The organism is Mycobacterium heidelbergense (assembly GCF_010730745.1).
Lineage (GTDB): Bacteria > Actinomycetota > Actinomycetes > Mycobacteriales > Mycobacteriaceae > Mycobacterium > Mycobacterium heidelbergense.
On record NZ_AP022615.1, the window covers coordinates 849,766 to 963,636 of the forward strand.

Below are 113,871 nucleotides of genomic sequence, written 5' to 3' on the forward strand. Positions count from 1 at the left end.
ACGTCGACCTGGACACCGGCGTGATCACCGTGCACGACAATCGCGTGGTGGTAGGCGGCCGGGCACTGGACAAGGCCGGCGGCAAAACCCGCAACGCTGACCAGACGATCTCCATCGACCGCACCACGGTGGCGGCGCTGCGCCGCTGGCGCCAGCTCCAAGACACCGAACGCGAATTCTTTGGCAACGCCTACCACCCGGGCGACTATCTGTTCACCTACCAAGACGGCCGGCCGCCACATCCCGACACGATCCGCCAACGCTTCGACAGACTGGCAGCCGCGGCGGGCCTGGCGCGCATCACCTTCCACGACCTGCGCCACTCCTACGCCACCGGTGCGCTGCGGGCCGGCATTAGCCCGAAAGTGATCAGCGAGCGGATCGGCCACGCCAACGTCGGATTCTTCCTCGAGACCTACGCCCATGTGCTGGAAAACGACGACCGCGACGCAGCGGAACAGGCCGCCGCATTTCTGCTCGGAGACGCCTGGGACTCAGACGATGAGAACGGTCTGGACTGATGCGCCGCCCGCGAGCGAGACATTAACTACAATTCAGAAGTTGCGCGGGCACCGGAAGGCTTCTACCGCGGAGTATTTCGGTCCCCTGCAACCCGGCAAACGACCGCGACTGGCGAGGGAGGTGAGTGGCCATGGCTCGGAGTTGGCGTGAAGTTCGGGCGGATGCCGTTGCGCAGGGTCGACTCGATCCGCTGCGTGCAGAGGCCGCGCGCCAGACTATGCACGCTGCCGTTCGCGCCTACCGACTCGCAGCGATCCGCAACTAGCACACGCGGGTGCCGGTCGATCGCGCGTGTTCAGGGCTCGATTGCCCGCACAGTGATGAAATCCGCGAGCTCACGAACGTCGCGATGTCCGTCGTACTCGCGTAGCAGCGCAATGTATCGCTTCTTGTCGACGTTCCAGTCGTACTGCAGAACTTGGTCTGAGTCCTGACCTGCGGTAAAGACGAGGTCCGAAAGTAGACGGGTGGCGCGACCATTCCCGTCAGTGAACGGGTGAATCCGGACCGTTTCGGCGTGCACGGCGATGCCGAGCGCACGGGACGTCCAGTCTGTCGTGTGCTGCCACCGATAGCGGATCGTGTCCAGTGAGTTGCGCAGTTCGACAGCAATCTGCTCTGGTGCAACCCCAATGCTCAGTTCGCGACGGCGCAATAACCCGCCCCAGGTCCAAATGTCGCTGAATAGCCGCGCATGCAGGTCCCGGAGAAAGAAATCTTGGAGTAGCTCGTCCAACCCGACGGCGCCGTCGAGCACCGCGGTGAGGAGTTCCTCAGCGACCTGTTCCTGCACACCCTGCTCAAGGTCATACACCGCAGCCTTGGTGATGGGTTTCCCAAGCAGCTCCGCAATGCGCGGTAGCAATGCCTCAAGCTCGTCGTCGGGAAGCGGGGTTTCTCCGTATCCCGGCGTGAGGGACATCAGGGCCGTGGCTGTCGCTCAGCCAGAAATCGCCTCACAGCGGCTGACCGGACGTAGCCGGCTGGAACCGCGCGGTTTTCGAGCTTCGCCGAGGCCTTGGTGGATCGCACGGCGATCTGCTTCACGACAGCCTTTGTCACAGCATGACGCGGCACAACCAACACCTCCCTACTGGCGATCTCAAAGGCCCATGCTACCGCCGGACGGGCACACACAATCCAGCCAGCGATGCACTTGTTACCGACGCTAATGTTCCCAAAAGTGTTCCCATCGGGCATGAAAATGGCTCCCGGAGAAGTCTCCGGGAGCCATTTCCGCTGGTAGCGGGGACAGGATTCGAACCTGCGACCTCTGGGTTATGAGCCCAGCGAGCTACCGAGCTGCTCCACCCCGCGTTGGTAAATGACAGGTTACCGAACGCGCGTCTCGGCGGCCAAATCGCGCGCTGACCAGACTCTTTGTCGCCTGGGGACTGGCCCATTCAATGGTCGGAGCACCGGGAGGCCTTGATCCGCCGGTAGTCGGCTCGCCCGAGAAGGTCGGCGTGACGACGAAGTGGACCCGCGAATTTCGGCATACTGTTCGGCCATGCACGTCGACGTGATGATGATCCCGCAAGCGCTCAACAAGGTCGGCGACCTGGCCCGTCGAACGCAGGCCGCGGGGTTTTCCGGTCTGCTGATCACCGAGACCGGCCGTACGGCGTATCTCAACGCCGCCGTCGCCTCGCAGGCCGCACCCGGCCTCGAGCTGTCCACCGGGGTCGCGGTGGCGTTTCCGCGCAGCCCCTTCGTCACGGCGGCCGCGGCGTGGGAACTTCAGGAAGCAACGGGCGGGAAGTTCCGGCTCGGTCTGGGCACGCAAGTGCGCACACATGTCGTGCGGCGATACGGCATGGCCTTCGACCGTCCCGGCCCGCGGCTGCGCGACTACGTGCTCGCGGTGAAGGCGTGTTTCGCCGCCTTCCGCACGGGCAAGCTTGACCACCGCGGCGCGTTCTATGATCTCGATTTCATCACCCCGCAGTGGAGCCCGGGACCGATTGCCGCACCCGACCCCAAAGTCGATGTCGCAGCGGTGAATCCGTGGATGCTGCGGATGGCCGGTGAAGTGGCCGACGGCGTGCATGTCCACCCGATCGGCGAGCCGGGGTACCTCACCCGTCACGTCCTGCCGAACGTCGCCGCGGGGGCGGCCACAGCGGGGCGCTCCCCGTCGGACATCGCGCTGATGGTGCCGGTGATGACGATCGTCGGTGACAGCGACGAAGAGCGCGCCAAACAACGAGATTCGGTGCGCGCCAGCATGGCTTTCTACGGGAGTACCCCCAACTACGCGTTCATCTGGAACGAGGCTGGGTTCGAGGGAACGACGGCGCGGATCCGTGAGAAGCAGAAGGCCGGGGACTTCGCCGGCATGGCGGCCCAGGTCAGCGACGAGCACGTCGCCGCCTTTGCCACCGAGTCGACCTGGGACGGGTTGGCCGACGCGCTGACCCAAAAGTACGCGGGGATCGCAACGCGCCTGGTGCTGTACACCGCCCTGGGAGATCACGAACGCTTCGAGCGATACGGCGAGGTCGCCCGCCGCATGATCACTGGGTAAGCACGCCGCGAGGGTGCGCAGAATGCCACCGATTGCGGCGTGTCGGTGTACAAACACGCACGCTCGCGGCCAAAAGGGGCCAGCGGCCAAACGAACAGGCCTATTTGGCGGCGTTGTATTTGGTGATCGCGTCGTCGAGGCGCTGCAGCGCCGCGCCGTAGGCCGCGAAATCGCCCTTCTTCTGGGCGTCTTTCGCCGCGCCGATCGCCGTCTGGATCTCCTGCAGGGCGGCGGCCTTGGCCGGGGACAACGTCACCGAGCCGTCGGGGGACGGCGGCACCGCCGTCGGCGGGGGCGGCGGCCCCGGTGCCGCGGCGGGCGCCGGTGCGCCGGCGGGCGGGGGCGCGCCGGCCTCGGTGGGTTGTATTCCCGTCGCGGCCGCGCCGGCGCCGGGGCCGAACAACCCGGTCAGGGCGTCACCCACCGTGGGGCCGTAGCCGATCTTGTCGTTGTACATCATCGCCACCCGGATCAACCGCGGGTACGACGAGGCGGCGTCGCTGGCGCCCGGCGACGCGTAGACGGGTTCGACGTAAAGCAGCCCGCCCTGGCCCACCGGCAGCGTCAGCAGGTTGCCCCACCGGATCCGGTTCTGATTGTCGCGCCCGATCACCCCGAGGTCCTGGGACACCGCCGGGTCGGTGGTGATCGCATTGTTGGCCAGCTTCGGGCCATTGACCTGACCCGGGATGGTCAACACGGTGATCCTGCCGTACGTCGACGGATCGGAGCTGGCGCTGATGTAGGCGGCCAGATAGTCGCGCTTGAACCTGTTCATCGCGCTGATCAATTGGTACGACGACGAATTGTCGTTCTTCGTAATGTTTTTCGCGACGATGTAGTACGGCGGCTGGTAGCTGCTGGCGGTTGGGTTCGGATCCAGCGGCACATCCCAGAAATCGGAGGTGGAGAAGAACGTCACCGGGTCGTTGACGTGGTATTTGGCCAGCAGCATCCGCTGCACCTTGAAGAGGTCTTCGGGATAGCGCAGATGCTCGGCGAGCTCGGGGGTGATGTCGCTCTTGGGTTTGACGGTGCCGGGAAACACCTGCATCCAGGCTTTCAGCACCGGATCCTGCTCGTCCTGCTGATACAGCGTGACGGTGCCGTCGTAGGCATCCACCGTGGCCTTCACGGAATTTCGGATGTAGGAGACGAGCTTGTCGGGCGCCAGGCGGTTGAACGCCACCTCGGTGGAGTCGGCGGTCGCCGATTCCAGCGAGGTGAGCTCGGAGTACGGGTAGTTGTCCAGGGTGGTGTAGCCGTCGAGGATCCACACCAGCCGCTTGTTGACGATCGCCGGATACACGGCGCTGTCGGTCGTCAGCCACGGCGCCACCGCCTCCACCCGCCGCGCCGGATCACGGTTGAACAAGATCTTGCTGTTGGACCCGATCACGTTGGAGAACAAGAAGTTTCGCTCGGCGAACTTGGCGGCGAACACGCTGCGGGATATCCAGCCGCCGACGGGAACCCCGCCGAGGCCGGTGTAGGTGTAGTTCTTGGTCTCGGTGCTGGTTTCGTAGTCGTATTCCCGGTCGGCGCCGTTGCGCCCGACGATCGCATAGTCGGCGGACGTGTTGGAGATGACGGGTCCGTAGTAGACGCGCGGCTGGTCCAGCGGTGCCGGCCCGTCGGACACCACGCTGCCGTTGGCGCCGACCACGTTGGCCAGAAACTCCGGGTAGCCGCCGTTTTGGTTGGGGTCGTTGGCGATGCCGCGCACGGTGTTGGCCGGCGACGCGATGAACCCGTTGCCGTGGGTGTAGACGGTGTGCCGGTTGATCCAGTCACGCTGGTTGTCGATCAGCCGGTCGGGGTTGAGTTCCCGTGCGGCGACGACATAGTCGCGCAACGCGCCGTTGCGGTCGAGGTAGCGGTCGATGGACAGCTGGTCGGGAAAGTAGTAGAAGTTCTTGCCCTGCTGGAACTGGGTGAACGCCGGGCTGACGATCGTCGGGTCGAGAAGCCGGATGTTGGAGGTGGTCGCGCGGTCGGCCGCGACCTGCTGGGCGGTGGCCTGGCCGTCGCCGGTGTAGTTGCGGTAGGTCACCACGTCGGACGTCAGGCCGTAGGCATGCCGGGTGGCGGTGATGCTACGGCTGATGTATTCGCTTTCCTTTTGCGCGGCATTGGGTTTGACGCTGATCTGCTCGACGATCAACGGCCACCCGGCGCCCACGATCAGTGACGACAGCAGCAGCAGAACCAGCCCAATGGCCGGAATCCGCAAGTCCCGCAGAGCGATAGCGGAGAACACCGCGGCCGCGCAGATCAGCGCGATCGCCATCAGGATCAGCTTCGCCGGCAGCACGGCGTTGATGTCGGTGTACCCGGCGCCGGTGAACGGCTTTCCGCCGCGGGTGTGCGACAGCAGCTCGTAGCGGTCCAGCCAATAGGCGAACGCTTTGAGCAGCACCAGCGCGCCGACCAGGCTGACCAGTTGGATCCGCGCCGAGCGGCTCAGCGCGCCGGTGCGGCCGGACAGCCGAATGCCACCAAAGATGTAGTGCGACAGCAGGTTCGCCACGAGCGCCAGAAACACCGCCACGAACACGTAGCTGAGCAACAACCGGTAGAACGGCAGGTCGAATGCGTAGAAGCCGAGGTCCCTGCCGAACTGGGGATCCTTGACGCCGAAGTCTCCGCCATGGAGAAACAGCTGGATCCGCACCCAATAGCTCTGCGCGATGATGCCCGCCAGCAGCCCGATCGCGGTCGGGATTCCGATGCCCACCAGCCGCAGGCGGGAAACGACGACGGCGCGGTACCGCGCCACCGGGTCGTTGGTGTTGCTCGGGACGAAGACGGGCCGGGTGCGGTAGGCCAACGCGAGGCCGGCGAACACGATGCCGCCGACCAGCAGACCGGCGACCAGAAAGACGACGATGCGGGTGACCAGCACGGTGGTGAACACCGAGCGATAACCGAGCTCCCCGAACCAGAGCCAGTCGACGTAGGCGTCGATCAGCCGGGGACCGGCGAGCAGCAAAACGATCACACCCAATGCGATCAGGATCAGAATCCGGCTACGCCGAGTCAGCTTCGGCATCCGTGCGGTGGGCCGCATCCCCACTGGCTACGCTCCCTGCTTGATTGCTAGACGGTGACAACTCTACGCATTGCGCGACCCGCGATCGCGGGCTAGCAACTGGGCGCCTGCCCGCCCGACGTGATCGCGTGTAACGCGTCCACCGCCTGACCGAGGGTCTCGACCTTCACCAGACGCATGCCGGACGGGTTGTCCGAGTTCGCCTCGTAGCAGTTCTTGGCGGGCACCAGAAACACTGTGGCTCCGGCCGCGTGGGCGGCGACCATCTTGTGGGTGATGCCCCCGATCTGGCCCACCTTGCCGTCGAGGGAGATGGTGCCGGTTCCGGCGATGAACGTCGACCCGGCCAGGTCACCGGTGGTGAGCTTGTCGACGACCGCCAGGCTGAACATCAGCCCGGCGGAGGGCCCGCCCACATTGGCCAGGTTGAAGTCGACGGTGAACGGCGCCCAGGGCGCGTCGAGCACCGCGACACCCATGAAGCCGTAGTCGCGATCCTTGTTCGCGCCCAGCGTAATTTGTGCCACGCCGGCGGGCTCGTTCTTGCGCCGAAAGTCGATGATCACCGCCTGACCGGGCTTGGTGTTCTTCAGCAACCCGGTGAACTGCTCGACGTTGACCACCGGAATGCCGTTGACAGCGTCGATGGCGTCACCGGACTTCAGCTTGCCCGCCGACGGACCCGGGTCGGTGACCGTCGCGACGGTGACCGCGGGCGCGTACTTCAGGTACCCCAGGGCGGCATACGCGGCGCTGTCCTCGGACTGCTTGAAATCGGCGTTGTTGGCCTTGTCGACGTCCTCGCGCGACTTGCCCGGCGGGTACACGAGATCGCGCGGTATCAGCTGCTCCTGCCCCGAGAGCCACAGCGTCAGCGCTTCGCCCAGGGTCAGGTCGTCGCGCTGGGACACCGTCGTCATGTTGAGGTGGCCCGTCGTCGGGTGGGTCAGGGCACCCTCGATGGCGACCACCTGCTTGCCGTCGACCTCGCCGAGCGTGTCGAACGTCGGGCCCGGGCCCAGCGACACGAACGGCACCGTCACCACCGCGAGCAACACGCCGAAGGCCACGATCGGCACCAACGCGACGATCAGGGTCAGAATCCGCCTGTTCACGCCGCTTAGACTAGACGGACCCCGCTCAGGCCCGTTCAGCTACGAGCGTGACCCGGGATCCCACGTTCTGTTCCCGCGGTGAGTACCGTTGACGTTATGCCTGACCTGCCTTTCGGCTTCTCCTCGGGAGACGACCCCGAACGCGAGAAGCGCGGGAAAGATCCCGACCCCGGATCGGGGGCCTCCAACCCGTCGGGCGCTTTCGGCATGGGCGGAGATTTCGGCATGGGCGACCTGGGCCAGATCTTCACCCAGCTGGGCCAGATGTTCAGCAGCGCCGGCACCGTCATGGCCGGCGGGAAGACGTCCGGACCGGTCAACTACGAGCTGGCGCGGCGGGTCGCGTCCAGCTCGATCGGGTTTGCCGCGCCCATCCCCGCCACGACGAACAAAGCGATCGCCGACGCGGTGCACCTCGCCGAAACCTGGCTGGACGGGGCGACGGCGCTGCCCGCGGGCACCACCAACGCGGTGGGCTGGAGCCCCACCGACTGGGTCGACAACACCTTGGAGACCTGGAAGCGGTTGTGCGACCCGATGGCCGAGCAGATCGCGACGGTCTGGGCGTCGTCCCTGCCCGACGAGGCCAAGAGCATGGCCGGCCCGCTGCTGGCGATGATGTCGCAGATGGGCGGCATGGCCTTCGGCTCACAGCTGGGCCAGGCGCTGGGACGCCTGTCCCGGGAGGTGCTGACCTCGACCGACATCGGCCTGCCGCTGGGGCCCCGGGGGGTGGCCGCGCTGCTGCCGGACGCCGTCGAATCGTTCGCCGCCGGGCTGGAGCAGCCGCGCAGCGAGATCCTGACGTTCCTGGCCGCGCGCGAGGCCGCGCACCACCGGCTGTTCAGCCACGTGCCGTGGCTAAGCAGTCAATTGCTGGGCGCCGTCGAGGCCTACGCCAGGGGCATGAAGATCGACATGACCGGAATCGAGGAGCTGGCACGCGACTTCAACCCGGCCTCGCTGTCCGATCCGGCGGCCATCGAAAACCTGCTCGGTCAGGGGGTTTTCGAGCCGAAGGCGACGCCGGCGCAGAAGCAGGCGCTGGACCGGCTCGAGACGCTGTTGGCGTTGATCGAGGGCTGGGTGCAGGTCGTGGTGAGCGCGGCCCTGGGCGACCGGATCCCGGGCACGGTCGCGCTGAGCGAGACGCTGCGCCGGCGCCGGGCCAGCGGCGGCCCGGCCGAGCAGACGTTCGCGACGCTGGTCGGCCTGGAGCTGCGGCCGCGCAAGCTGCGGGAGGCCGCGGCGCTGTGGGAGCGCCTGACCCAGGCCGCCGGCGCCGACGTCCGCGACGCCGTCTGGCAGCACCCGGATCTGCTTCCCGGCGCCGACGACCTCGATGAGCCGGCCGGGTTCATCGACCGCGTCATCGGTGGGGACACCAGCGGCATCGACGAGGCGATCGCCAAGCTCGAGGACCCCGACACCGACGGCCCTGTGGATAACTGAGCGCGGCGTTCGCCGCCCGCGTGGCACCGTGTCAACCCATGACCCAGGCCATGTCGGGGGCCGCGCTCTCGCGGTACGCGCTGGACCCGGCGATGCCGGTGCTGCTGCGACCCGACGGCGCCGTCCAGGTCGGCTGGGATCCCCGCCGCGCCGTGCTGGTCCGCCCGCCGTGCGGCCTGGCCGCCGCGGAGTTGGCGAGGCTGCTGCGGTCCATGCGATCCCCGACGCCGATATCGGAATTGCAGCGGCAGGCCGCCGATCGCGGGTTGCAGGACGCGGACGGCCTGACGAGCCTCGTCACGCAGTTGGTGGGCGCCGGCGTGGCGACCGAGTGTGGGCGGCCGCGGGGCCGGGCGGCGTCGATCCGCATCCACGGCCGCGGGCCGCTGTCGGAGCTGCTCGTGCAGGCGTTGCGCTGCTCGGGGGCCCGCATCGCGCACAGCAGCCAGCCGCACGCCGCCGTGTCGGCCGCCGCCGTGGACCTGGTGGTGCTGTCGGACTACCTGGTCGCCGACCCGCGCATGGTGCGGGATCTGCACAGCCAGGGGGTCCCGCACCTGCCGGTTCGGGTGCGCGACGGCACCGGGCTGGTGGGCCCGCTGGTCATCCCCGGCGTGACCAGCTGTTTGAGCTGCGCGGACCTGCACCGCCGCGACCGTGATGCCGCGTGGCCGGCCATCGCCGCCCAGTTGCGCGACACCGTCGGGGTGGCCAACCGGGCCACCCTGCTGGCCACCGCGGCCCTGGCGCTCAGCCAGGTGAACCGGGTGATCGCCGCGGTCCGCGGGCAGGAGGCGGTGCCCGATCCCGCGCCGCCGCCGGCGCTGAACGCCACCTTGGAGTTCGACCTCAACGCCGGCGCGATCGTCGCGCGCGAGTGGACCAGGCATCCGATGTGCTCATGCTGACGCCGACTTTCGCCCGGTCCGGGCCGTGTGCGCGCCACCGGGCGGGAAGCCGGTTGTGGCCGGATCGACAACATCGGGCGCTGACCGTCGTGGATGATGGATAGGTGGCAGATATCAAGCGCGGCCGTGCCGCGCGCAACGCCAAGCTGGCCAGCATTCCGGTCGGCTTCGCCGGTCGGGCGGCGCTCGGCTTCGGCAAGCGGTTGACCGGCAAGTCGAAGGACGAAGTCCAGGCCGAGCTGCTGGAGAAGGCCGCCAACCAGTTGTTCACCGTCCTGGGTGAGCTCAAGGGCGGGGCGATGAAGGTGGGCCAGGCCCTGTCGGTGATGGAAGCCGCCATTCCCGAGGAGTACGGCGAGCCCTACCGCGAGGCGCTGACCAAGCTGCAGAAGGACGCCCCGCCGCTGCCCGCCGCCAAGGTGCACCGGGTGCTCGACGCGCAGCTGGGCACCAAGTGGCGGGGGCGGTTCAGCTCGTTCGACGACACCCCGGTCGCCTCGGCCAGCATCGGTCAGGTGCACAAGGCCGTGTGGTCCGACGGCCGCGAGGTGGCCGTCAAGATCCAGTACCCCGGCGCCGACGAGGCGCTGCGCGCCGACCTCAAGACCATGCAGCGGATGGTCGGGGTGTTCAAGCAGCTGTCCCCGGGCGCCGACGTCCAGGGCGTCGTCGACGAACTGATCCAGCGCACCGAGATGGAGCTCGACTACCGGCTGGAGGCCGACAACCAGCGGGCGTTCGCCAAGGCGTATCACGACCACCCGCACTTCGCGGTGCCGCGCATCGTGGCCAGCGCGCCGAAGGTGGTGATCCAGGAGTGGATCGACGGCGTGCCGATGGCCGAAATCATCCGCGACGGGACGACCAAGCAGCGCGACCTGATCGGCACCCGCCTGCTCGAGCTCACCTTCGACGCGCCGCGCCGGCTGGAGATGCTGCACGGCGACGCCCACCCGGGAAATTTCATGCTGCTGCCCGATGGCCGGATGGGCGTCATCGATTTCGGTGCCGTCGCGCCCCTGCCCGGCGGCTATCCCGTCGAGCTCGGGATGACGATCCGGTTGGCCCGCGACAAGAACTACGACCTGCTGTTGCCGACGATGGAGAAGGTCGGCTTCATCCAGAAAGGCCGGCAGGTGTCGGTGCGCGACATCGATGAGATGCTGCGCCAGTACGTCGAACCCATCGAGGTCGACGTGTTCCACTACACCCGCAAGTGGCTGCAGAGGATGACCGTGAGCCAGATAGACCGGTCCGTCTCGCAGATCAAGACGGCTCGGCAAATGGATCTGCCGCCCAAGCTGGCGATCCCGATGCGGGTGATCTCGTCGGTGGCGGCGATCCTCTGCCAGTTGGATGCGCATGTGCCGATCAAGGCGCTCTCGGAAGAACTGATCCCTGGTTTCGCCGAGCCCGACACGGCCGTCGTTTAAACCCCCGCGAGGGTGCAACCATCGACGCCGTCTCGTGGGAAATGCGTCGGCAGTGGCACTTTCGCGGCGCGGGTTTTCTAGGCGGCGACGGCCTTGCGGGGGCGTCCGCGCGGACGCTTGTAGCTCACGATCGATCCTCGCTCGAGGATCTCGCCGCCCCATACCCCCCAGGGCTCCGCGCGTTCCAGCGCGGCCGTCAGGCAGCGGCGGCGGATCGGGCAGCTCGCGCACAGGGTCTTGGCGCGTTCCAGGTCGGCGGGGGTTTCGGCGAACCAGAGGTCGGGGTCGCCGGCATGACACGGCAACTCCGGCGTTGTCGGTCTAGGGACTGGCGGTGCCGACATGTCCTGCTCACCTGCTTCCTGGTCTGATGGCTGTCCTTGTTCTTCCGATCCGGACCAGGTTGCGGGCTTTGACTCACGCCCCAAAACTGCGGCCACGGATCCTGGTGACTTCGGGTCCGTGGCCGGTTGGGAGAAAGGGCTTTTTAGGTGCGGCCCCGATCCACGGACGCGTCAGTCGCGGCGGCGGCATGGGAGGTCCCCGCGGTCAGCACCGCGCCGGCCACGCCGACACCGAATGTGGTGTTGAACATCGTGGCCACCTCCTCTCGCCTGCGCGCATGCCGGCCTTCAGCCGGCAGCGGATTGCGGTTTCGAGGGTAAATGATACCGGTCGGTGGTCACAACCGATTTTCTGACCTGGATGTTTGCCCGTCAGCGGGCCTGCCGGACCAGCTCCAGCACGTCGGGCCCGTACTGTTCGAGCTTGCGCGCGCCGATCCCCGGGATCGCGATCAGCGCCGCCTCGTCGTCGGGCAGCAGCTCGGCGATGGCGATCAGCGTGTTGTCGGTGAAGACGACATAGGCGGGCACGTTTTGTTCCTTGGCGACGTCGAGGCGCCACGCCTTGAGCCGCAGCAACAACTCCTCGTCGATGTCGGCGGCGCACGTTTCGCACCGCCGCAGCATGATGGCCGCCGGGGTGGTCAGGCTGTTGTTGCAGATCCTGCACCGCGTCGCGGCGCCGCGGTTGCGCCGCGATTTGGCCGGGGTCGGGTCGGCGCCCGCCTGTGGCGCGATGCCGTTGAGGAACCGCGACGGCTTGCGGCTCTGCCGCCCGCCCTGGCTTCGCGCCAGCGCCCAGCTGAGCGCCAAATGGACTCGGGCCCTTGTGATTCCGACGTAGAGCAGTCGGCGCTCCTCCTCGACCGCCTCGCTCTCGGCGCCGTGCGCCAGCGCGTGCGAGATGGGTAGGGTGCCGTCGGCCAGCCCGACGAGGAACACCGCGTCCCACTCGAGCCCCTTGGCGGCGTGCAGCGACGCCAGCGTGACGCCCTGGACCACCGGCGGGTGGCGCGCGTCGGCGCGCATCCGCAGTTCGGCCAGCAGCCCCTGGAGGTCGAGCTGCGGGCGCTGCGCCACCTCGTCGTCGACCAGTTCGGCCAGCGCGGTCAGCGCCTCCCAACGATCGCGGGCCCGGGTGCCGGTCGGCTCCCCGGCGGTCAACCCCAGCGGCTCCAGGGCGGCGCGGACCACGTCGGGCAGCGGACCGGCCAGGACTTGTTCGGAGCCCCGCTCGGCCGCGCGCTGCAGCGCCAGCAGCGCCTGCTTGATCTCCTGACGGTGGAAAAACCCCTCGCCGCCGCGGATCTGGTAGGTGATGCCCGCCTCGGTCAGCGCTTCCTCGTAGATCTCGGATTGCGCGTTGACCCGGTAGAGCACCGCGATCTCGGACGGCGGGGTGCCGGATTCGATCAGCCGGGCGATCGACTTCGCGACGGCGGCGGCCTCCGCGGATTCGTCGGGATGCTCGCGAAACGACGGAACCGGGCCCGGCGCACGCTGGCCGGACAGCTGCAGCTTGCTGCCGGCGACCCGGCCCCGGGCCGCGGCGATCACCTGGTTGGCCAGGGCCACCACCTGCGGGGTGGACCGGTAGTCGCGTTCCAGGCGCACCACCGTGGCGTCGGGAAACCGCCGCGAGAAGTCGAGCAGGAAGCGGGGTGTGGCCCCGGTGAACGAGTAGATCGTCTGGTTGGCGTCGCCGACGACGGTCAGGTCGTCGCGATCGCCCAGCCAGGCCGCGAGCATGCGCTGCTGCAGCGGGGTGACGTCCTGGTACTCGTCGACGACGAAGCAGCGGTAGCGATCCCGGAACTCCTCGGCCACGGCGGCGTCGTTCTCGATCGCGGCCGCGGTGTGCAGGAGCAGGTCGTCGAAGTCGAGCAGCGTCACGGCTTCGTCGCGGACCTTGAGGGCCTCGTAGGCGGAGTAGACGGCCGCGATCTGCGCGGCGTCCCTCGGGATGTCCCGGCCGGCGGCGGCGACGGCGGATGCGTACTGTTCGGGGCCGATCAGCGACGCCTTGGCCCACTCGATCTCCCCGGCCAGGTCGCGCACGTCGTCGGTGCTGACGTTCAGCCGGCAGCGGCTGGCGGCCCTGGCCACGACCGCGAATTTGCTGTCGAGCAGCTGCCAGCCGGTGTCACCGACCACCCGCGGCCAGAAGTAGCGCAGCTGGCGGTGGGCGGCGGCGTGAAAGGTCAGGGCCTGCACCGCGCCGACCTCCGCACCGGTGTGCGCGTCCGCCGCGAGCGCGCGCAGCCTGGAGCGCATCTCGCCCGCCGCGCGCTGGGTGAACGTGACCGCCAGGACCTGCCCGGGGGCGACGTGGCCACTCGCGACGAGCTGCGCGATCCGGTGCGTGATGGTGCGCGTCTTGCCCGTTCCGGCGCCCGCCAGCACACAGACCGGCCCGCGGGGGGCCAGCACGGCTTCGCGCTGCTCGTCGTCCAGCCCGGCGGTCAATGGGTCCGGAACGGTCGGCGCGGGGACCAGCGACGTGGTATCCATCTTGGCGTCCATAATGCTTGGCTTCCATAGTGGCAGGCGTGGCCGACAAACCGGGTGCGGCGCACGCGGTGGTGGTCCGGGTCACACCGGCGATACCCCGCCGGCCGTGCCCACGGCGCGCCGAAATCTGCGTTAGCGCGGGAAAGTTCGAGTGGGCCGCACGGTAGCGTCGATCTCGACGCGGTTCAACGCGGGAAAGGCAACCCTCGAACCGCGGCGCCACGCGGAATGCATCGTCTTTAGGTTACGTTTGACGCGCTATGACGAACGCCTCGCTCACCGTTTACACGACCTCGTGGTGTGGTTACTGCCACCGGCTCAAGACGGTGCTGAAATCGAGTGGAATCCCCTACGACGAGGTCGACATCGAGCAGGACCCGGCGGCGGCGGAGTTCGTCGGCTCGGTCAACGGCGGCAACAGGACGGTCCCGACGGTGCGGTTCGCCGATGGGTCGACTCTGACCAACCCGAACGCCGCCCAGGTCAAGGCGAAGCTGGCCGAGGTCGCCGGCTAAGGGCGGCGGGCCGACTCACTCGGCCTCACTCGACGGCGGCCCAGGATTCGATGATCACGCGCGCGATCGAAATCGATCCGGGCAGAAGGAGTTTCGAGTTCGAGGCGCTGCTCCAGTCGCCGGCGGCGAGCGCCGCGCGGACCTCGTCGCGGGTGAACCAGGACGCCTCGGCGATCTCGCCGTCGTTGAAGGAGAATTCCTCGGCCGGGTCGCCCAGGGCGTGGAAGCCGACCATGAGCGAGCGGGGGAACGGCCACGGCTGGCTGCCCAGGTAGCGCACGTCGCGCACGGTCAGGCCGATTTCCTCGCGGATCTCCCGAGCGACGCAGACCTCGAAAGACTCGCCGGCCTCGACGAATCCGGCCAGCAGCGAAAACATCCGCTCCGGCCACACCGCCTGGCGGGCCAGCACCGCGCGGTCACCGCCGTCGTGGACCAGGCAGATCACCGCCGGGTCGATGCGCGGGAACTCCTCATGGCCGGTGACCGGGTTGACCCGTGACCAGCCCGCCCGGGCCGGTCTCGTCGGGGAGCCGTCCACCGCGCTGAACCGGGCCCTGTCATGCCAATTCAGCAGCGCGACGGCCGAGGACACCAGTTGGCCGCTGGTGTCGTCGAAGATCGGGCCGAGGCCGCGCAGGTTCACCACCTCGGTTTCGACGTCGGGGTCCTCGGGCGCTTGCAGCGCACCCCGGACGGCCCAGACGTGGCGGCCGTCCTCGACGCGGCCCAGGAACACCGCGTCCGGCGGCGGCTTGTCGGCCAGTGCGGCGGCGGCGCCGAGCACCACCCGCCCGTCGGCGACCAGCACCTGGTTGCGCGAATCCACCCGCAGCAGGGCCGCTTCCGCCCATCCCGCGGTGGCCGCCTCGACGTCGGTGCGCAGCTGATCGGCCCGGTCGGCGCCGACGCGCGACAGCAACGGAACGCTCCGCAGCTGAAAGTCCACGGGCTAATGCCCCGCGTGCCGGATGTAAAGCAGCCGGTCGCTCGCCTCGATGGCGTCCACCTCGGGGGCGCCGATGCGCAGCAGGTGGCCGTCGCGGACCACGCCGAGCACGATGTCGCGCAGATGCCGTGGGGATCCGCCGACTTCGGCCGGCTCGACCTCGCGTTCGGCGATGGCCAGCCCCGCGTCCGGCGTCAGCAGATCCTCGATCATCTCCACGACGCTGGGCGTGGTGGTGGCGAGGCCGAGCAGCCGGCCGGCGGTTTCCGAGGAGACCACGACGGAGTCCGCGCCCGATTGCTGCAGCAGGTGCTGGTTCTCGGCCTCCCGGATCGACGCCACGATCTTGGCCTTGGGCGCGATCTCCCGCGCCGTCAGCGTGACCAGCACGGCGGTGTCGTCGCGGCTCGTGGCCACGATGATCGACGCCGCGTGTTGCGCGCCGGCCAACCGCAGCACGTCGGATCTGGTGGCGTCGCCGTGGACGGTGACCAGGCCGGCCGTCGCGGCGTGTTCGAGGGCGGACCGATCGGTGTCGACGATGACGACCTCGCCCCGGGCCTCCTCGTCGCCGAGGATGGCGGCGACCGCCGTTTTCCCCTTGGTGCCGTAGCCGATCACGATGGTGTGGTTGCGCACTTTGCTCCTCCAACGCTGGATCTTCCACGCCTGCCGGGACCGCTCCGAGAGCACCTCGAGCGTCGTGCCGACCAACACGGCCAGGAACGCGATCCGCAGCGGCGTGAAGACGACGGTGTTGACCAGACGCGCGGCTTCCGAGTACGCGGTGATGTCGCCGTAGCCGGTCGTCGACAGCGACACCGCCGAGAAGTACAGGCAGTCCAGGAAAGTCAGGTGCTCGCCCCGCACATCGCGATAGCCGTCGCGATCCAGGTACACGACGACGGTGGCGGCGAGCAACACCAGCAACGCGATGACCACCCGGCGCGCGATGACCCGGATGGGGCTGGCGTGGTCTTCGGGGATGCGCAGGACGCCGACGAGCTGATGACCGGGTTGTGCGGTCAGGGTTTCGTCGAGACCGCTGAGCTTGCGCGCCCTACCGCTGGCCACGGCGGCCCGTCCCTGCGCACCAGACACGCACGACTGACAATGTAACCACGACGGCGGGCCGCCCAATACTCGGGCGGCGCACGTCACGCCCGCACGGGGCCGCGGTCGGCAGGGCCCGCCAGCAACCCGGCCAGCTCGGCGGGATCGGGCAGTTCGTCGGGCGTGACCGTCGCACCGGTGCGCACGTAATGGAAGGCGGTGCGCACCGACGATTCCGGCGCTCCGGACAAGGCGGCCCACGCCAGGCGGTAGACGGCGAGCTGGACGGCGGCCTGCCGCATGGCTTCGGCCCCGCGCGGCGGCTCACCGGTCTTCCAGTCCACGACGGTGGCGCCGCCATCGGGATCGGCGAACACCGCGTCGATGCGCCCGCGCACGAGGGTATCGCCGATCGGCATCTCGAAGGGCACCTCGACGGCGACGGGAGTGCGGGCCGCCCAACGCGATTCGGCGAACGCCGCCTGCAGCGCGGCCAATTCCCGGGGGTCGCCGATGTCGGAGTCCGCCGCGCCCGGCAGGTCGCCGAGGTCGAACAGCGAGTCGGCGCCGTAGAACCGCTGGACCCAGGCGTGAAAAGCGTTGCCCAGCAAGGCGTGAGGGTCGGGGCGCGACGGCAGCCGATGCCTCAGCCGCTGGGCCGCGGCGGCCGGGTCACGCGCCAGGTCCACCAGACCGCTGACCGACAGCTGGCCGGGCAGGGCGTGGGCGGGCGGGGTTTCCGACCGTGCCCGCTCGGCCAGCAAGGCGTCGACGTCGGCGGCCCAGGGGGCATCGTCGGCGCCGGCCTCGGCGGTGCCGGCCGACATGGCCTTGGCCACCAGCGCCGCCCCGCGTTCGACGTCCGCGCGGCGCGCGGCCAGCGGGTCGGCGGGCCAGGTCGCTTCGATCACGCTGTTGCGCAGCGGGTTTCGCTCGCCGTCGGCGGGCGCGGGCGCCCACTGCTCCACCACGCCGCAGGGATCGCCGGCGGCGGCCGAGCCGTCGATGATGTCCTTGATTTCGCACAGGAAATCTGACGGCCCCCGCGGTTTGACTCCGGTGGAGCCCCACTGATGGCCGGACACCAGCAGGGTGTCCTCGGCCCGGGTGATGGCGACATACAGCAGTCGGCGTTCCTCGTCGACGCGCCGCTGCTCGAGCTGGCGGCGATGCTCGAAGATCTTGTCCGACAGCTGCTTTCGATTGGTGACGTCCGAGGTGTCCAGCACCGGGATGCCCAGAGATCCCGCCGACGCCCGGTCGCCGCGCAACAGCGGCGGCAGCTCGGCGGCGTCGGTGAGCCAGGTGCTCCGCGACGCGGTCGACGGAAAGATCCCGCCCGACAGGTGCGCCACCGCGACCACCTGCCACTCCAGACCCTTCGCGGAGTGCACCGTGAGGACCTGGACCCGGTCGGGCGCGACGGCCGGCGGGGCGGGCGGCAAACCGTTTTCGACCGCCTCGGCGGCGTCCAGGTAGGCCAGCAGGCCGGCCACCGATGCGGTCGATGCGGTCGCCGGCGCGTCCGTCGCGCGGGCCGCGGCGCCCGTTCGTTCGGCGTAGCCGGCGACGACGTCGGCGAGCGCGTCGAGGTGTTCGGCGCCGGCCCAGCCGGCGGAGATCCCCGCCGCGGCCCGGGCCTCGCAGTCGACGCCGAGCACGCGGCGCACCTCGGCGACCAGGTCGGGCAGGGAGTGGCCGAGGTGGCCGCGCAGCGCGCTCAGTTCCGCGGCCAGCGCGGTGATCCGCCGGTGCCCCGCGGCCGAGTACGAGCCGGGCGGGCCGGGATCGCTGATCGCGTCGGCCAGGCACGCGCCGTCGGCTCCGATGTCGGAGGATCCCGCCGCCCTCGCGATCGCCTCCGGCGACGGCGTCTCATCCGACCGCGGCCCGCCACCGAGGGCCAGCGCCCGGCGCCACAGCGCGGCGACGTCGCGACCACCGAGGCGCCACCGCGGGCCGGTCAGCACCCGCAGCGCCGCCGCGCCGGCCGTCGGGTCGGCGACCAGCCGCAGCATGGCGACGACGTCGGCGACCTCGGGGATCGACAGCAGCCCGGCCAGCCCCACCACCTCGACGGGGATTCCGCGGGCGCGCAGGGCGTCGGCGACGGGCGCGGCGTCGGCGTTGCGGCGCACCAGCACCGCGGCGGTCGGCGGGCAGACGTCGTCGGCCCGGGCCCGCCGGTAGTGCCCCTCGAGCTGGTCGGCGATCCATTCGCGCTCGGCGGCCACGTCGGCGAGCAACGCGCAGCGGACGGTGCCGGGCGGGGCGTCCGGGCGCGGGCGCAGCGCGTGCACCGCCACCGACCGTCGCCGCGCCTCCGCCGAGACGGCGTTGGCCACCCGCAGGGCGCGGGGCGGGTTGCGCCAGCTGGTCCGCAGCTCGAGGACGGGCGCGGGGGTGCCGTCGGAGCGGGGGAAGTCGGTGGTGAACCGCGGCAGGTTGGTCGCCGAGGCGCCGCGCCAGCCGTAGATCGACTGGATCGGGTCGCCGACCGCCGTCAGCGCCAACGCGTCGTCGCCGTCGTCGTGGCCGCCCCCGAACAGGGCCGACAGCGCGATGCGCTGGGCGTGCCCGGTGTCCTGGTACTCGTCGAGCAGCACCACCCGGTAGCGTTTCCGCAGGTCTTCGCCGACCTGTGGAAACGCCGACGCCAGCCGCGCGGCCGAGGCCATCTGGGCGCCGAAGTCCATCACCTTCGCGGCGCGCATCCGCTCGTGCAGCGCGTCGAGCAGCGGCACCAGCTCGGCGCGCTCGGTCTGGGTGGCCAGCAGCCGCAGCAGCCACTGGTTGGGTCCGCGGTCGCGCTGGTAGGGGCCCGCCGGCAGGGTGTGGATCAGCCGTTCCAGCTCGACGTGGGTGTCGCGGAGCTGGCGGGTGTCGACCAGGTGCTCGGCCAGCTGGCCCCTCAGCCGCAGCACCATCGAGGTGACCGCGGCCGGGGTCTTGTCGGTGCGCAGCTCGCCGCGGTACCCGCTGACCACGTCGAAGGCCAGCTGCCATAGCTCGGTCTCGCCGAGCAGCCGGGTGTCGGGCTCGACGGGCAGCAGCAGGCCGTAGTCGCGCAGCAGCGAGCCCGCGAAGGCGTGGTAGGTGCTGACCACCGGGGTGCCCGCCGGTTCGGCGACCGCGGGGCCGGTGCCGGACAGCCGGGCCAGCCGGGACCGGACCCGGCGCAGCAGCTGGCCGGCCGCCTTGCGGGTGAACGTCAACCCCAGCACCTGGCCGGGTTCGGCGTAGCCGTTGGCGACGAGCCACACCACCCGCGCGGCCATCGTCTCGGTTTTGCCGGCGCCGGCGCCGGCGATGACGACCAGCGGGCCGGGCGGGGCGGCGATGACGGCGGCCTGCTCGGCGGTGGGCGGGAAAAGCCCCAGCGCGCAAGCCAATTCGGCCGGGCTGTAGCGCGGGTTCACGACGCTGACCCGTCGGCGTGGGCCGGGCAGCCCGGCCGTATCGGGCAGTGCGCGCAGCCGTCGTTGCGCCGGGCGATGAACCGCGGCCCGGCCGTCGCGTCGGCGGCCAGCCGGACGAGGTCGCGCCATTCGTCGCGGGCGGCCGCCGTCAGGGGATCCTGCTCGCGCACGGTCACGCCGGTGGCCCCCGGCCTGCCCAGGTAGACCAGCCGCCCGCCGCCGGGCTCCGTGCCGGCGGGGAAGGCGGGGAACAAGCCCTCGGCGACCGCCAGCTGGTACATCGCCAGCTGGGCGTGTTGTTGGGCGTCGTCCTTGCTGACCGGCGTCTTGCCGGTCTTGATGTCGACGATCACCGGCCGGCCGGCCCCGTCGCGTTCCAGTCGGTCGACGCGGCCGCGCAGCCGGATTCCGCCGCCGTCGCCGCGCGGCGTCGGCAGGGTCGCGTCGACCTCGACCTCGACGCCGACCTCGGTCAGTTCGCCGCGGGTCCGCGCCCGCCACTCGACGAATGCCTCGATCATCGCGCGGTGGCGGGCCAGCTCGTTGGCCGAATGCCAGTCGGCGTCGAAGGGCAGGTGCTTCCAGGCCCGGTCCAGTTCGGCCAGCAACTCCGATTCGCTTTTGTTCGGCTCGGCGATCAGCGCATGCAGCACCGAGCCGATGGTGGACCGCAGATCGCGCGCGTTCGTCCCGCCGTGCCGTTCGGCCAGCCAGCGCAGCGGGCAATCGTTGAGCGTCTGCAGGGTCGACGGCGTCAGCGTGACGAGGTCGCCGCCGCCCCGCAGCGGTTCGGTGGTGCTGACCGGGATCAGGCCGTGCCAGCCGGCCGGGTCGGCGCCCGGCACGCCGGCTTTGGCCAGCCGGGCCAATTGCGTTGCCGCGCAATGGCGGGTGGCGTCGTCCACGGCGCCCTCGGGCGCGCACACCACGCCGCGCAACCGGCCCACCAGCGCGGCCGTGGACAGCACCCGAGGCGCCGAGACCGGTTGCGCGTCAACGGGATCGCCGTCACCGTCGGCCCACTGCGCGATCTCGGCGAAGAACGCCGACGGCAGCGCCGCCTCCCCGTCGGCCCCGCCGGTGTCGCCGTCTGCGGCCGTCACCAGCAGCCGGCGCCGGGCCCGGCCCATCGCCGCCACCAGCAGCCTGCGCTCCTCGGCCAGCAGCGGCGCCCGCGCCGAGGCGTCCTCGGTGACGCCGTCCAGCGCGTCGAGCAAGCGCTGGGTGCCCAGCACGCCGCCCCGCGGAATCGTGTTGGGCCACAGGCCGTCCTGCAGCCCCGCGACGACCACGAAGTCCCATTCGTGTCCGAGCGCGGCGTGGGCGCTGAGCACCCGGACCTGCTGCACCTCCGTCGCCGGCTCGGGGTTGGCGCTCGGCAGTCGCAGCGCCGCGACGTGCTCGACGAGCCCGCGCAGCGACGCGCCCGGCGTGCGGGACACGTAGTGGTCGGTGACGTCGAACAGGGCGGTCACCGCCTCCAGGTCCCGGGTCGCCTGGGCGCCGGCGGGGCCGCCGCGCTCGGCGGCCGACAGCCAGCGACGCTGCAGACCGGACCGGTGCCAGGCGGCCCACAGGGTGTGGCGCGGGTCTTGGCCCTCGCGGTGGCAGCGCGCGGCCGCGTCCAGCACCGCACGCACCCGCCGCAGCGGGCGGGAGCGCGCGTCGGCGCGCAGCGCCCCGGCCAGGAGACCCCCGGGGTCGCCCGGCGGACGGTCCGGGTGGGCGCGCAGCAGGGTGCGGCGCAGCTGCCGAAGCGACACCGGATCGACGTGGCCGATGGGCCCGGTCAGCAAGGCCAGCGCCCGGGCGTCGTCGAGCCCGTCGGCGGTGGCAGCCAGGACGGTGAGCAGCGCCCGGGCCGCGGGCTCGTCGGCCAGCGGTCCGCCGTGCGGCGGCGCCGCGACCGGCACCCCGGCGGCGGCCAGGGCCCGTGGCAGCCGCGCGCCGGCCCGCGGCACCGACCGGACGATGACCGCCATCTGCGACCAGGGAACCCCGTCGATCAGGTGCGCGCGCCGCAGCGCGTCGGCGATCATGGCCGCCTCCGCGTGCGCCGAGGCGGCCAGGCGCACGGTGACCGAGCCGTCCTCGGCGCCGGCGCCGTCGATGTGCCTGCCGGCGCTGGTGCCGGGCAGCCGGCCCGCGATGCCGCTGACGACGCGCGCCACGGCCGGCGCGCAGCGATGCGACACCGTCAGCGTCACCGACGGCGAATCGTCGGCCAACAACCCGGAGGCCTCGCCGCCCCGGAAGCCGAACACCGCCTGGTTGGGGTCGCCGGCGATCAGGGTCACATCGGCGCCCGCGGCCAGCACCCGGACCAGGCGGGCCGCCTGCGGGTCGAGTTGCTGGGCATCGTCGATCAGCAAGACGCGGATGCGGGCGCGTTCGGCCGCGAGCAATTCCGGGTCGACCGCGAACGCCTCCAGCGCGGCACCCACGAGTTCGGCCGCGCCCAGCGCCGGCGTCGTCGCCTGCAGCAGCATCACCTGCTCGTACTGTCGCGCGAATCGACCCGCGGCGGCCCATTCCGGACGCCGGCACTGACGGCCCAGCCGCTCCAGCTCCCGCGGCTCCACGCCGCGTTCGGCGCAGCGCGCCATCAGGTTTCGCAGTTCGGTGGCGAAGCCGGCGGTGCTCAGGGCGGGCAGCAGGTGGGCCGGCCACGCGGTGGCCGCACGCGGGCCGTCCTCGAGGTCACCGGCCAGCAGCTCCCGGATGATCGCGTCCTGCTCGGCGCTGGTGACCAGCCGGGGCGGCGCGTCGCCGGCACGCTCGGCGGCCCGCCGCAGGACCGCGTACGCGTAGCCGTGCACCGTGCGCACCAGCGGCTCGCGGACGGCGGTCCGGCCGCCGCCGGCGCGCCGCGACCGCAGCAGCGCCATCGTCAGCGCGCTGCGCGCCCGCACCCCGATCCGGCCCGAACCGGTAAGCAGCAGGACCGATTCCGGATCGACACCGGCGCCGATCCAGGCGACCGCGGCGTCGACCAGCAGGCCGCTCTTGCCCGTGCCGGGCCCGCCCAGCACTCGCACCCGCCCGCGCAGGTCGGGCGCCAGAACCGCGCGCGCCTCGGCGTCCCAGGTGTACGACATGGCTGCATGCAATCACGGCGGTCTGACAAGTAGGTCCGCCCGCCGGATGCTGGATCCGGATACTGGACGTCAGACAGCCGAAACGCCCCGCGAGGTGAGAAGGGATTGGATCGTGAACGACGTCGAGGGCTCGCACTCTCCCGGTCCCGGGGACGGGGTGCCCGAGGCGGACGCGGCCGAGCAGCGGCAGGTTATCGACGACGACGAGGCCGGCCTGGACACCGCGTACCTGGAGGCCGCCACCGATCGCGATGCCGACGAGGCCGACGTGATCGAGCAGGCGATCGTCGTCCCCACCGACGACGATTGGGATGACGCTCCCTGAGCCGGGCGCCCGGCGACACCGGTGATGCCACCTGGCACCATCGACGGGTGATCGCCGACCTGCACGTGCACCGCTACGGTCCGGCCGGTCCGGTGCGGATGCTCGCCATTCACGGCCTGACCGGTTACGGCGGGCGCTGGCGGCACCTGGCCGGCCACCTGCCCGAAATCGCCGTCGCCGCACCAGATTTGGTGGGCCACGGCAGGTCATCGTGGGCGGCGCCGTGGACCATCGACGCCAACGTCTCGGCGCTGGGGGCGCTGCTCGACGACGAGGCCGGCGCGCCGGTGCTGGTGGTCGGGCACTCGTTCGGCGGCGCGCTGGCGATACATCTGGCCGCGGCCCGCCCGGACCGGGTGGCGGCGCTGCTGCTGCTCGACCCGGCGGTCGGGTTGGACGGCGGCTGGATGCGCGACATCGCCCACGCGATGTTTTCCTCCCCCGACTACCCCGACGCCGCGGAGGCCCGCGCGGAAAAGGCGGCCGGCTCCTGGGCGGACGTGGACCCCGCGCTGCTCGACACCGAGATCGCCGAGCACCTGATCGAGCTGCCGAACGGGCGCCGCGGCTGGCGCGTCAGCCTGCCGGCGGTGATGTCGTACTGGAGCGAGCTGGCCCGCGACGTCGTGCTGCCGCCGGCCGGAACTCCCACGGTGCTGGTGCGGGCGAAGCAAACCTCGCCGCCGTACGTCAGCGACCGGCTGATCGCGGGACTCGAGCAACGCCTGGGGCCCGATTTCGAGCTGCTGGATTTCGACTGCGACCACATGGTGCCCTACGCCAGGCCGACCGAAGTCGCGGCACTGGCGCGCACGCTGTTGGAAGCCCGCTGACCGTGGCTCCGGTGACCGACGAGCAGGTCGAGCGGGTGCGGTCGCTGGTCGCGGCGATACCGTCCGGCCGCGTCGCCACCTATGGCGACATCGCCGCCGTCGCAGGGCTTTCCAGCCCGCGCATCGTCGGATGGATCATGCGGACCGACTCCTCGGACCTGCCGTGGCACCGCGTGATCACCGCGTCCGGGCGGCCCGCGCGGCATCTGACCACCCGGCAGCTGGAGTTGCTGCGCGCCGAAGGCGTCCTCGCCGCCGACGGCAAGGTCGCGCTGAACGACGTCCGCTACGAGTTCCCGTCCGGCGCTTAGAGCACCAGCCGGACCAGGGCCGCGGTGCGGGCCAGACCCGGGAACGCCTCGGCGGTCGACCGCGGGTGCAGCGCGTGGACCGCCAGGCGAAACATCAACGCCCGCAACAACATCTGCGGCCACTCCGGCAGGGCGTTCCAGCGTTCGATGAGCCCGTCGTCGGCCTCGCCCCAGGACAGCGCGTCGACGACCACCACGCCCGCGGCCCACGACGCGGGGCGCCAGTAGGGCGTGATGTCGGTGATCCCCGGCGCCGCCGTGCCGATGAAAAGCACTGTGCCGTAGAGGTCTCCGTGCACCAGCTGGTTGGGGCTCTTGGTCGGCCGCCGCAGGGTGGCGAGCTGGTTGATCAGCTCGACCGATCGCTCGCTGTCCGCCGAGGGTGGCGCCGTCCGCGTGCCCGGCGGCACCGAGGCCAGCGGGCGTTCCTCCCAGGCGGCGCGGTCGGCGGCGATGAAGACGTCGACGTCCCCCCAGGGCGCGGTGGGCCCCTGGGTCAGGAAGCGGGGGCGTTCCAGTTTGCCGGTCGCCTCGTGCAGGCGCACCGCCGCCGAGACGACCTCGTCATGCCGGGGCTCCGGCGTGCCGGCGACGAAGGTATCCGCCCGCCACCCCGACACCACGTATCGCCCGTCGGTCGAGCGGACCGGCCGGGCCAGCCGCACCCCGTCGACGAACAGCGTCTCCCGCACCCGGGCCGACCAGGCCGCGCGGGCGTGGTCGGCCACGATCGACAAGACGACTTCGCCGCATCGCCAACCGCCTTCCCAGCCGGCACCCAGGGCGACGGGCTTCGTACCGGTCAAACCGAACGCCGCCAGCACATGCTCCGGCGGTGGCTCGAGATTCACACGGGTAGCCTAGACGAGCTAAGCCGGGGCATCGGGTCAGTACATCACCATGTCGGGTTGCATCTGTTTGGCCCACGCCACGATGCCGCCCTGCAAATGGACCGCGTCGGAAAATCCGGCCTTCTTCACCGCGGCCAGCGCCTCGGCCGAGCGCACGCCCGTCTTGCAGTACAGCACCGGCATGCGGTCGTGCGGCACCTTGGCCAGGCCTTCGCCGGAGTTGATCGACGACTGCGGGATCAGCTGGGCGCCGTCGATGTGCACGATGTCCCATTCCACGGGCTCGCGCACGTCGATCAGGGCCAGCTTCGTGCCGGAATCCAGCAACTCGCGCAACTCGCGCGGGGTGATGGTCGAGCCGGTGGCCGCCTGGGCAGCATCGTCGGACACCACGCCGCAGAATTCCTCGTAGTCGATCAACTCGGTGACCTTCGGCGTGGACGGGTCCTTGCGGATCCTGATCGTGCGGTAGCTCATCTCGAGGGCGTCGTAGATCATCAGCCGGCCGAGCAGCGGCTCGCCGATCCCGGTGATCAGTTTGATCGCCTCGGTGCCCATCACCGACGCGACCGACGCGCAGATGATGCCCAGGACGCCGCCCTCGGCGCAGGACGGGACCATGCCGGGCGGCGGCGGCTCCGGGTAGAGGTCGCGGTAGTTCAGGCCCCGCCCGTCGGGGGCGTCCTCCCAGAACACCGAGACCTGGCCCTCGAACCGGTAGATCGACCCCCACACGTAGGGCTTCTTCGCCAGCACGGCGGCGTCATTGACGAGGTACCGGGTGGCGAAGTTGTCGGTGCCGTCCACGATGAGGTCGTACTGCCCGAACAGGTCGACGGCGTTGCTACGGTCCAGCCGGAACTCGTGCAACCGCACGTCGACCAGCGGGTTGATCGCGACGATGGAGTCGCGCGCGGACCGGGCCTTGGATCGTCCGACGTCGGCGGTGCCGTGGATGATCTGGCGCTGCAGGTTGGACTCGTCGACGACGTCGAAGTCGACGATGCCGATGGTGCCGACGCCGGCCGCGGCCAGGTACAGCAACGCCGGCGCGCCCAGGCCCCCGGCGCCGATCACCAGCACCCGCGCGTTCTTGAGCCGCTTCTGACCGTCGACGCCCAGGTCGGGAATGATCAGGTGGCGGCTGTAACGGGCCACCTCGTCGCGACTCAGCTGGTGTGCGGGCTCGACCAATGGCGGCAGTCCTGGCAGTGATGTCTGGCTTGTCGACACCGAACATCTCCTCGGTTGGCTTCGCGATCAAGTTCTGGTGCGTCGTCCAACGTCCATCACAGCAGTTGGCGTAGACGACGGCAATGAGGTCAACGCCCGGGCCGCCGGGGTTGTTTCCCGGGATGACGCCGTCGAGCGTCACGCCAGCGTGGCAGTCGACGTCGAGCGCCACGCTGGCGTGACGCTCGCGGCGCCGACGGCGCCAGGAAAGCGGCGGCGCCCGAAGCGGCGCCAGGGATGCGGGCTCGTCAGGCGATCGGATACGGCCACGGGTTGAATCGGCACGTCTTCCCGTCGGCCTTGACGAAGTCCGGGTCGAACTTGGCGGCGTCGTCGTTGGACGTGGAGAACGTCTGCTGCATCATCACCGGCGCCAGACCGCCCTGCTGTTCGCAGGGCTCGTGCCGCACGTACCCGATGGCGTGGCCGACCTCGTGGTTGATCACGTACTGCCGGTAGGAGCCGATGTCGCCCTCAAAGGGAACGGCCCCGCGCACCCAGCGGGCCTCGTTGATGAAGACCCGCGCCTGCCGGTCGGCCCCGTATACCGGGTTGTAGCAGGACGTCTCCAGCCGGAATTCGTAGCCGCACCCCTCGCGCACCGTCACCGGGGACACCAGCGAGATGCGGAAGTCGGGCTTGCCCCCGCCGCTCCCGTCGACCCGGACGAACGCGAATTGCGGGTTGTGCGTCCACCCCTTGGGATTGGCCAGCGTCTGGTCGACCATCTGGGCGAAGGCGTCGTCGCCGCCGAACATGGTGGGGTCGATGCCGTTTTCGACCTCGACGGTGTAGTGGAACACCTTGGCGGTGCCCTGACCGATCTGCGGTGTCACGCCCGGCACGATATGCCAGGTCTTGTCGCCCGCCTCGGTGAACGGGCCGCCGTCCGGCAGCGTCCCGGCCGGCAGATTGGCGTCGAAGGCAGCGAGCCCGCGGGGCGGCGCGTCGATGATCGAGGTGCCCACCGCGCCGATGTCCGGTGGGCCCTGGATCTGTTGAGTCGCAGCCGGTTTCGGCGCACCGGTGCCGGTCACCGCCTGGTAGATCACCAGCGCGGAGAGCGCGACCAGGGCGGGCAACGCATACGCGCGCCAGCCGTAAGTGGATAGGAACCGTCCCAGCCAGGTTTGTTTGCGCCATTGGCGCGGCCGCTCGCGGTCGGCCCGGGCGCGTCCGGCGTCCCGGGCGAGGGGATCACGCAGTGCCCGAAGCGGTTCTCGCCACTCGTCACGCAGCATCGGAGCTCGACCGGTGCCGTGCCCGGGCCGCTGGGACGTCATTTCCCCAGGATCGCACAGCCGACACCGCGACCGCCCTTGGCGCGCCCGAACGCACCGCGCGACACCGCCTCTGCCAGCGCCGATGGCGGCGATGCCAATCGCGAAGCCGACACGAGTAGTAATGTCTGTGCGACGAGCCGCGTGCGGCTGGCCCCCGGAGGTGTCCGAAGGCCGGTCGCCGACGATCAGAGACGATCAGATGAGGACTGGATGAGCGATCTCGCCAAGGCGGCGGCACGGCGTGCCGTCAAACCGGCCGACCGGTCGCGGCCGGGCGACGGCACGGCGACCGCCAACCGCCGCGGCAACCGGCTGCCCCGCGACGAGCGTCGCGGCCAATTGCTGATTGTCGCCAGCGACGTCTTTGTCGATCACGGCTACCACGCCGCCGGCATGGACGAGATCGCCGACCGGGCGGGGGTCAGCAAACCCGTTCTGTATCAACATTTCTCGAGCAAGCTGGAGCTGTATTTGGCGGTGCTGCAGCGGCACGTCGAGAACCTGGTCTCCGGCGTGCAGCAGGCATTGAGCACCACCACCGACAACCGGCAACGCCTACACGCGGCGGTCCAGGCGTTTTTCGACTTCATCGAGCACGACAGCCAGGGTTACCGGCTGATCTTCGAGAACGACTTCGTCACCGAGCCCGAGGTCGCCGCGCAGGTGCGGGTCGCCACCGAATCGTGCACCGACGCCGTGTTCGACCTGATCAGCGCCGATTCCGGGCTGGACCCGCATCGCGCCCGGATGATCGCCGTCGGACTGGTCGGCATCAGCGTCGACTGCGCCCGGTACTGGCTGGACTCCGACCGTCCGATTTCCAAGTCGGACGCCGTCGAGGGCACCGTCCAGTTCGCCTGGGGCGGGCTCTCGCACGTCCCGCTTACTCGCCCTTAGCGGCCTTTCCCGCGGCCCGTGCGGCCGATTCCGCGCCGATCCCGAAACCGACCCGGGGGGCGTCGGCGGCACCGATCTCGACATAGGCGACCTTGGCCGCCTGGATCAGGAAGCGACGGCCCCTCTCGTCGCTCAGGCTGAGCAGGCCCGGGCTTTCGCGCAGCGCGGCCGCAACGAGTTCTTCGACCTCGGCGGGCGTCTGAACACTGGAGATGACCAGCTCGCGCGGACTGTCCGTGATACCGATCTTGACCTCCACGCTGGCCCCTTTCGTTGGTCGTGACGTCGTAGGCGTGTCAGCAGCAGGCTAGTGGACGCCCCGGCGGTGTATCGCGCCCCGGCCCCGGCCGGGTTGTTCGCGGTCAGCGAAAGAGGGCGCCGGAAGATAACGATTCGCTCCCAGCTGGGCCAAGATGCCGCACGCCACCCGGTCACCATTACTCACATCAGTAACATCGGCATCATCAGAAACACGCTCACCGACCTCGACGGCCTGGTCCACGACTACCCCGACGAGAGCTATGACGGAGCCGACACCGACATCCGGGACGGCTACGGCGAGCTGGCCTGGCCGTCCGACACCCGGTGGCGCCCGGTGGTGGCGATCCTGGGCGCCGTGGTGGCCCTCGGCGCCGTCGCGACCGCGGTCATCATCAACAGCGGCGACAGCGCGTCGACCAAGGCGACCGTGGGACCGCCGGCTCCCCGGACGCTGACGACCGCGCCCCCAGCTCCCAGGACAACGGCCCCGCCCGGCGCGTCGACGAGCCACCCGCGGGCGACCCCGTTACCGCCCGAGACGGTCACCACCTTGGCCCCGCCCAGCGCCTCGCCGAGCCCGGTGCCCGCCGCGCCGCCTCCCCTGGCCGCGGCGGCGCCGCCCGCGCTGAACCCGCGCACCGTCATCTACAGCGTGACCGGCACGAAACAACTCCTGGACCTGGTGAACGTCGTCTACACCGATGCCCGGGGCTACCCGCAGACGGAGTTCAACGTGTCGCTGCCGTGGTCGAAGGTGATCGTCCTGAACCCCGGCGTCCAGACCCAGTCGGTGGTCGCGACGAGCTTCTACGGCCGGCTTGACTGCGCGATCCTCAACGCCGCCGGTCAACCGGTGGTGGTGTCGGCCAACAACGGGATCATGGCGACCTGCACCCGCTGAGCGGTCAGCTCAGCTCAGGCCGAGCTCGCGCATCCGCCGGTCGTGCGTCTGTTGCAGGCGGTCGAAGAACGCACCGAGCTGGCCCAGGCCGCCGGCGCCCGAGACCACCAGATCGACCAGCTCGTCGTGCTCGGCGAGCACGTACTGGGCCTGGGTGATCGCCTCGCCGAGCAGGCGACGAGACCACAGCGCCAGCCGGCTGCGCTGCTTGCCGCTGGCGGTCACGGCGGCGCGCACCTGGGCGACGACGAACTGCGAATGCCCGGTCTCCGACAGCGCCGCCCGCACGACGTCGGCGACCTCGTCGGGCAGCCCGTCGGCGATCTCCAGGTAGAGGTCGGCGGCCAGGGCATCCCCGACGTAAGTCTTCACCAGGGCTTCCAGCCACGTACTCGGCATGGTCAGCCGGTGGTAGTTCTCCAGGGCCGAAACGTACTTCGCCATCGCCGACACCACGTCGACGCCGCGGCGTTCCAGGGCGTCGCGCAGCAGCTCGTAGTGCTTCATTTCGGCGGCGGCCATGCTGGCCATCGAGATCCGTCCCCGCAGGTCGGGCGCCATCCGCGCCTCGTCGGTGAGCCGGTAAAACGCGGCGACCTCGCCGTATGCCAGCACGGCGAACAGTTCGTTGACGCCCGGATGATCCGCCGACAGCCGCGAGGCGCTCGAATCGTCCACCCGGTCGGCGGAGGACGGATTGTAGGTGGGCCGGCTCATGGCAACACTCTAGTCGGCGGACCCGGCGGAAAATGGGCACCGGCTGTCGACCAGCTATCATGGCCGTAGGTATTGGCTGTATTTCCCTTACCGCCAATGCCGGCGAAATGTGCGTGCACAGCTGGCCCGCTTGGCCCGAGCCTCGCTCGGACCGGGCGGTGGCCGCGATTCGGCGACGTATTCGGAGTCGGAACTCGTGCGCGCGTGACCGCGACAGAGAAACACCGACATGACACCGATACCGTCACCGAAAGGCTTGTCACTACCGTATGACGACACTTACCAACACAACTGAACCAGCATTCGCCGCACTTGGCGTCCGAGACGAAATAGTCCGCGCGCTCGCGGAAAAGGGCATCGAACGCCCTTTTGCCATCCAGGAACTGACCCTGCCGCTGGCGCTCGCCGGCGATGACGTCATCGGTCAGGCCCGCACCGGCATGGGCAAGACCCTGGCGTTCGGCGTGCCGCTGCTGCAGCGCGTCACTGATGGCACGGCCGCCAGGCCGCTCACCGGCACCCCGCGGGCGCTGGTCGTGGTGCCCACCCGGGAGCTGTGCATGCAGGTCACCGACGACCTGGCCGCCGCCGCGAAGTACCTGACCGCCGAGGGGGGCCGCCGGCTGGCGGTGGTGTCCATCTACGGGGGACGCGCCTACGAGCCGCAGATCGAGGCGCTGCGGTCCGGCGCCGACGTCGTGGTCGGCACCCCCGGCCGGCTGCTCGACCTGTGCCAGCAGGGCCACCTGCAGCTGGGCGGGCTGTCGATGCTGGTCCTCGACGAGGCCGACGAGATGCTCGACCTCGGCTTCCTGCCCGACATCGAACGCATCCTGCGCCAAATCCCCGCCGACCGCCAGTCGATGCTGTTCTCGGCGACCATGCCGGGCCCGATCATCACGCTGGCCCGCACGTTCATGAACCAGCCCACCCACATCCGCGCGGAAGCGCCGCACTCCGCCGCCACCCACGACACCACGGAGCAGTTCGTCTACCGGGCCCACGCGCTGGACAAGGTGGAGCTGGTGAGCCGGGTGCTGCAGGCGCGCGACCGCGGCGCGACGATGGTCTTCACCCGCACCAAGCGCACCGCGCAGAAGGTCGCCGACGAGCTGGCCGAGCGCGGTTTCGCGGTGGGCGCCGTGCACGGTGACCTCGGTCAGATCGCCCGCGAGAAGGCGCTCAAGGCCTTCCGATCGGGGGACATCGACGTCCTGGTCGCCACCGACGTCGCCGCCCGCGGCATCGACATCGACGACGTCACCCACGTCATCAACTACCAGTGCCCCGAGGACGAGCAGGCCTACGTGCACCGGATCGGCCGCACCGGCCGCGCCGGCAAGACCGGGGTCGCGGTCACCCTGGTGGACTGGGACGACCTGCCCCGCTGGGGAATGATCGACAAGGCGCTGAGCCTGGGCTCCCCCGATCCGGCCGAGACCTACTCCAGCTCGCCGCACCTGTACGCCGAGTTGGGCATTCCCGACGAGGCGAGCAGCAAGGTCGGCGCGCCGCGCAAGTCACCGGTCAAGCGCCGCGACACCGAACGCAAAGGCCAGGGTTCGGAGAAGTCCGGCCGGGCGCGCTCGGGGACGAGGCGCCGCCGCACCCGGGCTGGCCAACCCGTCACCGGGCATCCCGCCGGCGGCGCGGCCGGTGCCGACGGTGACGCCGCGGCGCAGACGCCGTCAACCTCGCCGGCCGGCAACGCCGGGACCGGCCGGCGCCGCCGTCGGCGCCGCAAGCCCGCCGAGGCCACCGCCGCGCACGCCAACTGAGCGTCGCCGCCGACGCATGGTCAGACCCGAACGCCGGACCGGGGGCGACATTGTGGCCGCCGCGGCGATCGTGGTCGTCGTCGCCGCGGTCGCGTCGCTGATCTGGTGGACCAGCGACGCCCGGGCGACCATCAGCCGGCCGGCCGCCGTTCCGGTGCCGAACCCGACGCCGGCCCGCGAGGTGCCGGCCACCCTGCGCCAGCTGTGGACCGCCAACAGCCCGATGACCAGCACCCCCGTGGTGGTGAGCGGGACGGTCGCCACCGGGGACGGGCGCCGGGTCGACGGGCGCGACCCGGGCACGGGCGAGTCCCGCTGGAGCTACGCGCGCGACAGCGACCTGTGCGGGGTGTCCTGGCTCTACCACTACGCCGTCGCCGTCTACAAGGACGACCGCGGGTGCGGGCAGGTCAGCACCCTCGATGGGGCCACGGGCCGGCGCGGGGCCGCCCGCAGCGGCTACGCCGATCCGCGGGTGCGGCTGTCCTCCGACGGGACGACGGTGTTGTCCGCCGGCGACACCCGGCTGGAGCTGTGGCGCTCGGACATGGTGCGGATGCTGGCCTACGGCGAGACGGACGCGCGGGTGAAACCGTCGGCGCGCGGGCTGCACTCCGGCTGCCGGCTGGTCTCGGCGGCGGCCAGCTCGTCGGCGGTGTCGGTGCTGGAAAGTTGCGCGCAGCAGGCCGACCTGCGGCTCGTCCTATTGCGTCCCGGCAAGGAAGACGACGAACCCCAGCAACACGTGGTGTCCGAACCCGGGATCGGCGCCGACTCGGGCGCCCGCGTGCTGGCCGTCTGGGAGAACAACACGGCGGTGTACCTGCCCGGCCCGCGGCCCCGGGTCGAGGTGGTCGACGACGCGGGGACGACCGTGGCCAGCACGCTGCTGCCCAAGCCGCCGTCGAACTCGGCGGTGTCGCAGTCGGGCAACCTGGTGTCCTGGTGGACCGGCGATTCCCTGATGGTGTTCGAGGCGAACAGCCTGGCGCTGCGCTACACCATCGCCGCGGGCGAGAAGACCGCGCCGTTGGGACCGGGCGTGATGATGGCGGGCCGGTTGCTGGTGCCGGTCACCGGCGCGATCGGGGTCTACGACCCGGTCAGCGGCGCGAACGAGCGCTACATTCCGGTGGACCGAGCGCCGAGCGGTTCCGCGGTGATCCCGGCCGTTTCGGGATCCAGGGTGTTCGAGCAGCGCGGCGACACCGTGGTGGCCCTGGGCTGACGCTCCTGGGGCGCTCCTGGGGCGCTCCTGGGGCGCGGCCTGGGGCGCTCCTGGTGCGCGGCCGAGCAGACGCAGAGTCGCACGAAATCGCGCGTCAGCGTGCGACTCTGCGTCTGCTCGCGAGGGGGCTACACCTCGACGGCGAACGTCGGCAGCGGTTTGCCGGTCTTCCAGTGCTTGAGCAACGCCCGCGCCAACTCGGCGTACGCCGCCGCGCCCTTGTTCTTCCGCCCGGCCATCACCGACGAGCCCGAGGCGCTGGCCTCGGCGAAACGCACGGTGCGCGGGATCGGCGGGGCGAGCACCGGCAGGTCGTAGCGGTCCGCGACGTCGAGCAGCACGTCGCGGGTGTGGGTGGTGCGGGAGTCGTACAGCGTCGGCAGCGCGCCCAGCATCCGCAGGTCCGGGTTGGTGATCTGCTGGACGTCGGCGACCGTGCGCAGGAACTGGCCGACGCCGCGGTGCGCGAGCGTCTCGCACTGCAGCGGCACGATGACCTCGTCGGCGGCCGTCAGCCCGTTGAGGGTGAGCACCCCCAGCGACGGCGGGCAGTCGATGATCATCACGTCGAACTGGTCGGCGAGCTTGGCCAGCGCGCGTTTGAGCGCGTATTCGCGGCCGGCCCGCATCAGCAGCATCGCCTCGGCGCCGGCCAGGTCAATGTTGGCCGGCAGCAGCGTCATTCCCTCCATCGTCGTGACCAGCGCGGCGTTCGGCTCGACCTCGCCGAGCAGGACCTCGTGGACGGACACCGCCAGTTTGTCGGGGTCTTGGCCGAGCGAGAATGTCAAGCAGCCCTGCGGGTCGAGGTCGACGAGCAGCACCTGCCGGCCCGCATCCGCCATCGCCGCGCCCAGCGAGGCGACGGTCGTCGTCTTGGCCACGCCACCCTTCTGGTTGGCCACCGCCAGTACCCGGGTCTTAGTCACAGGCGCAGCTCTCCCCCGCAAGCGGGTGGTGCCCCCACCTCATCGCGCTCTCCCCTCTACATCGTCGCCGCGCGGGTCACAGGCGCAGCTCTCCCCCGCAAGCGGGTGGTGCCCCCACCTCATCGCGCTCTCCCCTCTGCCTCGTCGCCGCGCGGTCTAGTGCCATCCTGGCATGTTCGGTCGCCGCGCGCTTCGGGCAGTGACTCCCGCGGGGCGGCGCGTCGTCCGGCAGAATCGTTCCCCATGGGCTTGCACAATCACCGCCTGGTGCTGCTGCGCCACGGCGAGACCGAGTGGTCGAAATCCGGGCAGCACACCGGGCGCACCGACATCGAACTGACCGATGCCGGCCGGCTGCAGGCCGAGCTTGCCGGGCACGTCCTGCGCGAACTGAATCTCGCCGACCCGCTGGTGATCAGCAGCCCGCGAATACGGGCGCTGACCACGGCCAAGCTGGCCGGGCTCAGCGTCGACGAGGTGTCCGGGCTGCTCGCCGAATGGGATTACGGTTCCTACGAGGGGTTGACGACCCCGCAGATCCAGGAATCGGTTCCCGATTGGCTGATCTGGACGCACGGTTGTCCCGGCGGCGAGAGCGTGGCGCAAGTCAGCGACCGCGCCGATCGGGCCGTCGCACTGGCGTTGGAGCACATGGCCTCGCGCGACGTGATATTCGTGGGCCACAGCCACTTTTCCCGCTCGGTGATCACCCGCTGGGTCGAGCTGCCGCTCGCCGAGGGCAGCCGCTTCTGGATGCTCGCCGGCTCGATCGCCGTGTGCGGGTTCGAGCATGGCGTGCGCCAGCTCGCCGCGCTCGGATTGACCGGCCTCCCGCAGGCGATCGCGCCCGGGTGAGCGCCGAACCGGCGTTCGCGCTGTGCGGCCCGGGGGGGACCCTGGTCGCCGACGGGGCGCACAGGCGCTACCGCGACGTGCGGGCGGCCCACGCCGCGCTGCGCTCCGGAGAGGCGCCAATGGTGTTGGGCGCGTTGCCTTTCGACGTGGACGGGCCCGCGGCCCTGCTGGTGCCCGACGCGATGCGCTCCGCCGATCGGCCACCCGACTGGCCGACGGGCCCGCTGCCGCCGGTGCGCATCGCCGCCGCCGTGCCGCCGCCCGCCGACTACCGGGACCGGATCGCCCGCGCGCGCGATGAGCTCGCCGCGGCGGGCAACCCGCTGCGCAAGGTGGTGCTGTCCCGCGCCCTGCGACTGGTCGCCGACGCCCCGCTGGACGCCCGCGTCATCCTGCGCCGGCTCGTCGCCGCCGACCCGGCCGCCTACGGCTATCTGGTCGACCTGAGCGCCGCCGGCGACGACTACGCGGGCGCGGCGCTGGTGGGCGCCAGCCCCGAGCTGCTGGTGGCGCGCTCCGGCGAGCGCGTCGTGTGCCGGCCGTTCGCCGGTTCGGCCCCCCGCGCCGCCGACCCGGACGTCGACGCCGCCAACGGCGCAGCGCTGGCCGATTCGGCCAAGGACCGCCACGAGCATCGGCTGGTGATCGACGCCATGCGGGCCGCCCTGGAGCCGCTGTGCGACGACCTGACGATCGCCCCCGAACCCCGGCTGAGCCGCACCGCGGCCGTCTGGCACCTGTGCACCCCGATCGGCGGTCGGCTGCGCGACAGATCAACCACCGCAATCGATTTGGCGCTGGCGCTGCACCCCACCCCGGCGGTGGGAGGGGTGCCGACGAAGGCCGCGACCGAGCTCATCGCCGAGCTGGAGGGCGACCGCGGATTCTATGCCGGCGCCGTCGGCTGGTGCGACGCCGCCGGCGACGGCCGCTGGGTGGTGTCTATCCGCTGCGCGCAGCTGTCGGCGGATCGCCGCACCGCGCTGGCGCGCGCCGGCGGGGGCATCGTCGCCGAATCCGACCCGGACGACGAAGTCGCCGAAACCACAACGAAATTCGCCACCATGCTGAACGCGCTGGGGGTTGGGCAATGAGTGCAAACGTTCGCCGCGCCGCGCCGGGGGACGCCGCCGATATCACCGACATGATCCACGCGCTGGCCGAATTCGAACGCGCCGCCGACCACTGCACCGTCACCGAAACCCAAATATCCACAGCGCTTTTCGGCAACGCACCCACCGTGCACGGCCACGTCGCCGACGTCGACGGCGAAATCGCCGCCATGGCACTGTGGTTCGTCAACTTCTCCACGTGGGACGGCGTCGCGGGCATCTACCTCGAAGACCTGTTCGTGCGGCCGCGGTTTCGCCGCCGCGGCCTGGCCCGCGCGCTGCTGGCGGCCCTGGCCCGCGAATGCCTCGACAACGGCTACACGCGATTGTCGTGGGCGGTACTGAACTGGAACTCCGATGCCATCGCGCTGTACGACGGGATCGGCGCTGCGCCGCAGCGTGAATGGACCACCTATCGGCTGTCCGGTCCGCGGTTGGCCGAGCTGGCCGGGCCGCGCTGATCGCCGCCGGCGGCCCAGCGCACCGCCGCGGGACTGAAGAGCAGGATCAGCGCGGTCGCCGCCACGATGCCCACCGGAATCCCGAAGGCCGGCCGGTGCGAGCCCACCGCGAGGTACCACGCCACGGGCAACAGCAGCAGCTCGGTGACCACCGCCAGCCCGCGGCCCCAGCGCTTGCCGGCCACCAGCGCGCGTCCGGCCGCGAGCACCACGCCGCCGACCAGGACGAACCAGATCGCCGTGCCGAGGCCGTTGACCACACGCTGGTCGGCCCCCGCGATCCCGCGCGCCACCAGCACCGCGGCCACCACCAGCGCGGCCACGCCCTGCGCCGCGACGATCAGACCGGCGCCGCGCACCGCGGCCGGGGCAGGAAGCGTCACAGCGTCAGCTTAGTTTCGCCCTCGGCTGCCCGGCGTGGCCGCGGCTCCCCCGCATAAGCTCGTGCGTCATGCGCGCCGTGCTGATCGTCAATCCGACCGCCACGTCCACCACTCCAGCCGGCCGCGACCTGTTGGCGCACGCTCTCAAGAGCCGCCTGGAGCTCACCGTCGAACACACCACCCACCGCGGTCACGGGCCCGAAATCGCGCAGCGGGCGGTCGAGGACGGCGTCGACCTGGTCGTCGTCCACGGCGGCGACGGCACGGTGAGCGGGGTGGTCAACGGCCTGCTCGGCCGCCCCGGCGCCAAGCCGTCGGGGCCGATTCCCGCGGTCGCGGTGGTGCCCGGCGGCTCGGCCAACGTGCTGGCCCGGTCGCTGGGCATCGCCCCCGACCCCGTCGCCGCCACCAACCAGCTCATCCAGCTGCTCGACGACCACCGCCGCCACCAAACCTGGCGGCGCATCAGCTTGATCGACTGCGGTGAGCGGTGGGCCGTCATCAACGCCGGGATGGGCGTCGACGCGGAGGTGGTCGCCGCGGTGGAGGCCCAGCGCGACAAGGGCGTCAAGGTCACGGCGCTGCGCTATTGGCGCGTGGCGATACCCGTCACGGTGGCCTTCAGCCGCCGCGAACCCACCCTGATGCTGGAGCTGCCCGACCGCGACCCCGTTCCGGGCGTGCACTTCGCCTGGGTGTCCAACACCACTCCATGGACGTACAGCAACAGCCGGCCGATGGTGACCAACCCCGGGTGCAGCTTCGAGTCGGGCCTCGGGGTGTTTGCCCTCACCGGCATGAGGGTGTTTCCCACGCTGCGGCTGCTTCGCCAGCTCTTCGCCGAGGGCCCGAAAGGCGATCACCGACAGCTCGTCCGCGACGACGACGCCCCTTGCCTGAGAGTGACCTCGACCGGGGGCCCGGTCGCCAGTCAGTTCGACGGGGATTACCTCGGCCTGCGCCAAACCATGACGTTCAGGGCGGTTCGCGACGCGCTGCCCGTGCTCGCCCCTCCGGTAAAAATCGCCTCCGAGCTGCGATGACGGGCCACCCGGGAAAATTCCCCGGGATAAGTGGGCGGGCAGTGTAGTACAACGGAGTAAGGGCTTAACTAAGAAATCAGTGAAGTGAGATAGCCCACGAGGTAACTAACGCTATTGACATCTGTTGAGCCTGTGAAACGATCGAAAGGTTGCATGCAGAAAGTTGTGTAGGGGTGCGGACCCTTTTGTTATGCACGCGTTAACAGCTGAGCAAAAAGGCCGTGCGTCTTGCTGCGCACTCAGTGAGGAGTAACAACGTATGGATTGGCGCCACAAGGCGGTCTGTCGCGACGAGGACCCGGAGCTGTTCTTCCCGGTAGGGAACAGCGGCCCGGCGCTCGCGCAGATCGCTGACGCGAAACTGGTCTGCAATCGGTGCCCGGTGACCACAGAGTGCCTCTCGTGGGCCCTGAATACCGGCCAGGACTCGGGCGTCTGGGGCGGCATGAGCGAAGACGAGCGGCGCGCACTCAAGCGTCGCAGCGCCCGGACGAAGGCCCGTAGCGGAGTCTGACCCAGTTGGCATACGGTGCGGCCCCGACGATCGTCGGGGCCGCACCGTTGCGTGGGCGGCGTCTATAGCAGCAGTCGGGTCCGCCGCCCGATCGGCACCCGTAACACCACGTCGGTGCCCCGGGCGGGCGCCTGGCGCATGCCCAGCGTGCCGTCGAGTTCCGCCGACACCAGGGTCCGCACGATCTGCAGGCCGAGGCTGTCGGACTTCTCCAGGCTGAATCCCTCGGGCAGCCCCCGGCCGTCGTCGTGCACGACGACGTCGAGCCAGCGCGCCGAGCGCTCCGCGCGAATCGTCACCGACCCTTCCTCGGCCGCCGGATCGAACGCGTGCTCGATCGCGTTCTGGACGAGTTCGGTGATCACCATGATCAGGGCCGTCGCGCGGTCGGAGTCCAGCACGCCGAGGTCGCCGACCCGGTTGATCCGGATCGGCCGGTCCACCGACGCCACGTCGTTCATGATCGGCAGGATCCGGTCGATGACCTCGTCGAGGTTCACCTGCTCGTCCACCGACATCGACAGCGCGTCGTGAACCAGGGCGATCGAGGACACCCGGCGCACCGACTCGATCAGCGCCTCCCGTCCCTCGGCGTTGGCCGTGCGGCGGGCCTGCAGGCGCAGCAGCGCCGCCACGGTCTGCAGGTTGTTCTTCACCCGGTGGTGGATCTCGCGGATGGTGGCGTCCTTGGAGATCAGCGCGCGGTCGCGGCGCTTGACCTCCGTGATGTCGCGGATCAGCACCGCGGCACCCGCGCTCGAGCCTTGCACCACCAGCGGCAGCGTCCGCAGCAGCACCGTTGCGCCGCCGGCGTCGAACTCCATCCGCATGCTCTTGCCGCCGGCCAGCAGGTCGCGCACGTGCTCCGCCACCTCCTGCGCCTCGAAGGAGTCGGAGATCAGTGGCCGCGTCACCTCCACGAGGTTGTGGCCCTCCAAGTCCGATGCCAGGCCCATCCGGTGGTAGGCCGACAGCGCGTTGGGGCTGGCGTAGGCGACGACGCCGTCGACATCGAGGCGGATGAAGCCGTCGCCCGCCCGCGGGGTGGAGCGCGACATGACCACGTCCCCCACGTCGGGAAAGGTGCCCTCGGCCAGCATGTGCACAAGGTCCGTGGCGCAGTCCCGGTAGGCGGTCTCCAGCTGGCCGGCCGCGCGGCCGGCGGCCTCCGCGGTCTGGTGCCGGGTCAGCACGGCCACCACGTGCTCGCCATACCGCACCGGGGAGGCCTCGACGTGCGGGCCGGGCAGTTGCCACGAATGCCCTTGACCTGCATCACCTTTCGGTATGACACCGAGTTCGAAGGCCTCGGCGACGAGCGGCAGCCGGTCGGCGACGACGACGCTGCCCACCGCGTCGGTCAGCAGGACCGTCGGCGCGGTATTCGGGCGGCACTGCGCCACACAGACCAGCACGCCGTCGTCGCGGCGAACCCACATCAGGTAGTCGGCGAACGACAGGTCCGCCAGCAGCTGCCATTCCCCCACCACCGCGTGCAGGTGGTCCACCGCGTTGCCGGGCAGCATCGTGTGTTCGGCGAGCAGGTCACCGAGGGTGGACATCCATTACTCCCGCGTCGTTCCCGGGCGCCAAATTTTGGGGGCTAGCTGATCACGGCGATGAGGTCGCCCGCCTGGATGACGTCGCCCACCGCCACGCTCACCTTGCTGACGGTGCCGTCGACCTCGGCAAGGACGGGGATCTCCATCTTCATCGACTCCAGCAGCACCACGACGTCACCCTTGCCGATGTGGTCGCCCTCGTTGACCACGACTTCGAGCACACTGGCCACGATCTCGGCGCGAACATCCTCGGCCATCCTCACCCCACTCATTTCGGCCATATGCGCATGCTGGCTGCTGGTCGGTCAGCTCTGTATATGGAACCACAGGACGGGTCGGGGCCGCGGCACGCGGGCCGTTACAAGGCGAGCGGCCCGCCGTGAGACACTGGGCGACAGGCTAACGGGCGCCCGGCGCCCTGTTTGACGAGCGATCACCGGAGGTTAAAGAGATGGCCAAGCGTGGCCGGAAGAAGCGCGACCGCAAGTACAGCAAGGCCAACCACGGCAAGCGGCCCAATTCCTGACCCGGCGACGGCTATTGCAGGCGCCGGATGATGGTGGTCTGCTGAATCTCCAGCCGGAGGCGCTCTCGTAGGCCCTCGGGGGCCTTCTCACCCTTGCACTTGGTGGCGATCAACGCCTTGATCCGCTCCTCGAGCCCGTAGTGCTTGAAGCAGCCGGGGCAGGCCTCGAGGTGGCGGCGCAGCTGCTCACGAGCTTCGGGTGTGCACTCGCCGTCGAGCAGGGTCCATACCTCGGCGATCACCTGGGCGCAGCCAAGGCCGCCGTGGGAATCGCTGTCGCCGGCGCGCGGGTCGGCCGGGCCGGCGAACTCGCTCATGACGACACCTCCTCGTGCGCCTGTTGACCGCGGGTGAAGCCCCGCTCCTTCGCGACGTCGGCCAAAAGACCGCGTAGCTGGCGCCTGCCGCGGTGCAGCCGAGACATTACCGTCCCGATCGGCGTGTCCATGATCTCGGCGATCTCCTTGTAGGGGAAACCTTCGACATCGGCGTAGTAGACCGCCATCCGGAACTCTTCCGGCAACGCCTGCAGGGCTTCTTTGATCTCGGTGTCGGGCAGCGCCTCCAGGGCCTCGACCTCCGCCGAACGCAGCCCGGTCGAGGAATGCTCGGCGTTGGACGCCAGCTGCCAGTCGGTGATCTCCTCGGTCGGATACTCCGCCGGTTGGCGCTGCTTCTTGCGGTAGCTGTTGATGTAGGTGTTGGTCAGGATCCGGTACAGCCACGCCTTGAGGTTGGTGCCCGCCTTGAACGAGCGGAACCCCGCGTAGGCCTTCACCATCGTTTCCTGGAGCAGGTCCTCGGCGTCCGCGGGATTGCGCGTCATGCGCAGCGCACCGCCGTAGAGCTGGTCCAGCAGGGGAATCGCGTCGCGCTCGAAGCGCGCCGTGAGTTCCTCGTCCGTCTCCTCGGGTGGCACGGGCTCGGTAACCTCTGACCCCACCACGCCGTCTCGGCCCTCTCCAGAGTCGGCCATTTCGATTAACACGGTCCCTTCTGCCGCGGTGTCACCGGACAGCATCGGAAGCGCCGCCGGACTCGCCAGCAAGCGAGCCAACCGCTCGGCGCCTATCGGACTGTCCAACAGGCTCGCCGCCGTCGACACCAGACTGCTCCTCCCAATCTAAAGGCTGCCCCCGACAGTGTCTGCCGGGTCCGCCGCACGTGCATCAGAAACCGACTCCTGTAACAGCGTCGGCCGGCGCGCTATTTCCCGAGAGCCGATCGGGCCGCGCGGTCCCCCGACCAGGCGAATTCCGGCGTGGCGTTAGTGTGGCGCCATGTCCCTGAACGGCAAGACCATGTTCATCTCCGGCGCCAGCCGCGGCATCGGCCTGGCGATCGCCAAACGCGCCGCGCAGGACGGCGCCAACGTCGCCCTGATCGCCAAGACCGCCGACCCGCACCCGAAGCTGCCGGGGACGGTGTTCACCGCCGCCAAGGAGCTCGAGGACGCGGGCGGGCAGGCGCTGCCGATCGTCGGGGACGTCCGCGACCCGGATTCGGTCGAGGCCGCGGTGGCCCAGGCCGTCGAGCAGTTCGGCGGCATCGACATCTGCGTCAACAACGCGTCGGCGATCAACCTGGGGTCGGTCACCGAGGTGTCGATGAAGCGGTTCGACCTGATGAACGGCATCCAGGTGCGCGGCACGTATGCGGTGTCGCGGGCGTGCATCCCGCATCTGAAGAGCCGGGAGAACCCGCACATCCTGACGCTGTCCCCGCCGGTGCTGCTCGGCAAGGAGTGGCTGAAGCCGACGGCGTACATGATGGCCAAGTTCGGCATGACGCTGTGCGCGCTGGGGATCGCCGAGGAGATGCGGGAGGCGGGCATCGCGTCCAACACGCTGTGGCCGCGCACGCTGGTGGCCACCGCCGCGGTGCAGAACCTGCTCGGCGGCGACGAGGCGATGAGCCGGGCGCGCAAGCCCGAGGTGTACGCCGACGCCGCCTACGTCATCCTCAACAAGCCCGCCCGCGAGTACACCGGCAATACGCTGCTGTGCGAGGACGTGCTGGTGGAATCCGGCGTCACCGACCTGTCGGTGTACGACTGCATTCCGGGCTCGCAGCTGGGCGTCGACTTCTGGGTGGACGGCGTCAACCCGCCGGGGTACTCGGGTCCCTGACGGGGCTCCCGTCAGGGTTTCGTCAGGCTCCCGTCAGGCTTTCGCGCGGCCGCGGACCTGGAACGCCGTGATGACGTCGATGATGCCGATGACGATCAGCCACCAGCCGGCGACCAGGGCCAGGATCGCGATCGAATCGAGCGGCGACACGATCAACACGACGCCGCCGATCACGATGATCACGCCGGACAGCGCCTGCCAACCGCGTGCGGGCAGGTGATCGAAGGACAGCGCCGCGGCGAGCAGGGTGATGCCGCGGAAAAGCCAGCCGATGCCGATCCAGAGCGCCAAAAGCATGATCGACTCGAGTTCGTTGCGGAAGCAGAAGAGCCCCAACACCACCGACACGGCGCCGCCGACGAACGTCAGCACGCGCATCGCGGCGCCGGCGTGTGTTCCGAATGCGGCAAATACATAACCAATTCCGGACACTACCAGGTAGATGCCGAACACGACACCGGCTACCACCAGCGTCTTGCCTGGCCAGGCCAGCACGATGACGCCGAGCGCCACCGCCAGGACACCGGTGAGCAGCAGCAACTGCCACGCGCTGCGAGCAAGCTGGCGCAGCGGACCTTCAAAAACGGTCTGATCGCTATTTGTCATTTGAACATCATTAGCCAAAATCGACATCAATAAAATGTCCGCGGTGACACAATTCGGCATCTGTGCGCAGGTATCGCGAACCGCGTTTCGGCAAGGCGGCCCGTTGCCGCTGCCCGTCTACTTCGTTGACCGGGTTCACCGCCGGCGGCCGTTCACCTGCACAATGAAGGCTTGATCGTGGAGTTGGAGGCCGTCAGCGCGGAGCGCGGAGCGTCGGCATGAGCACCGCGGTGGTGGTGGGCGGCGGACCCAACGGGCTCGCCGCCGCCGTCTGCCTGGCCGCCGAAGGGGTGCGGGTCACCGTGCTCGAGGCCGCCGACGAGGTCGGCGGCGGCACCCGCAGCGGCGACGCGATCGTCCCCGGCCTGCTGCACGACCATTGCTCGGCGATTCACCCGATGGCCGTCGGCTCGCGGTTCCTGACCCGCTTCGACCTGCAGCGGTACGGCCTGTCATGGCGCTGGCCGGAGATCGATTGCGTGCATCCCCTCGACGGCGGCGGCGCCGGCGTGCTGCACCGCTCGGTGGAACGGACCGCGGCCGGTCTCGGTCGCGACGGACCGCGGTGGCGGCTCGCGTTCGGCTACGCCGCCGACCGGTTCGACGCCCTGAGCGAGGACATCATGCGGCCCCTGCTGCGGTTCCCGCATCACCCGGTGATGCTGGCCCGGTTCGGTGTGCCCACCGTGCTTCCCGGGTCGACGTTCGCGCGGCTGTTCGGCACCGAGGAAGGCCGCGCGTTGTTCGGAGGCGTTGCGGCCCATGCCTTTCGGCCGCTGCACTACCCGATGACCTCGGCCATCGGGATGGGCATCATCGCGGCCGGCCATCGGCACGGCTGGGCGGTGGCCGAGGGTGGATCGCGGTCGATCACCAACGCGATGGCGGCGCTGCTCGGCGAGCTGGGCGGCAAGATCGAGACCGGCGTCCGGGTCGAGGCGGCGTCGCAGCTGCCACCCGCCGACGTCACAATGTTCGATCTGGCGCCCGAAGCGATCGCGGGGATTGTGGGAGATCTCCTGCCGCGCAGGGTTTCTCGCGCCTTCGCCAGGTTCCGGCGTGGCCCGGGCGCGTTCAAGGTCGATTTCGCCGTCGAGGGCGGCGTGCCCTGGACGAACCCGGATGCCCGTCGGGCCGGCACGGTGCACCTGGCCGGGACCTACGCCGAGCTTGCCGCGACCGAGCGGGACGTCCACGCCGGACGCATGCCGGAGCAGCCGTTCGTGCTCGTCGGCCAGCAGTACCTGGCGGATCCGCAACGCTCGGTGGGCAATACGCACCCGGTGTGGAGCTACGCGCACGTCCCCAACGGCTACACCGGCGACGCGACCGAGGCGGTCATCGCCCAGATCGAGCGGTTCGCCCCGGGTTTCCGGGAGCGCGTCGTCGGCTACACGGTTCGTTCGACGACACAGATGGCCACCTACAATCCCAACTACGTCGGCGGCGACATCATGACCGGCGCCAAGGACATTCGGCAGCTGACGTTCGGGCCGCGAATCACGTTGTTGCCCTATAGCATTGGGGTACCGGGCATGTACATTTGCTCGGCGGCCACCCCGCCGGGGCCCGGCGCGCATGGCATGTGCGGCGCCAACGCCGCCCGGCTCGCGCTCGCCTACCTGGCCCGGCGGGCGTAGCGCGGCCGCGGGAACTCTTCGGTGTAGGTTGCGATCGGTCCGGGCGTTCTTGACCGGGGCCACCAGTGAGTCGGTTTCGAAATAACTTGTGTCACTTTGGTTTCAGTGGTCACTGGGCCGGGTTTTTTGTCGGTGGGCTTCGATAGTTTCTGGTCATGGCTGGCAGCGTGGTGGATCGGGAGGTGATCACGGCTGCCTTTGACGCCCTGGATGCCGCGGTTGACGGGGTCTTGGGGTTGGATTGTGAGGCGTTGAGTACCCGGGAGCGGTTGGTGTTGTTGGAGCGCTGCGAGACGGTGCGCCGCCGCGTGCCGGCGATCGAGCATCCGCTGATCAATCAGCTGGCCCGCCAGGCCACCCCCGAAGAGCTGGGCGGCACGCTCTCGCATGCGATCGCCGAGTGGGCGTTGATCACCCGTGGCGAAGCGGGCCGGCGCATTCACGAAGCCGCCGATCTCGGACCCCGCCGCGCCCTGACCGGGGAACCGTTGGCGCCGGTGCTCGCCGAAACCGCCGCGGCCCAACGCGACGGGAAACTGGGGGGCGCGCAGGTGGCGGCGATCCGCCGGTTCTACCACCAACTACCCGGCTGGATCGACCAAGCCACCCGCGAACGCGCCGAAAAACACCTGGCCCGGCTGGGCACCCAGCATCGACCCGAACAACTCGGCGCGCTGGCCGACACCCTCGCCGACTGTCTGAACCCCGACGGCCTCTACAGCGACGACGATCGCGCGCGCCGGCGCGGCATCACGTTGGGTAAACAAGAAGCCGACGGCATGTCCGCCCTGCGCGGCTGGCTCACCCCCGAAGCCCGCGCCACCCTAGAAGCCGTGTGGGCCAAACTAGCCGCCCCCGGCATGTGCAACCCTGACGATCAGGCCCCCACCGTGGACGGCGCGCCCAGCCAAGAGGTGATCGATAAAGACTCCCGCTCCCCGGCGCAGCGCCAACACGATGGTCTCAATGCCGCGCTGCGCGCCCTGCTCGCCTCCGGAAAACTCGGCCAACACAATGGGCTGCCGGCGTCGATCATCGTGACCACCACGCTGGCCGAGCTCGAGGCCGCCGCCGGGCGGGGCCTGACCGGCGGGGGCAGCATCCTGCCCATGTCGGATGTGATCCGCCTGTCCCGCCACGCCCGCCACTACCTGGCCATCTTCGACAAGGGCAAAACCCTAGCCCTGTACTACACGAAAAGGCTGGCGTCGCCCGCGCAGCGGATCGTCTTGTACGCCAAAGACCTTGGCTGCACCGCACCCGGCTGCACCGTGCCCGGGTACTGGTGCGAAGTCCATCACGTCGAGCCCTACACCACCTGCGGCGACACCGACGTCAACAACCTGGCCTTCGGGTGTCCCACCCAACACCACATCGTGCAACCCGGCGGCTGGAGCACCCGCAAAAACACCCACGGCGACACCGAATGGATCCCCCCAGCCCACCTCGACCACGGCCAACCCAGAACCAACACCTACTGGCACCCCGAAAAACTCCTCCACCACAACGAACACGACCAAGACGACGACCCGTAGCGCGCGTCGTGCCCCGTCACAGCAGCGTGGCCTGCTCGGGCTGCGGTTCGGCCGGTTCGATCAGCTGCGGCCCGTTGTTGCGCACGCTGTTGACCAGCGTCGACACCTCGCGCATGCAAATGCCGCGCACGTCGGGCGGCCGGGCCAGCAGCTCCTCATCGACCGGTGCGTCCGGGTCCAACCAGCGGTCCCAGTCGCGTTCGGGCACCACCAGCGGCATCCGGTCGTGGATCTCGGCGAGCTCGCCCACGGCGTCGGTGGTGATGATCGTGCAGCTCAGGAGCGGCGGACCGTCCTCGGCCGGCTGCCCCTCTGGCCTCCACACCGACCACAAACCGGCCACCAACAGCGGCTCACCGTCGTCGCTGTACATGAAGAACGGCGTCTTGCGTGACTTCGTGGCGCCCCCGTCCGAATTGACGCGCCATTCGTAGTAGCCATCCATCGGCACCAGGCAACGCTTGTGTTTGGCGCTCGACCGGAAGGCTGGCGAGCTGGTGACCTTGTCCGCGCGGGCGTTGATCAGCAGCGGGCCCTTGGTGTCCGGCCCGCCGTTGGGACAGGCCTTGGCCCACGGCGGAACCAATCCCCAGCGCATGAGCCGCACCCGTCGCGCAGGCTCGTCGTCGGGCTCGCTGTGCCGGGCCACCACGGCCGCGATCGTGTCGGTGGGGGCCACGTTGTAGTTGGGCGCCCCGGCACCGGATGCGGCGGCCGCCGTCGCCTCATTGATCGCGTCGATCTTTTCGGCCAGCTGCGCCGGGTCCGTCTTGACCACAAACCGTCCGCACACAACTCCCATAGTGCCCCGCACGGATTCCCTGGGGCGCCCGGTACTCATGAGACCCGCCGACACGGCAGGATGAAGGCGTGAGCAGCACCGAGTCGTGGACGGCGCCACGCGCGACGGCGCCGGTGCGCGCGACCGTGACCGTTCCGGGCTCGAAGTCGCAGACCAACCGGGCGCTGGTGCTGGCCGCGCTGGCCGCCGCGCAGGGCCACGGCGCCTCCACCATCAGCGGCGCGCTGCGCAGCCGGGACACCGACCTGATGATCGGGGCGCTGCGAACCCTAGGCCTGCGCGTCGACGGGGCCGGACCCGAACTGACGGTGGGCGGCCGGATCGCCCCGGGGCCCGACGCCCGGGTGGATTGCGGCCTGGCCGGCACGGTCCTGCGTTTCGTCCCGCCGCTGGCGGCCCTCGCCGATTCGACGGTGGAATTCGACGGCGACGAGCAGGCCCGCGCCCGCCCCATCGCGCCGCTGCTGGACGCGCTGCGGGGCCTGGGGGTCGGGATCGACGGCGCCGGTCTTCCCTTCCGGGTCCGCGGCGGCGGATCGGTCGCCGGCGGCGCCGTGGCCATCGACGCCTCGGGGTCCTCGCAGTTCGTGTCCGGCCTGCTGTTGTCGGCACCGTCGTTCACCGAAGGCCTGACCGTCCAACACAGCGGCCCGGCGCTGCCGTCGGCCCCACACATCGCGATGACGATCGCGATGCTGCGTCAGGCCGGCGTCGGCGTCGACGACTCCGTTCCGAACCGCTGGCACGTGCACCCCGGCCCCGTTTCGGCCCGGCACTGGGAGATCGAACCCGATCTCACCAACGCCGTCCCGTTCCTGGCCGCGGCCGTGGTCAGCGGTGGAACCGTGCGCATCGCCGGCTGGCCGGCGGGCAGCGTGCAACCCGCCGAGAATATCCTCGATGTCCTGGGTAAATTGAATGCCGTTGTTAACCAAGCCGATTCGTTCCTCGAGGTGCGGGGGTCGGCCGACTACGCCGGCTTTGACGTCGACCTGCGCGCCGTCGGCGAGCTGACCCCGTCGGTGGCGGCGCTCGCCGCGCTGGCGACCCCGGGATCGGTGTCACGCCTCTCCGGCATCGCCCATCTGCGGGGTCACGAGACGGATCGCCTGGCCGCGCTGAGCACCGAGATCAACCGCTTGGGCGGCAATTGCGCCGAGACGCCCGACGGCCTGGTGATCACCGCGACGCCGCTGCGGGCGGGCACCTGGCGCGCGTACGCCGACCATCGAATGGCCATGGCGGGCGCGATCATCGGGCTGCGGGTCGCCGGCGTCGAGGTGGACGACATCGGCGCCACCGCCAAGACGCTGCCGGAGTTTCCGCGGCTGTGGGCCCGCATGCTGGAGTCCAACGTTTGAGGCCCGGCGACTACGACGAGTCCGACGTCAAGGTCCGCTCCGGCAGGGGTTCGCGACCGCGAACCAAGACCCGTCCGGAGCACGCCGACGCCGAGGCCGCCATGGTGGTCAGCGTGGACCGCGGCCGCTGGGGGTGCGTGCTGGGCGGCCGCCCCGATCGCCGGGTCACGGCGATGCGGGCCCGCGAACTGGGCCGCACCCCGATCGTCGTCGGCGACGACGTCGACCTGGTCGGCGACCTGTCCGGCCGGCCGGACACGCTGGCCCGCATCGTGCGCCGGAGCCCGCGGCGAACGGTGTTGCGGCGCACCGCCGATGACACCGACCCCACCGAGCGAGTGGTGGTCGCCAATGCTGACCAGCTGCTGATCGTGGTGGCTCTCGCCGACCCGCCGCCGCGCACCGGGCTGGTGGACCGGGCGCTGATCGCCGCCTACGCCGGCGGCCTGGCCCCGATCCTGTGCCTGACCAAAACCGACCTCGCCCCGCCCGAGCCGTTCGCCGAGCAATTCGCCGACCTGGACCTGACGGTGGTCGCCGCCGGCGTCGACGACCCGCTGCTCGCGGTCGCGGACCTGATCGCCGGCAAGATCACCGTGCTGCTGGGCCATTCGGGGGTCGGCAAGTCGACGTTGGTGAATCGCCTTGTGCCCGAGGCGGATCGGGCCGTGGGCGAGGTGACGGAGATCGGGAGGGGACGGCACACCTCGACGCAGTCGGTGGCACTGCCGCTCGAGGGTTCGGGCTGGGTGATCGACACCCCGGGAATCCGCTCGTTCGGGTTGGCCCACATCGAGCCCGACGACGTGTTGATGGCGTTCTCGGACCTGGCCGAGGCGATCGCCGACTGCCCGCGCGGCTGCGGGCACATGGGGCCGCCGGCCGACCCCGAATGCGCGCTGGACACACTCTCCGGACCCGCCGTCCGCCGCGTCGCCGCGGCCCGGCGGCTGCTCGCGGCCCTCAACCAGCCCTGACGCCCTGCCGAGCGTGCGTGTCTGCACAGCGACACGCCGCTCAACCCGTACAACTGCGCACGCTCGCGGCGGGCCGGTGCTGGGCGGCCGGTGCTGGCGGGCCGGTGCTGGGGCGGCTGGGGCTGGGCCGGCCGGCCGGCCGGGGCAGAGTTAGAGCCAGCCGGTGCGGGCGGCGGCGACCGGCTCGGCGGGGGCCGGGGCCAAATCCCCGTCCCGCACGCCGTCGAGCATCCGCTTCACCGCCGCCACAATCTCCGGGGCCGCCGCGGCGAGTCCCGTCTTGTCGGCCTCGCTGACCTCGTCGGCGTCGACGCCCGCCCGCGCCAACACGGCCGCCGGGTCGGCCAGCTGATCGGCCAACCAGGACAGCGGGTCGGCAGACAGCTCGGGGACGAAGTGCCGGCGTCCGGGTTCCCAACCGTCGAAACGGGGGTGGTGATGGGCCCGGTCCAGTGTTCCGGGCGGGCTCTCGGTGGACCCGAAAAGGTCCACCCGCCACACCGGCCGGGTGAAGGCGATCGGGACGCCGGCGTAGATCGACCCCTGGGGCTCGGCCCGGTCCACGAGGCGAAGTTCCAGCCTGACCCCCCGTTCCGGGGTTTCCTGGCCTTTGAGCGGAGTCGGGTCGACGAAGTACATGTCCCCGACCACTACACCCAGGGATTCGAATCCGAACGCTGCGAACATCGCGTGCCTTTCCCTATGCCTCCCCGAGCGTAGCCCCGGGCGACTCGGCGTTCCCGACGAACGCGACGCGCCGAGCGTGCGTGTTTGTACACGACACGCCGCGCGCGGACGTACAACTGCGCACGCTCGCGCCAAAGGGTGGGGGCACCAAAGGGTGTGGGGGCACCAAAGGGTGGGGGTGGCAGAAGGTAGGGCGCTAGGCGGCCAGGTCGTCGCGGCGGCCCTGTCCCGCTTGGCGCTTGGCGCGCTTGGCGCGCCGCCAGCCCCGCACCGTCGCGATGGCCGTCTTCAGCCCGCGCCGCCGCCCGGTCGCCGGGTCGGTACCCGCGAAATCGGGCCCCAGGTTGGCGAACATCCGCTCGCTGCGCGTCTCCGGGGCGTCGTCGGCGTCGTCGAGCAGATACTTGTTGGGCAGCGACAGCTTGGCCAGCGTGCGCCAGGTCTTGGCGTACTGCAGCAGGAACGAGCCGGTGGTGTAGGGCAAGTCGTACTTGTCGCAGACCTCGCGCACCCGCACCGAGATCTCGTGCAGCCGGTTGCTCGGCAGATCGGGATACAGGTGGTGCTCGATCTGATGACACAGATTGCCGCTCATGAACCGCAGCACCGGGCCGGCCTCGAAGTTGGCGCTGCCCAGCATCTGACGCAGGTACCACTGGCCCTTGGTCTCGCCGATCATGTCGGTCTTGGTGAATTTCTCCGCGCCATCGGGGAAATGCCCGCAGAAGATGACCGCGTTGGCCCACACGTTGCGGATCACGTTGGCCACAGCGTTGGCCGTCAGCGTCGACCGGTACGTCGCGCCGGGCGACAGCGAGGTCAGCGCCGGGAACGCGACATAGTCCTTGAGCACCTGGCGGCCGGCCTTGGCCAGGAACTCGTCCGTCCTTTGCCGGGCTTCGTCGTGGCCCAACCGCTTCTTGACGATCTTGCCGAGCTCGACGTGCTGCAGGCCGACGCCCCATTCAAAGAGAAGCGCGAGCAAGGTGTTGTACAGCAGGTTGAAAATGTTGAAGCGCTTCCAGCGCTGGTCGCGGGTGACGCGCAGCAACCCGTAGCCGACGTCGTCGTCCATCCCGAGGATGTTGGTGTACTTGTGGTGCACGAAGTTGTGGGTGTAGCGCCAGTGCTTGGACGACCCGCTCATGTCCCACTCCCACGTCGAGGAGTGAATCTCCGGGTCGTTCATCCAGTCCCACTGGCCGTGCATGACGTTGTGGCCGATCTCCATGTTCTCGACGATCTTGGCCACACCGAGCGTCACGGTCCCCGCCCACCATGCCGAACGCCGTGAGCTGGCCGCCAGCAGCAGCCGGCCGGCCACCTCGAGCGCGCGCTGCGCCGCGATGGTGCGGCGAATGTAGCGGGCGTCCCGCTCGCCGCGCGAGTCTTCAATGTCCTGGCGGATGGCGTCCAGCTCAACGGCCAGGCTTTCGATGTCGGCGTCCGTCAGATGGGCGAATGCGTCGACGTCCGTGATCGCCATCGTCATCTCCCTGCGGTCGTTGTGACTACCTACGCTATCGTAACCTACGAATCCGTAAGTTACCTGTGAGTAGCCTTTAGATGTCGAGCGCGCAATCGCCCGAGGCGGCCGACACGCAGGTCTGCACCCGCGTCCCGGGGTCGTGTTCGGCGCCGGTCCGCAGATCGCGGACGTGACCCTCCACCAGGGGCACCACACACGACTGGCAGATACCCATCCGGCAGCCGAAGGGCATCTGCACGCCGGCGCTCTCACCGGCGTCCATCAGCGACGTCGCGGCGTCCGCGGTCACGGCCCGCCCGCTTCGGACGAACGTGACCGTTCCGCCGGCCCCGGCGGGCGCGGCCTTGGACACCGCGAACCGCTCCAGGTGCAGCCGGTCGCCGACGCCCGCCGCCGACCACACCTTCTCGGCCTGGGAGAGCATGCCCTCCGGGCCGCACGCCCAGGTCTGGCGCTCGCGCCAGTCGGGCACCTGCTCGTCGAGCGACGCGAGGTCCAGCCGACCCTGCGTGCGGGTCTCGCGCAGCCGCAGGCGATAGCCCGGCTGGTCGGCCGCCAGCGCGGCCAGCTCGGCGCGAAACATCACGTCCGATTCGGTGGGCGCCGAATGCAGGTGCATGACATCGCCAATCTGGTTGCGGCGCAGCAGTGTTCGCAGCATCGACATCACCGGGGTGATCCCGGATCCGGCGGTGAGGAACAGGATCGACGGCGGCGCCGGGTCGGGCAGCACGAAGTTGCCCCGGGGGGCGGCCAGCCGGACGACGGTTCCTGGCGCCACCCCGGCCACCAGGTGGGTGGAGAGGAACCCTTCGGGCATCGCCTTCACGGTGATGGTCACCGTGCGCGGCGACAACCCGGACGCCGCGGTGGCCGGGCTGGACGTCAGCGAATACGAACGCCAGCGCCAGCGCCCGTCGACCAGCAGCCCGATCCCGATGTACTGGCCCGGCTGGTAGTCGAAGCTGAATCCCCAGCCGGGTTTGATCACCAGGGTCGCGGAATCTTCCGTCTCCCGGCGGACCTCGAGGATGCGGCCCCGCAACTCCCGCGCCGACCACAGCGGATTGGCCAGGTGGAGATAGTCGTCGGGCAACAGCGGCGTCGTGATGCGCGACGCGAGCTTGCGCAGCGCGTGCCAGCCGGGATGCCTTTCGGCGCCGGCGACGACGGGCCGCTTGGTCGCGACGACATTGGCGGTGATGTGTGCGTACTGCTTGCTCATAGGAAGCTCCTGCTCACGGTGCGGCGCTCGGCTTCCGCTCGACGTTGAAGGCGATTTTTCCGGGGCCCTCCAATACAGGCTACGGTACCGTAACCTACGGTGTCGTATCCAGAGCTCGGGGCGACGGCCGCGTCACATCGGGCGTGTCAGAGCAGGTCGAGCAGGAATGGCAGCTCCTGGTTCGCGTACCACGCGAGGTCGTGGTCCAACGCGTCGCCGACGATCAGCTCGGCGTCCTCGTCGCCCAGGTCGGCGGCGTCGATCACCTCGATCGCCCTGAGGACGTCCGGCTCGGCGGCGGCGTTGTCGACGTAGGCGGCGATCACCTGGTCGATCGCCACCGGCGCGCCGAGCCGCACGACGGCGTCGTCGAGGTCGGAGCGGTAGGTGGCCCCGGATTCGGCCATGTCGACCTCGGCGGCCAGCACCGCGCGCCGGGGCGGCATAGTGGCACCGGCGTCGCTCGCCAGCAGCCGCAGCGACGCCAGCGCCGCCTCGCGCAGCGCCACCTCGGCGAGCTCCTCGTCGTCGCCCCTCGCGTAGGCCTCGCGCAGCGTCGGCGTCACCGCGAACGCGGTGCCGTTGACCGGCCACAGCGAGCCGTCCGCGACGAGCTGCCGCAGCATCGCCAAGGTGGCCGGGATGTAGACCTCGATCATCACTCCCCGATCAGGGTGGCCGCGTAGTCGTCGACGTACCTCGACAGCTCGCGCGGCGGGCGCTGGTAGTTGCCGCTCACCACCGGCTGTTTGGGCAGTTTGACCTTGGGCCGCTCCACGTCGTGGTATTCGATCGTCGACAACAGGTGGGCCATCATGTTCAGCCGCGCGTGCTTCTTGATGTCCGATTCCACGTCGTACCAAGGGCTGACGGGGGTGTCGGTGTGCACCATCATCTCGTCCTTGGCGCGCGAATAGTCCTCCCACCGGTACAGCGATTCCATGTCCATCGGGCTGAGTTTCCATTGCCGGACAGGGTCGTTCAGCCGCGCCTTGAACCGGCGCAGCTGTTCGGTGTCGGAGACCGAAAACCAATACTTGCGCAACAGGATCCCGTCGTCGATCAGCATCTGCTCGAAGATGGGGGTCTGCCGCAAAAACAGCGCATGCTCCTGCGGCGTGCAGAATCCCATGACTTTCTCGACGCCGGCGCGGTTGTACCACGACCGATCGAAGAGCACGATTTCCCCCGCGGCGGGAAGGTGGGCGATGTAACGCTGGTAATACCACTGGCCGCGTTCGCGATCGGTCGGCGCGGGCAGCGCCGCGATGCGGGCGACGCGCGGGTTCAGGTACTCGGTGATCCGCTTGATGGTCCCGCCCTTGCCCGCTCCGTCACGGCCTTCGAAGACGATCACGAGGCGCGCCCCGGAATGCCGCACCCATTCCTGCAGCCTCACGAATTCCGTTTGCAGCCGGAACAATTCGGCCTCGTATACGGCGTCGGAGATTCGGCGCGGCGGCGGCGTGGTGGATTTTGTTTTCGTCACCGTGGCGTCCTTTGTCGCGGTATTCGCATCAACGAATGATAGAGCCCGGCACCAATTCTCACCCCGAATTGCTTAACGGGAGGCCTCGAGAAGTTCCTCGAGCGCCTGGCCCAACAACCCCGGCAGCAGGTCGACGTCGCTCATCGCGTCGCGGTCGGCGTTGATCCCGAAATACAGCATGCCGTTATAGGACGTCACGCTGATGGCCAAAGCCTGGTTATGCAGCAGCGGCGGCACCGCGTAGGTCTCCAGCAGCTTGGCGCCGGCGATGTACATCTGCGACTGGGCTCCGGGGGCGTTGGTGATCAACAAGTTGAACGTCCGCTTGGAAAAGCTCGGGAAGCCGGTCGCGACCCGGATGCCCATGGCGTGCAACGTGGGTGGCGCAAACCCGGACAACGTGACGATGGTCCTGGCGTCGACCAGGCTGCCCGCCGTCGGGTTCGACTCGGTGGCGTGGGCGATCTGCGACAGCCGCACCACCGGATTCGCCTCCCCCACCGGCAGATCGACCAGGAAGGGCACGACCTGGCTGATCGTTTGGCCGGGCCCGGTCGAGTCGAGCTGGTCGTCGGCGTAGACGGAGAGCGGCGCCATCGCCCGAACCGTCGCCGTCGGTGACACCGCCACCCCGCGCGACATCAACCAGTTGCCCAGCGCGCCCGCGATCACGGCAAGCACCACGTCGTTGACGTCGCAGTCGTAGCGCGCGCGCACCGCGCGATAGTCCTCGAGGCTGCCGCGGGCGACCGTGAAGCGCCGGTGCCGCGACACGGTCGCGTTGAGCGGGCTGCTGGGCGCGGTGCCGCGCGCCACCGCGCGCGCGATGTCGAGAACGCGGCGGCCCGCGTCCAGCAGTTCGCCGTAGTTGGTCACCAGCCCGGTCACCGCGGACCCCACGGCCTGCAGCTGGGTGCCCGGACCGCCCAGCCAGTCGCCGATCGCGCCCAAGACCAACCGCGTGCTGCCGGGGTCGCGCTCCGGTATCCAGATGTCTTCGGGGAACGGCGGCGGGCGCTGGGTCCGGTCGGCGATGACATGGCCGATCTCCAGGGCGGTCATGCCGTTGATCAGCGCCTGGTGCGACTTGGTGTAGAGGGCGACGCGGTTTTTGGCCAGGCCCTCGACCAGGTACATCTCCCACAGGGGCCGCGCCTTGTCCAGCGGCCGCGCGGCCAGCCGCGCGATCAGCTCGTGCAGCTGCTCGTCACTGCCCGGCGACGGCAGCGCCGACTGCCGCACGTGATAGGTGATGTCGAAGTCGGCGTCGTCGATCCACACGGGCCTGGCCATGCCAATCCGCACTTCCCGCACCTTCTGCCGGTACCGCGGTATCTGGGGCAGCCGCTGTTCGATGGTGGCCAGCAGCGTCTCGTAGCTCAGCCCGGCCCGCGGGCGGCGCAGGATGGACAGCGAGCCGACGTACATCGGGGTGGCCGTGTTCTCCAGCCGATAGAAGGACGCGTCCGCCGGGGACAACCGGGTCACCATTAGGGCCCTGTCCTCCTTGTCAATTCGCCGTCGTCTCGTTTTCCGGACCGAGGTATCCGCCCACGGTAATCGCCCCGACGGGCCGCGGTTCAGCGCGGGTACGCGTGAGCTCGAGTTGTGTCATGATGACCACTGACTACCACCGTCTGCCACTCTCCAGCAGGCTCCCGCCCCCGTTCGAGCTGTTCATCGGTTGAGTTGGAGAGTGCGTTGACCATTAGCCCCGCCGTGAGTCCGCCCGGCCGCGACGCTTTCGCCGTGACGCCCGTCGTCGAGTACGAACCGCCGACGCAGGACGTGCGGCGAGACTCCCAGTGCCGGCAGCCGTCCCCGGCGACGCTGCGCGGCCGCGCGCGTGCGCCGCGCCGGCCCTACGCCCGCCGGCAACCCAGGGCGGCGCAGGCGGAGGCCGCCCCGGTCGCGTCGGCGCCGATGCGCCAGGCGGCGATCTTCGCCGACGCCGCGCTGCGCCGGGTGCTGGAGGTCATCGACCGGCGCCGGCCCGCCGCTCAGCTGCGCCCCATGCTGGCGCCCAGCCTGGTGGATTCGGTGCTCTCCATCGACCGTTCGGCGGCCGGGCGCGAGGGCGCCGCGGTGCTGCGCCGGATGCGGCTGCAACCGGCCGGGCACCGCGATCCCGACACCGCGGCGGAGGTCTTCGGCTCCTACAGCCGCGGGGACCGCCTCCACGCCGTCGCCTGCCGGGTGGAACGGGTGCGCGCCGGCGCCGGCACCCGCTGGCTGGTCGTGGCGCTGCACATCGGCTGACGGCGACGGGCGTCGGGTCAGGTCGCGGGATCGGCCGGCGCCGGGCCGCCCGCATAGCGGGCCAGCACCGGGCCCGCGATCGCCATGACGAAGACGTAGGCCGTCGCCAGCGCCGCGGCCGCGGGGATGGACGTGCCGACCAATCCGATGATGATCAACGAGAACTCGCCCCTGGCGATCAGCGCGGCGCCCGCACGCAGTTGCCCGCGCCGCGCCACGCCGTCGCGCCGGGCGGCGATAATCCCGGTGGCGACCTTGGTCGCGGCGGTGACGACGGCCAGGACCAGCGCCACCGGGAGCATGGGAAGCAGCTCGTGCGGGTCGACCGACAGGCCGATCGCCAGGAAGAAGATGGCGGCGAACAGGTCGCGCAGCGGCCCCAGCACCCGGCGCGCCCGGTCCGCCGTCTCACCGGTCAGGGTGAGCCCGACCAGGAAGGCGCCGACGGCGGCCGACGCGTGCAGCGATTCGGCCACCGCCGCCACCATCAGGGTGATCCCCAGGACCCTCAGCAGCAGTTGCTCGGAGTCGGGATGCTCGACCAGCCGACCGACGTGGTGGCCCCAGCGGTAGGACGCGGCGAACGCCACCACCAGCGCGCCGACCGCGGCCGCCATGCCGCCGACGGCGTGCAGCCAGCCGCCGCGCAACGCCAGGACCGCGAACAGCGGCAGGTAGGCCGCCATCGCAAAGTCCTCGAGCACCAGCACCGACAGCACGGCCGGCGTTTCCCGGTTACCGAGCCTGCCCAGGTCCTCCAGCAGCCGCGCGATGACACCGGACGACGAGATGTAGGTGACCCCGGCCAGGGCCAGGATGGCGACGCCGTCCAAACCCAGCAGCCAGCCGGCCACCGCGCCGGGCGTGGCGTTGAGGACGATGTCGACCCCGGCCGACGGCAGGTGGTGGCGCAGGCTGCTGGCGAATTCGGACGCGGAGAATTCCAGGCCGAGGGTCAGCAGCAGCAACACGATGCCGATGGGCGCGGCCGTCGTAATGAAGTCACCCGCGGCGGCGACCGGCAGCAGGCCGCCCTTGCCCAGCGACAGGCCCGCCAGCAGGTACACCGGGATCGGGGACAGCGCGAACCGCCGTGCGACAGCGCCCAATACGGCGAGCGTGGCCAGGAGGGCGCCGAGTTGGAACAGCAGCGCCCCCGAAACCTGCATCGGCTCAGCCCTTGTCGATGATCTGCTCGACCGCGGCGATGCCGTCTTCGGTGCCGATCACGATCAAAACGTCTTGCGCGCGCAGCATTTCGCTCGGACCGGGTGAGGCGAGCACTTCCTCGTTGCGCACGATCGCGACGATCGACGCACCCGTGCGGGTGCGGGCGTGGGTGTCTCCCAGCGGGTGGTCCACGAATGGGCTGCCGGCCACGAGGTGGATCTGCCCCGTCTCGAGCCCGGGCACTTGGCGGGACAGTTCGGTGAACCGCTCGGCGATGCGGGGCGCGCCCAGGATCTGGGCCACGGCCTCGGCCTCGTCGTCGGTCAGGTGCAGGACCGGCCGGGCCTGGTCGGGATCGTCGGCCGCGTAACGGACGACGTCGAATTCGCCGCCGCGCCGGGCGATGATGCCGACCCGGTCACCCTTGTGGCTGGTGAATTCGTACCGAAGGCCGACGCCCGGCAGCAACACCTCCTTGACATCCATGGCATCGATCCTTGCAGGTTTGCCGGCGTTGGTGCCAGCGGATCGACAAAGACACGGCCGGCGTCGATGGCCCGGGGCCGAACCCCTCGAGAGTCAGTGCTGGCCAACCGCTTCCGTCGGGCCCCGACGCGGCCAATGCCTTAAAGGCAGCAGCATCGGCACGTCGCGGCGGTAATCGCGATAGTCGTCGCCGAGCGCCGCAACGAGGCCGCGCTCTTCGATGTGCAGCGCGATCAGGATGTAGCCGGTGGTGGCGGCCGCGAAGAGCAGATGCCCGGCCGTCATCGTGGGCGCCGCCCAGAACGCGATCAGGAATCCCAGCATGAGCGGGTGGCGCACCCAGCGGTAGAACAAATGGGCGCGGAAGCCGACGTCGGTGTACGGCTTTTCCCGCCACGCCAAATACACCTGCCGCAGCCCGAACAGGTCGAAGTGATTGATCATGAAGCTCGAGGCGAACACCATCGCCCACCCGAGCCAGAACGCGGCCCACACCACCGAGCGGCCGGCCGGGTGTCGCACGTCCCAGATGATTGTGGGCATCGTTCGCCACTGCCAGTAGAGCAGCAGCAGCGCCGCGCTCGACAGCCACACGTAGGTGCTGCGTTCGATCGACGGCGGCACGAATCGCGTCCACCACCGCTTGAACCCCTGCCGAGCCATGACGCTGTGCTGGACCGCGAACACGCCGAGCAGGGCCACGTTGACCGCGACCGCCTGGCCCGTCGGCGCCGCGATCGCGTGATCGACGCTCCGCGGTACCACGATGTTGCCGACGAAACCGATCGCGTAGACGAAGGCCACCAGGAACGACGCGTAGCTCGCCGCGCCGTAACCGACGATCAGGTAACGCTTCATGGTCCCAGTGTCGACCACAGGCGCGCGTTCGCCTAGAGGTTTTAGCGCCTCTTGGCCGATTTCGGCAGCTTGGGGCCGCGACCCTGCCGCCGCGCGGCGTCACGCCGCTCGCGCCGGCTGGCACCCGCCGGCGCGCCGGCTGACATCTTCTGCGCGCCGCCGCCGTTGCGCTGCACCTGCGCCGAACCGTCCTCGGACGGGCCGGTATACGTCAGGGCGGGCGCGTCGCTTTCGATTCCCTTGGTGCGCAACGCGGTTGAGCCCTCCTCACGCGCCGCCGCGCCGTCCTGCTGTCCGGCGGCGGCGGTCGCCAGGTCCGTCAGCCCTTCCGGCGTTTCCACCGGCGCGACCCGGGGCACCGCCTCCACGCTGACGTTGAACAGGAAGCCGACCGACTCCTCCTTCAGGCCGTCGAGCATGGCCATGAACATGTCGTAGCCCTCGCGCTGGTACTCCACCAGCGGGTCGCGCTGCGCCATCGCGCGCAGGCCGATGCCCTCCTTGAGGTAGTCCATCTCGTAGAGGTGCTCGCGCCACTTGCGGTCGATGACGTTGAGCAACACGTTGCGCTCCAGCTGGCGCATGGCGCCCTCGCCGGCCAGCTCCTCGAGCTCGGCTTCCCGTGTGGCATAGGCGCGTTCGGCGTCCTTGAGCAGCGCGTCGAGCAGCTCGTCGCGGGTGAGCTCGTCGCGGTCGGATTCGGCATCCTCGCGGGTCAGGCTCTCGTGGGTGATCCCCACCGGGTAGAGCGCCTTGAGCGCCGACCACAACGCGTCCAGGTCCCAATCCTCGGCGTAGCCGTCGGCCGTCGCGCCGTCGACGTAGGCGGTGACCACGTCACGGACCATGTCCAACGCCTGCTCCTTGAGGTTCTCGCCCTCGAGGATGCGGCGGCGCTCGGCGTAGATCACCTTGCGCTGCTGGTTCATCACCTCGTCGTACTTGAGGACGTTCTTCCTGACCTCGAAGTTCTGCTGCTCGACCTGGGTCTGCGCGCTCTTGATCGCGCGGGTGACCATCTTGTTCTCGATCGGCACGTCGTCGGGCAGGTTCAGCCGGTTGAGCATCGCCTCCAACGTGGCGCCGTTGAAGCGGCGCATCAGCTCGTCGCTCAGCGACAGGTAAAAGCGGGACTCGCCCGGGTCGCCCTGGCGGCCGGAGCGGCCGCGCAGCTGGTTGTCGATGCGCCGCGACTCGTGGCGTTCGGTGCCCAGCACGTACAGGCCGCCGGCCTCGACCACGTCGGCGGCCTCCTTGCCGGCCTCCTCCTTGACGAGCGGCAGCTCCTCGTGCCACGCGGCCTCGTACTCGTCGGGGGTCTCCACCGGGTCCAGCCCGCGGGCACGCAGCCGCTGGTCGGTGAGGAAGTCGACGTTGCCGCCCAGCACGACGTCGGTGCCGCGGCCGGCCATGTTGGTGGCGACGGTGATGCCGCCGCGACGGCCCGCCACCGCGACGATGGTCGCCTCCTGCTCGTGGTACTTGGCGTTGAGCACGTTGTGCGGGAGGCGCCGCTTGGTGAACTGCCGCGACAGGTACTCCGAGCGCTCGACGCTGGTGGTGCCGATCAGGACCGGTTGGCCCTTCTCGTAACGTTCGGCGACGTCGTCGACCACCGCGATGTACTTGGCCTCCTCGGTCTTGTAGATGAGGTCGGACTGGTCTTCGCGGATCATCGGCTTGTTGGTCGGGATGCTGACCACCCCGAGCTTGTAGATCTCGTGCAGCTCGGCCGCCTCGGTCTGGGCGGTGCCGGTCATGCCGGCCAGCTTGTCGTAGAGCCGGAAGTAGTTCTGCAGCGTGATGGTGGCCAGCGTCTGGTTCTCGGCCTTGATCTCGACGTGCTCCTTGGCCTCGATGGCCTGGTGCATGCCCTCGTTGTAGCGGCGCCCGATCAGCACGCGGCCGGTGAACTCGTCGACGATGAGCACCTCGCCGTCGCGGACGATGTAGTCCTTGTCGCGGTTGAACAGCTCCTTGGCCTTCAGCGCGTTGTTCAGGTAGCTGACCAGCGGCGAGTTGGCGGCCTCGTACAGGTTGTCGATGCCGAGCTGGTCTTCGACGAATTCCACGCCCTTTTCGTGCACGCCGACGGTGCGCTTGCGCAGGTCGACCTCGTAGTGGGTGTCCTTTTCCATCAGCGGCGCCAGCCGGGCGAACTCGCCGTACCAGCCGGAGGCGCCGTCGGCGGGACCGGAGATGATCAGCGGGGTGCGGGCCTCGTCGATCAGGATGGAGTCGACCTCGTCGACGATCGCGTAGCTGTGCCCACGCTGCACCAGGTCGTCGAGCGAGTGCGCCATGTTGTCGCGCAGGTAGTCGAAGCCGAACTCGTTGTTGGTGCCGTAGGTGATGTCGGCGTTGTAGGCCACCCGGCGTTCGTCGGGCGTCATGCTGGCCAGGATCACCCCGACCTGCAGGCCCAGGAAGCGGTGCACCCGGCCCATCCACTCGCTGTCGCGCTTGGCCAGGTAGTCGTTGACGGTGACGATGTGCACGCCGTCGTCGGCCAGCGCGTTGAGGTAGGCGGGCAGCACGCAGGTCAGGGTCTTGCCCTCACCGGTCTTCATCTCGGCGACGTTGCCCAGGTGCAGCGCGGCCGCGCCCATCACCTGCACGTCGAACGGCCGCTGGTCGAGCACCCGCCACGCGGCCTCGCGGGCCACGGCGAACGCCTCGGGCAGCAGGTCGTCGAGGCTCTCTGGGTTTTTTGCGTCCTTCAGACGCCTTTTGAACTCGTCGGTCTTGGCCCGCAGCTCGGCGTCGGTCAGCTTCTCGACGTCGTCGGACAACGTGTTGACATAGTCGGCCACCTTTTTGAGGCGCTTGACCATGCGACCTTCACCAAGGCGCAGCAACTTCGACAGCACGTGTTGTCCCCTTTTGGGATGTTCCCCTGTTGGTAGGAGTCTTCTTCGATAAGGCGACTCCCATCGTAGGTGACGACGCGGCGTCGGCCTTTTAGCAAGGCAGGCTCAGGACAGCCTGATCAGCCCGTAATCGTAGGCGTGCCGGCGGTAGACGACGGACGGTCGCGCCGTCTCCCTGTCGTAGAACAGGAAGAAGTTGTGCCCGACGAGCTCCATCTCGTAGAGCGCCTCGTCGACCGACATCGGCGTGGCCTGGTGTTCCTTGGTACGCACCACCCGCCCCGGCTCGTGGCCGTCGTGGTTCAGGCCGTCTCCCATTTCTTTGTGGTCGTGGTGGTGGGGCTCCACGGGCTCGGAGTTGAAGGCCCTGTCCGGGGGCGGGGCGACCGCCGTGGCCGCCGCCAGCGACACGGGGGTCTTGTCGCCGTAGTGGACCTTGCGGCGGTCCTTGACGCGGCGCAGCCGGTTCTCCAGCTTGTCGACCGCGGACTCGAAGGCCCCGTAGAAGCTGTCGGCGCAGGCCTCGGCGCGGCTCACCGGCCCGCGACCCCGGGCGGTGATCTCCACGCGTTGACAGGACTTGCGCTGTCGCCGGTTGGGCGCGTGTTTGAGCTCGACATCGAAGAGATAGATGGAGCGATCGAACCGTTCGAGGCGGGCGAGTTTTTGCGAGACGTAGGTGCGGTAGTGATCGGGGATCTCGACGTTGCGGCCCTTGAACACGACTTCGGCGTTGGCTGTCTGTTCGGCCGGCTCGTCGCTTTCTACCGGCGGTTGGTCCAGAATCTGACCGAAATCCACGGTAAGCCTTGACATACGTGACAACTCGTTTCCTTTTCCACGTCGCACGCGCTGCGTGCCGGCTTTCTGTAAGACGCGCCGACGGGGTGGGGGGCGGTTTCCGAACGGTCACCGCCGCAGGCTGCCCGCCGGCGCAAGGTGTCGGATGCTCACCCCCTTTGCGTATGGCGTCACAACCCGAAGGTTGTCCTCGACGTTAGCTCGTGTTCGCCTTGGGATGCCACCAATTTCGTCCAGCCGTTGCGAGTTCTTCACATCCTCTTGGGTGGCTCATCGGAGTTTCACGGTTAGGCGGCCGCGATCGCCAGCACCGCGGCCACCCGGATCCCGGCGCCGCGCAGCGTGCGCACCGCCTCGCGCGCCGTCGCGCCGGTGGTGACGACGTCGTCGACGAGCACGACCTCGGTTCGGGGCCGCGCGCCCCGCAGCACCACCCGGCCGGCGATGTTGCGTTCGCGCGCCGACGTGCCGAGGCCCATCGAGTCGCGGGCCAAGGCCCTCATTCGCAGCGCCGGCGCGACGGCGACGTCGGGGTGTTCGGCCACCGCGGCCCGGGCCAGCCGGGTGACGGGGTCACCGCCTCGCCGGCGCGCCGCCGAGCGCCGGGTCGGCGCGGGCACGATCGTCAGCGGGGTCTCGACCATGCCCCAGGACAGCAGCCGGTGCACCCCGACGGCCAGCGCGTGGGCCAGCGGTGCGACGAGGTCGCCGCGACCGCGCTCCTTCATCGCGAGGATCGCCCGGCGACGGGCGCCGGCGTAGCGGCCGAGTGCGAACACCGGCACCTGCGGGTCGATGCGGGGGGTGATCACGTGCGGCTGCCCGGCGGCCACCGACAGCTCCGCCGCGCAGGCGTCACACCAGCGCGTCGACGGCGCCCCGCAGCCGCCGCACTCCAGCGGCAGGATGAGGTCGAGCACGCCTGCCAGTGTGGCGTTCCGGGGTGACACCGGCGCCGAGATCGACGTTAGCGTGCGACGCACTCGAACTTTCCCGCGCTAACGTCGATCTCGGCGATCAGCCCGGCAGCACCGGCGCCGCCCCGGCCAGCGTCAACCCGGACACGTCCGACCAGCTCTGCTGGCTTTCGGGTGCCGACGCCGAATACTGCAGCACCCCTTGCGGGGCCGCGACGTACACCGTCGACGGGTTGGCCGCCACCGTCGACACGGGGGTCTGCAGGCCGCGGGCCGGCGCGTCGGAGTTCACGCCGTCGAGGTTGACGTAGGAGACCGGGTGGCTGGCATCGGTGCGGGTCACGACGATGTCGTCGCCGGTCCGCCAGGACAGCGAGACCACCGAGTTGCCCAGGCCGAAGCCCAGCCGCCGGGGATAGGTCAGCGCGTACTGCCCGGCCTGGGTCTGCTCGACGCCGGCGAGGATCACCTGACCGTTGATCACCATCGCGGCGCGCGTTCCGTCGCGGGACAGCTGCAGGTCGGTGATCGGCCCGGGAAAGCCGGCGGCCACCGCGGCGGAGTCGACCGGGATCCGCGCGGGTTGCCCGGACGCCGGTTCCTGGATCGCGCGCAGCACGTTGTTGTTGTCGACCACCACCCAGACGGCGTCGTCCAGCGACCAGCTGGGCCGCGTCAGGCTGCGGCCGTCGGCGGACTGGACCGCCTCCCCGCCGAGGTCGCCGATCCACAGCGACGCCGCCATGTCCGGGGCGCCGCGGCGCAGCGTCACCACCGACGCCACCTGCCGACCGCTGCGGGACAGCGCGGCGCCGGTCTGGTCCCCCATCCGCCCGAAGGCCCCCGGCACGTTGGTGATGTGCTGCCCGTCCAGCCCGACCAGCGACCCGTTGACCAGGGCGTGCACGCCCGCGCCCGCGCCGTCGGCCACGCCTGGGTCGGTGGCGGCGACGTCGGAGGTGGTCCACCCGTCGGCGAACCTGTCGTCCAGCGGTGCGCCGTCGGCGTTGATCACGTACGGGCCCCTGATGTCGGCCCGGGCCAGCGTCCAAATGATCTGCGCGGCAAGCAATTGCCGGCTGTGCGGATCGGTGGTGGACAGCTTCTCCAGGTCGACGCGGGCGCCGCCGTAGCCGCGCCCGATCCCGTTCTTGCCGCCGTCGGCCCGGGTCACCGGCCCGCGCAGCCGCAGCGGCGGGGCCAGCAGGTTGCGCACGGTGTGCGCCATCTCGGGCCGCGGCCCGGCCAGCAGCTTGGAGACGAGCTCGGTGGCCAGCTGGTCGTGGTCGGACACCGCGACGTAGCGCGGATCGGGAACCACCGTCTTGCCGGTCGGGTCGGCGAAGTAGAGCGTGTTGCGCTTGTAGGTCGCCTGAAACTGCTGCCAGTCCAGGAAGACCCCGTTGGGCAGGCGATCGATGCGCCAGCCGCCGGACGTCTTGACCAACTCGATCGGCCCCGGGTCGGGCAGCACGCCCTCGGCGGTTTCGAACACGCCCATGTCCGACAGCGAACCCAGGATGTCCGCCCGCATAGTCGCCGAAACCCGTTCCGCGCCACGGGTTTCCACGAACACGACGTGGTCGATCAGCAGCGCGCTACCGGCGTCGTCCCAGGCGTTGGACGCCGACTGGGTGAGGAACTGCCGCGCCGCCAGGTGCCGGTTCGCCGGATCGGCTGTGGCCTTGAGGAATTCGCGCAGCAGCACGTCGGGATCCATGCCGGGCGTCGGCTTGGGCAGGTTCGACGGCGCCGGTCGCTCGACGGTGCCGATGGCCTGCGGGGCCGACGAGCTGGGCACCCCCGCACAGCCGGCGAGCAACAGCGCCAACAGCCACAGGGCCGATAGCCGCCGCATCACCCGCCCCTCTCGGCGTGCTCGCGCGGCCGTTGACGGTCGGCGCGTTGCGGCGCGGTCGGTTGCGCCGGCTGGGTCGACGGCGGAATGGGTTTCAAGGGCAGCGGGCTGGTGGTCACCTTGTGGCCGCGGACCAGGGGAAGCGTCAGCCTGAAGCAGGCTCCCTGGCCGGGCTCGCCCCACGCCTCGAGCCGGCCCTGGTGCAGCCGGGCGTCCTCGATGCTGATCGCCAGGCCCAGCCCGGTGCCACCGGACCGGCGCACCCGCGACGGGTCGGAGCGCCAGAACCGGCTGAACACCAGCTTCTCCTCGCCCGGCCGCAGCCCCACGCCGTAGTCGCGGACGGTGACGGCGACGGTGTCCTCGTCGGCGCCCATCCGGATCCGCACCGGTTTGTGCTCGGCGTGGTCGATGGCGTTGGCGATCAGGTTGCGCAGGATCCGCTCCACCCGGCGCGCGTCGACCTCGGCGATCACCTCGTGTTCGGGCAGGTCCACGAGCAGCTCGATGCCCGCCTCCTCGGCCAGGTGACCCACGTTGCCCAGCGCGCTCTGCACGGTGGTGCGCAGGTCCACCGCCTCGACGGACAACTCGGCCACACCGGCGTCGTGCCGGGAGATCTCCAGCAGGTCGTTGAGCAGCGTCTCGAACCGGTCCAGCTCGCTGACCATCAGCTCGGTGGACCGGGCCAGCGTCGGGTCGAGGTCGGCGCTGTGGTCGTAGATCAGGTCGGCGGCCATCCGCACGGTGGTCAGCGGGGTGCGCAGCTCGTGGCTGACGTCGGAGGTGAAGCGGCGCTGCAGGTTGCCGAACTCCTCGAGCTGGGTGATCTGCCGGGACAGGCTCTCGGCCATGTCGTTGAACGACACCGCCAGCCGGGCCATGTCGTCCTCGCCGCGCACCGGCATCCGTTCGGACAGGTGGCCCTCGGCGAAGCGTTCCGCGATCCGCGACGCCGACCGGACCGGCACCACCACCTGGCGGGATACCAGCAGCGCGATCCCGGCGAGCAGCACGAGCAGCACCGCGCCGCCGGTGATCATGGTGCCGCGCACCAGCTGGATCGTGGTCTGCTCGTTCTTCAGCGGGAAGATTAGGTACAGCTCGACGTTGGCCACCTGCGAGGACGTCGGGGTTCCCACGATCAGGGCCGGTCCGGAAAAGCCGTCGGTGTGCACGGTGGCGTACTGGTAGGCCGCCTGCCCGGCCTTGACGAAGCCGCGCAACGAGTTGGGCACCTGATCGACGGGTCCGGCCGTGGTCGCGGCGCGCGGGCCGTCGCCGGGCACGATCAGCACCGCGTCGAACGCGCCGGCCAGCCCGGCGCCCGAGGCGGTGTCGGTCTTCGAGGTCAAGGTGTTGCGGGCCAGCTGCAGGCTACTGTCCAGCGAGCGCGTCTCCTCGCCGTTGACGATCCCGCCGACGGTGGTGCGCGCCCGCTCGATCTGCTCGATGGCGGCCCTGACCTTGACATCCAGCACGCGGTTGGTGACCTGGCTGGTCAGGACGAAGCCGAGCGCGAGGATGACGGCCAACGACAGCCCGAGGGTCAGCGCCACGACTCGCAACTGCAGCGATCGACGCCAGGCGACGGCCACGGCTCGACTCAACGCACCCATGCCGCGGGTCATGGGACCGGAGCGCCCCCAGCGGCTGCGAGTGCGTCGCCGCGAGCCCCAGATCATCCGGCGATCACGGGGGTCCGGCCTTGTATCCCACTCCTCGAACGGTCAGAACCACGGTCGGGTTCTCGGGGTCTTTCTCGACCTTGGCCCGCAGACGCTGGACGTGCACGTTCACCAGGCGGGTGTCCGCCGGGTGCCGATAGCCCCACACCTGTTCGAGCAGCACATCACGAGTAAACACCTGGCGCGGTTTGCGTGCCAGCGCGACCAGCAGGTCGAACTCGAGGGGTGTCAGGGAGATCTGCTCGCCGTTGCGGGTGACCTTGTGCGCCGGCACGTCGATCTCGACGTCGGCGATCGAGAGCATCTCGGCGGGCTCGTCGTCGTTGCGCCGCAGCCGCGCCCGCACCCGGGCGACCAGCTCCTTGGGCTTGAACGGCTTCATGATGTAGTCATCGGCGCCCGACTCCAGGCCCAGCACCACGTCGACGGTGTCGGTCTTGGCGGTCAGCATCACGATCGGCACGCCGGAATCGGCGCGCAGCACCCGGCACACGTCGATGCCGTTCATGCCCGGGAGCATCAGGTCGAGCAGCACCAGGTCGGGACGCAGCTCGCGCACCGCGGTCAGGGCCTGGGTGCCGTCGCCGATGACTGCGGTGTCGAAGCCCTCCCCGCGCAGCACGATGGTGAGCATCTCGGCCAGCGAAGCGTCGTCGTCGACGACCAGAATCCTTTGCCTCATGGAGTCCATGGTGTCACCAGATCGGGATAAAACTGGGGCACCACACGGGCGTTTCGCGCGCAATAAGGGCAAATCGTGACAAATTTGTGCTATCTGGCGGTCAAACTGGCGGCCAGCCGGCTCGGATCGACGTCTTTGTCGACCACCATCCAGCGTCCGCCCCAGTTCGCGGCGGCCAGCCCGGCGTACACGTCACCGGTGCGCCGCTGCAGCCCGTCGTCGCGTTCGTAGCTGTCGCGCGCCCGGCCCGGATCGCTCTGCGCCCGGCTTCGCGCCCGCTGCCCGGCGAGCTCGGCGGGCACGTTCAGCAGTATCTGCCAGTCCGGCGCGGGCAGCCGTAGCCGCCGGTATTCGAGCTGATGTACCCAGGTCGTCGCGTCCCCTGCCGCGTCCTGGTGCAGGCGGGCGGCGCTGTAGGCCGCGTTGGAGGCGACGTAGCGGTCCAGGATCACGACGTCGTGGTCGCGCTGTAGCCGCTCGATCTCGTCGACCGCCCCGGCGCGGTCGAGCGCGAAGAGCGTGGCCATCGCGTACGCCGACGACGCCAGGTCGCCGTGCTCGCCGTGCAGCGCCTCGGCCGCGATGTCGGCGGTCACCGACTGGCCGTACCGCGGGAACGTGAGCGTGGCCACCGACTTCCCGGTCGCCTCGAAGGCGTTGCGCAGGCCTTCGGTCAGCGTCCGCTTGCCCGCGCCGTCGACCCCTTCGATCGCGATCAGCACGGCGCGAGCCTACTCAACGATCCGGTGTGGCGCAGTTGTGTCGTACGATGACGACATGTCTACGACGGAACCTGACCTCGGCGCCCTGCTCGGCCGGGTGGACCAAGCGACCAAGCTGTTGCAGCGGTCCAAGACGGTTCCCGGTGAGGTTGGCCAGCTCGTCGACAGCTTTGAGCGGACGCTCGGCGCCGCGACACCGTTGCGGCTTGAAGCCGACCCCTATCTGACGACGACGCTGTGGGCGGCCGCCTATAGCGCCGAAAAGGCGCTCCGCCACGACAACAAGGAGCGGCAGCGCCGGGATGTGCGCATCGCGCTCGAGCAGTTCCGCCATGCGCTGCGCGACATCGTTGAGAATCGGCCCTACGCCGACGATGTTCCTACCCGGGAGGTCCTGACCAGGACGGCTGAGGTCCTCGCGGCCCCGCAGAAGACCCTTGCGGACCTGCTCGGGGTCTCGGTTCGCCAGCTTCAGCGCTGGCTGGCGCAGGACGGGGCCTCGCCCGCGGCGGACGACGCGGCCCGTATCCGCGCGGTGGGGCAACTGGTAAACCAGCTGCGCCACTCGTTTACCGGCCCGGGTGTGGTCGCCTGGTTTTATCGTGACCATCCGGTGCTGGGCCGGCGGCCGATCGATCTGCTCGACGACCCGCTGTGCTACCCGCGGCTCCTCAACGCTGCGACCGCGGCTCGTGCCACGACGGCATGAGGCTCACGGTCTTTCGGCACGCGGCGTACGACTCACCGTGGTGGGCATTCCCCAGCTCGCGCGCCGGCCGGTTCCACCGCGCCAAAAGCGACACGGTCCAGTACCTGGGTCTTCACCCGCTTGGCCCCGCCGCCGAGATGCTTCGCCACCACGTCGGCCCGAACGGTAATCCGGACGACGTTGTCCTGAATCTGTGGACGGCGCTCGTCGACGTGGATGACCCGACCCGGGTCGATTTCGACGACTGCGCGCGGTATGGGCTGACGCCCGACGACCTCGTCGGCGACGATTACGCCGTTACGCAAGCCTTGGCCGATGCCGTTCGGGGCAGCGGAGCCACCGCGATGATCGTGCCCTCGGCCGCGCTGCCGGGAACCCACAACCTGGTCCTGTTTGGCGTGCGGCTCCTCAATCCCTTCCTGAGCACACCGGTGATGTCTGAAGAGATCCCCACCGGGCACCTCACGGACGGCGCGCGTTCCCCCGCCGAGGTGGCCCCGCACGTCCGCTGGTTCGGCGCCCCGCACCGGGCGGTGGAGCAGTGGAAGGCCACCGGCGATTACGACCTGTTCGACGACCCGATCGCCGCGCGGTGGTAGCCGATACCACCGGGGCACCCAGCATCAAGGGTCACGGCTGACCCGGGCGTATCGGTGGCCGCTTGGCGGGGGCAGTGATGCTGCCTGAACATGTGATGTCGTATTCGCTACAGGTTGGCGATCAATCGTGAGGAGGTCGCCGGTGCCGGTGTGACCGGTGTGCCTGCGGGTTGATTGCGCCCACGTCGCCGCAAGAGATTTCAGACCGGGCCGCGGCGTCATGGGTGAAACCGAGTGAGCGTCATCCGGCTGGCATTTGGTCGCGTAGTCCCGAAACGCTGCGCTCCCACTGTGAAGCGCACCGATATAAGCGGATGGGCCCCTTCTTGCCGAAGGGGCCCATTGCCGTTGATCGGTCACCGGCTCGCATCGGCGACCACCACCGGACTTACAGCAACTTGAGGAGGTTGGAAATGGCCACGGTGGCCGGAGAGGGAGATCACCGTCGGTGAGGTCAGAGACAACCGACAACGGTCCGCGCACACCAAGACCGAACAGCGCCGGTGTGCTTGTGGCACAAGCCAATACCGATCATGCCCGGCGATCCACCACCAGCGCTCACCCCAGACAAGGCCGGGCACACCACACCCCCACCTCTTGGGTTCGTTCACCGTAAACAGTGCGCACGCAGCTGGCCCCGCCGGTGATGGCGGGGTGATCGCCAAATGGGTCGGCCAACTCGGACCAGCTGTAGGTGCGGAGGGGTTTTCGTCGCTGACCGATACCTGGCCGTTGCAGATTAGCTGGGTCGGAGATTGAGGTGCGTCGCAATTTTAAACGTGGCGCTGCGTGCCGCTGCAGACCGCAGCGTCTCGGCGACGAGCACCGCCTGGCCGCGTCGGTGTCGACAGTGAAGCATTATCTCTCAGCAAACCAAAGAGCATTCACTATGTTCTGGCGAACAATTGTATTGCTGCGGCAGCAGCCATCTTAAGTGCAGGGGCGAATGAGGAGCGGTGTACTACCGGTAGATAATCTAGTGGTATCCACGATTGCTACGACACATATGCAACACGGCTACCAGGAGCTTTCCAGCCTTGCGATGATTGCGGAACCACACGTCGACGCCGGAGCGCCCGCAGCCCTTCCCTGACATCGCCGGCACCGTCCCGTGTCGAAACACCTCACCGGGTTCAGGTTCCCGGCCAGGGTTTATACCCGGTCATACTTCGGCTATGAAGACAGCCATCTCGGTGCCAGACGAGACGTTCGACCGGGCCTCCCGCCGCGCCGCTGACCTGGGCATGAGTCGCTCGGAGTTCTTCGCTCGCGCCGCCGAGCATTACCTCGATGAACTGGACGCACGGTCCCTGAGCCGGCAAATCGACAGCGCGCTCGAGTATCTCGGCGCGCCCGATGAGACGAATGCGGACGCGGTGGCCGTCGGGCACCGTGTGCTCGACGCCGCAGGCGACAACGGGTGATCGGTCAGAGATCTATTGGGCAGACCTCGGAACGCCGTCCGGCAGCCGACCTGCCGACCGGGCCAGTCAGCTGCCGGCACATTTCATGCACAAGGTCGACCGCGGACTGCGTCGCGTATTGGGTCGGTGACCGGACACCTCACGCTCAGTAGCGGTAGTGGTCCGCCTTGTACGGGCCCTCGACGTCGACGCCGATGTAGTCGGCCTGCTCCTTGGTCAGGCGGGTGAGAGCGCCACCCAACGCCTCCACGTGAATGCGGGCCACCTTCTCGTCGAGGTGCTTGGGCAGCCGGTACACCTCGTTGTCGTACTCGTCGTTCTTGGTCCACAGCTCGATCTGCGCGATCACCTGGTTGGAGAAGCTGTTGCTCATCACGAACGACGGGTGTCCGGTGGCGTTGCCCAGGTTCAGCAGCCGGCCCTCGGACAGCACGATGATCGACTTGCCGGTGTCGGGGAAGGTCCACACGTCGACCTGCGGCCGGATGTTGACCTTCGTCGCACCGGACTTCTCCAACGCGGCCATCTGGATCTCGTTGTCGAAGTGGCCAATGTTGCCCAAGACCGCGTGGTCCTTCATCGCCCTCATGTCCTCGAGGGTGATGATGTCCTTGTTGCCGGTCGCGGTGATGACGATGTCCGCCTCGCCGATGACGTCCTCGACCCGCTTGACGTCGAAGCCCTCCATCAGGGCCTGCAGCGCGTTGATCGGGTCGATCTCGGTGACGACGACGCGCGCGCCCTGGCCCTTGACCGACTCGGCGCAGCCCTTGCCGACGTCGCCGTAACCGCAGATCAGCACCCTCTTGCCGCCGATCAGCACGTCGGTGCCGCGGTTGATGCCGTCGATCAGCGAGTGCCGGCAGCCATACTTGTTGTCGAACTTGGACTTGGTGACCGAGTCGTTGACGTTGATCGCCGGGAACGCCAGATCCCCGGCCGCCGCGAACTGGTAGAGGCGCAGCACGCCGGTGGTGGTCTCCTCGGTGACGCCCTTGACCGACTCGGAGATCTTCGTCCACTTGTCCTTGTCGGTCTCGAAGCGGCTGCGCAGCAGCTCCAGGAAGACCTTCCACTCGGTGGGGTCGTCGTCCTCGGCGGGCGGCACCACGCCGGCCTTCTCGTACTGCGCACCGCGCAGCACCAGCATGGTGGCGTCGCCGCCGTCGTCGAGGATCATGTTGGCCGGTTCGTCCGGCCAGGTCAGCGCCTGCTCGGCGGCCCACCAGTACTCCTCGAGCGTCTCGCCCTTCCAGGCGAACACCGGGACGCCCTTCGGCTCCTCCGGGGTGCCGTGCTTGCCGACGACCACCGCGGCGGCGGCGTGGTCCTGGGTGGAGAAGATGTTGCACGACGCCCACCGGACCTCCGCGCCCAGTTCGACGAGGGTCTCGATGAGCACGGCGGTCTGCACGGTCATGTGCAGCGAGCCCGAAACCCGCGCCCCCTTGAGCGGTTGCACCTCCGCGTACTCGCGGCGCAGCGACATCAGACCCGGCATCTCCTGCTCGGAGAGCTCGATGTCGCGGCGACCGTAATCCGCCAGCGACAGGTCGGCGACCTTATATTCGATGCCGTTGCGAACGTCGGGGGTCAGCGCGTTTTCGGTCGTCGTCATAGATGTCTCATCCTTCTTAGGGCTTACCGGATCCAAGCGGTAGTTAGCTTAAGTATGTTCTTCCGCCACTGTAGCCGCCGGGCCGTCAGCGCTGCGTGTCAGGGAAGGTCGATGACGCCGTGGCGCTCCGCGAAGGGCGTCATCAGCCGCGCCAGATCCATCGCGACGTCATGATCGGCTTCGGGCGGCATGGACACGTAGCTCATCGCCAGTCGCACGATGGCCCGGGCCAGCACGCCGGCGTCCTCGTCGCTGGCGGCGATCCAGCTTTGGGTGAGTGCCGACGTCAGCCGGGCCGACGCGCGGGTGATGATGGGCGCGCTGTCGGTGGTGATGATCTGCAGCAGGTCGGGCTTGGCGACGCCGGTGAGCAGCGAGATCACCAACGGGTCCGCCGCCGACTCCGAGAAGAAGGCGCGGAAACCCTGCAGGAACGCCTCGTAGATGTCGCCGACGTTGGCGTCCAGCGCGGCGTGGACGGCGTCGACCAGACGATCGGCCAGGCGCAGGGCGTAACCCTGCGCCAGGCCCTGCCGCGAGCCGAACTCGTTGTAGATGGTCTGCCGGCTGATGCCGGCAGACCGGGCCACGTCCGACAGCGTGATGGCGGACCAGTCCCGGGCCAGCAGCTGGTCGCGCATCGCGTCCAGCACGGACTCGCGTAGCAGGGCCCGCGACGCCTCGGCGTACGACATCCGCTTCACAGCCGCGACACTATCTCTTTTGAGTTCGCTTTTGAGATCGACAGCGGAGCCGCTCAGGGCCGCGCCACCTCCACCATCTCGAAGTCGGATTTCGCCGCGCCGCAGTCCGGGCAGCTCCAATCGTCGGGGATGTCGTCCCAGCGGGTTCCGGGGGCGATGCCGTCCTCCGGCCAGCCCAGGGCCTCGTCGTACTCGAAGCCGCACTGGATGCAGCGGAACAGTTTGTAGTCGCTCATGCGTTCACTCCCACCTTCTCGAAATCCGGTTTCTCACGCACCGCGCAGTCCGGGCAGCACCAGTCCTCGGGGATGTCCTCCCACCGCGTGCCCGCCGGAAAGCCTTCCCGCGGAGCGCCTTTCGCCTCGTCGTAGGTGTAGCTGCAGCCGGCACAGCGGTAGGCGGCCATCATGCCGCGACCTTTTCGGGGACCCCGTACCGGGCGAGCAGCTTTTCGCGCAGGCGGGGCTGCACATTGACCCTGGTGATGTCGCCGTCGTAGTGCTCCAGCACCCGGTGGTCCATCACCTTGCGCCACAGCGGCGGGAAATAGGTGAGCGCGATCATCGACGCGTACCCGCTGGGCAGGTTGGGTGCGCCTTCCATGCTGCGCAGCGTCTGGTAGCGGCGGGTCGGGTTGGCGTGGTGGTCGCTGTGCCGCTGCAGGTGATACAGGAACAGATTGGTGACGACGTGGTCGGAATTCCAGCTGTGCACCGGCGCGCACCGCTCGTAGCGACCGTTGGCGTTCTGCTGCCGCAGCAGCCCGTAGTGCTCGAGGTAGTTGACCGCTTCCAGGAGGCTGAAGCCGAAGACGGCCTGGATGATCACGAACGGGATCAGCGCCGGGCCGAAAATCGCGATCAGCACGCCCCACAGGATTATCGACATCGCCCAGGCGTTGAGCACGTCGTTGGACAGGTAGGTGGTGGGGTTCCAGGGGCTCTTGTTCAGCCGACGCAGCCGCTGGGCCTCCAGCCGCAACGACGAGCGGAGGCTGCCAAAGACGCTGCGCGGCAAGAACTCCCAGAACGTCTCGCCGAAGCGCGACGACGCGGGGTCCTCCGGGGTGGCGACGCGGACGTGGTGGCCGCGGTTGTGCTCGATGTAGAAGTGGCCGTAGCAGGTCTGGGCCAGGGTGATCTTGGACAGCCACCGCTCCAGCGCGTCCTTCTTGTGCCCCATCTCGTGCGCGGTGTTGATGCCGACGCCGCCCAGCACGCCGACCGAGAGCGCCACGCCGAGCTTGCCCGCCCAGCCCAGCGAGCCGTCGAAGCCGAGCCAGCTCAGGTTCGCGGCGGTGAACAGGTAGGCGCCCAAGATGACGCTGAGGTACTGGAACGGGATGAAGGCGTAGGTGCAGTAGCGGTAGTACTTGTCGTTCTCCAGCCGCTCCATCACCTCGTCGGGCGGGTTCTGGCCGTCCGGCCCGAAGCGCAGGTCGAGGATCGGCAACAGGATGTAGAGGAGGATCGGCCCGATCCACAGCGGCGCCTGGGCCGCGGCGTGCCAACCGAGTTGGTTGAGCCCCCAGACGATCGGCAGCATCACGAACAGCGCCGTCGGGGCGATCAGTCCCATGAGCCACAGGCGACGCTTCTTGTCCCGCCAGACCTCTAGCTCCTGCCCGAGTGTGGTCATCTGTTGTCCGAGTGTGGTCATCTGCCAAACCTCCTTGTGAGTCACACCACGTTGAGATTGGACAATACTTGATTCTATGTCTTATGTCTAGACATATGATGCTCTTTTGTAAAGCACGTGGCGGGGGCTGGCCCTGCCGAAGGCAATCGCGCGGACTTGTCGAAGAACATCGGCCGGCAACGGAGCTTGGTGGTCGTCGAGACTGCGGTGGGGGCGGCGCCCGAGGCGAAAAGCTCGCCGTGACCGCAGGCTCGATGCCACCAGCGCAGACTCGGCGTCAGCGGGGTCTGGTCACAACGCCCGACGTTGACCGCCGTTGGGTCTTGGGCGTCTGCGGATCGGGACGAAATGAGCTGGTGTGCTGCGTCAGTGAGAGAGCGTGAACCGCCGGACACGTCGTGGTGGTCACAGGTGTCACTCGCATCTCGGCTTCGGAGGCACCTACTTCTTTGCCCACCTAACAGCGACAAGCGCGGTGGACTGTCGCGCGGAGGTGGGCACATCGGCCTATGCCGGCCAGCCAGTGACCGATGTGACACCTGGGGATCGACGCGCGATCTTGGGCTCACCGCGCCCCGGCCGGGGCGCCGAGACTGCGGTGGTAGCGGCACCCGAGGCGAAAAGCCAGCCGTGGACGCAGGCTCGATGCCACTAGCGCAGGCTCGGCGCCAGCGGCGTCGAGCGTGCACCTGCGGCGTTTGAGTGTGAACTGACGGCGTTGAGTGTGCGGCCAGGGCGCTAATCCGGCCGTTTTCCCGCCCAGGATTCACTGCGAAAGCCGTAGGCGCACAACGAAAGCCGTAGGCGCACACTCGATGTCCTGGGCATCGAGCCGCGCACTCGATGCCGCAGGCGCACACTCGATGTCCTGGACGTCGAGGACGCCCAGCACACCGAAAGCCGCAAGCCCTACGCCGCCGCGGTGGTCGCGTCGGGGTCGGGTTCGTTGGGCGACCCGGCCTCCCGGCGGCCCTGCACCGAATGCCGGTAGCCGTATCCGGCGTAGATCGCGGTCCCCACCACCAACCAGACGCCGAACCGAACCCAGGTCAGCGCGGTCAGATTCAGCATCAGCCACACGCACGCGCAGATCGAGGCGATCGGCAGCACGGGCACCCACGGCGCCCGGAATCCCCGCTCCAGGTCCGGGCGAGTCCGACGCAGCACCATGACGCCGGCGGACACCAGGACGAACGCGAACAGCGTTCCGACGTTGACCATCTCCTCGAGCTTGGCGATCGGAAAGACGAACGCGGTCGCGCCCACCACCAGCGCCACCAGGGCGGTGATCCGCACGGGGGTCCCGCGCGGGCCGGTCTTGGCCAGCGACCGCGGCAGCAGCCCGTCGCGCGCCATCGCGAACAACACCCGGCACTGCCCGAGCATCAGCACCATCACCACGGTGGTCAGCCCCGCCAGCGCCCCGATGGCGATGATTTTGCTGGCCCAGTGAATCCCGTTGGCCGTGAAGGCCGTGGCCAGGTTCGCCGGCTTGCCGCCGGGGGTGGTCTTGAGCTCGGTGTAGGGAACCATGCCGGACAGCACGACGGCGACGGCGACGTAGAGCAGGGTGACGATTGCCAGCGACACCAGGATCCCCCTCGGGACGTCGCGCTGGGGCCGCTTGGTTTCCTCGGCCATGGTCGCGACGATGTCGAATCCGATGAACGCGAAGAACACGATCGACGCCCCCGCCAGCACCCCGTACCAGCCGTAGTGGCTGCCGTGCGCCCCGGTCAGCAGCGACAGCACCGACTGGTTGATGCCCGAGGCCTCATGCCCGGCCTCCGGCTTCGGAATGAACGGCGAATAGTTGGAGCCCTTGATATAGAAGGCGCCGACGACCACGACCAGCGCCACCACCGACACCTTGATGGCCGTGATCGCCGCGGAAAACCTCGACGACAGTTTGGTTCCCAGGGCGATCAGGGTCGCCACCAGCGCGACGATCAGCAGCGCGCCCCAGTCGAGCTCGGCCGACGCGAATTCGACTGTGCCACCGGCGAATCCGAACACCGATCCCAGGTAGCTCGACCAGCCCTTGGATACGACGGCCGCGCCGATCGCCAACTCCAGCAGCAGGTTCCAGCCGATGATCCAGGCCAGGAACTCCCCGAAGGTGGCATAGGAGAACGTGTACGCGCTGCCGGCGACCGGCAGCGTCGAGGCGAACTCGGCGTAACACAACGCCGCCAGCGCGCAGGTGACCGCGGCGATGACGAACGAAATCCAGATGGCGGGGCCGGTGATGTCGCCGGCGGTGGACGCGGTCACCGTGAAGATGCCGGCGCCGATCACCACCGCGACGCCGAACACGACCAGGTCCCACCAGGTCAGCTCCTTGCGCAGCCGGGTCTCCGGCTCGTCGGTGTCGGCGATCGATTGTTCGATCGACTTCGTGCGCCATCGATGCGCCATTCACCCTCCCTTTCCCAACCCGCGGGACCCGTTGGGCCGCACAGCGCGAACGCCGGGACCGGGCCGTCACAGCCCCACGGTCGCCCTGAACAGCTTGGCGGGCTCGGCCGCGACCAGCCGGATCGGTCCGTCGTCGGCGGCCACCCAGGCGGCCATGCCGCGCTCCAGCGTGAGCGACCCGGACTTGGCGTGCACCGTCGTGCGACCCTCGGTGCACAGCAGGATCTGCGGGCCCTCGTGGCCGCACGACGCGTCGACCTCGTGGCCGAGGTAGTCACCGTCGAGCGTGAGCAGCGCGACCGCGAACTCGTCGGTCGGCGTCTCGTACACACGTCCGAACCCCTCGCGGCGGACGTGGGGCCGCAGCTGCGCCTCGGTGGTGGGCGCGAAGTCGAGCACCCGCAGCAGCTCGGGCACGTCGACGTGCTTGGGGGTGAGGCCGCCGCGTAACACGTTGTCGGAGTTGGCCATCACCTCCACCGCAAAGCCACGCAGGTAGGTGTGCAGGTTGCCGGCCGACACGAAGATCGCCTCGCCCGGGGCCAAGCTGATGCGGTTGAGCAACAACGCCGCCAGCACCCCGGCGTCGCCGGGATAGCGCTCGCCGAGTTCCAACACCGTCTTGGCCTCAGCCGCGAATTCCGTTGCCCCGGAGGTGATGTAGTGGATGGCACCGTCCAGCACGGCGGGCACCAGCACGTCGATGTCGGGCTGGGGCGCGGTGATCCAGGTGGTGAACAGCGCCCGCAGGCCGTCGGCGTCGGACTGGTCGTTCAGCAGATCGATGTAGGGGTCGAGGTCGGAGACCGCCAGCGCCCGCAGCAGCTCGATGGTCCGGGGCGCCTGACGAAAACCCGCCAGCGCCTCGAACGACGCCAGCGCCACCAACAACTCCGGCTTGTGCGACGTGTCGCGGTAGTTGCGGACCGGCGAGTTCACCGGGATGCCCAGCCGCTCCTCGCGCAGGTAGCCCTCGACGGCCTGCTCGGCGCTGGGGTGGGCCTGCAGCGACAGCGGCTCGTCGGCGGCCAGCACCTTGACCAGGAACGGCAGCACATCCCCGAACCGGGCGCGCGACCCGGGGCCCAGCTGCCCCTCGGGATCGGCGGTCACCGCGTCCAGCAGCGAGACTTCGCCGTCGTCCGTCTCCAGCCAGGCCGGGTCGGCGGGGTGCGCGCCGAACCACAGCTCGGCCTCGGGGTGGGCCGCGGGAACCGCGCGCCCGGTGAATTCGGCGATGGCGGTGCGCGATCCCCAGGCGTACGTCCGCAAGGCCCCGCGAAGCAGTTCCACTTGTCTATCTATCCCCGCACCAGTCGCATGTAAACCGCGGCCATCTCCAGCCGAACGGCCAATACTGCCAGTTGCTGTTCGGCGCGCCCGGCACCCCCCAACGCCGGCGCAACCGTGGAGCCGGCCGAGCCGCCGGGGCCGTCGGGCACGTCCTCGGCGGCGAGCAGGTACACGTCGTCGAGCCCGGCGGTCCGGGCGGCCACCACCGTCTGCTCGGCGGCCAACGTCAGGGTCAGCACCCGAAGCCGGTCGGGCAGCGGCCCATCGATCTCTTCGTCGTGGAAGAGGGCGTCCGCCGACGAATCGGCCCGTCCCGGACCCGCCGCCCGCAGCGCCGCCACCGCGTCCGCCAGCCCGGCGGCGGCGACCACCTCGTGCGCCAGCCGCAGCAGGACCGAACTGCCGTGCCGGGCCAGCGCCAGCGTCGCGACGCCGTCGCCGGCCAGCGTCACCCGGCGACCGGCCAGGCGTGCGGCGATCGTCTTGGCGGGATTGGTGAACAGCTGGCGCCCGGCGCTGTTGCGCAGCGCCTCGGCGTCCAGCTCGTCGGCGAGCAGCCCCAGATCGACGCTCGACCCGGGGTCGACGGCGCGCAGGGCGGCCAGCCCGGCCGCCAGGTAGCGGCACAGCCCGAACTCGTCGGGAACCCACACCCGCGGCGCCAGAACCGCGACGCGGCCGGCCGTGGAATCGCGCAGCGGGCCCTCGTACGGCGCCACCACCAGCACCCGCGCGCCCCGGCGCACCCCGATCGCGGCGGCGCTGACCAGCGCCGGATCGCCGGGGTCGTCGCCCGCGACGATCAGCACGTCAAGCGGGCCGACCCACGGCGGCGCCTCCTCGGCGAGCGCGATCGGCTCGGAGGCCGCCCCGCCCAGCGTCGCGGCCAGGATCACCCCGGCGGTCTGGGCGGTCCCCCGCCCGGCCACCCAGATCACGCTGCGTGGCCGGTCGTGGGCCCGCAGCGAGTCCAGTTCGCCCTCGGCGGCCGCCGCGGCGATCGCGCGCACCTGCGCGCCCGCCGACGACGCGGCGCGCAGCAGGCCGTCCCGGTCGGCGGCGAGCAGCCCGTCGGCGTCTTCCAGATCGATCAGCCGGGTGGGGTTCACGGGGCGGCCCCCTCGCGCGCCCGGTGGGCGGCGATCTCGGCGCTGACCTGTGCCACCACCGCGTCGACGTCCTCGGTGGTGCGGCCCTCCACGTTGAGCCGCAGCAGCGGCTCGGTGTTGGAGCTGCGCAGGTTGAACCAGCTGCCGTCGCCCAAATCGACGGTCACCCCGTCCAGGTGGTCGACGGACTGGATCCGGGCGCCGAACGACTCCAACACCGCGTCCACGCAGCACGACGCGTCGTCCACCGTGAAGTTGATCTCGCCGGACGATTCGTAGCGGCGGTAGTCGGCGGTCAGCTCCGACAGGGGCCGTTGCTGCTCGCCGAGGGCGGCCAGCACGTACAGCGCCGCCAGCATCCCGGAGTCGGCGCCCCAGAAGTCGCGGAAGTAGTAGTGCGCCGAATGTTCCCCGCCGAAGATCGCGCCGGTGTCGGCCATCATCGCCTTGATATAGGAGTGCCCCACCCGGGAGCGCAGCGGGGTGCCGCCGCGCTCGGTGATCAGCTCGGGCACCGCGCGCGACGTGATCACGTTGTGGATGACCGCGGCGCCGATCTCGCGGCCCAGCTCGCGGGCGGCCACCAGGCCGGTCACCGTCGACGGCGCCACGGGCCGCCCGCGTTCGTCGACCACGAAGCACCGGTCGGCGTCCCCGTCGAAGGCCAGGCCGATATCGGCGCCGGTGTCGCGCACATAGGCCTGCAGGTCCACCAGGTTCGCCGGGTCGAGCGGGTTGGCCTCGTGGTTGGGGAAGGAGCCGTCGAGCTCGAAGTACAACGGCAGCAAGGTGATCGAGTCGATCGCGCCGAGCACCGCGGGCGCGGTGAGGCCGGCCATGCCGTTGCCGGCGTCGACGGCCACCCGCAGGGGACGCAGCCCGGAGGTGTCCACCAGCGAGCGCAGGAACGCGCCGTAGTCGGCCAGCACGTCGCGATCGGAGATGGTTCCGGGCGGCCCGTCATACGTTGCGACGCCGGCGATCACGTCGTCGCCGATGACGCCCAGGCCGGTGTCGGCGCCGACGGGTTTCGCGCCGGCCCGGCACAGCTTGATGCCGTTGTAGGCCGACGGGTTGTGGCTCGCGGTGAACATCGCGCCGGGGCAGTCCAGCGACCCCGACGCGAAGTAGAGCTGGTCGGTGGACGACAACCCGATCCGCACCACGTCCAGGCCCTGGCCGGTCACCCCGGCCGCGAACGCGGCGGCCAGCGCCGGCGAGCTGTCCCGCATGTCGTGGCCGAGCACCACCTGACGCGCGCCCTCGGCGCGCATCAGCCTGGCGAACGCGGCGCCCAGGTCCGCGACCAGCGGCTCGTCGAGCTCTTCACCGACCAGCCCGCGCACGTCGTACGCCTTGACGACACGGCGGACAGTCGCGGCGGGCCGAGACATGCGGGGGCCTCCTGACACCATGGATTGCTTCGCCTCTTGGGCGCCAGCCTATCGGCCCGGGGAACCGCACCGGCCGCGACGGTGCGCGGAACTTCGGGGCGCGTGAGCCGCCGCTAGTCACTCGGGTCGGGCAGCACCCGCAGATGTCCGCGGCGGCGCCCCGAACGCTGCTCGGCCGGCGCGAGCAGACCGCTGCTCGGCGCGGTGGCGTGCGCCCCGGAGTGGTGCAGGTGGGGGTCGGAGAAGCCGTTCCGCGGCGCGGCGGCCGCCCCGTCGGGCAGGCCGTGATCGCCCGGGCGGCCCTCGCGCACCGCGTCGGCCAGGGCGACCAGGTCGTCCTCGTCGGGATGGGCGGGCTCGGAAAGGAGGGGTCCGGCGTGGCGCACGAGGTCCCATCCGCGGGGCGCGGTGATCCGGCCGGCATGGCCGACGCACAGGTCCCACGAATGCGGTTCGCGGGCGGTCGCGAGGGGACCGACCACCGCCGTCGAGTCCGAGTAGACGAACGTCAGGGTCGCCACGGCATAGTGCGGACACCCGGGCCGGCAGCAGCGACGGGGAACGTTCACGATCGAAAGGTTATCGTGCACAAACGCCGCGGAAGCGCCGGACACGCGCATTCGCCCGGCCCGCGATGTGCAACCGTTACCATCGGCGCGTGGACGATTCGCGGCGCCGGGCCGCTTCATCCCGGGCGTCCCGACGGGGCCGCGACATGCGCGGTCCGCTGCTGCCGCCGACCGTGCCGGGATGGCGCAGCCGCGCCGAGCGGTTCGACATGGCGGTGCTGGAGGCCTACGAGCCCATCGAGCGGCGCTGGCAGGAGCGGGTGTCGGAGCTCGACGTGGCCGTCGACGAAATCCCGCGCATCGCCGCGAAGGATCCGGACAGCGTGCAGTGGCCGCCCGAGGTCATCGCCGACGGGCCAATTGCGCTGGCCCGCCTGATCCCCGCCGGCGTGGACGTGCGCGGCAATGCCACGCGGGCACGAATCGTCTTGTTCCGCAAGCCGATTGAGCGACGGGCCAAGGACACCGTCGAACTCGACGAGTTGTTGCACGAGATCCTGGTGGCCCAGGTGGCCATCTACTTGGACGTCGAGCCGTCGGTCATCGACCCGACGATCGACGACGAATAACGTTGCGGCCGCGCGCCAAGCTCAGATGATGCCGCGCTTGAGGCGGCGGCGCTCACGCTCGGAGAGGCCGCCCCAGATGCCGAAGCGTTCGTCGTGCGCCAGCGCGTACTCCAGGCATTCATGACGCACCTCGCAGCCGAGGCAGATCTTCTTGGCCTCACGGGTCGAGCCGCCCTTTTCCGGGAAAAAGGCCTCGGGATCCGTTTGCGCGCACAGCGCGCGGTCCTGCCATTGGTCCGCGGTCGTCGGCGGCAGGGGCTCGGGCTCGAATGCGACTGGCGCATCAGGAACCACGGTCAGGTGGGGACGGGCGATTGGCGCCGGCGCCGAGCCCAGGGTGATGTGCGGTGTGCCTGTCATAACGCCCCGAAGGTGCTCATAAGACATGCTTCGTCCGCCTCCTCAGCTTTGAATTGAGAGAGTTAAAGTGAGTCCCGCTGTTCTGATGTTCAGACAATTCGAACAAGTGATCGAATCTCGGCCTGCGACACCGGAATCGGCTGGCCAACCGGGAAATGACACTGTTGTGATTAGACACTCGTTGACCTGCTTGGTCAAGCCTTATGCCGCATTTCCATATCATCTCGTGACGAAATTTCGGCGTTTCTGTTGTTTTGGTCGATCGGCGTGTCGATCACACTCGGCATGACTTTCCTTTTTCGGTCGTCGATTTCGGTCGTCGAAACGGGCGTCGTCGTGGGGCAGTACTGTCGGGCGATGTGAAGGTCACCGTTCTGGTCGGTGGGGTCGGCGGCGCCCGCTTCCTGCTGGGGGTCCAGCAGCTGCTCGGGCTCGGTCAGTTCCAGGCGCGGCAGCGCCCGGGCGCCGACAGCCACGAGCTCACCGCGGTCGTCAACGTCGGCGACGACGCCTGGATCCACGGGCTGCGTGTCTGTCCGGACCTGGACACGTGCATGTACACCTTAGGCGGAGGCGTCGACCCGGAGCGAGGGTGGGGTCACCGCGACGAAACCTGGCACGCCAAGGAGGAATTGGCGCGCTACGGCGTGCAGCCGGACTGGTTCGGGCTGGGCGACCGCGACCTGGGCACCCACCTGGTGCGCACCCAGATGCTGCGGGCCGGCTACCCGCTCTCGCAGATCACCACCGCGCTGTGCGACCGCTGGCAACCGGGCGCTCGGTTGCTGCCGGCCACCGACGACCGCTGCGAGACGCACGTGGTGATCACCGATCCGGACGGCGACGGCCGCCGGGCGATCCACTTCCAGGAGTGGTGGGTGCGGTACCGGGCCCAGGTGCCCACCCACAGCTTCGCGTTCGTCGGCGCCGAAAAGGCCGACGCCGCAGCCGAAGCGGTGCAGGCCATCGCCGACGCCGACGTCATCCTGCTGGCGCCGTCCAACCCGGTGGTGAGCGTCGGCGCCATCCTGGCCGTCCCCGGCATCCGCGGTGCGCTGCGGGCGGCCCGGGCCCCGATCGTCGGCTACTCGCCGATCGTCGGCGGAAAGCCGTTGCGCGGCATGGCCGATGCCTGCCTGTCCGTGATCGGCGTCGAGTCCACCGCGGAGGCGGTCGGCCGCCATTACGGGGCGCGGCGGGCCGCCGGGATACTGGACTGCTGGCTGGTCCACGAGGGCGACTCGGCCGAGATCGAGGGGGTCGCCGTGCGCGCGATACCGCTGTTGATGAGCGACCCTAAGGCGACGGCCGAGATGGTCCGGGCCGGGCTCGAGCTCGCGGGCCTGGAGGCGTGAGCGGCATGAATCCTCCGAAGGAGCATGGCACCGCCTCGAGGATCGAGATCCTGCCCGTCGCCGGGCTTCCCGAGTTCCGGCCCGGCGACGATCTCGGCGCCGCCGTCGCCGCCGCCGCGCCCTGGCTGCGCGACGGCGACGTCGTCGTCGTGACCAGCAAGGCGGTGTCCAAGTGCGAGGGCCGGCTGGTGCCGGCGCCGCGGGACGTCGAGGAGCGGGACGCGCTGCGCCGCAGGCTGATCGACGACGAGGCGGTGCGCGTGTTGGCGCGCAAGGGCCGAACGCTGATCACCGAGAACCGGCTCGGGCTGGTCCAGGCCGCCGCCGGCGTGGACGGATCCAACGTGGGCCGCGACGAGTTGGCGCTGCTGCCGGTCGACCCGGACGCCAGCGCCGCGACGCTGCGCGCCGGGCTGCGGGAGCGGCTCGGCGTCGACGTCGCCGTGGTCGTCACCGACACGATGGGCCGCGCCTGGCGCAACGGCCAGACCGACGCGGCGGTCGGCGCGTCGGGTCTTGCTGTGCTGCACAGCTATTCGGGGGCCGTCGACCGGCACGGCAACGAGCTGCTCGTCACCGAGGTCGCGATCGCCGACGAGGTCGCGGCGGCCGCCGATCTGGTCAAGGGCAAGCTGACCGCGATGCCGGTGGCCGTGGTGCGCGGGCTCAGCGTGGCCGACGACGGTTCGACGGCGCGGCGGCTGCTGCGGCCGGGCACCGAAGACCTGTTCTGGCTCGGCACCGCGGAGGCCCTCGACATGGGCCGCCGGCAGGCCCAGCTGTCGCGCCGATCGGTGCGCCGGTTCAGCGGCGAGCCGGTGCCGCCGGAGCTGGTCGAGGCCGCGGTCGCCGAGGCCCTCACCGCGCCGGCCCCCCACCACACCCGGCCGGTGCGGTTCGTGTGGCTGCAGGATCCGGCCACCCGGACCCGGCTGCTGGACCGCATGAAAGACAAGTGGCGCCGCGACCTTGCCGGTGACGGCCGGCCCGCCGAATCTATCGACCGCCGGGTGGCGCGCGGCGGGATCCTCTACGACGCACCGGAGGTCGTCGTCCCGTTCCTGGTCCCCGAGGGTGCGCACGCCTACCCCGACGCCGACCGCACCGACGCCGAGCACACCATGTTCACGGTCGCGGTGGGGGCGGCCGTGCAGGCCCTGCTGGTCGCGCTGGCGGTGCGCGGGCTGGGCAGCTGCTGGATCGGCTCGACGATCTTCGCCGCCGACCTCGTCCGCGCCGAGCTCGGGCTGCCCGCCGACTGGGAACCGTTGGGCGCCATCGCGATCGGCTACGCCTCCGAAGCGGCCGGGTTGCGCGACCCGGCCGACACCGGGGACTTGCTGATCCGCAGGTAATACTGGGCCCATGAAGACGTTCGCGGGCAAGGCGGCGGCGTCGGCCGACAAGGTCCGCGGCGGCTACTACACCCCCGCGCCGGTGGCCCGGTTCCTGGCCGGATGGGTTCGCCGGGCCGGTCCGCGGATCGTCGATCCCTCCTGCGGCGACGGCGCGATCCTGCGCGAGCTGGCCGCGCTCGGGGGCCGGGCGCACGGCGTGGAACTCATCCCGCGGGAGGCGGCCAAGTCGCGGGAGTTCGCCCCCGTCGACGCCGACAACCTGTTCACCTGGCTGGCCAGCACCGAGGCCGGCGGCTGGGACGGCGTCGCGGGCAACCCGCCCTACATCCGTTTCGGCAATTGGGCCGCCGACCAACGAGAGCCGGCGTTGGAGCTGATGCGGCGCGAGGGGCTGCGCCCCAGCAGGCTGACCAACGCGTGGGTTCCCTTCGTCGTCGCGAGCACCGTCCTGGTGCGCGACGGCGGCCGGGTGGGCCTGGTCCTTCCCGCGGAATTGCTTCAGGTCACCTACGCCGCCCAGCTGCGCGACTTCCTGCTGAGCCGCTTCACCGACATCACGCTGCTGACGTTCGAGCGGCTGGTGTTCGACGGCGTCCTGCAGGAGGTCGTGTTGTTCTGCGGCGTCGTCGGCGCGGGCCCGGCGCGGATCCGCACGGTGCAGCTCGTCGACGCGAACGCGTTGGCGCACGCCGATCTTGACGTCGAGTCGGCCCCCGCCCTGCCGCACGAAAACGAAAAGTGGACCACGTATTTCCTCGACCCCGCCGCGATCCGGCTGCTGCGCACGCTCAGGCGGTCGACGGCCATGACCCGGCTCGGGTCCCTCGCCGGCGTGGACGTGGGCATCGTGACGGGCCGCAACAGCTTCTTCACATTCACCGACGAGCAGGCGCGGGGGCTCGGGCTGACGCGACACTGCGTCCCGCTCGTCTCGCGCAGCGCGCAGTTGTCCGGGCTGATCTACGACACCGACTGCCGGGCGGGCGATGTCGCCGCCGGCCACCGGACCTGGCTGCTCGACGCGCCGCCCGAGCCGGCCGACGCCGAGCTGGCCGCGCACATCGGCGCGGGTGAGGCCGCCGGCGTGCACCGGGGCTACAAGTGCTCGGTCCGCGAGCCATGGTGGAGCACGCCGTCGCTGTGGATTCCGGACCTGTTCATGCTGCGCCAGATCCACCGGGCGCCGCGGCTGACCGTCAACGCCGCCGGGGCGACGAGCACCGACACCGTGCATCGGGTGCGGCTGGCGCCGGGTGTGGACCCGGTCGCGCTGGCCGCGGTGTTCCACAACAGCGTGACGTTCGCCTTCACCGAGATCATGGGCCGCAGTTACGGTGGGGGCATCTTGGAGCTGGAACCCGCGGAGGCCGAGCAGCTTCCCGTCCCCGCACCGGCGCACGCCGGCGCCGACCTCGCCTGCGACGTCGACCTGTTGCTGAAGGCCAACGAGATCGACAAGGCGCTCGACGTCGTCGACCGTCGCGTTCTGATCGACGGCCTCGGCCTGTCGCCGGACGTCGTGGCGCAATGCCGCGCGGCGTGGGTCGCGCTTCGAGGTCGCCGAACGCGGCGGGGATCCCGTTGAGCCTCAGGGATTCGGCGATCTCGATCCTCACCGAGTGGCGGCCCGCCGACCCGGCGCAGGATTCGCTGCGCCACGCCGTGCTGGCCTTCGTGCACGGCCGCGCCGACGCGTGCCGCCGCGAGTGCGTGCCCGGCCACGTCACCGCGTCGGCGCTGGTGCTCGACGACGCGGGCACCCGGGTGCTGCTGACGTTGCACCCCCGGCTGGGCCGGTGGGTGCAGCTAGGCGGGCACTGCGATGACGACGACGCCGACATCGTCGCGGCGGCGTTGCGCGAGGCCACCGAGGAGTCCGGCGTCGACGGCCTGCGCATCGCGCCCGAACTGGCCGCCGTGCACGTCCACCCGGTCACCTGCTCGCTGGGCGTGCCGACCCGCCACCTCGACCTGCAGTTCGTGGCGCGCGCGCCGGCCGGCGCGCGGATCGCGATCAGCGACGAATCGGACGACCTGCGGTGGTGGCCGGCCGACGCGCTGCCCTCCGATACAGACCACGCGCTGGCGTACCTCGTCGCCCGCGCGACGCGCCGAGCGTCACGCTAGCGTGGCCGTCGACGCCGAGCGCCACGCTGGCGTGACGCTCGGCGATAGCCGCGGCGGGTGAGCGCCTCATCGACCCGGCGGACGATGTCGTCGGGTCGATGCTCGGCGACGACGCGGATCACGACCCAGCCCAAGTCCTGCATCTTGGCCAGTCGTGCGATGTCCTTGACGTATCGCGGTCGGTCGGTGCGGTGTTGGTCGCCGTCATATTCGGCGGCGACCATGTAGTCCTCCCAGCCCATGTCAAGCAGGCCTACGAGTCGCCAGCCATCGTTGACCGGGATTTGTGTGGTCGGTTTCGGCAGACCGGCGTCGATGAGGAGCAACCGCAACCAGGTTTCCTTAGGCGAGGCCGCGCCCCCGTCCACCAGTGGCAGTATCTCGGCGAGCCGTCGCAGACCACGGGCACCCGCGTATCGCTTGGTCAGGATGGAGACGTCCTCGAAGGAGAACGGCGATGGCGCGCATGAGGGCGTCCAGTCGTGCCAGCGCCTGACCGCGTGGCAGGTGGCGGCCGAGATCAAAAGCGGTGCGGGCGAGTGATGTCACCGGTAGCCGCCTGGCGGTAGTCACTTCGTCGGCGCCCAGTGTTTCATTGCGGACGATTAGTCCGCGCTGGGGTCGGGCGTTTTTGGCGACGAGTTCGATGGGCGTGTCCGCGTCAACCCATTGCGCACCGTGCAGCGCCGAGGCCGCCACGCCGGCGATCACCGCCCGTCGCCGCGACCACAGCCAGGCGCCAAAAACACGATCGTGAAGCGACGGCTCGTCCGGCTTCGGCATGTAGACGTCACGAAAGATCGTCCGATACCAGCGGCGTAGCTGATGTTCGGTCAACGCGGCTGCGGCGATCGCTTCACTGCCGACAAACACTTCCCCCATAGGGAGGATCCTGGACCAGGCCACCGACGTGTGCGCCGGGCGTCACGCTAGCGTGGCCGTCGACGCCGGGCGCCACGCTGGCGTGACGCTCGGCGGAAGAGGCCGACGGCCGACGCGGAAGAGGCCGACGGCCGATACGGGACGAGGCCTACACGTCGCTCGAGTAGCGGATCCCGCCGTCGGGGATCGCGACGCCGGGCCACACCCGCGCGCCACGCAGCAACTCGCAGCGCGCGCCGATGTCGGCGCCGTCGCCGATCACGCCGTCGCGGATCAGCGCCCGCGGGCCGATGCGAACGCCGAAGCCGATGATCGAGCGCTCGACCACGCTGCCGGCCTCGATCTTTGCCCCGTCGAAGACCACCGCGCCGTCCAGCCGGACGCCGGGCCCGATCTCAGCGCCCCGTCCGACGACCGTGCCGCCGATCAGCACCGCGCCCGGGGATACCGCCGCGCCGTCGTGCACCAGCTGCTCGCCGCGGTGGCCGCCCAGCGCCGGCGACGGGGCGATCCCCCGCACCAGGTCCGCCGACCCGCGGACGAAGTCCTCCGGCGTGCCCATGTCGCGCCAGTAGGAGGCGTCGACGTAGCCGCAGACCCTGACGTCGGCGTCCGAAAGCAGGGCCGGGAACACCTCGCGCTCCACCGAGACCTGACGGCCCCGCGGAATCCGGTCGATGACGTCGCGGTCGAAGACGTAGCAGCCGGCGTTGATCTGGTCGGTCGGCGGATCCTGGGCCTTCTCGAGGAAGGCGACGACGCGGCCCTCCTCGTCGGTGGGCACGCAGCCGAACGCCCGCGGGTCGCCCACCCGCACCAGGTGCAACGTGACGTCGGCCCGGTTGGCGTGGTGGAACGCCAGCAGCTCGCCCAGGTCGGCGCCGGACAGCACGTCGCCGTTGAACACCATCACGGTGTCGTGGCGCAGCTTGTCGGCGACGTTGGCGATGCCGCCGCCGGTGCCCAGCGGGCTCTCCTCGGTCACGTAGTCGATCTGCAGGCCCAGCTTGGACCCGTCGCCGAACTCGGCCTCGAACACCGCGGCCCGATACGACGTGCTGAGGATGACGTGCTCGATGCCCGCCGCGGCGATCCGCGAGAGCAGATGCGTCAGAAACGGCAGCCCGGCGGTGGGCAGCATGGGCTTGGGCGCCGAGAGCGTCAGCGGCCGCAGCCGGGTGCCCTTGCCGCCGACCAGGATCACCGCATCGACCTGAGGATTAGCCAACTCAGCGCCGCCCTTCTGCCAGTCTCCGTCGGCGCGACTGGCGCACCATCAGACGGGAACGCACCGCCAACGAGCCCCGCAGCGTCCAGCGCAGCGGCGCCCGCCGCCACCCCGAATGCCGATCGGCCAGGAAGATATAGGTGCTCTTGTGATGCGCGGCCAGATGGCTCGCCGGGTCGTGCCCGGTGGAGTGTCCCTTGTGGTGCAGCACCTCGGCCGACGGGACGTAGACGCTCAGCCAGCCGGCCTTGCCCAGCCGGTCACCGAGGTCGACGTCCTCCATGTACATGAAATAGCGCTCGTCGAACCCGCCGATCCGCTCAAACGCCGACCGGCGCACCAGCAGGCACGACCCCGACAGCCAGCCCACCACGCGTTCGCTGGGCTCGAGCCGCTCCTGGCGGTAGGCCGCCGTCCACGGGTTGCGCTTCCAGAACGGCCCGACGACCGCGTGCATGCCGCCGCGGATCAGGCTCGGCAGATGCCGCGCCGACGGGTACACCGACCCGTCGGGATCGCGGATCAGCGGGCCCAGCGCCCCGGCACCGGGCCAGCGGGCGGCGGCGTCCAGCAGCGCGTCGATGCTGCCCGGGCCCCACTGCACGTCGGGGTTGGCGACGATCACCCAGTCGTGCTCCCGATCCAGCTGTGCGACGGCGCGATTCACCGCGGTGCCGTAGCCGAGGTTGGCGCCGGTGTGCAGCAGCCGCACGTTCGGGTAGCGCTCGACGGCCGCCTGCGGGGTCCCGTCGGTGGAGCCGTTGTCGGCCAGCAGCACGCTGACCGGGCGCTCGGTGGCCATCGACAACGAGGCCAGGAACCGCTCCAGGTGGGGGCCCGGCGAGTAGGTCACCGTCACGACCGGCAGGGCGTCAGTCACGCGTAGAGGGTAACGGTCGGCCGGCCGCGCCATCGCTGCCAGATGCGGCCAGGGCGGCGACAAGCGCGGCGCGCCAGGGCCTCAGCGGCGTCAGGCCCGCCGCGGCGGACTGCCGTCCGCCCAGCGCCGAATAGCTCGGTCGCGGCGCCGGCCGCGGAAATTGCGCGCTGCCGACCGGCCGCACCCGCGCCGGGTCGGCGCCGCATTCCTCGAACACCGCGCGGGCCTGCCCGAAGCGGGAGACCTCGCCCTCGTTGGCGGCGTGCAGGATGGGCCCGGGCACGCGGTCGTCGGCGACCTGCAGCAGCGCGGCGGCCAGGTCGGCGACGTAGGTGGGTGACCCGGTCTGGTCGTCGACCACGTCCACCGGGCCGTCCCCGGCGGCCAGCCGGCGCATGACGGCGACGAAGTCCTTGCCGGTTCCGCCGGTGTAGACCCAGGCGGTGCGGACCACCGTGGCGTCCGGCAGCGCGGCCAGCACGGCCCGTTCGCCGGCGAGCTTGCTGCGCGCGTAGACGCCTTGCGGCGCGGTCTCGTCGGCGGGCTCGTAGGGGCGGGGCCGGCCGCCGTGGAAGTCGCCGTTGAACACGTAGTCGGTGGAGACGTGGATCAACCGGGCGCCGGCGCGCGCGCAGGCATGCGCGATGTGTTCCGGGCCGGCGGCGTTGACCGCGTGGGCGCGCGCCTCGTCGCTCTCGGCGCCGTCGACGTCGGTGTACGCGGCGCAATTGATCACCACGTCGCCGTTTTCGACGATCCGCCCGGCCGCGGCGGGGTCGGTGATGTCCCACTGCGACGACGTCAGCGCCAGCACGTCACGCCCCCGGCCGGTGGCCAGCCCCGTCAAACAGCCGCCCAGTTGCCCGCCCGTGCCCGTAATCACGAGCCTTTCTGACCTGGCCGACATGGTTCGAGTCTGGCACGCCGCCGCCGGCTACCCGACAAGCGGCTGTGTCACAAGTAACCTAGTGTGATGCCTGTGCAGCGTGTGATTCGTGTGATTGCCACTGTGCTGACCCTCGCGGTCGTCCTCGGCACCGGGATGGCGTGGAGCAACGTCCGGTCCTTCGAGGACGGCATCTTCCACATGTCCGCGCCCTCACTGGGCAAGGGCGGCGACGACGGCGCCATCGACATCCTGCTCGTCGGCCTGGACAGCCGCACCGACGCGCACGGCAACCCCCTGTCCGCCGAGGAGCTGGAGACCCTGCGGGCCGGCGACGAGGAAGCCACCAACACCGACACGATCATCCTGATCCGGATACCCAACAACGGGAAGTCGGCGACCGCGATCTCGATTCCGCGGGACTCCTACGTCGCGGCCCCCGGACTGGGCAAGACGAAGATCAACGGCGTCTACGGCCAAACCCGGGAAGCCAAGCGGGCCAGCCTGGTCAAGGCCGGCGATTCCGCGCAGGACGCCGCGGCGCAGGGCACCGAGGCCGGTCGCGAGGCCCTGATCAAGACCGTCGCCGACCTCACCGGCGTCACCGTCGACCACTACGCCGAGATCGGGCTGCTCGGCTTCGCGTTGATCACCGACGCGCTCGGCGGCGTCGACGTCTGCCTCAAAGACCCTGTGTTCGAACCACTTTCGGGCGCCGACTTTCCCGCCGGCCAGCAGAGGCTCAACGGCCCGCAGGCACTCAGCTTCGTGCGCCAGCGCCACGACCTCCCGCGCGGCGACCTGGACCGGGTGGTGCGCCAGCAGGCGGTGATGGCCTCGCTGGCCCACCGGGTCATCTCCAACCAGACGCTGTCCAGCCCCACCACTTTGAAGCGGCTGGAGGCGGCCGTGCAGCGTTCGGTGGTGATCTCTTCCGGTTGGGACATCATGGATTTCGTGCAGCAGCTGCAGAAGCTGGCGGGCGGCAAGGTCGCCTTCGCCACCATTCCGGTGCTCGACGGGGCCGGCTGGAGCGACGACGGCATGCAAAGCGTGGTGCGGGTGGACCCGCATCAGGTGGCCGATTGGGTCGGCGGCCTGCTGCACGACCAGGCTCAGGGCAAGACCGAGGAGCTGGCCTACACGCCCGCCAAGACCACCGCCAGCGTGGTCAACGACACCGACATCAACGGGCTGGCGGCGTCGGTGTCGGAGGTGTTGAGCTCCAAGGGATTTAGCACCGGCGCGGTCGGCAACAACGAGGGCGGTCACGTCAAGGGCAGCCAGGTGCGGGCCGCCAAGACCGACGACCTGGGGGCGCAGCAGATCTCCAAGGAACTCGGCGGGTTGCCGGTCGTGGCCGACGCGTCCATCGCGCCGGGATCCGTCCGGGTGGTGCTGGCCAACGACTACACCGGCCCGGGCTCCGGGCTCAGCGGGGACAGCCGGGTGGTGACCGCCCTGGCGTCGAACCCGGAGTCGGGCGCCGATTCGAACGCGCCGGCGCCGTCGCCGATCCTGACCGCCGGCTCCGACAAGCCGGAGTGCATCAACTGAGCACGCTCTCCGCGGCCATCCTGGACCCGATGCTGCGGGCCGATTCGGTCGGTCCGCGCATCACCTACTACGACGACGCGACCGGCGAACGCATCGAGCTGTCCGCGGCGACGCTGGCTAATTGGGCCGCCAAGACCGGCAACCTGTTACGCGACGAGATGGGCGCCGGGCCGGCCAGCCGGGTCGCGATCCTGCTGCCGGCGCACTGGCAGACGGCGGTGGTGCTGTTCGGGGTGTGGTGGATCGGCGCGGAGGCGGTGCTCGCCGGCCCGGCCGATGTGGCGCTGTGCACCGCCGAACGGCTGGACGAGGCCGACGCGGCCGTCGACCAGGGTGGTGAGGTGGCCGTGCTGTCGCTGGACCCGTTCGGCCGTCCCGCCGCCGACCTGCCGATCGGCGTCACCGACTACGCCACCGCGGTGCGGGTGCACGGCGATCAGATCGTTCCCGAGCGCGGTCCGGGTCCGGCGCTGGAAGGCCGGTCGGTCGACGAGGTCCTGGCCGACTGCGAGAGTTCCGCGGCGGCAAGGGGTTTGACGTCGAACGACCGGGTGCTTTCCAGTGCGTCGTGGACGCGGCCCGGCGAGCTGGTGGACGGTCTGCTGGCGATCCTGGCCGTGGGCGCGTCGTTGGTGCAGGTCGCCAGCCCCGACCAGGCGTTGGTGCAGCGCCGGATCGAGACCGAGAAGGTGACCCGGGTCCTCTAGAACGGTGTCGGGTAGGGCTGGTCCGCGTCGGGCCAGGCGTGCTTCGCGGTTGTGGCGGCGTTCGGTGGCCACTTACCGGCGCCCGAGCGGGCCAACAAGGTGCCGAGACCCGTTCCTCGGCGACGGCCTGCGCGAGGACCACCTCATTCGCTGGCGCTTGTCAATCCACGGTCCCGCACATGGACAACGTCGTGACCTGCCTCGACAAGATACCCAGACACGGCCGGCGAAAGATTCTCGTCCAGCAACAACCTCATGCGCCGGGACGTAACGGCAACTCTCGCTCCCGCACTGCCTCCGCCGCATAACGCAGAGCCTCGGCAACGTCTTCGGCGGTGAGATCCGGAAGCTCGGCAACAATGTCAGCCGGCGTCATCTAGTCGGCAACCATCGCGACCACGGTCGCGACAGGGATGCGCAAGCCTCTGATGCACGGCATTCCCCCCATCACGTCTGGGTCGATGGTGATGCGGGCGAATCGCATGTCATTAAGGCTAGACGGCCACGTCACGGAGACGAGTTACGACCAGAACCGACAACCGCGACGACCCGCGGCGCTGCTCAATGCATGTTGATATCGCAATACTTTAATGTTACTTTCGTGCGATCATTATCCGACGCTGTGACGACAGGGAGGTTCAGGCAATGGCGGTCTACGGACTCTTGGCGAAGGCAGCGGGGACGGTGATCACCGGCCTGGTCGGCGTGACGGCCTACGAGGTAGTGCGCAAGGCCGCGGCCAAGGCGCCGCTGCACGAGACCGCGGTGTCGGCGGCGGAGCTGGGGCTGCGCGGAACCCGCAGGGCCGAGGAAGCCGCCGAGTCGGCGCGGCTGAAGCTTGCCGACGTCATGGCCGAGGCCCGCGAACGCATCGGCGAGGAGGCACCCACCCCGGCCGTCACGGACGCCCACGAGCACGAGCACTGATCGCTCGACATGACCCTCGCGATCGTCCCAGAGATCGATACCGCGAAAGATCCTGCCCTGCAAGTTGTTTCGGATGCGGCTGGGCGGATGCGGGTCCGAGTCGGCTGGGTGCGCAGCAACTCCCGGCGGGCCGTGGCTGTCGAAGAGGCGGTCGCCAAACAGCCGGGGGTGCGCGCCGTGCACGCCTACCCGCGCACCGGCTCCGTCGTCGTGTGGTACTCCCCCAGGCGGTGCGATCGCGCCTTGGCGCTCAAGGCAATCAGCGAGGCCGCGCACGTCGCCGCCGAGCTGATCCCGGCACGCGCGCCGCATTCGTCGGAGATCCGCAACACCGATGTCCTTCGCATGGCGATCGGCGGCGCGGCGCTGGCCCTGCTGGGCGTGCGCCGCTACGTGTTCGCGCGGCCGCTGCTGCTCGGCCCCAGCGGCCGGCTGTTCGCCACCGGCGTCACCGTCTTCACCGGCTACCCGTTCCTGCGCGGCGCGCTGCGCTCCCTGCGCTCCGGACGGGCCGGCACCGACGCGCTGGTCTCGGCGGCGACCGTGGCGAGCCTGATCCTGCGCGAGAACGTGGTCGCGCTGACGGTGCTCTGGCTGCTCAACATCGGTGAGTACCTGCAGGATCTGACCCTGCGCCGCACCCGGCGGGCCATCTCCGAGCTGCTGCGCGGCAGCCAGGACACGGCGTGGATCCGGCTGACCGACGGCCAGGAGATCCAGGTCCCCATCGACACCGTGCGGATCGGCGACGAGGTGATCGTCCACGACCACGTCGCGATCCCGGTGGACGGCGAGGTGGTCGACGGCGACGCCATCGTCGACCAGTCGGCGATCACCGGCGAAACCCTGCCGGTCAGCGTCGTCGTCGGGTCACACGTGCACGCCGGTTCGGTCGTGGTGCGCGGACGCGTCGTGGTCCGCGCCCACGCCGTCGGCAACCAGACCGCCATCGGCCGGATCATCACCCGGGTCGAGGAGGCACAGCACGACCGGGCACCGATCCAGACCGTCGGCGAAAACTTCTCCCGCCGTTTCGTTCCCACGTCGTTCATCGTCTCGGCGATCACCCTGGCGATCACCGGGGACGTCCGCCGGGCGATGACCATGCTGCTGATCGCGTGCCCGTGCGCGGTGGGCTTGGCCACCCCGACCGCGATCAGCGCGGCGATCGGCAACGGCGCGCGCCGCGGCATCCTGATCAAGGGCGGATCCCACCTGGAGCAGGCCGGCCGGGTCGACGCGATCGTGTTCGACAAGACCGGGACGCTGACCGTCGGGCGCCCCGTGGTCACCAATATCGTTGCCATGCATAAGGATTGGCAGCCCGAGCAGGTGCTGGCGTACGCGGCCAGCTCGGAGATCCACTCCCGCCACCCGCTGGCCGAGGCGGTGATCCGCTCGACCGAGGAGCGCCACATCAGCATCCCCCCGCACGAGGAGTGCGAGGTGCTGGTGGGCCTCGGGATGCGGACCTGGGCCGACGGCCGGACCCTGCTGCTGGGCAGCCCGTCGCTGTTGCGCGCCGAAAAGGTCAAGGTGCCCAAGAAGGCGTCGGAATGGGTGGACAAGCTGCGGCGCCGGGCGGAGACGCCGTTGCTGCTGGCGGTGGATGGCACGCTGGTGGGGCTGATCAGCCTACGCGACGAGGTGCGGCCCGAGGCGGGAGAGGTGCTGAAGAAGTTGCGCGCCAACGGGATTCGCCGCATCGTCATGCTCACCGGCGACCACCCCGAGATCGCGCGGGTGGTTGCTGGCGAGCTCGGGATCGACGAGTGGCGCGCCGAGGTGATGCCGGAGGACAAGCTCACGGTGGTGCGCGAGCTGCAAGGCGAGGGCTACGTCGTGGGCATGGTCGGCGACGGCATCAACGACGCCCCGGCGCTGGCCGCCGCCGACATCGGGATCGCCATGGGCCTGGCGGGCACCGACGTCGCCGTCGAGACCGCCGACGTGGCGCTGGCCAACGACGACCTGCATCGCCTGCTCGACGTGGGGGACCTGGGCGCCCGGGCCGTCGACGTCATCCGCGAGAACTACGGCATGTCCATCGCCGTCAACGCCGTCGGGCTGATCATCGGCGCGGGCGGTGCGCTCTCCCCCGTGCTGGCCGCGATCCTGCACAACGCCTCGTCGGTGGCGGTGGTGGCCAACAGCTCCCGGCTGATCCGCTACCGCCTGGACTGAGCCCCGCCCGGGCTCAGCCCCCGCCGGGCTCAGCCGCGCCGAGCGTGCGCAGTTGTACGCCATTGCGCGGCGTGTCGTGTGCAAACACGCACGCTCGCGCATACCCGGCACGCACGCTCGCGCATATCCGGCGGCGTCAGCAGCCGCAGGCGTGGCCGTGCCAGGACTGGATGCCCTCCCAGACCGCGACGCCGGCGATCCCCAGCCCGATGACGGGGTCGACCCACCACCCGCCGGCCCACAGCGCCGTGACCGCGAGGCCCGCCAGCACGCCGGCCGACTGCGCCGCACACAGGTAGTTCTGGGTGCCCTCACCGCGGGTGGCTTCCGAGTCCAGTCGCGTGCCGAGGCGATGGTTGGCCCAGCCCAGCGTCAGCATCAGCAGCGGCGCGACGGCCGTCAGCCCCATACCGATCACCGAGGGGGCGGCGTGGCGTCCGTCGGCCAGGTCGCGCAACGACTCGGCGGCGATGTAGGGGGCGGTCAGAAAGAACGACACCGCCACGCCGCGCTGGGCGCGCCGCTCGGCCGTCTCGGACAGGGTGCGGGAGCCGCTGAAGCGCCACACCACCATCCCGCTGCCCAGCGCCTCCGCCCCGCCGCCCAGCGCCCACCCGGTCAGCGCGACGGATCCGACCACCAGCCCCTGCCACAGCCCGACGACACCCTCGACGAGCACCACGGCCAGGCTGAGCCAGGCCAGCCGCCGCGCCGCATCGGCGCCGCGCTGCCAGCCGACGTCCCGTGTGAACGGCGCAGGGGCCACCGAGATCAGCGTTTCCATCGAAGCGATGGTAGAGGCGCGACGGCCCCGGGCCCGGGACGCCGAACCGGCTGGAGACCGTATCGTTATTGTGGCTAAGCAGTGGATCGAGGGAGGGACACGATGGCGCGTACCGACAATGACTCCTGGGACCTGGCGACCAGCGTGGGAGCCACCGCGACCATGGTCGCGTCGGGACGGGCCCGCGCCACCCGAGCCGCGCTGATCGACGACCGGTTCGCCGAGCCGCTGGTGCGCGCCGTGGGCGTCGACTTCTTCACCCGTTGGGCCGCCGGCGAACTCGACTCCGCCGACGTCGACGTGCCCGGCGCCCCGTGGGGCATGCAGCGCGTCACCGACATGATGGCGGCCCGCACGCGGTACATCGACGCGTTCTTCGCGCGGGCGGGCGAGGCGGGCATCCGCCAGGTGGTCATCCTGGCCTCCGGCCTGGACGCGCGCGGCTACCGGCTGCCCTGGGCCGCGGGCACGACGGTGTACGAGATCGACCAGCCGCAAGTCATCGAATTCAAGACCGCCACCCTCGCCGGGCTCGGCGCCGAGCCCACGGCCGACGTGCGGGCGGTCGCGATCGACCTGCGCCACGACTGGCCGGCGGCGCTGCGGCGGGCGGGTTTCGACCCCAGCCGGCCCGCCGCGTGGGCCGCCGAGGGCCTGCTCGGGTTTCTGCCGGCCGACGCCCAGGATCGGTTGCTGGACAACATCACCGCGCTCAGCGCCGACGGCAGTCAGCTGGTGGCCGAGGTCTTCGTGAACTCGGGCGACAATCAGCAGGCCCTCAACGAGGCCAGCAAGAAGTGGCGGGAGAACGGCCTCGACATCGCGCTCGGCGACCTGGGCTTCCCCGGGGAGCGCAACGACGTGGCGGCCTACCTGGCCGACCGTGGCTGGCACCCGGTTCGGACGTCGCTGAATGAGCTGTTGGGCGACAACGGGTTACCGCTGCAGTCCACCGAGCCCGGCGCCCCCTTCGCCAAGAACTACTACTGCACCGCGGTGTTACACCAGCCGGGTTAAAGGAAGGCCCCACGATGCCGGACAGGCCAAACAACAAGCCCGCCAAGCCACTTGACGGATTCCGGGTACTCGACTTCACGCAGAACGTCGCCGGGCCGCTGGCCGGGCAGGTGCTAGCCGACCTGGGCGCCGAGGTGATCAAGGTCGAGGCGCCCGGCGGCGAGGCGGCCCGGCAGATCACCGCGGTCCTGCCCGGCCGCCCGCCGCTGGCCACGTATTTCCTGCCGAACAACCGGGGCAAGAAGTCGGTCACGGTGGACCTGAGAACCGAAGAGGGCAAGCGCCAGATCCTGCGTCTCGCCGACACCGCCGACGTGGTGCTGGAAGGGTTTCGGCCCGGCGTCATGGAACGGATGGGCCTCGGCCCCGACGACCTGCGGTCGCGCAATCCCAAGCTCATCTACGCGCGCCTGTCGGCCTACGGCGGCAACGGCCCGAACGGCAGCAGGCCGGGCGTCGACCTGATGGTCGCCGCCGAGTCGGGCATGACCACCGGCATGCCCACGCCGGACGGCAAACCGCAGATCATCCCCTTCCAGCTTGTCGACAACGCCAGCGGCCACGTGCTGGCCCAGGCGGTGCTGGCCGCGCTGCTCAACCGCGAGCGCCACGGGGTGGCCGACACGGTCCGGGTCGCGATGTACGACGTCGCGGTGGGACTGCAGGCCAACCAGCTCACCATGCACCTGAACAAACCGAGCGCGGCGTCCGAGCCGAAACCCAAGCGGCGCAAGGGAGTTGGCTTCGCCACCCAGCCGTCGGACGCGTTCAGGGCCGCCGACGGCCACCTCGTGATCAGCGCGTACGTCCCCAAGCACTGGGCCAAGCTGTGCGAGATCATCGGCCGGCCCGACCTACTGGACGACGAGCGATTCGCCGACCAGCGCGCGCGGGCCCTCAACTACCCCGAGCTGACCGAGGAGCTGGAAAAGGCGCTGGCCGCCAAGACCGCCGCCGCATGGGTGGAGCTGCTGCAGCAGGGCGGGCTGATGGCCTGCCTCGCCTACAGCTGGAAGCAGGTCGTCGACACCCCGCTGTTCGCCGAGAACGAGCTCGCGCTGCGGGTCGGCGACGGCGAGGACGCGATCACGGTGATCCGCACCCCGGCCCGCTACGCCAGCTTCGACGCCGTGGCCGCCGATCCCCCACCCACCGCGGGCCAGCACAACGACGCGTTCCTGGTCAGGGAACCAGTTTGACCACCCTGTCGTTGCCGCGGTCGGCGACGTAGACGTCTCCGGCGCCGTTGCCATCGGTGTCCACCGCCACCGCCAACGGGGTGTTGAGCCCGGTGAGCGGCAGCACCGTCGAGGCGTTCGACCCGGCCGGCAGCTTCACCACCTGGCTGCTGTCGTGCTCGGTGACGTAGACGGTGCCGTCGTTGTCCACCGCGATGCCCCAGGGCACGGTGACGCCGGTGAACGGCAGCTCGGTCTGGGCGGTCGCCCCGGCCGCCAGCTTGAGCACCCTGTTGTTGTCGGTGTCGGTGACGTAGACGTTGCCGGCGGGGTCCACCGCCACGCCGTCGGGGTTCTTCAGGCCGTCGAACGGAAGGTCGGTCTGGGCGTTCGAGCCGGCCGCCAGCTTCACCACCCGGCTGTCGCCCCGGTCGGCGACATAGACGTTGCCCTGACCGTCCACCGCGACGCCTTCGGGGTAGTTGAGGCCGGTGAACGGCAGCACCGTCTGGTTGTTCGACCCGGCCGCCAACTTCACCACCCTGTTGTTGAAGTCGGTGACGTAGATCGCGCCGGCATCATCGACCGCCAGTCCCTGCGGCTGATAAAGACCGTTGAACGGCAGCACCCTCGGGGCGCTGCTTCCGGGCGGCAACTCCACCACCCGCCCGTACATGCCCTCGCTGGTGACGTACACGTTGCCGGCCTTGTCCAGCGCCACCCCGCCCGGGGAGAGGCGGAAGTCGAGGCCGTTGAACGGCAACACGGTCTGCCCCGACGCCTGCTTCGACGCGGGGTGCGACCCGCGCGCTACGACGACGATGGCGATGACGGCGACGAGGACGAGCGCGGCCGCAACGGCGCCGGCGATGATCCACGGCTTGCGTTTTCGGCCGGGCCGGGGCGCGGGCGGCTCGCGATACGGCGGCGGCGCGGGTTGGCCGCGCCAGCCGGTCACGCCGGCGGGCGGCGACGTCCAGCCACCGCCGCCGTCGAATGCCACGGGACGCGCCATCGTCTCGGCGTCGCCGCTCGATCGGGCCGCATCCTCGCCGTGCCGCAAAATGGCGACGGCCTGGTGCTGCTCGGATGTGGTCAGGGCCTCGTGGGCGGCGTCGGCCATTTCCCCGGCGGTGCGGTAACGCTCCTCGGGGTTCTTGGCCATGCCCCGGGCGATCACGTGATCCAGGGCCACCGGAACCCTGCCCGGCAGCAGTTGGCTGGGCCGCGGGGCGGGCTCGAGCAGGTGCGCGGCGATCAACCGTTCCACGCTGTCGGACTGGTACGGGGGCGACCCGGTCAGGCACTCACCGAACACGCAAGCGAGCGAATAGATGTCGGCGCGGTAGGTGACCTCGTCGCTGGTGAACCGCTCCGGGGCCATGTACCGGTAGGTGCCCATCGCCGTCCCGGTCGCGGTCAGGGCGGGATCGCTCGCGGCGCGGGCGATCCCGAAATCCACCAGATAGGCGAAGTCGTTCTTGGTGATCAGGATGTTTTCCGGTTTGACGTCGCGGTGTGTCACGCCGTTGGCGTGCGCGGCGTCCAGCGCGGAGGCGATCTGGCTCACGATGGCCACCGCCTCCGGCGGGCTGAGCGGCCCGGAGCGTTTCAACAGGGCGGCCAGGTCGGTGCCCTCGATCAGGCGCATATCCAGGTAGAGGCGCCCGTCGATCTCGCCGTAGTCGTGGATCGGCACCACGTGCGGCTCGGTCAGCCGGCCCGCGGCGTCGGCCTCGCGTTGCATCCGCGCGCGAAAGATCGGGTTGCCGGAGTATTGGGGGGATATCAGCTTCAACGCCACCACCCGGCGCTTGCGGGTGTCCTCGGCCTCGTAGACCTCGCCCATCCCGCCGCGGCCCAGCAGCCGCAACAATCGGTAGGGCCCGAACTGCGACCCCGCCCGCGAACCTGGCCCGCTCACCGTCGGGGCTCCCTTCGTCTGGTCACGCGATGGCATTCACGGCCGTCGCCAGTTTCGACTGGAACGAGCTGGGCAGCGGAATGGATCCGTACTGCTCCAAACCGTCTTGCCCCGGCCCGATCGCGGCCTGCATGAACGCCTTCACGGCCGCCGCCGTCGCGGAATCCGGGTACTTCGAGCAGACGATCTCATAGGTCGCCAGCACGATCGGGTACGCGCCGGCCTGGGTCGGCTTGTAGAACGACGAGGTGTCCAGCACCAGGTCGTTGCCCTGCCCCTGGATCCTGGCGCCGGCAATGGTCTTGCCGACCGAGTCGGTGGTGATCGGCACCGGATCCGGACCCGCCGACGTGATGATCGACGCCATGTGCAGCTGCTTGCCCACCGCGAACGACCACTCGTTGTAGGTGATCGACCCGTCGGTGCTCTGCAGCGCCGCCGACGTGCCGTTGTTGCCGCTGGCGCCGTCGCCGACGCCGCCGTTGAACGTCTCGCCGGCGCCCTTGCCCCACGCGCCGTTGGACGCGCCGTCGAGGTATTGCTGGAAGTTGGCCGTGGTCCCGGACTTGTCGCTGCGGAACACGACATGGATGGGCGTCGAGGGGAAGGCGGCGCCCCCGTTGAGCGCCCTGATCGCCGGGTCGTCCCACCTGGTGATGCTGCCGTTGAAGATCTTCGCCGTGGTGGGTCCGTCGAGGTTCAGCGACCCCACGCCGTTGAGGTGGTAGGTGACCGCGATCGGGCCGAACACCGTCGGCAGGTCCCACGCCGTGGAACCGCAGCGGGCCGCCGCCCGGTCGGGCTGACCCGTCGAGGGATCCAACGGAACGTCGGAGCCCGCCAGGTCGGTTTCGTTGTTGACGAATTGCTCCACCCCGGCGCCGGAGCCATTCGCGTTGTAGTCCAGCGTGTGGCCCGGACAGGCCCGGATATACGCGTAGACAAACTGTTCCATGGCGTTTTCTTGCGCGGTCGAGCCGCTGGCGTGGAGCAGTTTCTTGCCGCCGCAGTTCACCGGGGCCGACGTGGCGCTGGATCCGGCCGACGTGTTCGAATTGCCGCCGCATCCCGATAACACCAGCGTGCCGGCGGCCAGCAGGCTCAGCGCGGCGCCGGATCGGATGAACCTCACGGTCCTCCTCGTGTCAGGGCGACAAATAACGGGTTTGGCAACGAACACATGAACCAGTCGTGAATATACAAATCTTTGAAGATGGGCGTGGGATTAACGCCAGCTTGTAATTGGCTGAGCACCCACGACGTAAACCCCGAATGCGGGCGAACGGCACGTAACATCACGGTTGATGGACCGTGAACAGCTCGACGCCAACGGCGGTGCCGGCAATGCGGCCCCCTCCGCCATCGCGGCGGTGAACCTCACGCTGGGTTTCGGCGCCAAGACCGTCCTCGACGGGGTGAGCCTGGACTTTCCGGCGCGCGCGGTCACGTCCCTGCTGGGACCCACCGGCTCCGGCAAGACGACCTTCCTGCGCACGCTGAACCGGATGAACGACAAGGTCTCCGGTTTCCGGCACAGCGGCGACGTGCTGATGGGCGGGCGCAGCATCTTCGCCGACCGCGACCTGATGGAGTTTCGCCGCAGCGTCGGCATGCTGTTCCAACGTCCCAATCCCTTCCCCATGTCGATCATGGACAACGTCGTCGCCGGGGTGCGCGCGCACAAAATGGTGCCGCGCAAGCAATTCAAACGCGTCGCCGAGGACCGGCTCACCGAGGTCGGCCTCTGGGACGCGGTCAAGGATCGGCTCGGCGATTCCCCGTTCCGCCTCTCCGGCGGCCAGCAGCAGCTGTTGTGCCTGGCCCGCGCCCTCGCGGTCGGCCCGGAGGTGCTGCTGCTCGACGAGCCGACCTCCTCGCTGGACCCGACCACGACCGAAAAGATCGAGGGCCTCATCCGCTCGCTCGCCGACCGCCTGACCGTGATCATGGTGACCCACGACCTCGCCCAGGCCGCCCGCACCGGCGACCGGACCGCCTTCTTCTTCGAAGGCCGGCTGGTCGAGGAGGGGCCCACCGAACAGCTGTTCTTATCGCCGAAGCATGAGGAAACCGTCCGCTACTTCGCCCCGTTCCGGCCGGCGCGGGCGGGCACCGAGAAGGTTGGGGCCACCGACAGCTAGCTGGCCGGGGCCACGAGGGCCCGCCGGGCGGGACGCACGAGGAAGCGAGGACGTGAAGACTCGGTTGGATGCGCTGCTCGCCCTGACGACGGCCCTGGGGGTCGCCGCCTGCGGTTCGCACGCGCCGACCGCCGCGCCGACCGCCGGAAGCGTCGCCACCTCGCCGGCGCCGGCCAGGATGGAGCTGTCGGAGACCGGCAGCACGCTGCTCTACCCGCTGTTCAGCGAGTGGGGCGCCGCCTATCACCAGAAGTACCCGAACGTCACCATCACCACCCAGGGCAGCGGTTCGGGCGCGGGGATCTCCCAGGTCGCGGCCGGGGCGGTCACCATCGGCACGTCCGACGCCTACCTGTCCGAGGGCGACATGGCCGCGCACAAGGGGCTGATGAACATCGCGCTGGCCATCTCGGCGCAGCAAGTCAACTACAACCTGCCCGGCATCCATCAGCACCTCAAGCTGAACGGCAAGGTGCTGGCCGCCATGTACCAGGGCGCGATCAAGACCTGGAGCGACCCGCGGATCGGTGCCCTCAACCCCGGCCTGCGCCTGCCGGACACCCCGGTGGTTCCGCTGCACCGCTCCGACGGGTCCGGCAGCACGTTTCAGTTCACCCAATACCTGTCCAAGCAGGACCCCGACGGCTGGGGCCGCTCCCCCGGCTTCGGCACCACCGTCGACTTCCCGGCGGTGCCCGGCGCGCTGGGCGAGAACGGCGACGGCGCCATGGTGACCGGCTGCGCGGCGAACCCCGGCTGCGTCGCCTACGCCAGCATCGGCTCGCTGGACGCCGCCGACGAGCAGGGGCTCGGGGAGGCCAAGCTGGGCAACGCCTCCGGCAAGTACCTGCTGCCCAAGGCCAAGACCATCCAGGCCGCGGCCGGCGGCTTCGCGACGACCCCGGCGAACCAGGCGATCTCGCTGATCGACGGCCCGGCCGCCGACGGCTACCCCATCGTCAACTACGAGTACGCCATCATCAGCGCCAACCAGAAGGACGCCGCCACCGCCCAGACGCTGCAGGCGTTCCTGCACTGGGCGGTGACCGACGGCAACGACGACTCGTTCCTGGACAAGATCCACTTTCAGCCGTTGCCGGACTCGGTGGTGACGTTGTCGGTCGCCCAGATCGCCAAGATCAGCGGGTGAGCAGAGTAACGCAAGGGAAAGGTGAGAACCGTGAAAGTTCGTTTGTGTAGGTACTTGGCGGCGGCGGCCATTGCGCCACTGGTGTTGGCCGTGGCCGCCTGTGGTTCGAACTCGACGGGCGGATCGTCGAATCAGTCCGGCAGCGCCGGCCCGGTCGCCACGACGCCGGCGTCCTCGCCGGTGACGCTGTCGGAGACCGGCAGCACGCTGCTGTACCCGCTGTTCAACCTGTGGGGCCCGGCCTATCACGACAAGTACTCGAGCGTCACGATCACCCCGCAGGGCACCGGCTCCGGCACCGGGATCTCCCAGGCGGCGGCCGGGGCGGTCAACGTCGGCGCCTCCGACGCCTACCTGTCCGAGGGCGACATGGCCCAGCACAAGGGGCTGATGAACATCGCGCTGGCCATCTCGGCGCAGCAGGTCAACTACAACCTGCCCGGCGTCACCGAACACCTCAAGCTGAACGGCCAGGTGCTGGCCGCCATGTACCGGGGCGCGATCAAGACCTGGAACGACCCGCAGATCACCGGGCTGAACCCCGGCGTGAACCTGCCCGCCACCCCGGTGGTTCCGCTGCACCGCTCCGACGGGTCCGGTGACACCTTCCTGTTCACCCAGTACCTGTCCAAACAGGACCCCGACGGCTGGGGCAAGTCGCCCGGCTTCGGCACCACCGTCGACTTCCCGGCGGTGCCCGGCGCGCTGGGCGAGAACGGCAACGGCGGCATGGTGACCGGCTGCGCGGGCACCCCGGGCTGCGTCGCCTACATCGGCATCAGCTTCCTCGACCAGGCCCAGCAAAAGGGGCTCGGCGAGGCGCAACTGGCCAACGCCTCCGGCAAGTACCTGCTGCCCGACGCCCAAAGCATTCAGGCCGAGGCCGCCGGCTTCGCGTCGCAGACCCCGGCGAACCAGGCCATCTCGCTGATCAACGGCCCGGCCGCCGACGGGTATCCGATCGTCAACTACGAGTACGCCATCGTCAACAGCGGCCAGAAGGACGCCGCCACCGCGCAGACGCTGCAGGCGTTCCTGCACTGGGCGATCACCGACGGCAACAACGCCTCGTTCCTGGACAAGGTCCACTTCCAGCCGCTGCCGGCGCCGGTGGTGAAGCTGTCGGACGCCCAGATCGCCACGATCAGCGGCCAGTAGGGATTCGGTGACCGCCTTCACGGTGGGGCGCGCCCTGGACCGGGTTCGGGGCGCGCACCGCGCGGGCCTCGCCGTGCGCTCGCTGGGCGCGGTGGGCGCGGTGATCCCGCTGCTGGCGCTCGGGTTCGTGCTGGCGACGCTGCTCCTCGAGGCGCTGCCCGCGATCAGGGTCAACGGGCTGCACTTCTTCACCGCCACCGATTGGAACCCGGGCAACACGTACGGCGACGCCGTCGTCACCCGCGGCGTCCAACACCCCGTCGGCGCCTACTACGGCGCGCTGCCGCTGATCGTCGGGACCCTGGCGACGTCCGCGATCGCGCTGATCATCGCGGTGCCGGTGTCGATCGGCGCGGCGCTGGCGATCGTGGAGCGGCTGCCGAGGCGCCTGGCGTCGGCCATCGGGATGGTGCTCGAGCTGCTCGCCGGCATCCCCAGCGTCATCGTCGGCCTGTGGGGCGCAATGACGTTCGGGCCGTTCATCGCCCACCAGGTGGCCCCGGTGATCGCCCGCAACGCCCCCGACGTGCCGGTGCTCGACTACTTCCGCGGCAACCCCGGCAACGGGGAGGGCATGCTGGTGTCCGGCCTGGTGCTGGCGGTGATGGTCATTCCCATCATCGCCAGCACCACCCGTGACCTGCTCCGGCAGGTGCCGGTGCTGCCGCGCGAGGGCGCGGTCGCGCTGGGAATGACCGACTGGGAGTGCGCGCGGCGGGTGACCCTGCCGTGGGTGTCCAGTGGCATCGTCGGCGCCGTGGTGCTCGGGCTCGGGCGCGCGCTGGGCGAGACGATGGCCGTCGCCATGGTGTCGGGTGCGGTGCTGGGTGCGATGCCCGCCAACATCTACGCGACGATGACCACCATCGCCGCAACCGTTGTGTCACAACTGGATTCGGCGATGACCGACTTCACCGACTTCGCGGTCAAGACCCTCGCGGAGGTTTCCCTGGTGCTGATGGTGATCACGTTGCTGACGAACGTGGCGGCCCGCGCGCTGGTGCGCCGGGTGTCGGGCACGGCGCTGCCGGTGGGACGGGGCGTCTGAGGTGGGCGCGACGAGGCGCAAGGTCGTCAACGCGCTGTTCTGGGCGGCCTGCGCGTGCTGCCTGGCGGTGGTGGTCGTGCCGACGCTGTGGATGCTGATCGAGGTCATCGGCCGCGCCGTGCCGGTGTTCAAGTGGAGCGTGCTGACCGAGAACACGCGCGGCAACGGCGGCGGCCTGCGCAACGCCATCATCGGCACCGTGGTGGTCGGCGTCGGGGTCATGCTGGTGGGCGGCTCCGTGAGCGTGTTGACCGGGATCTACCTGTCCGAATTCGCCGGCGGCAGAACGCGATCGATCCTGCGCGGCGCCTACGAGGTGCTGTCCGGCATCCCGTCCATCGTGCTCGGCTACGTCGGCTATCTGGCGCTCGTGGTGACGTTCCACTGGGGGTTTTCGCTGGCGGCCGGCGTGTTGACGCTGTCGGCCATGAGCATCCCGTACATCGCCAAGGCCACCGAGTCGGCGCTTTCGCAGGTGCCGACGTCCTACCGGGAGGGGGCCGAAGCGCTCGGCCTGCCGCTCGGTTGGACCCTGCGCAAGATCGTGCTCAAGTCGGCGATCCCCGGAATCGTCACCGGCCTGCTGGTGGCGCTCGCGCTGGCGGTCGGCGAGACGGCGCCGATGCTGTACACGGCGGGCTGGTCGAATTCCGCCCCGACCGGAAAGCTCACCGACTCACCGGTCGGCTACCTGACCTACCCGATCTGGACGTTCTACAACCTGCCGTCGAGGACGGCGCGCAACCTGTCCTACGACGCGGCGTTCCTGCTGATCGTCTTCGTGCTGCTGCTGATCGTCGTCGGCCGGCTGATCACCTGGTTCGCCCGGCGGCACTCGGAATCGCGGTAGCGCTGTGTTGGCGATGCGGCGATCAGCGCTGCAGCACCCGCGACAAGGGGTGTTGATGCCGGTTATCCTCGCCTACCGGGCCGGGCGGGCGCTTTACCGTGAGGTGTCAGGCTCCACCAATAGCGTTGTGTCATGCTTGCGCACATGGTTGTTACCTCGATGCTCGATCGCGAGGTCTACGTATACGCCGAAGTGGATCGGCTGATCGGACTGCACGGCGGGACAGCGCGGCGATGGATCAACGGTTACGAACGCGCCGGCAAGGCCTACGACCCGATTTTGCGGGTAAAGCCACATGACACTCCGTGGATTACCTGGGGCGAATTCGTCGAGACACGCATGCTCGCCGAGTTCCGCGACGTGAAGAACGTCCCAATCCCACGATTGCGGGCGGCGATTGACGAACTACGGCGACGGTTCGACACACAGTATCCATTGGCGCTTATGCGCCCGTATCTCTCTGTCCACGAGCGCGATCTCACAATAAAGGACGAAGAATCGGAGTATGAGGTCGTCATACGCACCGGTCAGCAATTGCTCGGCGACGGCAGGTGGCTCGCCAACCTGTCTACCCTCGGGATGGACGAGAACGGCGAGGCCATAATCGCCGAAATCCCCGCAGACCGCGACTTCCCCGACATCGTGATTAACCCGATGCGCTACAGCGGGCAGCCGACGTTCGTCGGTCGTCGAGTCTCTCCTGTGACGATCGCCGGCATGGCCAATAGCGGTGAACCGCACGAGGTTTTAGCCGCGGAGTACGGGCTCAGCCTGCGGCAAGTGGATCAAGCGATCGCCTACACAGCAAGGTACCGGTTGGCAGCGGCGTAGGCGCCGACGGTGGTGGGTCTCGATGACGTGAAATACCTCGTCGATGAGAACCTACTGAGCCTCGGCAACGGCATGATCGCGCTACGTAGAGACGCCGCGCGCTTCAGCCGTCCACCCGTTGAGAAGCTGCTGCCGCGTGGGATTACGGACCCCGAGTGGGTTCCGATCGTCGGTGATCGCGGCTGGGTAATGATTACCAACGACAAGCGGCTGCGTACCAGGCCGGCCGAAGCCGAGCTGGCAATTACGCACAAACTCAAGGTGATCCACCTGCATGGCGACATTGGGCGCAAACCCGCGTGGGATCAGATGGTGCGGTTGGCCACCCGCTGGACAAGCATCGAGAACCACGTTGACCGTGTGCCCGAGGGGCCGTGGTGGTTCTCGGTGCGCACCAGTGGTGTCGCGGTGATGCAGTTCGCGCCGGGCGCAGTAGAACGCGCGTAAACGAGGGTTGATGTCAGGGTATCGTGACAGGAGGCAGCTGGTCATGGTGTTGTGACACGATGCGAAACCTCATCGGGGAAGATCTAGCGCAGTTGGGAGCGCAGTTGCGTCATGCACGCATCCAGGCCGGGCTCACCCAGGCTGAAGTTGGTCGCCGAGCCGGGGTGTCGCGGCAGCTCGTTAACCGAATCGAGGCCGGCTATAACGGTGAGATCGCAGCCTACATAGCCGTCGCACATGCACTCGGCCATCGGTTGAGTCTACTCGAAGAAGTACCACTCAACGATGGCGAGCAAGCCGCGCGTGACCTGATCGCCCAGCTAAGAGCCTTTGGCACTCACGGTGATTGATGACCTAGTCGTTGTCCTAAACGAACGTGTCGCCGGCGCAATAGTGCACGAATCTGGCAAGCAGCGTTTCGCATATCCCAGCTCCGGCCTGACGCCGTTGTCGTTGTCGTTGCCGGCTTCAGTCAGCGCAGCAGCGCCCGCGACATCACCACGCGCTGAATCTGATTCGTGCCCTCGTAGATCTGGGTGATCTTGGCATCGCGCATCATCCGCTCGACCGGGAAGTCGGTGGTATAGCCCGCGCCGCCGAACAGCTGCACGGCGTCAGTGGTGACCTCCATCGCGACGTCGGAGGCAAAGCACTTCGACGCCGCCGAGATAAAGCCGAGATTGGATTCGCCGCGCTCCGCGCGGGCGGCCGCCTGGTACACCAGCAGCCGCGCGGCTTCCACCTTCATCGCCATGTCGGCCAGCATGAACTGCACGGCCTGGAAACTACTGATCGACTCCCCGAACTGCTTGCGGTCCTTGGTGTAGGCGATCGCGGCGTCCACCGCGCCCTGGGCGATGCCCACGGCCTGGGCGCCGATGGTGGGACGGGTGTGGTCGAGCGTCGCCAGCGCGGTCTTGAAGCCGGTGCCCGGCTCGCCGATGATCCGGTCGCCCGGGATGCGGCAGTTCTCGAAGTACAGCTCGGTGGTCGGCGAGCCCTTGATCCCGAGCTTCTTTTCCTTCGGCCCGACGGTGAACCCCTCGTCGTCGCGGTGCACCATGAACGACGAGATGCCGTTGGCGCCCTTGTCCGGGTCGGTCACCGCCATCACCGTGTACCAGCTCGACTTGCCGCCGTTGGTGATCCAGCACTTAGCGCCGTTGAGGATCCAGTCGTCGCCGTCGGGCCGGGCCCGGGTCCGCATCGAGGCCGCGTCGCTGCCGGCCTCGCGCTCGCTCAGCGCGTAGGACGCCATCGCGGTGCCGTCGGCGATCGACGGCAGCACCTGCTTCTTGAGCTCCTCGGAGCCGCGCAGGATCAGGCCCATGGTGCCCAGCTTGTTCACCGCGGGGATCAGCGACGCGGACGCGTCCACCCGGGCGACCTCCTCGATCACGATGCACGCGGCCACCGAGTCCGCGCCCTGCCCGCCGTACTCCTCCGGCACGTGCACCGCGTTGAAGCCCGAGGCGTTCAGCGCGTCCAGCGCCTCCTGCGGGAACCGGGAATTCTCGTCGACGTCGGCCGCGTGCGGGGCGATCTCCTTCTCCGCCAGCGCGCGGATCGCCGCCCGCAGCTCGCGGTGCTCCTCGGGCAATTGGAACAGATCAAAGGTGGGGTTTCCGGCCCATGTGGCCATCTCAGCCTCCTAGCTACTCGCCGGTAACTTTACCCTGGCGCTGCTGCAGGGCCGCATCCTTGGCCCTCACGGTCTCGGCCAGCTGGTCCTGGAACGCGACGATCCGAGCCCGCAGCGCCGGGTCGGAGGATCCGAGGATGCGCACCGCCAGCAGACCGGCGTTGCGGGCGCCGCCGATGGAGACGGTGGCGACCGGCACCCCGGCCGGCATCTGCACGATCGACAGCAGCGAGTCCAGGCCGTCGAGGCGGGCCAACGGAACCGGCACCCCGATCACCGGCAGCGGCGTCGCGGCGGCGACCATGCCGGGCAGGTGGGCCGCGCCCCCGGCGCCCGCGATGATCACCTCGATGCCGCGGTCGGCCGCGCCGCGTGCGTAGTCGAACATCACCTGCGGCGTGCGGTGCGCCGAGACCACCCGGACCTCGGCCGGGATGTCGAATTCGGCCAGCGCCGCGGCGGCGTCGGCCATCACCGACCAGTCGCTGTCACTGCCCATGATCACCCCGACGCGGGGAGCTTTACCCATGGCGCCACTCCTCCCCATCGCTTCGCTCTGCATCGTCGCCGGCGCTAGCCATGTGGATCCCATCCGTCCGTCCACTGCCCATGAGATAACCAGTGTGCCGCCAGCTCGGCGCGTTCACGCAGCCTCGGCAAGTCCGCGGCCCCGGCGCCCTGGCCGCCCAGGAAATTGATGTGCCCCACCTTGCGGCCGGGGCGCTCCGCCTTGCCGTAGAGGTGGACCCGGGCGTCGGGCATCCGCGCGTATAGGTGATGCAGCCGCTCGTCGACGGTCATCGCCGGCTGTTGCGCGGCGCCCAGGACGTTGGCCATCACCGTCACCGGCGCGATGGCGCCGGTGTCGCCGAGCGGGTAGTCCAGCACCGCGCGAAGATGCTGTTCGAACTGGCTGGTGCGCGCCCCGTCCATGGTCCAGTGCCCGGAGTTGTGCGGCCGCATCGCGAGTTCGTTGACCAGCAGCGCGCCCTCGGCGGTCTCGAACAGCTCGACGGCGAGCACGCCAACCACACCGAGTTCGGCGGCCAGCCGCAACGCCAGCCGCTGGGCGGCCGAGGCCACGTCGTCGGGCAGGTCCGGCGCGGGGGCGATCACCTGCACGCAGATCCCGTCCCGCTGCACCGTCTCGACCACCGGCCACGCCGCGCCCTGCCCGAACGGCGAGCGCGCCACCAGCGCCGACAGCTCGCGGCGCAGGTCCACCTGTTCCTCGGCCATCACCGGCACCCCCTCGGCCAGGAAGGTGGCCGCGATCTCGCGGGCGTGCGACGGGTCGCGGGCCATCCGCACCCCGCGCCCGTCGTAACCGCCGCGGACGGCCTTCACGACCACGGGGCCGCCCACCCGCGCGGCGAAGGCGTCCAGCTCGTCCGGGCTGCCGATGCCGGCGTAGCGGGGCACCGGCGCGCCCAGCGCCTCCAGCCGGCGCCGCATCACCAGCTTGTCCTGGGCGTGCACCAACGCCTGCGGCGGCGGTGCCACGTTGACGCCCTCGGCGACCAGCTTGTCCAGTAGCTCGGCCGGGACGTGCTCGTGGTCGAAGGTCAGGACGTCGGCTCCGGCCGCCACCCGGCGCAGGTCTTCGAGATCGGTGTGCGAGCCGATCACCACGTCGGGGGTGACCTGCGCGGCGGACTCGTCGGCGGCGGTGGCCAGCACCCGCAGGGTCTGCCCCATCGCGATCGCCGCCTGGTGGGTCATCCGGGCGAGCTGACCCCCGCCGACCATGGCGACGGTGGGAACGGGCCCCCGCGGGCGTGTACTCGGCACGGCCATCATGGTGTCATGGCGCGGGACGGCGCGTCGGCGGGCCGTGACACCCAAATCGTTATGATCGATTTTGCGTCGATTTTGTGTCCGTACGTACACTGACGTGTTGTGTCCTTCGCCGAAGCCACGATCTCGCGCTTGCCCGAGGCCGTTCAGCCGTTTGCACAGCGCCATCACGAACTGATCAAATTCGCCATCGTCGGCGGCACCACGTTCGTCATCGACTCGGTGATCTTCTACACCCTCAAGCTGACGGTCCTCGA

General features: G+C 69.8%; 107 protein-coding genes, 1 tRNA gene and 4 pseudogenes (2 of these 112 cut by a window edge). 49 read left to right on the top strand and 63 right to left on the bottom strand.

Annotated elements, in window-relative coordinates:
• Both G6N25_RS04055 and G6N25_RS23700 read left to right on the top strand, forming a co-directional pair.
• A protein-coding gene (locus G6N25_RS04055) for a site-specific integrase (RefSeq protein WP_142272534.1) crosses the window boundary here: on the top strand, positions 1–521 show its end. 814 nt of this gene lie to the left of the window's left edge; 521 of the gene's 1,335 nt are visible here — the last part of the coding sequence; the start codon falls outside the window, past its left edge; its stop codon occupies positions 519–521.
• Positions 522–646: 125 nt separating this feature from the next.
• Positions 647–781: pseudogene (locus G6N25_RS23700) on the top strand (transcriptional regulator); the annotation flags it as partial.
• Between the two features lie 36 nt (positions 782–817).
• Here the strand turns inward: G6N25_RS23700 and G6N25_RS04060 are convergent.
• Together G6N25_RS04060 and G6N25_RS04065 are read right to left on the bottom strand one after the other, a co-directional pair.
• Complete coding sequence (locus G6N25_RS04060) at positions 818–1,444, bottom strand: Fic family protein (RefSeq protein ID WP_083073121.1); 627 nt, start codon at positions 1,442–1,444, stop codon at positions 818–820.
• Between the two features lie 318 nt (positions 1,445–1,762).
• Positions 1,763–1,839 (bottom strand) — tRNA-Met (locus tag G6N25_RS04065).
• 193 nt (positions 1,840–2,032) lie between these two features.
• Here G6N25_RS04065 and G6N25_RS04070 point away from each other — a divergent pair.
• Positions 2,033–3,049 carry a TIGR03617 family F420-dependent LLM class oxidoreductase gene (locus G6N25_RS04070; RefSeq protein ID WP_083073122.1) on the top strand — a complete coding sequence of 339 codons (1,017 nt, stop codon included), beginning with the start codon at positions 2,033–2,035 and terminating at the stop codon, positions 3,047–3,049.
• A gap of 100 nt (positions 3,050–3,149) precedes the next feature.
• Here the strand turns inward: G6N25_RS04070 and G6N25_RS04075 are convergent, their stop codons facing one another.
• Together G6N25_RS04075 and G6N25_RS04080 are read right to left on the bottom strand one after the other, a co-directional pair.
• A complete protein-coding gene (locus G6N25_RS04075) occupies positions 3,150–6,125 on the bottom strand; it encodes a UPF0182 family protein (RefSeq protein WP_083073123.1) in 2,976 nt (991 codons plus the stop codon).
• A 68-nt stretch (positions 6,126–6,193) separates the two neighbouring features.
• Entirely contained in the window at positions 6,194–7,216 is a 1,023-nt protein-coding gene (locus G6N25_RS04080; protein WP_083073124.1) for a YlbL family protein, read from the bottom strand.
• Positions 7,217–7,294: 78 nt separating this feature from the next.
• On the opposite strand from G6N25_RS04080, the gene G6N25_RS04085 reads away from it, so the two are divergent.
• From G6N25_RS04085 to G6N25_RS04095, 3 genes are all read left to right on the top strand, one after another.
• Positions 7,295–8,668, top strand: coding sequence for a zinc-dependent metalloprotease (locus G6N25_RS04085; protein ID WP_142272536.1), 1,374 nt, complete (start codon positions 7,295–7,297; stop codon positions 8,666–8,668).
• Positions 8,669–8,706: 38 nt separating this feature from the next.
• Entirely contained in the window at positions 8,707–9,576 is an 870-nt protein-coding gene (locus G6N25_RS04090; RefSeq protein ID WP_083073126.1) for a cyclodehydratase, read from the top strand.
• Positions 9,577–9,680: 104 nt separating this feature from the next.
• Entirely contained in the window at positions 9,681–11,009 is a 1,329-nt protein-coding gene (locus G6N25_RS04095; RefSeq protein ID WP_083073127.1) for a macrolide-binding ATPase MABP-1, read from the top strand.
• Positions 11,010–11,086: 77 nt separating this feature from the next.
• Here G6N25_RS04095 and G6N25_RS04100 read toward each other — a convergent pair whose 3' ends face one another.
• The 3 genes and pseudogenes from G6N25_RS04100 to G6N25_RS04105 all read right to left on the bottom strand — a co-directional run bounded on the left by G6N25_RS04100 (position 11,087) and on the right by G6N25_RS04105 (position 13,864).
• Positions 11,087–11,353 (bottom strand): WhiB family transcriptional regulator, encoded by a 267-nt coding sequence (locus tag G6N25_RS04100; protein WP_083073128.1) that lies wholly within the window; start codon positions 11,351–11,353, stop codon positions 11,087–11,089.
• A pseudogene (locus G6N25_RS24400) lies at positions 11,350–11,604 on the bottom strand (hypothetical protein); the annotation flags it as partial. The pseudogene G6N25_RS24400 and the gene G6N25_RS04100, both read right to left, overlap by 4 nt.
• A gap of 121 nt (positions 11,605–11,725) precedes the next feature.
• Positions 11,726–13,864: an ATP-dependent DNA helicase UvrD2 gene (locus G6N25_RS04105; RefSeq protein ID WP_083073259.1), complete on the bottom strand. Its 2,139-nt coding sequence runs from the start codon at positions 13,862–13,864 to the stop codon at positions 11,726–11,728.
• Between the two features lie 260 nt (positions 13,865–14,124).
• Here G6N25_RS04105 and mrx1 point away from each other — a divergent pair, with 260 nt between their 5' ends.
• Complete coding sequence (gene mrx1 / locus G6N25_RS04110; RefSeq protein ID WP_083073129.1) at positions 14,125–14,379, top strand: mycoredoxin Mrx1; 255 nt, start codon at positions 14,125–14,127, stop codon at positions 14,377–14,379.
• A 25-nt stretch (positions 14,380–14,404) separates the two neighbouring features.
• Here the strand turns inward: mrx1 and nudC are convergent, their stop codons facing one another.
• From nudC to G6N25_RS04130, 4 genes are all read right to left on the bottom strand, one after another.
• Positions 14,405–15,328, bottom strand: a complete 924-nt coding sequence (gene nudC, locus G6N25_RS04115) for an NAD(+) diphosphatase (RefSeq protein WP_083073130.1) — start codon at positions 15,326–15,328, stop codon at positions 14,405–14,407.
• Between the two features lie 3 nt (positions 15,329–15,331).
• On the bottom strand, positions 15,332–16,402 hold the full coding sequence (locus tag G6N25_RS04120) for a potassium channel family protein (RefSeq protein ID WP_083073131.1): 1,071 nt from the start codon (positions 16,400–16,402) through the stop codon (positions 15,332–15,334).
• Positions 16,403–16,485: 83 nt separating this feature from the next.
• Positions 16,486–19,800 carry an ATP-dependent helicase gene (locus tag G6N25_RS04125; protein ID WP_083073260.1) on the bottom strand — a complete coding sequence of 1,105 codons (3,315 nt, stop codon included), beginning with the start codon at positions 19,798–19,800 and terminating at the stop codon, positions 16,486–16,488.
• Complete coding sequence (locus tag G6N25_RS04130) at positions 19,797–22,898, bottom strand: ATP-dependent helicase (RefSeq protein WP_083073132.1); 3,102 nt, start codon at positions 22,896–22,898, stop codon at positions 19,797–19,799. Before G6N25_RS04130 ends, G6N25_RS04125 begins: the two co-directional genes overlap by 4 nt.
• Positions 22,899–23,010: 112 nt before the next feature.
• Here G6N25_RS04130 and G6N25_RS04135 point away from each other — a divergent pair, with 112 nt between their 5' ends.
• Genes G6N25_RS04135 through G6N25_RS04145 form a run of 3 tightly spaced genes read left to right on the top strand, consistent with a single transcriptional unit; the run spans position 23,011 to position 24,367 of the window.
• Complete coding sequence (locus G6N25_RS04135; RefSeq protein ID WP_083073133.1) at positions 23,011–23,223, top strand: hypothetical protein; 213 nt, start codon at positions 23,011–23,013, stop codon at positions 23,221–23,223.
• A 47-nt stretch (positions 23,224–23,270) separates the two neighbouring features.
• A complete protein-coding gene (locus G6N25_RS04140; RefSeq protein ID WP_083073134.1) occupies positions 23,271–24,056 on the top strand; it encodes an alpha/beta fold hydrolase in 786 nt (261 codons plus the stop codon).
• Between the two features lie 2 nt (positions 24,057–24,058).
• Entirely contained in the window at positions 24,059–24,367 is a 309-nt protein-coding gene (locus G6N25_RS04145; RefSeq protein ID WP_083073135.1) for an MGMT family protein, read from the top strand.
• Here the strand turns inward: G6N25_RS04145 and G6N25_RS04150 are convergent.
• The 3 genes from G6N25_RS04150 to G6N25_RS04160 all read right to left on the bottom strand — a co-directional run bounded on the left by G6N25_RS04150 (position 24,364) and on the right by G6N25_RS04160 (position 27,734).
• Complete coding sequence (locus G6N25_RS04150; protein WP_083073136.1) at positions 24,364–25,218, bottom strand: TIGR02569 family protein; 855 nt, start codon at positions 25,216–25,218, stop codon at positions 24,364–24,366. The two genes, G6N25_RS04145 and G6N25_RS04150, sit on opposite strands and share 4 nt — an antisense overlap.
• Before the next feature lie 36 nt (positions 25,219–25,254).
• On the bottom strand, positions 25,255–26,430 hold the full coding sequence (gene moeZ / locus G6N25_RS04155) for an adenylyltransferase/sulfurtransferase MoeZ (protein ID WP_179961700.1): 1,176 nt from the start codon (positions 26,428–26,430) through the stop codon (positions 25,255–25,257).
• 269 nt (positions 26,431–26,699) lie between these two features.
• Positions 26,700–27,734: a DUF3152 domain-containing protein gene (locus G6N25_RS04160; RefSeq protein WP_083073138.1), complete on the bottom strand. Its 1,035-nt coding sequence runs from the start codon at positions 27,732–27,734 to the stop codon at positions 26,700–26,702.
• Between the two features lie 210 nt (positions 27,735–27,944).
• Here G6N25_RS04160 and G6N25_RS04165 point away from each other — a divergent pair, with 210 nt between their 5' ends.
• Positions 27,945–28,631, top strand: a complete 687-nt coding sequence (locus G6N25_RS04165; RefSeq protein ID WP_083073139.1) for a TetR/AcrR family transcriptional regulator — start codon at positions 27,945–27,947, stop codon at positions 28,629–28,631.
• Here the strand turns inward: G6N25_RS04165 and G6N25_RS04170 are convergent.
• Positions 28,618–28,890 carry a DUF3107 domain-containing protein gene (locus tag G6N25_RS04170; RefSeq protein ID WP_083073140.1) on the bottom strand — a complete coding sequence of 91 codons (273 nt, stop codon included), beginning with the start codon at positions 28,888–28,890 and terminating at the stop codon, positions 28,618–28,620. The two genes, G6N25_RS04165 and G6N25_RS04170, sit on opposite strands and share 14 nt — an antisense overlap.
• Positions 28,891–29,094: 204 nt before the next feature.
• Between G6N25_RS04170 and G6N25_RS04175 the strand changes: the two genes are divergently transcribed.
• On the top strand, positions 29,095–29,793 hold the full coding sequence (locus G6N25_RS04175; RefSeq protein ID WP_083073261.1) for an MmpS family transport accessory protein: 699 nt from the start codon (positions 29,095–29,097) through the stop codon (positions 29,791–29,793).
• A 9-nt stretch (positions 29,794–29,802) separates the two neighbouring features.
• On the opposite strand, the gene G6N25_RS04180 is transcribed toward G6N25_RS04175, so the two are convergent.
• Positions 29,803–30,510, bottom strand: a complete 708-nt coding sequence (locus G6N25_RS04180) for a ferritin-like fold-containing protein (protein WP_083073141.1) — start codon at positions 30,508–30,510, stop codon at positions 29,803–29,805.
• A gap of 269 nt (positions 30,511–30,779) precedes the next feature.
• On the opposite strand from G6N25_RS04180, the gene G6N25_RS04185 reads away from it, so the two are divergent.
• Entirely contained in the window at positions 30,780–32,288 is a 1,509-nt protein-coding gene (locus G6N25_RS04185; RefSeq protein ID WP_083073142.1) for a DEAD/DEAH box helicase, read from the top strand.
• A 16-nt stretch (positions 32,289–32,304) separates the two neighbouring features.
• The gene (locus G6N25_RS04190; protein WP_083073143.1) at positions 32,305–33,516 is read left to right on the top strand and encodes an Rv3212 family protein; all 1,212 of its coding nucleotides are present in this window, start codon (positions 32,305–32,307) and stop codon (positions 33,514–33,516) included.
• 128 nt (positions 33,517–33,644) lie between these two features.
• Here G6N25_RS04190 and G6N25_RS04195 read toward each other — a convergent pair whose 3' ends face one another.
• On the bottom strand, positions 33,645–34,445 hold the full coding sequence (locus tag G6N25_RS04195; protein WP_083073144.1) for a ParA family protein: 801 nt from the start codon (positions 34,443–34,445) through the stop codon (positions 33,645–33,647).
• 243 nt (positions 34,446–34,688) lie between these two features.
• Here G6N25_RS04195 and G6N25_RS04200 point away from each other — a divergent pair, with 243 nt between their 5' ends.
• Genes G6N25_RS04200 through G6N25_RS04210 form a run of 3 tightly spaced genes read left to right on the top strand, consistent with a single transcriptional unit; the run spans position 34,689 to position 36,873 of the window.
• Complete coding sequence (locus G6N25_RS04200) at positions 34,689–35,300, top strand: acid phosphatase (protein WP_083073145.1); 612 nt, start codon at positions 34,689–34,691, stop codon at positions 35,298–35,300.
• Positions 35,297–36,394: an isochorismate synthase gene (locus tag G6N25_RS04205; protein WP_083073146.1), complete on the top strand. Its 1,098-nt coding sequence runs from the start codon at positions 35,297–35,299 to the stop codon at positions 36,392–36,394. Before G6N25_RS04200 ends, G6N25_RS04205 begins: the two co-directional genes overlap by 4 nt.
• Positions 36,391–36,873, top strand: coding sequence for a GNAT family N-acetyltransferase (locus G6N25_RS04210; RefSeq protein ID WP_083073147.1), 483 nt, complete (start codon positions 36,391–36,393; stop codon positions 36,871–36,873). The genes G6N25_RS04205 and G6N25_RS04210 overlap by 4 nt, the downstream gene beginning before the upstream one ends.
• On the opposite strand, the gene G6N25_RS04215 is transcribed toward G6N25_RS04210, so the two are convergent.
• A complete protein-coding gene (locus G6N25_RS04215) occupies positions 36,825–37,256 on the bottom strand; it encodes a hypothetical protein (protein WP_083073148.1) in 432 nt (143 codons plus the stop codon). The two genes, G6N25_RS04210 and G6N25_RS04215, sit on opposite strands and share 49 nt — an antisense overlap.
• A gap of 68 nt (positions 37,257–37,324) precedes the next feature.
• On the opposite strand from G6N25_RS04215, the gene G6N25_RS04220 reads away from it, so the two are divergent.
• Positions 37,325–38,299, top strand: coding sequence for a diacylglycerol/lipid kinase family protein (locus tag G6N25_RS04220; protein WP_083073149.1), 975 nt, complete (start codon positions 37,325–37,327; stop codon positions 38,297–38,299).
• Positions 38,300–38,558: 259 nt separating this feature from the next.
• Positions 38,559–38,813, top strand: coding sequence for a transcriptional regulator WhiB1 (whiB1, locus tag G6N25_RS04225; protein WP_083073150.1), 255 nt, complete (start codon positions 38,559–38,561; stop codon positions 38,811–38,813).
• 62 nt (positions 38,814–38,875) lie between these two features.
• Here the strand turns inward: whiB1 and G6N25_RS04230 are convergent, their stop codons facing one another.
• Entirely contained in the window at positions 38,876–40,375 is a 1,500-nt protein-coding gene (locus G6N25_RS04230) for a sensor histidine kinase (protein WP_083073151.1), read from the bottom strand.
• A gap of 41 nt (positions 40,376–40,416) precedes the next feature.
• Complete coding sequence (locus G6N25_RS04235; RefSeq protein ID WP_083073262.1) at positions 40,417–40,632, bottom strand: biotin/lipoyl-binding carrier protein; 216 nt, start codon at positions 40,630–40,632, stop codon at positions 40,417–40,419.
• Between the two features lie 194 nt (positions 40,633–40,826).
• Here G6N25_RS04235 and G6N25_RS24405 point away from each other — a divergent pair, with 194 nt between their 5' ends.
• The gene (locus tag G6N25_RS24405) at positions 40,827–40,901 is read left to right on the top strand and encodes a 50S ribosomal protein bL37 (RefSeq protein ID WP_003416889.1); all 75 of its coding nucleotides are present in this window, start codon (positions 40,827–40,829) and stop codon (positions 40,899–40,901) included.
• 11 nt (positions 40,902–40,912) lie between these two features.
• On the opposite strand, the gene rsrA is transcribed toward G6N25_RS24405, so the two are convergent.
• Positions 40,913–41,218 (bottom strand): mycothiol system anti-sigma-R factor, encoded by a 306-nt coding sequence (rsrA, locus tag G6N25_RS04240; protein WP_083073152.1) that lies wholly within the window; start codon positions 41,216–41,218, stop codon positions 40,913–40,915.
• Positions 41,215–41,877: a sigma-70 family RNA polymerase sigma factor gene (locus G6N25_RS04245; protein ID WP_163672353.1), complete on the bottom strand. Its 663-nt coding sequence runs from the start codon at positions 41,875–41,877 to the stop codon at positions 41,215–41,217. Before G6N25_RS04245 ends, rsrA begins: the two co-directional genes overlap by 4 nt.
• A 304-nt stretch (positions 41,878–42,181) precedes the next feature.
• Here G6N25_RS04245 and G6N25_RS04250 point away from each other — a divergent pair, with 304 nt between their 5' ends.
• Complete coding sequence (locus tag G6N25_RS04250) at positions 42,182–43,030, top strand: SDR family oxidoreductase (protein ID WP_083073154.1); 849 nt, start codon at positions 42,182–42,184, stop codon at positions 43,028–43,030.
• A 33-nt stretch (positions 43,031–43,063) separates the two neighbouring features.
• Here the strand turns inward: G6N25_RS04250 and G6N25_RS04255 are convergent, their stop codons facing one another.
• Positions 43,064–43,636, bottom strand: a complete 573-nt coding sequence (locus G6N25_RS04255) for an HdeD family acid-resistance protein (RefSeq protein ID WP_083073155.1) — start codon at positions 43,634–43,636, stop codon at positions 43,064–43,066.
• 218 nt (positions 43,637–43,854) lie between these two features.
• Between G6N25_RS04255 and G6N25_RS04260 the strand changes: the two genes are divergently transcribed.
• Positions 43,855–45,276: a phytoene desaturase family protein gene (locus G6N25_RS04260; RefSeq protein ID WP_083073156.1), complete on the top strand. Its 1,422-nt coding sequence runs from the start codon at positions 43,855–43,857 to the stop codon at positions 45,274–45,276.
• Positions 45,277–45,431: 155 nt separating this feature from the next.
• A complete protein-coding gene (locus G6N25_RS04265) occupies positions 45,432–46,811 on the top strand; it encodes an HNH endonuclease signature motif containing protein (RefSeq protein ID WP_083073157.1) in 1,380 nt (459 codons plus the stop codon).
• 16 nt (positions 46,812–46,827) lie between these two features.
• On the opposite strand, the gene G6N25_RS04270 is transcribed toward G6N25_RS04265, so the two are convergent.
• Positions 46,828–47,604, bottom strand: coding sequence for an SOS response-associated peptidase (locus G6N25_RS04270; protein ID WP_083073158.1), 777 nt, complete (start codon positions 47,602–47,604; stop codon positions 46,828–46,830).
• A 77-nt stretch (positions 47,605–47,681) separates the two neighbouring features.
• Here G6N25_RS04270 and aroA point away from each other — a divergent pair, with 77 nt between their 5' ends.
• Both aroA and rsgA read left to right on the top strand, forming a co-directional pair.
• The gene (aroA, locus tag G6N25_RS04275) at positions 47,682–48,974 is read left to right on the top strand and encodes a 3-phosphoshikimate 1-carboxyvinyltransferase (RefSeq protein ID WP_142272537.1); all 1,293 of its coding nucleotides are present in this window, start codon (positions 47,682–47,684) and stop codon (positions 48,972–48,974) included.
• Entirely contained in the window at positions 48,971–49,951 is a 981-nt protein-coding gene (rsgA, locus tag G6N25_RS04280) for a ribosome small subunit-dependent GTPase A (protein WP_083073159.1), read from the top strand. Before aroA ends, rsgA begins: the two co-directional genes overlap by 4 nt.
• Positions 49,952–50,101: 150 nt before the next feature.
• Here rsgA and G6N25_RS04285 read toward each other — a convergent pair whose 3' ends face one another.
• The 6 genes from G6N25_RS04285 to G6N25_RS04310 all read right to left on the bottom strand — a co-directional run bounded on the left by G6N25_RS04285 (position 50,102) and on the right by G6N25_RS04310 (position 56,332).
• Positions 50,102–50,638 carry a hypothetical protein gene (locus G6N25_RS04285; RefSeq protein WP_083073160.1) on the bottom strand — a complete coding sequence of 179 codons (537 nt, stop codon included), beginning with the start codon at positions 50,636–50,638 and terminating at the stop codon, positions 50,102–50,104.
• Positions 50,639–50,834: 196 nt separating this feature from the next.
• The gene (locus G6N25_RS04290; RefSeq protein WP_083073264.1) at positions 50,835–52,124 is read right to left on the bottom strand and encodes a fatty acid desaturase family protein; all 1,290 of its coding nucleotides are present in this window, start codon (positions 52,122–52,124) and stop codon (positions 50,835–50,837) included.
• Positions 52,125–52,200: 76 nt separating this feature from the next.
• On the bottom strand, positions 52,201–53,352 hold the full coding sequence (locus G6N25_RS04295; RefSeq protein ID WP_083073161.1) for a ferredoxin reductase: 1,152 nt from the start codon (positions 53,350–53,352) through the stop codon (positions 52,201–52,203).
• Positions 53,353–53,498: 146 nt separating this feature from the next.
• Entirely contained in the window at positions 53,499–54,011 is a 513-nt protein-coding gene (locus G6N25_RS04300; protein WP_083073162.1) for a DUF6912 family protein, read from the bottom strand.
• Positions 54,011–54,841, bottom strand: coding sequence for a polyphosphate kinase 2 (gene ppk2 / locus G6N25_RS04305; RefSeq protein WP_083073163.1), 831 nt, complete (start codon positions 54,839–54,841; stop codon positions 54,011–54,013). The genes G6N25_RS04300 and ppk2 overlap by 1 nt, the downstream gene beginning before the upstream one ends.
• 72 nt (positions 54,842–54,913) lie before the next feature.
• Positions 54,914–56,332: a WS/DGAT/MGAT family O-acyltransferase gene (locus G6N25_RS04310; RefSeq protein WP_083073164.1), complete on the bottom strand. Its 1,419-nt coding sequence runs from the start codon at positions 56,330–56,332 to the stop codon at positions 54,914–54,916.
• 210 nt (positions 56,333–56,542) lie between these two features.
• On the opposite strand from G6N25_RS04310, the gene G6N25_RS04315 reads away from it, so the two are divergent.
• A complete protein-coding gene (locus tag G6N25_RS04315) occupies positions 56,543–57,100 on the top strand; it encodes an Rv3235 family protein (protein ID WP_083073165.1) in 558 nt (185 codons plus the stop codon).
• A gap of 17 nt (positions 57,101–57,117) precedes the next feature.
• On the opposite strand, the gene G6N25_RS04320 is transcribed toward G6N25_RS04315, so the two are convergent.
• The 10 genes from G6N25_RS04320 to G6N25_RS04365 all read right to left on the bottom strand — a co-directional run bounded on the left by G6N25_RS04320 (position 57,118) and on the right by G6N25_RS04365 (position 69,152).
• Positions 57,118–58,269 carry a cation:proton antiporter gene (locus tag G6N25_RS04320; RefSeq protein ID WP_083073166.1) on the bottom strand — a complete coding sequence of 384 codons (1,152 nt, stop codon included), beginning with the start codon at positions 58,267–58,269 and terminating at the stop codon, positions 57,118–57,120.
• A gap of 4 nt (positions 58,270–58,273) precedes the next feature.
• Positions 58,274–58,756: a cation:proton antiporter regulatory subunit gene (locus G6N25_RS04325; protein WP_083073167.1), complete on the bottom strand. Its 483-nt coding sequence runs from the start codon at positions 58,754–58,756 to the stop codon at positions 58,274–58,276.
• Between the two features lie 93 nt (positions 58,757–58,849).
• Complete coding sequence (gene mddA, locus G6N25_RS04330) at positions 58,850–59,614, bottom strand: methanethiol S-methyltransferase (RefSeq protein ID WP_083073168.1); 765 nt, start codon at positions 59,612–59,614, stop codon at positions 58,850–58,852.
• A gap of 41 nt (positions 59,615–59,655) precedes the next feature.
• Positions 59,656–62,484 (bottom strand): preprotein translocase subunit SecA, encoded by a 2,829-nt coding sequence (secA, locus tag G6N25_RS04335; protein ID WP_083073169.1) that lies wholly within the window; start codon positions 62,482–62,484, stop codon positions 59,656–59,658.
• A gap of 105 nt (positions 62,485–62,589) precedes the next feature.
• Positions 62,590–63,285, bottom strand: coding sequence for a ribosome hibernation-promoting factor, HPF/YfiA family (hpf, locus tag G6N25_RS04340; RefSeq protein WP_083073170.1), 696 nt, complete (start codon positions 63,283–63,285; stop codon positions 62,590–62,592).
• A 287-nt stretch (positions 63,286–63,572) separates the two neighbouring features.
• A complete protein-coding gene (locus tag G6N25_RS04345) occupies positions 63,573–64,205 on the bottom strand; it encodes a ComF family protein (protein WP_083073265.1) in 633 nt (210 codons plus the stop codon).
• Positions 64,206–64,302: 97 nt separating this feature from the next.
• Positions 64,303–66,060: an MtrAB system accessory lipoprotein LpqB gene (gene lpqB / locus G6N25_RS04350; RefSeq protein WP_083073171.1), complete on the bottom strand. Its 1,758-nt coding sequence runs from the start codon at positions 66,058–66,060 to the stop codon at positions 64,303–64,305.
• The gene (gene mtrB, locus G6N25_RS04355; protein WP_083073172.1) at positions 66,060–67,745 is read right to left on the bottom strand and encodes an MtrAB system histidine kinase MtrB; all 1,686 of its coding nucleotides are present in this window, start codon (positions 67,743–67,745) and stop codon (positions 66,060–66,062) included. The genes lpqB and mtrB overlap by 1 nt, the downstream gene beginning before the upstream one ends.
• A gap of 7 nt (positions 67,746–67,752) precedes the next feature.
• Positions 67,753–68,439 (bottom strand): two-component system response regulator MtrA, encoded by a 687-nt coding sequence (gene mtrA, locus G6N25_RS04360; RefSeq protein ID WP_007168097.1) that lies wholly within the window; start codon positions 68,437–68,439, stop codon positions 67,753–67,755.
• Positions 68,440–68,519: 80 nt separating this feature from the next.
• On the bottom strand, positions 68,520–69,152 hold the full coding sequence (locus G6N25_RS04365) for a dTMP kinase (protein ID WP_083073173.1): 633 nt from the start codon (positions 69,150–69,152) through the stop codon (positions 68,520–68,522).
• A gap of 37 nt (positions 69,153–69,189) precedes the next feature.
• Between G6N25_RS04365 and G6N25_RS04370 the strand changes: the two genes are divergently transcribed.
• The 3 genes from G6N25_RS04370 to G6N25_RS04380 all read left to right on the top strand — a co-directional run bounded on the left by G6N25_RS04370 (position 69,190) and on the right by G6N25_RS04380 (position 71,884).
• A complete protein-coding gene (locus G6N25_RS04370) occupies positions 69,190–69,861 on the top strand; it encodes a hypothetical protein (RefSeq protein WP_083073174.1) in 672 nt (223 codons plus the stop codon).
• Positions 69,858–70,460, top strand: a complete 603-nt coding sequence (locus tag G6N25_RS04375; RefSeq protein ID WP_083073175.1) for an RES family NAD+ phosphorylase — start codon at positions 69,858–69,860, stop codon at positions 70,458–70,460. Before G6N25_RS04370 ends, G6N25_RS04375 begins: the two co-directional genes overlap by 4 nt.
• 1,175 nt (positions 70,461–71,635) lie before the next feature.
• A complete protein-coding gene (locus G6N25_RS04380; RefSeq protein ID WP_083073176.1) occupies positions 71,636–71,884 on the top strand; it encodes a ribbon-helix-helix domain-containing protein in 249 nt (82 codons plus the stop codon).
• A 145-nt stretch (positions 71,885–72,029) separates the two neighbouring features.
• Here G6N25_RS04380 and ahcY read toward each other — a convergent pair whose 3' ends face one another.
• The 10 genes from ahcY to G6N25_RS04435 form a co-directional block, all read right to left on the bottom strand.
• The gene (gene ahcY, locus G6N25_RS04390) at positions 72,030–73,502 is read right to left on the bottom strand and encodes an adenosylhomocysteinase (protein ID WP_083073177.1); all 1,473 of its coding nucleotides are present in this window, start codon (positions 73,500–73,502) and stop codon (positions 72,030–72,032) included.
• A 98-nt stretch (positions 73,503–73,600) separates the two neighbouring features.
• Positions 73,601–74,197 carry a TetR family transcriptional regulator AlkX gene (alkX, locus tag G6N25_RS04395; protein WP_142272545.1) on the bottom strand — a complete coding sequence of 199 codons (597 nt, stop codon included), beginning with the start codon at positions 74,195–74,197 and terminating at the stop codon, positions 73,601–73,603.
• 62 nt (positions 74,198–74,259) lie between these two features.
• Complete coding sequence (gene rubB / locus G6N25_RS04400) at positions 74,260–74,442, bottom strand: rubredoxin RubB (protein WP_068100530.1); 183 nt, start codon at positions 74,440–74,442, stop codon at positions 74,260–74,262.
• Positions 74,439–74,612: a rubredoxin gene (locus G6N25_RS04405; protein WP_083073179.1), complete on the bottom strand. Its 174-nt coding sequence runs from the start codon at positions 74,610–74,612 to the stop codon at positions 74,439–74,441. The genes rubB and G6N25_RS04405 overlap by 4 nt, the downstream gene beginning before the upstream one ends.
• Entirely contained in the window at positions 74,612–75,865 is a 1,254-nt protein-coding gene (locus G6N25_RS04410; protein ID WP_179961647.1) for an alkane 1-monooxygenase, read from the bottom strand. Before G6N25_RS04410 ends, G6N25_RS04405 begins: the two co-directional genes overlap by 1 nt.
• Before the next feature lie 888 nt (positions 75,866–76,753).
• On the bottom strand, positions 76,754–78,262 hold the full coding sequence (locus tag G6N25_RS04415) for an amino acid permease (protein ID WP_083073180.1): 1,509 nt from the start codon (positions 78,260–78,262) through the stop codon (positions 76,754–76,756).
• A gap of 66 nt (positions 78,263–78,328) precedes the next feature.
• The gene (gene manA, locus G6N25_RS04420; protein WP_083073181.1) at positions 78,329–79,555 is read right to left on the bottom strand and encodes a mannose-6-phosphate isomerase, class I; all 1,227 of its coding nucleotides are present in this window, start codon (positions 79,553–79,555) and stop codon (positions 78,329–78,331) included.
• 8 nt (positions 79,556–79,563) lie between these two features.
• Complete coding sequence (locus G6N25_RS04425; RefSeq protein WP_083073182.1) at positions 79,564–80,664, bottom strand: TobH protein; 1,101 nt, start codon at positions 80,662–80,664, stop codon at positions 79,564–79,566.
• On the bottom strand, positions 80,661–82,058 hold the full coding sequence (locus G6N25_RS04430; RefSeq protein WP_083073183.1) for a phosphomannomutase/phosphoglucomutase: 1,398 nt from the start codon (positions 82,056–82,058) through the stop codon (positions 80,661–80,663). Before G6N25_RS04430 ends, G6N25_RS04425 begins: the two co-directional genes overlap by 4 nt.
• Before the next feature lie 113 nt (positions 82,059–82,171).
• Positions 82,172–82,627, bottom strand: coding sequence for a DUF3499 domain-containing protein (locus G6N25_RS04435; protein ID WP_197745667.1), 456 nt, complete (start codon positions 82,625–82,627; stop codon positions 82,172–82,174).
• Positions 82,628–82,773: 146 nt separating this feature from the next.
• Here G6N25_RS04435 and G6N25_RS04440 point away from each other — a divergent pair, with 146 nt between their 5' ends.
• Positions 82,774–83,196, top strand: a complete 423-nt coding sequence (locus tag G6N25_RS04440; protein ID WP_083073185.1) for a metallopeptidase family protein — start codon at positions 82,774–82,776, stop codon at positions 83,194–83,196.
• A 21-nt stretch (positions 83,197–83,217) separates the two neighbouring features.
• Here the strand turns inward: G6N25_RS04440 and G6N25_RS04445 are convergent, their stop codons facing one another.
• Positions 83,218–83,556, bottom strand: coding sequence for a WhiB family transcriptional regulator (locus tag G6N25_RS04445; protein WP_083073186.1), 339 nt, complete (start codon positions 83,554–83,556; stop codon positions 83,218–83,220).
• 359 nt (positions 83,557–83,915) lie between these two features.
• Here G6N25_RS04445 and cofD point away from each other — a divergent pair, with 359 nt between their 5' ends.
• Genes cofD through G6N25_RS04465 form a run of 4 tightly spaced genes read left to right on the top strand, consistent with a single transcriptional unit; the run spans position 83,916 to position 88,396 of the window.
• Entirely contained in the window at positions 83,916–84,911 is a 996-nt protein-coding gene (gene cofD, locus G6N25_RS04450; protein ID WP_083073188.1) for a 2-phospho-L-lactate transferase, read from the top strand.
• A gap of 5 nt (positions 84,912–84,916) precedes the next feature.
• Positions 84,917–86,266: a coenzyme F420-0:L-glutamate ligase gene (locus G6N25_RS04455; RefSeq protein ID WP_083073189.1), complete on the top strand. Its 1,350-nt coding sequence runs from the start codon at positions 84,917–84,919 to the stop codon at positions 86,264–86,266.
• Positions 86,267–86,276: 10 nt separating this feature from the next.
• Positions 86,277–87,854, top strand: coding sequence for an Eco57I restriction-modification methylase domain-containing protein (locus G6N25_RS04460; protein ID WP_083073190.1), 1,578 nt, complete (start codon positions 86,277–86,279; stop codon positions 87,852–87,854).
• Positions 87,851–88,396 (top strand): NUDIX hydrolase, encoded by a 546-nt coding sequence (locus tag G6N25_RS04465; protein ID WP_083073267.1) that lies wholly within the window; start codon positions 87,851–87,853, stop codon positions 88,394–88,396. Before G6N25_RS04460 ends, G6N25_RS04465 begins: the two co-directional genes overlap by 4 nt.
• Here G6N25_RS04465 and G6N25_RS04470 read toward each other — a convergent pair.
• From G6N25_RS04470 to rfbD, 4 genes and pseudogenes are all read right to left on the bottom strand, one after another.
• Positions 88,393–89,278, bottom strand: a pseudogene (locus G6N25_RS04470) (hypothetical protein). The gene G6N25_RS04465 and the pseudogene G6N25_RS04470 overlap by 4 nt on opposite strands.
• Positions 89,279–89,426: 148 nt before the next feature.
• Complete coding sequence (gene manB / locus G6N25_RS04475) at positions 89,427–90,506, bottom strand: mannose-1-phosphate guanylyltransferase (protein ID WP_083073191.1); 1,080 nt, start codon at positions 90,504–90,506, stop codon at positions 89,427–89,429.
• 1 nt (position 90,507) lies between these two features.
• Positions 90,508–91,386, bottom strand: coding sequence for a glycosyltransferase family 2 protein (locus G6N25_RS04480; RefSeq protein ID WP_083073192.1), 879 nt, complete (start codon positions 91,384–91,386; stop codon positions 90,508–90,510).
• Positions 91,379–92,293 (bottom strand): dTDP-4-dehydrorhamnose reductase, encoded by a 915-nt coding sequence (gene rfbD, locus G6N25_RS04485; RefSeq protein ID WP_083073193.1) that lies wholly within the window; start codon positions 92,291–92,293, stop codon positions 91,379–91,381. Before rfbD ends, G6N25_RS04480 begins: the two co-directional genes overlap by 8 nt.
• A 63-nt stretch (positions 92,294–92,356) precedes the next feature.
• Between rfbD and G6N25_RS04490 the strand changes: the two genes are divergently transcribed.
• Positions 92,357–93,829: an LCP family protein gene (locus G6N25_RS04490; RefSeq protein WP_372506761.1), complete on the top strand. Its 1,473-nt coding sequence runs from the start codon at positions 92,357–92,359 to the stop codon at positions 93,827–93,829.
• Entirely contained in the window at positions 93,817–94,536 is a 720-nt protein-coding gene (locus G6N25_RS04495) for a TIGR03089 family protein (protein WP_197745668.1), read from the top strand. The genes G6N25_RS04490 and G6N25_RS04495 overlap by 13 nt, the downstream gene beginning before the upstream one ends.
• 143 nt (positions 94,537–94,679) lie before the next feature.
• Here the strand turns inward: G6N25_RS04495 and G6N25_RS24410 are convergent, their stop codons facing one another.
• Complete coding sequence (locus G6N25_RS24410) at positions 94,680–94,793, bottom strand: DUF5615 family PIN-like protein (RefSeq protein WP_158084859.1); 114 nt, start codon at positions 94,791–94,793, stop codon at positions 94,680–94,682.
• Positions 94,790–95,020, bottom strand: a pseudogene (locus G6N25_RS04505) (DUF433 domain-containing protein). The gene G6N25_RS24410 and the pseudogene G6N25_RS04505 overlap by 4 nt, the downstream one beginning before the upstream one ends.
• A gap of 161 nt (positions 95,021–95,181) precedes the next feature.
• Between G6N25_RS04505 and G6N25_RS04510 the strand changes: the two are divergent.
• Positions 95,182–95,463 carry a DUF1490 family protein gene (locus G6N25_RS04510; protein ID WP_083073195.1) on the top strand — a complete coding sequence of 94 codons (282 nt, stop codon included), beginning with the start codon at positions 95,182–95,184 and terminating at the stop codon, positions 95,461–95,463.
• Between the two features lie 9 nt (positions 95,464–95,472).
• Positions 95,473–97,647, top strand: coding sequence for a manganese-exporting P-type ATPase CtpC (gene ctpC / locus G6N25_RS04515; RefSeq protein ID WP_083073196.1), 2,175 nt, complete (start codon positions 95,473–95,475; stop codon positions 97,645–97,647).
• Between the two features lie 136 nt (positions 97,648–97,783).
• Here the strand turns inward: ctpC and G6N25_RS04520 are convergent, their stop codons facing one another.
• Positions 97,784–98,431, bottom strand: coding sequence for a cation transporter (locus G6N25_RS04520; RefSeq protein ID WP_083073197.1), 648 nt, complete (start codon positions 98,429–98,431; stop codon positions 97,784–97,786).
• Positions 98,432–98,533: 102 nt separating this feature from the next.
• On the opposite strand from G6N25_RS04520, the gene G6N25_RS04525 reads away from it, so the two are divergent.
• Positions 98,534–99,448, top strand: coding sequence for a class I SAM-dependent methyltransferase (locus G6N25_RS04525; RefSeq protein ID WP_083073198.1), 915 nt, complete (start codon positions 98,534–98,536; stop codon positions 99,446–99,448).
• Positions 99,449–99,462: 14 nt separating this feature from the next.
• Positions 99,463–100,647, top strand: a complete 1,185-nt coding sequence (locus tag G6N25_RS04530; protein ID WP_083073199.1) for a CoA transferase — start codon at positions 99,463–99,465, stop codon at positions 100,645–100,647.
• On the opposite strand, the gene G6N25_RS04535 is transcribed toward G6N25_RS04530, so the two are convergent.
• Both G6N25_RS04535 and pstS (G6N25_RS04540) read right to left on the bottom strand, forming a co-directional pair.
• A complete protein-coding gene (locus G6N25_RS04535; RefSeq protein WP_372506758.1) occupies positions 100,631–102,550 on the bottom strand; it encodes a serine/threonine-protein kinase PknD in 1,920 nt (639 codons plus the stop codon). The two genes, G6N25_RS04530 and G6N25_RS04535, sit on opposite strands and share 17 nt — an antisense overlap.
• Positions 102,551–102,572: 22 nt before the next feature.
• A complete protein-coding gene (pstS, locus tag G6N25_RS04540) occupies positions 102,573–103,682 on the bottom strand; it encodes a phosphate ABC transporter substrate-binding protein PstS (protein ID WP_083073201.1) in 1,110 nt (369 codons plus the stop codon).
• Positions 103,683–103,854: 172 nt separating this feature from the next.
• Here pstS (G6N25_RS04540) and G6N25_RS04545 point away from each other — a divergent pair, with 172 nt between their 5' ends.
• The 8 genes from G6N25_RS04545 (at position 103,855) to G6N25_RS04580 (ending at position 110,525) form a co-directional block, all read left to right on the top strand.
• A complete protein-coding gene (locus G6N25_RS04545) occupies positions 103,855–104,691 on the top strand; it encodes an ATP-binding cassette domain-containing protein (RefSeq protein ID WP_083073202.1) in 837 nt (278 codons plus the stop codon).
• Positions 104,692–104,743: 52 nt separating this feature from the next.
• Positions 104,744–105,841 (top strand): phosphate ABC transporter substrate-binding protein PstS, encoded by a 1,098-nt coding sequence (pstS, locus tag G6N25_RS04550; protein WP_083073203.1) that lies wholly within the window; start codon positions 104,744–104,746, stop codon positions 105,839–105,841.
• A gap of 30 nt (positions 105,842–105,871) precedes the next feature.
• Positions 105,872–106,999 (top strand): phosphate ABC transporter substrate-binding protein PstS, encoded by a 1,128-nt coding sequence (gene pstS, locus G6N25_RS04555; protein WP_083073269.1) that lies wholly within the window; start codon positions 105,872–105,874, stop codon positions 106,997–106,999.
• 34 nt (positions 107,000–107,033) lie between these two features.
• A complete protein-coding gene (gene pstC / locus G6N25_RS04560; RefSeq protein WP_142272546.1) occupies positions 107,034–108,047 on the top strand; it encodes a phosphate ABC transporter permease subunit PstC in 1,014 nt (337 codons plus the stop codon).
• Between the two features lies 1 nt (position 108,048).
• Positions 108,049–108,897 carry a phosphate ABC transporter permease PstA gene (gene pstA / locus G6N25_RS04565; protein ID WP_083073205.1) on the top strand — a complete coding sequence of 283 codons (849 nt, stop codon included), beginning with the start codon at positions 108,049–108,051 and terminating at the stop codon, positions 108,895–108,897.
• Between the two features lie 132 nt (positions 108,898–109,029).
• Positions 109,030–109,728: a DUF433 domain-containing protein gene (locus tag G6N25_RS04570; RefSeq protein ID WP_083073206.1), complete on the top strand. Its 699-nt coding sequence runs from the start codon at positions 109,030–109,032 to the stop codon at positions 109,726–109,728.
• Between the two features lie 12 nt (positions 109,729–109,740).
• Positions 109,741–110,175, top strand: a complete 435-nt coding sequence (locus G6N25_RS04575; RefSeq protein ID WP_232065699.1) for a PIN-like domain-containing protein — start codon at positions 109,741–109,743, stop codon at positions 110,173–110,175.
• A gap of 59 nt (positions 110,176–110,234) precedes the next feature.
• Entirely contained in the window at positions 110,235–110,525 is a 291-nt protein-coding gene (locus tag G6N25_RS04580) for a helix-turn-helix transcriptional regulator (protein WP_083073208.1), read from the top strand.
• A gap of 122 nt (positions 110,526–110,647) precedes the next feature.
• Here G6N25_RS04580 and G6N25_RS04585 read toward each other — a convergent pair whose 3' ends face one another.
• Genes G6N25_RS04585 through G6N25_RS04595 form a run of 3 tightly spaced genes read right to left on the bottom strand, consistent with a single transcriptional unit; the run spans position 110,648 to position 113,617 of the window.
• On the bottom strand, positions 110,648–111,817 hold the full coding sequence (locus tag G6N25_RS04585; RefSeq protein WP_083073209.1) for an acyl-CoA dehydrogenase: 1,170 nt from the start codon (positions 111,815–111,817) through the stop codon (positions 110,648–110,650).
• A gap of 13 nt (positions 111,818–111,830) precedes the next feature.
• Positions 111,831–112,346, bottom strand: a complete 516-nt coding sequence (gene purE, locus G6N25_RS04590; RefSeq protein ID WP_083073210.1) for a 5-(carboxyamino)imidazole ribonucleotide mutase — start codon at positions 112,344–112,346, stop codon at positions 111,831–111,833.
• 44 nt (positions 112,347–112,390) lie between these two features.
• Positions 112,391–113,617 carry a 5-(carboxyamino)imidazole ribonucleotide synthase gene (locus tag G6N25_RS04595; RefSeq protein ID WP_083073270.1) on the bottom strand — a complete coding sequence of 409 codons (1,227 nt, stop codon included), beginning with the start codon at positions 113,615–113,617 and terminating at the stop codon, positions 112,391–112,393.
• A 99-nt stretch (positions 113,618–113,716) separates the two neighbouring features.
• On the opposite strand from G6N25_RS04595, the gene G6N25_RS04600 reads away from it, so the two are divergent.
• Positions 113,717–113,871, top strand: partial view of a GtrA family protein gene (locus G6N25_RS04600; protein WP_083073211.1) — the 5' portion only. The gene runs 544 nt beyond the window's last position; only the first 155 of its 699 coding nucleotides appear in the window; its start codon is at positions 113,717–113,719; its stop codon lies off the right edge, out of view.

Bases quoted from the DNA above. Each gene is read 5' to 3' on its own strand.
- G6N25_RS04060 (WP_083073121.1), bottom strand. From the start codon at position 1,444: ATGTCCCTCACGCCGGGATACGGAGAAACCCCGCTTCCCGACGACGAG.
- G6N25_RS04070 (WP_083073122.1), top strand. From the start codon at position 2,033: ATGCACGTCGACGTGATGATGATCCCGCAAGCGCTCAACAAGGTCGGC.
- G6N25_RS04090 (WP_083073126.1), top strand. From the start codon at position 8,707: ATGACCCAGGCCATGTCGGGGGCCGCGCTCTCGCGGTACGCGCTGGAC.
- G6N25_RS04100 (WP_083073128.1), bottom strand. From the start codon at position 11,353: ATGTCGGCACCGCCAGTCCCTAGACCGACAACGCCGGAGTTGCCGTGT.
- G6N25_RS04105 (WP_083073259.1), bottom strand. From the start codon at position 13,864: ATGGATACCACGTCGCTGGTCCCCGCGCCGACCGTTCCGGACCCATTG.
- mrx1 (WP_083073129.1), top strand. From the start codon at position 14,125: ATGACGAACGCCTCGCTCACCGTTTACACGACCTCGTGGTGTGGTTAC.
- G6N25_RS04130 (WP_083073132.1), bottom strand. From the start codon at position 22,898: ATGTCGTACACCTGGGACGCCGAGGCGCGCGCGGTTCTGGCGCCCGAC.
- G6N25_RS04160 (WP_083073138.1), bottom strand. From the start codon at position 27,734: ATGACGTCCCAGCGGCCCGGGCACGGCACCGGTCGAGCTCCGATGCTG.
- G6N25_RS04165 (WP_083073139.1), top strand. From the start codon at position 27,945: ATGAGCGATCTCGCCAAGGCGGCGGCACGGCGTGCCGTCAAACCGGCC.
- G6N25_RS04180 (WP_083073141.1), bottom strand. From the start codon at position 30,510: ATGAGCCGGCCCACCTACAATCCGTCCTCCGCCGACCGGGTGGACGAT.
- G6N25_RS04185 (WP_083073142.1), top strand. From the start codon at position 30,780: ATGACGACACTTACCAACACAACTGAACCAGCATTCGCCGCACTTGGC.
- G6N25_RS04190 (WP_083073143.1), top strand. From the start codon at position 32,305: ATGGTCAGACCCGAACGCCGGACCGGGGGCGACATTGTGGCCGCCGCG.
- G6N25_RS04200 (WP_083073145.1), top strand. From the start codon at position 34,689: ATGGGCTTGCACAATCACCGCCTGGTGCTGCTGCGCCACGGCGAGACC.
- G6N25_RS04210 (WP_083073147.1), top strand. From the start codon at position 36,391: ATGAGTGCAAACGTTCGCCGCGCCGCGCCGGGGGACGCCGCCGATATC.
- G6N25_RS04220 (WP_083073149.1), top strand. From the start codon at position 37,325: ATGCGCGCCGTGCTGATCGTCAATCCGACCGCCACGTCCACCACTCCA.
- whiB1 (WP_083073150.1), top strand. From the start codon at position 38,559: ATGGATTGGCGCCACAAGGCGGTCTGTCGCGACGAGGACCCGGAGCTG.
- G6N25_RS04230 (WP_083073151.1), bottom strand. From the start codon at position 40,375: ATGTCCACCCTCGGTGACCTGCTCGCCGAACACACGATGCTGCCCGGC.
- G6N25_RS04235 (WP_083073262.1), bottom strand. From the start codon at position 40,632: ATGGCCGAGGATGTTCGCGCCGAGATCGTGGCCAGTGTGCTCGAAGTC.
- rsrA (WP_083073152.1), bottom strand. From the start codon at position 41,218: ATGAGCGAGTTCGCCGGCCCGGCCGACCCGCGCGCCGGCGACAGCGAT.
- G6N25_RS04245 (WP_163672353.1), bottom strand. From the start codon at position 41,877: ATGGCCGACTCTGGAGAGGGCCGAGACGGCGTGGTGGGGTCAGAGGTT.
- G6N25_RS04250 (WP_083073154.1), top strand. From the start codon at position 42,182: ATGTCCCTGAACGGCAAGACCATGTTCATCTCCGGCGCCAGCCGCGGC.
- G6N25_RS04255 (WP_083073155.1), bottom strand. From the start codon at position 43,636: ATGACAAATAGCGATCAGACCGTTTTTGAAGGTCCGCTGCGCCAGCTT.
- G6N25_RS04260 (WP_083073156.1), top strand. From the start codon at position 43,855: ATGAGCACCGCGGTGGTGGTGGGCGGCGGACCCAACGGGCTCGCCGCC.
- G6N25_RS04265 (WP_083073157.1), top strand. From the start codon at position 45,432: ATGGCTGGCAGCGTGGTGGATCGGGAGGTGATCACGGCTGCCTTTGAC.
- G6N25_RS04285 (WP_083073160.1), bottom strand. From the start codon at position 50,638: ATGTTCGCAGCGTTCGGATTCGAATCCCTGGGTGTAGTGGTCGGGGAC.
- G6N25_RS04290 (WP_083073264.1), bottom strand. From the start codon at position 52,124: ATGGCGATCACGGACGTCGACGCATTCGCCCATCTGACGGACGCCGAC.
- G6N25_RS04295 (WP_083073161.1), bottom strand. From the start codon at position 53,352: ATGAGCAAGCAGTACGCACACATCACCGCCAATGTCGTCGCGACCAAG.
- G6N25_RS04300 (WP_083073162.1), bottom strand. From the start codon at position 54,011: ATGATCGAGGTCTACATCCCGGCCACCTTGGCGATGCTGCGGCAGCTC.
- G6N25_RS04310 (WP_083073164.1), bottom strand. From the start codon at position 56,332: ATGGTGACCCGGTTGTCCCCGGCGGACGCGTCCTTCTATCGGCTGGAG.
- G6N25_RS04320 (WP_083073166.1), bottom strand. From the start codon at position 58,269: ATGCAGGTTTCGGGGGCGCTGCTGTTCCAACTCGGCGCCCTCCTGGCC.
- G6N25_RS04325 (WP_083073167.1), bottom strand. From the start codon at position 58,756: ATGGATGTCAAGGAGGTGTTGCTGCCGGGCGTCGGCCTTCGGTACGAA.
- mddA (WP_083073168.1), bottom strand. From the start codon at position 59,614: ATGAAGCGTTACCTGATCGTCGGTTACGGCGCGGCGAGCTACGCGTCG.
- lpqB (WP_083073171.1), bottom strand. From the start codon at position 66,060: ATGCGGCGGCTATCGGCCCTGTGGCTGTTGGCGCTGTTGCTCGCCGGC.
- mtrB (WP_083073172.1), bottom strand. From the start codon at position 67,745: ATGATCTGGGGCTCGCGGCGACGCACTCGCAGCCGCTGGGGGCGCTCC.
- mtrA (WP_007168097.1), bottom strand. From the start codon at position 68,439: ATGGACTCCATGAGGCAAAGGATTCTGGTCGTCGACGACGACGCTTCG.
- G6N25_RS04375 (WP_083073175.1), top strand. From the start codon at position 69,858: ATGAGGCTCACGGTCTTTCGGCACGCGGCGTACGACTCACCGTGGTGG.
- G6N25_RS04380 (WP_083073176.1), top strand. From the start codon at position 71,636: ATGAAGACAGCCATCTCGGTGCCAGACGAGACGTTCGACCGGGCCTCC.
- ahcY (WP_083073177.1), bottom strand. From the start codon at position 73,502: ATGACGACGACCGAAAACGCGCTGACCCCCGACGTTCGCAACGGCATC.
- alkX (WP_142272545.1), bottom strand. From the start codon at position 74,197: ATGTCGTACGCCGAGGCGTCGCGGGCCCTGCTACGCGAGTCCGTGCTG.
- rubB (WP_068100530.1), bottom strand. From the start codon at position 74,442: ATGAGCGACTACAAACTGTTCCGCTGCATCCAGTGCGGCTTCGAGTAC.
- G6N25_RS04405 (WP_083073179.1), bottom strand. From the start codon at position 74,612: ATGGCCGCCTACCGCTGTGCCGGCTGCAGCTACACCTACGACGAGGCG.
- G6N25_RS04410 (WP_179961647.1), bottom strand. From the start codon at position 75,865: ATGACCACACTCGGACAACAGATGACCACACTCGGGCAGGAGCTAGAG.
- G6N25_RS04415 (WP_083073180.1), bottom strand. From the start codon at position 78,262: ATGGCGCATCGATGGCGCACGAAGTCGATCGAACAATCGATCGCCGAC.
- G6N25_RS04430 (WP_083073183.1), bottom strand. From the start codon at position 82,058: ATGTCTCGGCCCGCCGCGACTGTCCGCCGTGTCGTCAAGGCGTACGAC.
- G6N25_RS04440 (WP_083073185.1), top strand. From the start codon at position 82,774: ATGCGCGGTCCGCTGCTGCCGCCGACCGTGCCGGGATGGCGCAGCCGC.
- G6N25_RS04445 (WP_083073186.1), bottom strand. From the start codon at position 83,556: ATGACAGGCACACCGCACATCACCCTGGGCTCGGCGCCGGCGCCAATC.
- G6N25_RS04455 (WP_083073189.1), top strand. From the start codon at position 84,917: ATGAATCCTCCGAAGGAGCATGGCACCGCCTCGAGGATCGAGATCCTG.
- G6N25_RS04460 (WP_083073190.1), top strand. From the start codon at position 86,277: ATGAAGACGTTCGCGGGCAAGGCGGCGGCGTCGGCCGACAAGGTCCGC.
- rfbD (WP_083073193.1), bottom strand. From the start codon at position 92,293: ATGTCGGCCAGGTCAGAAAGGCTCGTGATTACGGGCACGGGCGGGCAA.
- G6N25_RS24410 (WP_158084859.1), bottom strand. From the start codon at position 94,793: ATGAGGTTGTTGCTGGACGAGAATCTTTCGCCGGCCGTGTCTGGGTAT.
- G6N25_RS04510 (WP_083073195.1), top strand. From the start codon at position 95,182: ATGGCGGTCTACGGACTCTTGGCGAAGGCAGCGGGGACGGTGATCACC.
- ctpC (WP_083073196.1), top strand. From the start codon at position 95,473: ATGACCCTCGCGATCGTCCCAGAGATCGATACCGCGAAAGATCCTGCC.
- G6N25_RS04520 (WP_083073197.1), bottom strand. From the start codon at position 98,431: ATGGAAACGCTGATCTCGGTGGCCCCTGCGCCGTTCACACGGGACGTC.
- G6N25_RS04525 (WP_083073198.1), top strand. From the start codon at position 98,534: ATGGCGCGTACCGACAATGACTCCTGGGACCTGGCGACCAGCGTGGGA.
- G6N25_RS04530 (WP_083073199.1), top strand. From the start codon at position 99,463: ATGCCGGACAGGCCAAACAACAAGCCCGCCAAGCCACTTGACGGATTC.
- G6N25_RS04545 (WP_083073202.1), top strand. From the start codon at position 103,855: ATGGACCGTGAACAGCTCGACGCCAACGGCGGTGCCGGCAATGCGGCC.
- G6N25_RS04570 (WP_083073206.1), top strand. From the start codon at position 109,030: ATGCTTGCGCACATGGTTGTTACCTCGATGCTCGATCGCGAGGTCTAC.
- G6N25_RS04580 (WP_083073208.1), top strand. From the start codon at position 110,235: ATGCGAAACCTCATCGGGGAAGATCTAGCGCAGTTGGGAGCGCAGTTG.
- G6N25_RS04585 (WP_083073209.1), bottom strand. From the start codon at position 111,817: ATGGCCACATGGGCCGGAAACCCCACCTTTGATCTGTTCCAATTGCCC.
- purE (WP_083073210.1), bottom strand. From the start codon at position 112,346: ATGGGTAAAGCTCCCCGCGTCGGGGTGATCATGGGCAGTGACAGCGAC.
- G6N25_RS04595 (WP_083073270.1), bottom strand. From the start codon at position 113,617: ATGATGGCCGTGCCGAGTACACGCCCGCGGGGGCCCGTTCCCACCGTC.